This is a genomic window from Singulisphaera sp. GP187, assembly GCF_900129635.1.
In the GTDB taxonomy this organism is placed as follows: Bacteria; Planctomycetota; Planctomycetia; order Isosphaerales; family Isosphaeraceae; genus Singulisphaera.
Genome location: NZ_FSRB01000001.1, coordinates 6,025,587 through 6,140,929, shown reverse-complemented (window position 1 = coordinate 6,140,929; position 115,343 = coordinate 6,025,587). Strand labels below are relative to the sequence as shown.

The window sequence follows — 115,343 nt, the reverse complement described above, 5'->3', positions numbered from 1 at the left end:
TTCGGAGTTGCAAAACACCGAGACAACTTCACATAACCATCAATAGCCGGCCCGCTCGCCAAGTTCCAAGAGCCGCGCCTTGAGGCTATCGAACGTGGAGTGTCCATCGCGATCGAAGACGAACCGGGTGGGGAGGCCGACGACGCGGTTGGCGCCAAGCTCGAAGAGTCGGCGCTGACAGGCGGTCAGGCGTTTGGCGGCCACCAGGGCCGTGACGCGCCAGCCGGGGGCGCTTTGGTCGTCCCAGACTTCGCCGCGGGCGATGTGCTGGGCGCCCTGGTCGCGCAGGTAGGCGGCCACCGTGGCGGCGGTCTCCGGGCCGGGGGCGGCGGGGCTGCCCACCACTTCCAGGTGGAGCCAGCCCTCCGAGGCGCGGACGCCGTCCATCGCGTCGAGTAGGAGCGCCAATGGCCCGGTCTCGCCCTCGGCGGCCAGCGCGGCCAGGCCGGGAGCGTGGCCGATCAGGCACGAGGCCGAGTCGAGGACGGTCCCCCCTTCGATCTCGCGGAGTCGATTGTCCTTGAGCGTCGTTCCCGAGCTGGTCAGGTCGACGATCACGTCGGCGATCCCGAGGCTTGGGTGCAGCTCGAGCGCCCCGTCGGAGTCGATCAACTGGTAGTAATAAATGCCCCACTTGCGGAAGTAGGCTTGGGTCAAGGCCGAGTACTTGGTCGAGACCCGGAAGGTCTTGCCGCTCGCCTTGAACTCAGCGGTCAAATCCACAAGATCAATGATGTGCGACACATCGATCCAGCTCTCGGGGACGGCGACGACCAGGCGGCAGCCGCCGTAGCCGAGGTCGGGCACGACCACGGTGGTCTTCGCCGACTCGGCCGCGCGCTCGGCGAAGAGGTCCATGCCGGTCACCCCAAGGTGGCAGCGGCCCTCTTCGACCTGGGTCACGATGTCGGTCGGGCGCATGAAGACGACGTGGAACCGCGGGTGGCCCGCGATCGTCGCCTCATATTGGCGATCACTGGCGCGGCGGACTTTGTAGCCGGCCGTTTTGAGGATCTCGACGACCCCCTCGTACAGGTGCCCCTTGGAGGGGACGGCCAGGCGGATCGGATCAATGGTCGGCGTGGTCATCGGCGGCGGCCCTCGGCCTCGGCGCGGGCCATACGGACGAGATCAGAAACGGAACTCACAGCCCGGGTGGAGTTCGCCAGGTCGTGCACGGTGATGCCCTTCGGCGTCTCGAGTGAACCCGTGACCTCGACGATCGAGGCCAGGCCGAGCGATTTCGCCAGCGCGGTCGCCTCGTCGAGTCCGCGGTCAATCGACAGGACAGCGCGGCCTTGCTCGTTGCGGAGCAAGGTCGCGAGCCGGACCGCGGCCGGGTGCGCCTCGGTCGTGGAAGCGACGACCAGGACCCCGCTCGGCGCGATCGCCGCGGTGGCGCGTCCCTGGGCGTCGAGGACTTGCGCCAGCCGTTCCAGGCCGAAGGCGAATCCGACTCCGCGGTCGTCGCGGTCGCTGCCCAGCACGCGCGCCAGGCCGTCGTACCGCCCCCCTCCACAGACTTCGACTTTCCCGTCGGGCGTGGGCACGAGCAGCTCGAAGATCATCTGGGAGTAGAAGCCAATGCCGCGGCCGAAGCCGAGGTCGAGCTCGACGCGATCGAGCGAGACGCCGTAGTCGCTCAGCGTGCGGACAAGGGTCCGCAAGGCCGCGACCGACTCGGGTGCGCTCGACTCGTAGTCGCGGGCGAGGCGAGCCAGAACGACGTCGGGATGCCCCTTCAATTCGGCAAGGTCGTGGACCTGCGCCCGGACTCGCTCGAGAGCGCCGAGCAGGCCATGGCCGAGGTCCCACTTGCGACGGAGCCGGTGGACGATCTCGTGCCCCGAGCGCCGGCCGGTGACCACCGGGACGAGGGTACGGAACAGGCGGTCGATACCGGCGTCATCCGCGCGTTCGACCGCGTTGGGAATCTCCACCGCCTCGGCGGTTTGTAGCCAGCCCGAGAGTTGCTCCAGGCCGCGCTCCAGGGCCCGGACGTCGCGGCCGTCGGCGGCGGCCTCGCTGAGCATCTCGATCAGGGCCGACGCCAACGGGACCGGCAACCCCGACCGCTCGAGCATCTCGAGGATCAGGCCGACGTGGCCGAGGCGAATCGTCGCCCCTTCGACCCCTGCCTGGGCCAAGGCCCAGTCAGCCAGCCAGATGACCTCGCCATCGGCCAACGGTCCCGAATCTCCCAGCTTCTCGACCCCCACCTGCTGGAACTCGCGGAGCCGGCCGGGACGGGGGGTCTCGTAGCGGAAGACGGGGCCGGAGTGGCTGACCCGCCAGGGCAGGGGAGGGGGTTCTGCCGCAGCCGTATAGGCGCGAACGATCCCGGCCGTCAGCTCAGGGCGGAGACAGACGCCCGGCTGCCCCGTGCCCGAGAGCTCGAACAGCTTCGCCACGATCCCGGCGCCACTCTTCCGCTCGTGGAGCTCGGTGAACTCCAGCACGGGGGTCTTCAACGGCTCGTAACCGGCCCGGGCGAACCGGTCGAGCAGCAAGGTCTCGAGCGCGGCGAGTCGGGCGTGGTCGCCGGGCAACCAGTCGCGCGTGCCCCGGACCGTGTCGATGGGACGCTCCGCGGCGGGAGCGGTCGAGGAGGGTTCGCGGCTCATGACGTCGTCCCCTCAATGGCCTTCAATGCCTCTGCGATCACTGCCACAAGGTCGGCCTGGGGGATCCCCTTTTGCTCTTGGCGAGTGGCGAGGTTCCGCAGGTTGAACACTTCGGCGGCCCGCTCGTCAGGTCCGACGATCACCGCCAGCTTATGACCTCGGGCCGAGCCATACCCCATCTGCTTACCGACTTGCAGCGGCTCGGGGAAGACTTCGGCCCCCAGACCCGCGGCCCGCAAGCGACTTGCCAGTGCAACGGGCGTCACGGGATCGACGCCCGGGAAGTTCGCGATCAGGATCGGTACCGTGGTCAAGGCCCCCTTCAGCCACCCAGCCTCTTCCATCAGGGCCAGGAGCCGGTCGAGTCCGATCGAGGCGCCCACGCCCGGCAGCCGACGGTCGGTGAACAGGCTCGCGAGGTTGTCGTACCGCCCCCCCGAGGCAATGCTCCCGAACCGCTCCCAGCCGTTCACCGTCGTCTCGAAGACAACCCCCGTGTAATAGTCGAGCCCGCGAGCCAGCCCAAGGTCGATCTTGACCCGGCCGGGAGGCACACCGGCGGCCTCGAGCAAGCTCAGGACCTCACGGAGATTCTTGATCCCGTCGGCCGCCCTGGGATGAGCCCCGAGGGTGGCTTCCGCCTGGGTCAGAACCTCGGCCCCACCCCGTCCTTGCTCGACGAAGTCGAGGACGCGATTGGCCTGGTCTTCCGAGAGCCCGGCGCCTCGTTCGGTCGACTCGGCATCGCCCTTCCGCAGTTCGTCGACCACCTTCTCGCGGCCGATCTTGGCGAGCTTGTCGAGGGCGCGGAGCACCGAACCGGTGCGGTCGGCCAGGCCGAGCGTGTCGAGCATGCCGTCGAGGATCTTGCGGTTGTTCAGCGTGATCGTGAACTCGGCGACCCCGGCCGCCGCCAGGGCGTCGTGGATCACCTGCGCCGTCTCGGCGTCGGCCAAGGCGCTTTCGGTCCCGACCGTGTCGAAGTCACACTGAACGAACTCGCGGAATCGCCCCTTGGCCGGCCGTTCGCCACGGAAGACCGAGCCGATCGCATACCGCTTAAACGGGACGCCCAGGTCGTTGACATGCTTGGCCACGAACCGGGCCAGCGGCACGGTGAGGTCGAACCGTAAGGCGAGCTCGCCCGGGGTCCCCCCTTTATTGGTGACGTCAAAGATCTGGCGGAGGACCTCGTCCGATCCGGCCCCTTTGCCCGTCAAGACTTCCATCCGCTCGATGTGCGGGGTCTCGATCGGCAGATACCCGAAGGAGGCGAAGGTCTTGCGGAAGCTGGCGAGCATCCGCTCACGCGGAATCATCACCGAAGGGGGAATATCCCGCAGCCCGCTGGCGACGCGGGGATCGATCATGGCAGGCGTATCCTTCCGAAAGGCGAGACCGAAACGTGGGTCGGGGAGGCCCAGAAACACTCCCTCCCGGTGCGTCGCGCGCCGACGCCGCCTGCCCCGGAGGGAGATGTCCACAACCCGTCCGATCGTAGCAAACCGTTCCCCGGAAGACAAGATACGGCAAACGTACTCGACCGGCGAAACGCCCGAGGGGACAAGCCCGTGGAACGTCGAGCGACCTCCTTGGGACGTTTCCGTCAGCACAGACGAGAAAACGGCACGCTGATGTCAACGGTCGAACCTGGGATCGCCAACGACCGCGAAGGCAGAAGTGCGCGGGACCGAGGCTCCGAAACTGGCCCGCCCCTCAGGGTTTGAAATAGGCATACCCGTCCTTATGCTGCTTGCGCACCACCTCGACGGCTCCCGACGGGACCGTACCGACGCCCGGCAGCAGATCCTCCTTGCGGATCGACTTCTGCCGCATCGTGTTCTCGCAGGCGACGACCGTGGCCCCTTGCTTGATCAGGGCCTGGATCGCCTCGGCGTGCTCGGTCCGGGCTTTCTCCACCAGGCCGATCCCCGCCGCGTGGCAGACCACCTCAACCTTGGCCTGAGGGTCATCCTTGAGGATATTGGCCACGCTCCGCAGCCCGGCCCCCTGAGTCCCCGTTTCGGAGAAGTTGATGTGGACGACCACTTTCAAGGGACCATCCTCAGCCCGAGCCGTTGCGGTGAATCGAACGGCGGACATTCCGGCCAATGCCAGGCCAATTGCCATGATGCGGATCATCGTCCCTGGTCTCCTTCGTTGGGGATCGGTGCATGGTCCTCGCCCGAATTCGCGACGTACTCGGTAACGCCTGGACGAGATCGGACTCTCGGAGCGAACGGCTGGTGAACCCCGAGGAGACCACCCGGCATCGCCGGGCGATCTCAACTTGCGGCTCTGCCCCGTGGGTGAATATCCTACGACTTGTCCTTGGCGGGAGGGATGGCTCGCTCGGCCAGGTTTCCGACAACCTCCACACGGGCCCCGTCGGCGAATCCCGATGCCGGGTTCTCGACCAGCCGCTCGTCCCCCTTGAGGCCGCCCGCAACCTCGATCTGGCCGCCAAGGTCTCGGCCGATCGCGATCGGTTGCAGCCGGACCCGGCCTTCCGGTCCGACGACCAACACTCGCGCCCCTCCCGGGCCCGTCAGGACGGCGTTCGCCGGTACGGTCAGAGGGGCGGTGACGGCCCTCGTGAACTCGACCTCGACGAACATCCCGGAATAAAGGGTTCGATCGGCATTCGGCAGGTCGATCTCGGTCCTGAGGGTCCGCGACGCCGGGTCAACCGCACGCGCCGTGCGCGCGACCCGGCCAAGGAACGTACGCCCCGGAAATTCCCGGACCACGATCCGGACGTCCTGGCCATTGCGAACGGAAGCGAGGTGGGCTTGCGGAACGCTCACGACGACCTTGAGGGTCTCGTCCTGAGCGATCCGGAACAGCGGTTTCTGTCCCGAACCTTCTGAGACGATGAGCGCCCCGGGGTCGAAGTCGCGTGCGGTGATCGTCCCCGGGAACGGGGCGACGACGCGTCGGAACGAAATCCGCTCTTCGAGGCGACGGACCTCGGCCTTGCGGGCGGTGACGGTCGCGGTCGCCGAGCCCACGGTCGCCGTCGCGACCTGCAGAGCGGCCCGGTGCTCGTCCAACTCCTGGGCCGTCGCCGCCCCGCGACGGGACAGGGCTTCCGCACGCTTGAGGTTCAAGGACGCGAGCTCGCCGCGTGCGACCGCCAGCTCCTCGTCGGCCGTGGCCTGCAAGACGGTGGCGCGGGTCCGGTCGAGCTCCTGGTCCATCTCGGGCGCCTCGATCTCGGCGAGGAGTTGCCCTGCCTCGACCCGGTCGCCTATCTTCACCAGAACCTGCTTCAAGAACCCTCCCGCCCGGGCGTGAAGCGGGCTCTCCAGGTCGGGGAGCAGGTCCGCGGGGAGTCGAAGGCTGACGGGCTTCGCCCCTCGGATCGGTGAGACGACTTTGACGCGAGGCGTGGCGACCAGGGCCCGGACCTCGTGGCTGGCTTCGGCAAGCGCGGCGTGCTGACTCCGGCGGGGGATCATGCCGGCGGCGACGATGCCGATACCAGCCATCGCCACGAAGGCGAGCCCGAACGCCGGCAGAGCAGCCCTGGAACGACGGCGGTCCAACTTGGGACTTGCGGGACGGTCATGGCTCAGTTCGGGCATGGTGGAAACACTCATCGCAAAGTATCCTCCATCTCGACGCGCGGCGGCTGCCGCCGCAAGAGGCTGTAGACAACGGGTACGAGGAACAGGGTGGCAACAGTGGCGACCGCCAGCCCGCCGATCACGGCCCGGCCGAGCGGAGCGTTTTGTTCTCCCCCCTCGCCCACGCCCAGCGCCATCGGGACCATGCCGATGATCATCGCCGCGGCCGTCATCAAGACCGGGCGAAGGCGGGTCCGGCCGGCGGCGAGGGCTGCCTCCAAGGCCGTGTCGCCTTCGGCCCTCCGGTCATTGGCAAACGTGACCATAAGGATGCTATTGGCCGTCGCCACGCCAATGCACATGATCGACCCCATCAGCGACGGCACGCTGAGTGTCGTGTGCGTCGCATAGAGCATCAGGATGATCCCCGACAACGCACCCGGCAGTGCAAACAGGATAATGAACGGGTCGAGCCAGGACTGAAAATTCACCACCATCAGCAGGTAAACCAGCAGGATCGCGAAGACGAGGCCGGACGCCAGGCCGCGGAACGAGGTCGCCATGCTCTCGACCTGCCCCCGGACGACCACCTTCGTCCCCTTGGGGAGCTTGGCCCGGATCGGCTCGAGGGCGCGTTCGAGGTCGCCGGCCACGCCGCCCAGGTCGCGTCCCTCGACGTTGGCGAAGACGTCGAAGACCGGCTGAACATTGAAATGGTTGACGACAGCCATCCCCTCGCTCCGAGAAACGTTCGCGAGATTGGCGAGAAGCTGGGGTCGACGGCCACCCCCTGGTCCCACCACCGGGGTGTTGTCAAGGTTCTCGATCGAGTCGACGAGATGCTGGGGCGTCTGGACGGCGACCGGGTAGCTGACGCCGTTCTTCGGATTGAGCCAGAAGTTCGGGGCGACCTGCCCACTCGAACTGAGCGAGACCAGGAGGCTGCTCGCCACGTCACGTTGGCTGAGCCCGAAGTGCCGCGCACGGGTCCGATCGACGTCGATCCGCAACTCGGGGGCATCCGCAACCTGGTGCAGGTGGACGTCGACCGCCCCGGGGATGAGCCGGAGGACCGACTCGACCTGCCGGGCGACCTTCAAGTTCGCCACCTGATCGCGGCCGATGATCTGGACGTCGATCGGCGCGGCCAGGCCGAAGTTGAGGATCTGGCTGACGATATCCGCCGGCTGAAAGAAGACGGTCAATTCAGGGTGATTCCGCGCCAACCGCGCGCGGATCCTCCGGACGTAGCCCTCGGTCGGTTGATGGCCCTCCTTGAGCGACACCAGCATCTCGCCATCCGCCGTCCCCACCGTCGACGAATCACCGAACGTCAGGTTAATCCCGTTGGGCGGTAACCCAATGTTGCTCAAGACCGTTTCCAGCTCGCCTGCCGGAATGATTTCTCGAACCTCGCGCTCGACTTCCTGGAAGTACTCCTCGGTCCGTTCGATCCGGGTGCCGGCCGGAGCGCGAACGTGGAGCCGGATCTGGCCCGCGTCGACTCTCGGAAAAAAGTCCTGACCGAGCTGGCCGACCAGGCCGAGCGTGCCGAGACTGGCCGCGGCAAACCCAGCCGTGATCAGCGGCCGGTGCCCAAGCGCCCAGGCCAGGCCCGACGCATAAACGGCGAGCAGGCGCTCGAAGACCCGATTGAAGGCCCGGTGCACGACCCAGAACAGGCCCTCATCAGGCGCTTCGCCCCCTTGAGGATCGCGATACCGATCGACTTCGGCGGCGAGGAGGTAATTGACCATCGTCGGCACGAGGGTACGCGACAGGAAGTAGGACGCCATCATCGCCGAGACGACCGCCGTCGCCATCGGGCTGAACAACGATCGGGCCGCTCCCGACAGAAAAAAGACTGGCAGGAAGACGATGCAAATGGCGAGGGTCGCGACGAACGCGGGGGTGGCAATCTGCTCCGCACCGTCGAGGATCGCCTGACGCAACGGTTTTCCGAAATGGAGGTTGCGGTGGATATTCTCGATCTCGACGGTCGCGTCGTCGACGAGGATGCCGACGGCCAAGGCCATGCCGCCCAGCGTCATCGTGTTGATCGAATGCCCCAGCGCAGCGAGCACCAGGATGGCCACGCAGATCGAGAGCGGGATCGAGAGGACGACCACCAGCGTGCTCCGCCAGCTTCCCAGGAAGAGCAGGATCATCAGGGCCGTCAGCCCGGCCGCGAGCGCCGCCTCCTTGACGACCCCCTCGATCGCGGCGCGGACGAACACGGACTGGTCGAAGAGAAAATCGACCTCCAAGGAGTCGGGAAGCCCGCTGAGCACCTGCGGCAGCGCCTCCCTGATTCGGGTGACGATGTCCAGGGTCGACGCCCCTCCCGCTTTCAGGACGGTCAGCAGGCTCCCGCGGCGGCCATCCTTCACGACCACGTTCGACTGCACGGCGTAGCCGTCCCGTACGTTGGCGACGTCCTGAATCCTGAGCGTGGCGTCGCCGACCTTTTTGATCGGGAAGTCGTTGAACAAGGCAATTGCATCCGGGCTGCTGTTCAGGCGGACCAGGTAATCCCGATCGCCCATCTTGGCGGTGCCGGACGGCAGGATCAGGTTCTGGGCGTTGATCGCGTCGCTGATGTCGGTCGGCGAGAGCCCGTTCGCGTGCAGGGCCTTGAGGTCGAGGTCCACCATGATCTGCCGAGGTCGGCCCCCTAGGGGCGGCGGCACCTGGGCACCTTGCACCGTCGCGAGTTGGGTGCGGAGGAAGTTCTGGCCGAGGTCGAACAGTTGTTGCTCGGAGAGCTCGGGACTGCTGAGGCCGAGTTGGAGGATCGGCACGTTGGAAGCGCTATAGCGAATGATCAAAGGGGGCGTGATCCCCGGCGGCATCGACTTGAGGATGGTGCCGCTGATCGCGTTGACCTGAGCCACGGCCGCCTCGATCTTGGCGCCGGGGTGAAAGAAGACCTTGATCAGGCCGACGCCGGTCAAGGACTGGCTCTCGATGTGTTCGATGTCGTTGACCGTCGTGGTCAGCGCCCGCTCGCTCACCGTGACGATCCGCGACTCCATTTCCGAAGGGGCGGTGCCCGGGTATTGCCAGATGACCGTGATGACCGGGATGTCGATCTCGGGAAAGATATCCACCGGCATGCGGCGGACCGCCACGACGCTCATGACCACGATCAAGAGCGCCATCACGACGAAGGTATAGGGCCGCCGCAGAGCGAGCTTTACGATCCACATCGGTTTCGGGTCTCCTTCGCGTTCGTGTCCCCAGCGATGATTCCCGGCGTCCAAGGGAATCATCCTCTCTGACGCGGGGAACGATACGGCCCGCCAATGAGGACGAACGACCCGGTTGTCCGAGTGGCCGAAATCGTGGTCCGAACGGCCGGCGCGACGGCCAAACGCCGCGAACGAACGATTCAGGAGGGGCGGAGTTTTTCGGCGAGGAGACCAGCGCCGGTCCTCGACGTCTCGACGCGGGTCCGAGGCTGGTCGCGGAGCACAACCTCGTAATGCCGGTCGCCCAGGCGGCGGACCTGGTCGATCGCTTCGAGGTTGACGATCGCGTCACGAGAAACCTGCAGGAACGGGGGGCCGCCCAGGCGACGTCCCAGCCGGGAGAGCGGCTCGTGACTCGGGTAGGCGGTCGACGCCGTGTGGATCCAGGTGCGACGCTTGCGCCTGAGCACGGCCACCACCTCATGACGCGAAAGGAGGTGGAGGACGCCGTCGGCCGGATCGCGGACCTGAATCCGATCGACCCCGGCTTCCCGGTCCGCCAACCCCGCCGCGGGCGTACCACGCGCGGTCAGCCGATGTTCGAGCCTGCGCACCGATTCGAGGATCAGGTCCGGGTCGATCGGCTTGAGGAGGTAATCCACCGCCTCCACGCGGAAGGCATCGACCGCATGCCCCGCATATCCGGTCACGAAGACGACGAGGGGAGGGCAGGGCAACGCCAGGAGACGTCCCGCGACCGTGAGTCCGTCCGGCCCCGCCATCTCGATGTCGAGGAAGGCGACGTCGGGAGTGCATTCGCGACAGAGTTGCAGACCCGAGCCGCCGTCCCCGGCTTCGCCGACGACTTGCACCCGCCCGGTCCCCTCCAGGAGACTCTTGAGGTATTGCCGAGCCAGGGGCTCATCCTCGACGACCACGGCTCGGATCATGATCGTGGCCGCTCCCCCCCCATGGAACTCGGGATCCGGATTTCCCCCACGGTTCCACCCCCCTCCCGGGGGCGGAACTCCAGCCGCTGCTCCCGCCCGTAGAGCCCGTCCAGGCGGCGTTTCAGCAGCGAGACGGCATGCGGTTCCGGGCCGGCGGAGTCAAAACGGAACCGCGCGACGGCCTCGGGGCTGAGGCCCACCCCATTGTCCTCGACGGTGATGACGATCGCCCGATGGTCCGACCGCGCCGAAATCCGGACGATCCCCCCTTCCGAGAGCGGCTGGAGGCCGTGGCGCACCGCGTTCTCGGCCAAAGGCTGGATCAGGAAGGGGGGGACTTGGGCATCAAGCAATTCCAAAGGCACGTCCGTCTCCACCCGGAGTCGGTCGCCGAACCGCATCGCTTCGATCTCGAGATAGGCCGTCACGATGTCCAACTCTTCGCGGAGCGACACGGTGGTCCGATCGTGCTGCTCCAGGCTTCCCCGCAGGAACCGGCCAAGGCGGGCGACGGCCGGAGGAATGGATTGCGGTGAGATCGTGGCCAAGGCGGCGATGGTGTTCAGGGCGTTGAACAGGAAGTGGGGATTCATCCGCGCCTGAAGCGCCCTGACCTCCGACATCGCCGCGGCCCGCGACGACTCTTCGAGGTCCCGGACCTGCTCAAACACCATCAGGATGACCGCGACACCGATCCCATTGATCACGGCCGTCATCGCCTCCATGCCCAGGGTCAGCGGCGGGCCGGCGAGGTGGAAGACCCGACTCAAGCCCAGCGTCAGGGCAAACCGGAACAAGGAGATCGTCGCCCCGAGCACAAACCCGGTCCAACTCCGCAACGACCAGTCCGGCCGTCGGTTGTGAACCATGCCCCCCAGAAAACCGCCGCCGGCCAAAACCAGGCCGAAGGCAATCGGTGGCGACATCCCGAGGAGTGGCCGCAACCACGCCGCTCCAAGCCCGACACTGATCCCGATCAATGGCCCCGACAGCAGGCCCGCCGCACAAGTCGAGACGACCCGGGCGCTCATCTGAATGTGCTGGCTGGCGACCAATTCCTCGGTCAACGCCATGGAAAGGAACAAAAGAAACGTCGCGAACCGACGCAGTGCCGAAAAGGAGAGCTGCCCCGGGGGCAAAACCAGGTGCGTCCTTGCCATAATGAATGCGATTGTGACAAGAACACAGACCTGTTCAACGGCATGAACCCCGATCTCCATGAATTCAGCTTGTCCATTCGGCCCCTGAGCGGCCAATTCCGTAAACCGAAGTAAATCCTACCCGAATCTCAATCATACACCGAGTGTCGACGGCACGAAAACCTGCGTTGAGTTCACGGGACAAGTTCAGCAAACCATCCATAAATACATGGTAATATTATTTGTACTATATTTACTTAAGCTCTGTCCCGAACGACGATGAGATCAGGCCCGCCGTCTCGGACTTCCGAGTGTCGGCGGGTCAACCGTGAGCCAAGCTTAGGCGGCCCCCGGAAGTCGCTCAGCCGCATCGGTCAAGGGAACCAGAAGACCCAATCCGGCGACCGCCACCGAAAACCATAGTGGCCCACGGGCAAGAGATTGCCGAAGTGTGCTTTGCGGCTCCGATAGAGCCGAAAAGCCACCGAAAGCAGATGACGTCGGCCGCATTCTCCCGAATACGTGGCCCATTCGTCCCGCAAAGCCTTGCGGTGACGCAACTCGCTCGGTTTAAGATAATAGCCGAGCTGACCTTTATGCCAGGGCGGCCTGTTCCAGCCCGCTCCCGGCGACCCTTCCTCTCTGACCGCCGTTCTGAACCGAAGAAGTGCTTGCCCGATCGTTTCGTCGTCCTGAACCTCGATCCGAATTCCTATCGACTGGCGTCTTGTACGGCTGACGCGATGCCGGAGATGCGAGTTGCGAAACGGAGTCTGTACCGGAACTCATCCCGGATTCCTCTAAATCATGGCCAGAGAGTCGCTCGAGTTCAATGGGGCCGGCCGGCCAAGGTTGCGCGGATCGGAATTCCGTGCGACCGCTGGCGAACGGATCGGGCAGCACCAGGATCAGCAGGAGAACGCGACCCTTCGGCGATTCGTGAGGCGACGCCAATCCGTCAGGACTTGCAGTCGCCTCCTCAACCCTTCGGTACAGTCGAGCGAAAATCGAAGAACCTCGTGGAGTTTCAGACGACTATACAAAACTATATCGTTGTCATATCACTGACTACCGCTCTGGGCATCATTTGGATTCGGATCCTCGGGGAAGGCGGGTGTTGGCGACGTCCCACGGTCGGAGCCCAACGGCACCGATCCCGCCATCCTCTGCAAGCCGAGCGAGGACGCGGCCGGCTCGATCAAGTCCCTCGCCTTCCACCCCGATGGCAAGTCGCTGGCCGCGGCCGAACATGACGGCCTGGTCCGGCGATACAGCGTCGAGACCGGGGCCGAACTGAGCGAGTTCCGGGGGCAGGACCGGATCAAGGGGGCGATTAATGCGCTGGCATACTCGCCCGACGGCTCCGAACTGGCGATCCCGCTCGTCGGTGGGTCCATCAACCTGGTCGACCAGAAAGACAACCACGTCCGCCGCCGTTTGGAGTTGGGCGAGCCGACCTGGGCGAATGCTCTGGCCTGGAGCCCCGACGGCAAGCTCCTGGCGGCCGGGGCAGCGAGCGGGAAGATCGCGGTGTGGAACCCGGCGACGGGACGGCTTCGCTTCACGCTCCCGGCCCACACCATCCCCGAACGCGCCACGGGGCGGTTCTGCAGGATCACCCACGCGCACGTCGCGAGCGTGGAAGCCGTCGCCTTTTCGCCGGACGGCTCGACGCTGGCCTCGGTGGCCGGGGGCGAGCTCGTCCGGCTGTGGGACATGGCGGCCGGGGCGGAGCGGAAATTCCCCTCTCACCTTGGGAATACGAAGCACGTGGCCTTCCCGCCCAGCGGCAACCTGCTGGCAGTCGCCGACTCATTCTCGGAATCAGGCGGCGCGTACTGGACGAAAATCTCGATCGTCGATTTGGGCCGTGCGGAAGTGAAAGCTTCGGCCCGGGCGAGGGAAATATTTCAGGGGATCGGGTTCCCGCGCGACCCGGGGCTCCTGGTGCCCCTGGAAGAATATCAGAGGATCGGGCTGTGAGACGCCTCCAGCATGACTCGCGTCGATTCAGCCGAAATACCCAAAGGTGCCAGGGCCGATCAGTTGGCGATCTCGCCCGACGGGAGGGTGGTGGCCGCCGGAGGTCATCTGAATGACCCGCGTTTCGGAATGATCGACCTGTTCTGGGTGAAGGGCCGCAAGCTCGTGCCGATGCGTGGCAAGAGATAGGGATTGAACGCATGGGGCGGCAGATCCGATGGGTTGGGCCAACTCCCAACCATAAGAAGAGCAAGGACAGGCATTGCGATCCGGGGATCGCAATGCCTGTCCTTGCTCTCCCTGGTCGCTCGGAACGCCTGGTCCTGTGGGTCACTCAGGCCTGCGGGATCACGGAGGACGTGGACGAGAAAGGCAAGCGTGGGGTGCTGAAGCCCCAGGCGAGCCGGGCCACCTTCTTGTCCGACGAAAGCCACCGGATCCGGTTCGGGCACACACTCAAGTCCACATCATAGTTCAATTAAATTTCCACACTGTTAAGCATCTTGCTGATAAAGTTGCTCCGTCGCTCCAGCTTTCGCTCGGCCGAGGATCTCGAGGCGCGGATCCTGGCGTTCATCGAGTACTTCAATTTGACCATGGCCAAGCCGATCCGCTGGCTCTACTCGGTGGAGCCGAAGCGAGCGAACGGTACCGGTTAGTGTTTTGGCGCCTTGTACTAGCTGTCGGAAGGAGGAGAGGTGGCCCGAGGCAATGGCCTGGAGTCATCCATGGATCGACAATTTCGATATGCGACAATAATACTGATCCATTAAAATTGGCAATCTTTGACAAGCCCGCCGATTTATGAACAGAAAGCATCGACAATTGACAAGAGTATTTTTGATGTTGAAATTCGCTATTGACAATAGATGGCCGGAGCGCCCTAATGATCGATCTAGCTGACCGGATGGGGGAATCAACTGATTGAGTCAGGGGGCATCTGGGAAATCCCGAGGGAAGGAGATTGCGATGAGGCGTTTCAACAAATGGGCGATCGGGGCCGTGGCGGGGCTGGCGCTGGGGCTGGGCGCGGGTGAAAGGCAGGTCCGGGCGGGACTAATGACCTCCTTGTCGGACCCCGGCAAGCCCGACGACCTCACCCCGCCGCCGTGGCGCGGCACCCCCGGCAGCACGTTCCAGCAATGGGACTTCACGCCACCGCTTCCGACCATGCCCACCGCGGTGAACAACCCCTTCGGCACTCCGGAGCTAACCTCCACCGGAGCGGTCATGTTCGGAGTCACGGCCGGCGGCCGCGCCAACGTCGTTCAGCTCACCGCCCCGGCGGGCCAACCCCCGAGCCCACCCCCCGGGACCGGCCGCCTGCTGATCTCGGTCCCCAATATGTCCGCCACGGATCTCTCCAAGGAGATCTCGCTGCAGGTGACCTACCTGGGGGCTCTCCCGCCATCGGGGGTGCCCAACCCCGTCCCAAGGATCACCATAGTGGGACAGGATTTGGAGTCCTTCACGATGACCAGCAGTCAGTCGCAAGCTCTGCCCGATGGGTATATCCACCAGCTGACGACGTGGCGATCGGCCACGTGCCCGGCGAGTGAGTTCATCACGATCTTCCCCCTCCCCGATCCGAATTCGCCCCAGAAAATCTTTATCGACCAGGTGATCGTCGATACCCGGTGCGTGCCCGAGCCCTCGTCGCTGGTGCTGGGCACGATCGGGGCCCTGACCGGGTTGGGCGCCGGTCTACGGAAGCGGCGGGCGGCGGCACGGACGGCTGGGCCTGGTGGCGGCTCCAGTCGAGATGTTGCCGGGGCATCGAGCCGGCCATCCTCGCCCGGATGAACGTCTGCCCAGCCCCCCCCGCCGGCCGGCTGGGAATACGACCTGCTCGGCGACTACCTGCCCGCCGCAGTTGCGGAGGCTCGTGGAGCACTTCCTCGACGATGCCCCCGGCCCGGAACCCCGGCCACCTTCAGCCCCGAGCAGATCGTTCAGATCGTTGCCGTCGCCTGCGAGCCGCCCGAGAAGTCGGACCGGCCCATCCACTGGACCAGTCGCGAGTTGGCCGACGAGGTCAAGAAACGCCGGATCGTCGCCGACATCTCCCCCCACACTGTCGGGCGATTTTCCAACGCCGATTTCCGAGGCCGCAAAACAAATCAATCCTCGGACGGCTGCCAAGGCCAGCGGTAGATGATTTCGATCGTCCGCTGGCCGAGCCAGGGGATGGCGGGCGGGTTACCGTCGAGTGCGGCTTCGCGGAGGATCGGGTTGTGACTCCGCCGGTCGAGTGGGACGATGAGGCGGTCGTTTTCGATCGTCACGGCCCCCGCGGTCTCGGTGAACCGACGGTAGAACTGCTTGGGGTCGGACTTCTCGAACCCTTTGAGACGTGACGCCAGCCAGCGGGAGCAGCCGTTGCCGATCACCGTAATCTACCGTCGGGGGGACTGGACATGGGGTCAAACGCCTCAGAAATTAGGGAATCTGGCCCCAAAAGGTTGATTGCTTTCCCGGCCGCGGAAATCGGCGTTCAAGAGAAGAGCGGGCGGGGCGTCCGCGGCCCCAGGGCGGACGCACTTGCCGTGGCTGGAGCCACGAGTTTGCCATCACCCCACCCCACTACGGCTTCGCGGGGCGAACGGCGGGGAGGTTGCGGAGGCTGGGTTGAACCTTCGCCATGAGCGTGGTCTGGGCATCGTCGTAGAGCACGCGCTCGAATTCGCGGCGCCGGCGGTCGTCGATGGCGAACCGGCTCGCCGTGAACGCGGACATGCTGGGGATCGAGGGTTGCGTCTGCGCCTGGAGCGGCCCCGCTTGCCAGATCGATGCGCCGGCCCGGCTCAGGATCAGCCGGAGCGAGAGAACACTGAGCTGGCACCTGGTGTTGAGGTATTCCCCCGACTGCCGTTCGACCACCTCCATCGCGAAGTGGTAGGGTGCGCTCGTCTTCCAAACCGCGTTCCAGGACGAAGTCGGACGTTCCATCACATAGCCGCGCTCTCGCAGGGCGGGACTGAGCGCCGCTTGGAGAACGGTGCTGTACGACTGAGGCGTTCCGAGGGTGAATTGCCCCTGCGGCTGGTCGAAGACGACACCGCGCTGTTCGATCACCTTGACCACAATCGCGTTCGCATCGTTCTGGAACCGGGTCTGAACGGCCGGTGCAAGTTCCTCAGCCGTCTTGACCAAGCGTTCGCAGAGGTCGATCGCCTCGTTCGCCCGCCCCGCCTCGACGGCCTGGTTCGCGGCGGCCAGATCGGCCTCCGCCCAATGGTGACGGGTCCGTTGGAGCCGCTCGCGCAGCGTTCCTTCAAGGCCTTCGAGCGTCGGGTCACGCCAAGTCCGTGACAACAACGCCTTGTAAGTCGCGATGGCCGCCGCCGGCGTGGCCTTGGCCGCCGACTCGAGTTGGGCCTCCGCCGCGCGGCGGACGCATTTGTCGCGGAGTTGCTCGAGTTCCGCCACCCGAGCGGAGCGCGAAGGATCGAGTCGAACCGCCTCGGCGAGTGCGCCTTGGATCGCGCGCACCGCCGCATCGAATCGCCCCGCGCTTTCCTCGGCCGCCGCCTCGGCGACCAGCGCCGTCAGGTTCCGCTCAACCCGCTGCCGGCTCCGCACCCGAAGGATTCCGCGGGCACCGAACACCACCAGCAACAGAACCGCAACCGCCACGCCTCCCCACGCCCAGGTCACCCACTTGGGCCGGCGCCCTCGGGAAAAACGCGCGCGACGCACCACGGCTCGAGGAAGGAAGGGAACCTCGACCCACGTCTCGCACCAGCCGCAACGGAGCTGCCGGCCCGCCGTGGTCCCCTTCAACTTCAGCTCGTTCCCGCACTCCGGACAGGCAAACGATCCGGCCCCGCCCATCCCCTGGTGACTCCGCGGCAGTCAATGCGATGCGCGTGATCTGGCACCGGCCACGCATGCACAACCTGATGACATCATCCTTAAGAGCGTTTTTTCACGCAAGGTAGGAGGCCTATCGTCGCCCCCTCTGACGGGAATGACGAACGAATCGTCAGCCCCTTAGAAGAATGACGTGGATTATATCAAGTCAACGCCAAGATTGGGGATGAAGAAAGCAAGAAGGAATCTTGTGTGGGCGAGAACCGCGCTTCGCTTCGCCTGGGTGGGTGGACCGACCGATCAACCGGTCGCCATTGGGATCCCAGAAACCCACCGAGCGGGGCGGCACGAACTGGGTGTCCGCGTCTGGCGTCGAGGGCAGGCTGGAAACGGACCCTCCCCGAAAAGTCGAGGGCCCGCCGAGCGGAACGGAGGAGGGGGGAGGTTCAATCTTCGTTGGTGCAGTGGTTGATGAGCCACGTATCCACGTCCGAGAGCATCGGCGAGGTCAGACGATGGGCACAAGGGTAGGACTGGAAGGCGACCCGAAGTCCCCCCGCGCGGAGCACGCGGACGTCGCGGCGTGCGGATTGGACCGGAACCCGGGCGTTCCATTCGCCATGGACCACCAAGATCCGAAGGTCGCGACAGGCCTTGAGCCGAGCCAAGGGGCGGAAGCCACCGGGGAGCCAGCCGTTGATCGCCACGACCCCCGCGAATCGCTCGGGATAGCTCAAGGCGATTCGATAAGCGACGGCCGCCCCTTCACCGCAACCTACCAGGAAGATGCGTTCGGAGTGAACGTGCAAGGCCCGACGGGTCTGACGGATCGACGAAAAAAGGCCGTCCTCGAGCGAATCAATCGCGTCGGGCGTTCCCTCGATCAGACGCTGACGGACGACGTCCGCTTCCGTGAACGACGAGCAGGGACGCGGCACCCGTCGATCGGGGCGAGCAAACTCCGAGCCCCAACTATACCCTTCCGCTCGCCCTCGCTTGATTGCCGGCTCGGGCCCCCGTAAGCTCAGCCCGACATAGTTTCGCCAACTCAGCGCCGGCATCGACCGCACCATCTGCTGCTCATCCCCCCCGCGAGAGTGGAGGAGCACGAGGAGGGGATAGGGGTAGTTGGGTTCATAGCGCTGAGGAACGAAACGCGACTCCACGAGCGATCCCGTCCCAGTCGTCGTCTCGTGGAAGGGGGCATTCAGCCGGTCGCTGGACATCGTCGAGGTGCTCCTCGGTGGCAAGCAGGCAAGATGGCGTCCATCCCGTCAATCGACCGGTGCGGCTCATCTCGATGGCAAGAAGACCCGTTCGGTCTGTGCCAAGCATAGCCAGCGAATTGCCGCTCTTCAATAAATCCCCCAGTTAATTTGGATTTTGTCTCAAGTTTTTTTTCAAGGCGCCCGAAACTGGGCAATCTGCCGGAACCTGCCCGGATTCTAACGGTTACGCGTGAATCCCACGTCCCCAAATGGCATCGCGGGAGGGTCGAAACCTCCCGCGACACCAGTGAACGAAATCGCAGTCAATCGACTCGTCGTCAGTCGAAAAGATCTTTCACGAAGTTCTTAACTTTGCTTGGGAAGACTTTGAGCTTGTGCTCGATTTTGTCGGCCAAGGAATTATTTTGTGGGACCGGGCGGCGATGGAGTTTGCCCTCGGCTCTGGCCTGGGCTCGCGCCTGGGCCCGCGCCTGGGCCCGCGCCTGAATTCGGGCCTGGGCCTTGGTGAGCGGTTTCGTGAGCGTGCCCGCGGTCTGCGGCTGCCCCAGGCTCGTTCCCGTGGGCGAGGTGGGCACCGTGCTCCTGCCGTCGGTCCCCAAGACCCGCAAAGTCACCGGATTCGACAGCGAGAGGTTGTTCGACTTCAGGGCCTCATCGACTGCGTAATCCTGGTCGATCAGGACCGCGATCTTGCCAATACCGACGCTATTGAGGGTGAGCCCGCTGGGAAGCCGGTTCGGCAGATTGAGGGTCTGGATGATCTGTTGATTGTAGCCAGCCTTCAGGCCGTCGATCGTCGCATCTCCCAGGTAGATGGCATGATCGAGCGATCCATTGGCCCCCGTCAGGACGAACTTGACGTGGAACTGCCCCGCGTCGGCCCGCCCGAGGTTCTGGACCGTGGTCGTGACCTGGAAGTTCTGCCCCCAGGCGATCGGCTGCGAGGGCGCGACCACTCCCGAAGCGGCGAGGTCCGCTTTGGGAAGCTGGGCCAGTTCAGCGGCGGTCGCTCCGCCGGTGATGCCGATCTTCGTGACGTCATACCCGAGTCCCTGGGTCGGGACGTGGGGATAAAGTGGGTTGGTGACGAAGTCAGCGTCCTGGAGCACGGTCAAGTAGAATTGGGTATTACCCGCCAAGGGCGTGACCGGAGCGGCCGGCAAGGTGATCGTCCCCACGACGTTGACCGTTTGATAGGCCGGGATCGCGGGAACGTCGAGGTAGCCGACCGTCATGTCCGACCCATTGCCAGGGTTCACGGTCGTCGGGGTAAGAATGACCTGAGCCCGGGTGGCGGGCGCATCGCCCGCGGAGTTGTTGCGGACCTGTGCGGTCACGGTGACCGGCTTCCCCCAGCCCGTCTGGTCGGGGTAGACCCCGAGCGACGTCCCGATCAGGCTCGAAGGCACGCGCTGGGCGATGGTGACCTTTGTCGTGTCGAAACCCTGGCCGACCGCGAAGTTGTTGTTGTCGTTGCTCTCGGGGATGGAATTTTGGGGGTCGATCCGCAAGGTGATGTAGATCGGCTGTCCCGAGAACCCTGGAATCGCGGTCGGGGGCAGGCTGACGAGCTGGTCGAAGTTCGTGACGGCGCCTGGTCCGAGGTCGCCGGGAATGTTCGTCGTCCCGAGCAAGACCGAACCCGGGCCGAGAACCGGGGTCGTCGAGGCGTAGATCGCCATCGGAATCTGTCCGGTCTGGGCGCCAGCGCCCTGGTTCTTGATCGCTCCGGTCGCGTGAAACTGGTCGCCCCAGTCGAGGGTGTGCGCCGAGGTATCCATCGCAGCGCCCACCAGGTCGGGTAAGGCGTTCGCCGCGAGCAGCTGCCGGCCCTCGAGCGGTTCGAAGCGGAGTATGATCGGACCACGCCCCCAGGCGCGGCGGCGGGCGGCGGCTCGGCGGTTGTTCGACAACATTAGGGGCTTCTCCTCCTTGAGAAGACGGCTCGGCAATCGACAGAGGACGCCCCGAATCGAACGGGCGCCCGGGCCTGTTGGGTGCGTCGGCGAGGGGTCGGCAACAGCCCTTCCTTGGGACTCGGCGCGGAGGCTATCCGCCTTCGGCAATCCGGTCAAGACGGACTCGAACCAAACCGACAGGCCGCGCGGTTCGCCACGACACGAGAAGATTCGAGAATCGAAGTGGGTCTGCCTGCGCCTCTCGACGACCTGGAGGCGTTATGATACCACTACTTTCGAAGGGTCGAGCGAGGCGCGCGGGGACGTGCGGCAGGGAGCGGCGATTGACGGAAGCATTGATCGAAAAACTCGGTTACTTGGGAATCTCGCTCCTTCTCGTGCTTGGCGGCCTCGGGCTTCCGGTCCCCGAGGAAGCGCCGATCATCCTGGCCGCGGTCCTCTCCAAGAGCGAGCGGATGTGGTGGCCGTTCGCCCTGGCGTCCTGCTTCATCGGGGTCTTGCTCGGCGATTTCATCGTCTATTTCATCGGCTACTACTACGGGGACAAGGTCCTCAGCCTGCCGATGACCCGCAAGCTCCTGACGCTCGAGCGTGAGACCCAGATCAAGGGCTACTTCCACCGCCACGGCTTCAAGATCCTGATCCTCGGCCGGTTCGCCGTCGGATTTCGGACTGCCGCCTACCTGACCGCCGGCATTCTCCAGCTTCCGGTCCTCAAGCTCTTCTTGACCGACGTGCTGGCCGCTTCCCTGAGCACCCTCTTGATGTTCGGGCTCGGATACGTCTTCGCGAACCAGATCGAAGGCAGCTTCGACCAGATGAAGCACTGGCTGATGGCGATCGTGGCGCTGGTGCTGGCCTCCTGGCTGCTCCACCGGTTTCACAAGGGACGTCTCCGTGCCGGCCTCCGCGTCGGCCCTCCCGTGCTCGTCTCGGACGATGCGCCGCTCCCCCTCGACGATCTCCATGCCCACCCGGAAACCACGACCGACCCCGTCGTGGCCGTCGAGCCGATCGCCACCCCCGAAATCGTGGTCATCAGTCCTCCCGTCGCCCCTGAGCAAGCCCCCTCGGTCGCCCCTCCCCCCAGCCTCGACCCCGGCGAACCGATCGTCGCCGTCACCCTCACCATCACTCCACCCAACCTCGAGCCGGCCCCCACCCACCGCGACCCCGAGGTCGCTCACACCGTCGACCCGAACCGCCCCCGATCGCTCGAAACCCGTCCGCGATAAACCAGGCTCCCCCCCGCTTCCCCTCGAAAAATCAGCGCAGACCCAGGCAGAAACCACACGGCCGGCCCGACCGAAAACCGGGCTTTGCCGATTGCGCCACCTGTCGCCCCTCAGAAACCGAGGCATTCCAGACCTGGGCTAGCCGCAACGAAACGGCCCAAGGTCATCACCGTGCCACACACAATATTTTGGTTGACCAAAAATCAATATTGCAAATCACAAAAATTTAACTACGATCCCTTGCAGCAACAAATTTCGGAAAAACGATTCCCGCAATTTATGGAGAAGGAAATTTCGTTATGTCAAACCAAAACCGGATCGGGGAGCCACCGCGTGTCGGGTCTCGTGGTTTCACGTTAATCGAGCTGTTGGTGGTGATTGCGATCATCGCCGTCTTGATTGCCTTGTTGTTGCCCGCCGTGCAGGCGGCGCGCGAAGCGGCACGGCGGGCGCAGTGCATCAACAACCTGAAGCAGATGGGCCTGGCCTTGCAGAACTATGAGTCGGCGTTGGGGGTCTTTCCGCCGGCCTACGTGGGGGATCCGAAGGCGGCGGGGTCGGCTTTCGGGGTGAGCTATCCGGATGGGAATTTCAACACGCTTCCGGGCTTTGCCTGGGGGGCCCTGATCCTGCCGTACATCGAGCAAGCGCCGCTCTACGCCAGCTTCAATACGAACGTGGCGTGCTGGGCGCCGCAGAACAGCACGTCGGCCCACACCAAGGTGGCCGTGTTCCTTTGCCCCTCCTCAGCCGGGCCGAGCGACGGGTTCGCGGTTCACAAGTATTCCAACGGCGATCCGCAGGCGCCGGATGACGCAGGCCCGTTCACGCCGACGATCACGTTCGCTCATAGCCACTACGTCACCAACGCCGGGATCAACCAGCCCTGGGGACGGAGCCCAGCCTACTCCGCCGATTTCGATATCGTGGAGCCGGTCGCGGGAACCGCCGGGGCGGCCATCGACGGACCGTTCTACCGGAATTCGAGGACCCGGGTGGCCTCGGTGACGGATGGCCTCTCGAACACGATTTTCCTGGGCGAGCGGACATCGCGACTCGCCGATGCCACCTGGGTGGGGGTGGTGCCGTTCGCCAGTGTCCCCCCCAAGCCAGGCTGGCCGTCCGACCCGAATAGCGGCGGCGACCTGGTGGGGGCCCATAGCGGACCCGACGTTCACGACCACCCCCAAGTGGTCATTCACGCGCCCAACCACCCGTTCGGCCATACCGATGAGATGTTCTCCGAACACGTGGGCGGCTGTAACGTCCTCATGGGCGACGGCTCGGTCCGGTTCGTCAAGGAGACGATCTACCCGAGAGCCTGGGTCGCCCTCTCCACGCGGAACGGCGGGGAAGTGATCAGCGGCGACTATTGACCGTCGAATCGGGCCGGAACCATCCCCAAATGGGCTGGCCCGTCAACCCATCAACAAATCATGCAAACCATGCGGCGAGTCCCGCTTCATTGGACCTTCCCGGAACTCCGCGACAATGAACTGCGCACCTTACGTTCGCCGACTCGCTCTCCTGACCGTCTTCGCGTTCATCGGTTGCGGGCGACCGCCCCAGATCGGCGAAGACCGGGCGTCCTTCAAGGCCGTCGACGCCCTCTACACCGCGGTCTCCCTGCGCGACCCCAAGCTCCTCGACCAGTGCGCGGGGGAGCTTCACGACCTGCAAACCAAGGGGACGCTCACCGAGGCAATCGGCGGTGAGTTGGAGGCAATCATCGTCAAGGCAAAAGAGGGAGGATGGGAGGCCGCCCAGAGTCGTCTGGGTGATTTCATGCGGGGCCAAACCCGCTAATTCGCCCGGAAAAGCAAGGCTTCGTATGGGAAGCCAACACACACAGGGGAATGTTTGGAAAAGTCGTGTTGACCGTTTTGAAGAGGGCTGATACCCTCACGCCGCCTCGGGACGAGACTGGTGTCTGGCCCCAGAGGTGCTCACAATTCGAGCCGATTTCCCGAGCGTCCGCCAGCGCGACTGATCGACCCGCCAAGCGACCTACTGCGACGCCAAGGCCAAGCAAGACGGTCGCCGGAACCAGGTCTCGATCAGGACAGGGAAAAAGGCTCCGAGATCAGTCGGTCGGCCCCGGGGGGGTCGGCTAGCCGATCTTGGCCGTGCTCGATGCGCTGTGGCAACACAGCTCACAGGGCCCGCCCGGAGACGTTCTCCGGTCGGCGAGTTATGGACCAACTCGCACGAATTGGGTTCGTCCGGCGAACCCTCCTGATCAACCCTGGAAGATCGAAAACGCAATGAACAAGCTCATCTACTCTGTCGCCCTGGCGACCTGCCTGGTGCTCAACCTGGCTGGATCGTCCGCCCAAGCCGACGCCATCCAGTCGCTGAAAATCGCCGACATGTCGGCGGCCCAGTTCAACAGTCTGTTCACCCCGATCGATACCGCGCCGGTGCTTTCCTCGTCATTCAAGTACGCCGACGCGCCGGTCTCGGGTACGGTGAACTCGCAGGTGTTCCAGGGTACGGGCGCCGCCGCAGGCCTCTATGCCTACGCCTACCAGTATGCCCTGAACAACGTCAGCGACTCGGACCACACGCCGGTCGACCTCCGGGGCACGTCCTGGAAGTTCAACGCGACCCCGGTCGGAGCCGACTTCACCCACACCGGTTCGAACAACTACGCCTACTCGATCAAAGACGGCGCGGTCGGTGGCATCGGCGCCCCGGTGGCGGCCCCCGGCCAGGGGATCCTGTCGCCCTCGACGTTGAACTGGCTGCCGAGCTCGACCACCGGCTCGCTGCTGACCACCTACTTCGATACGGCCCATGGCACGCCCGCCCTTCAGGCCGGTGCCAAGAGCGCCACCTTCGTCGTCCTGTCCGACCAGCCGTTCACCCAGAAGTTCGTCGGGATCCTCGGCTCGAACCCGATCGATCCCCAGTCGCAGTTGACCACGGCCTACGCGGCCACCGGCGGCACGATCCAGCCGATCCCGATTCCTGAGCCGTCCACCGTTCTCGCCTGGGCCGGGATGGCCGGCGCCGTCGCCTTGGCTCGCCGAATCCGCAAGAATCGCGCTCCCTTGGTCTAAAGTCGATCGAGTCGGCCCTTACGGGTGGGGGGCCGAACTCGATTGCAACCGTTCGCCGGAAGCCCCTCGCCGCCTCGAGGGGCTTTAGCGCGCGCCTTGCCCGCGGTAGAGTGGTTGCCATCGCGATTGCCTTTCCTGGGGACTGCGAGTGTCCCACCCCATTTCGGTGTTTGCCTGGAAGGCAATGGCCCAGGCCTCCGCACGAAAACCACAATCGACAGTCGGGAGTCATGGTCTCGGCACCGCCACTCTCCGCAAAATCACCACCCCATGAGCTTGCAACGATGAGCCTTCCACCGATCGCCAGGGTCCGCCAGGCTGTCCGACAGCCCAGGGTTGCCGACGTCCCCGCCGCCATCGCCCTGGCCATCCGCTCGAGCCGGATCGCCGACCGAATCAAGCCGGGTGGGACCGTCGCGCTGACCGTCGGGAGCCGGGGCATCGCCGGGATCGACCAGATCGCCCGCGCGGCGGTCGAAACCCTCCGCGCCCTGGGGTTCCAGCCCTTCGTGGTCGCCGCGATGGGAAGCCACGGCGGCGGAACCGCCGAGGGCCAACGCGCGCTCCTGGCCGAATTCGGTGTGACCGAAGCGTCAATCGGCTGTCCGATCCGCTCCGCGATGGACACGGTGGTCCTCGGCACCGACGGCTTTGGCCTGCCGATCCACTTCGATCGGAACGCCTTCGAGGCCGACGGCATCGTTCTCCTGAACCGAATCAAGCCGCACACCTCGTTCACCGGCCGATATGAGAGCGGCTTGCTCAAGATGCTCACGATCGGCCTGGGCAAGCGGCAAGGGGCCGCGCAGGTCCACAAGCTCGGCCTCCCCGGTCTCAAGCGGATGCTCCCCGAAGTCGGCTCGTTCCTGCTCTCGAAGACTCCGGTCGCGCTCGGCCTGGCCCTGCTCGAAAACGCCGAGGAACGCACGGCCCGCGTCGTCGCGGTCGAGCCCGAGGACCTGCTCGACGTCGAGCCCCGGTTGCTCGACGAGTCACGCGAGCTGATGGCGCGGCTGCCGTTCGACCAGATCGACGTCCTGGTCGTGGGCGAGCTCGGCAAAAACTACAGCGGGACCGGCCTCGACCCCAACGTGATCGGCCGGCAGCGGGTCGAGACGATGCCCGACCTGCCACGCCCGATCGTTACCCGCTTGGCCGTTCTGGACCTCTCGGACGAGACCCGCGGCAACGGCCTCGGAATCGGGCTGGCCGACCTGACCACCGAGCGTTTGGTCAAGGCACTCGACCCGACGCCGATGCGGGTCAACAGCATGACAAGCAACTTCCTCACCCGCGCCCGGGTCCCGCTCGCCTTGCCCAGCGACCGCGACGTATTCGCCGCCTGCCTCGACACCTGCTGGCGAATCGACCGAGCCGAGGCCCGCATGGTCATCATCCCCAACACCCTGGAGCTGACGACCCTCTACGTGACCGCCCCGCTCACCGCGGAAGTCGAGGCCAACGACAGCCTGAGCTTCGAGACCCCCTTTGCTCCCATTCCGTTCGACTCGGCCGGCACCTTGGACCAAGAGACACTCTACCCCGAGAGCGTCCGCGCCCGCCGTGCCAGTGGGCGAAACCACGGTGAATAGGCAAATCATTTTTGCGTTACAGGACATTAAAATAACGATATCATCTCGATTTTCCTGGGTGCCACGGGTTCCAAGTACGGAACCCGTGGCACCCGACAAACAATCACTACCGAAAACAATCAACAAGCCGATCCAGGGCTAGGAAGCCGCTCTCGACTCGTTCCCACGGTCCCCCGTGTGAATGAAGTCTGGGACGCTCTGCGTCCTCGGCTTTCGAGCGCCAGACGACGCGGAGCGTCGAGGACGGCATTCCCACGGGGACCGTGGGAACGAAGGTGATTCCTCGCTCTCTGGCGGGCTGTTGAAAATAATTAGGTATTTTCATTTACTCATGAAACTATTCTCTTCAAAACAAATCAGTGCGTAACTCGATCAGTCCGCCCTTCGGAGAGTCCTCATGCCAACCTCGATCCGCGCCGTCGTCTTCGACCTCGACGGCCTGATGTTCGACACCGAGGCGTTGTTCCACCGGGTGGCCGGCGAGATGCTCGCCGAACGTGGCAAGCAGATGACCACGGAGATCATGCGAGCCATGATCGGCCGCCGGGCGGTCGACGCGGGCCATGCGTTCAAAACGCTTGCGGGGCTGGACGAGCCGGTCGAGGACCTGATGGTCGAGGCGAAGACCCGGTTCATGGCCGAGATGGACGTCGCGGTGCATCCGACGCCCGGCCTGTTCGTCCTGCTCGATCGCCTCGCCGCGCGGCGGCTGCCGCTGGCCGTGGCAACCTCGTCGCGCCGGAGCTACGCCGAGCGACTGCTGGGGAGTCACGGCCTGCTCGATCGGTTCCAGTTCCTCCTGACGGCCGAGGACGTGGAGCACGGCAAGCCCGACCCCGAAATCTACCTCAAGGCCGCGGCGCAGTTCGGCGTCCCCGCGGCGTCGGTCCTGGTGCTGGAGGATAGCGCGGCGGGACTGCAAGCCGCCCAGGGGGCGGGCACATTCGCCGTCGGTGTCCCTCACGAGCATAGCCCGGCCGAAAACCTGCACGCCGCCGCCTTGATCGTCTCACGACTCGACGACCCCGCCGTCCTGGCGCTCTTGGAAGAAGATGAGCACCCGCAATGACTGACCAACCCGCCGCCGCCCCGCAACAATCGGTGATGCCTTACGTGATCCCGATGGCCGGCTTCCTGGCGATCACGACGCTCGAGGGCTATCTCCCGCTCGTCGCCGGGCAGCCGAACCCGACCTGGTACCCCATCCTCTATGCGGTCAAGGTCGTGGCGGTCACGGCCTTGGTCTGGGCCTGCCGGTCGACCTGGCGCGACCTCGCCCCGTTCCCCCGCTGGACGAGCCTGGCACTCGCGATCGTCGTGGGCCTGGCGATCGCCGCGCTCTGGGTCGGGCTCGACGGGTACTATCCCGAGTTGCCCTTCCTGGGCAAGCGCACCTCGTTTGATCCCGGGGTGCTTTCACCGGCCGCCAAGTGGGGCTTCATCGCCGTACGGATGCTCGGCCTGGTGGTCCTGGTCCCGATCATCGAGGAGCTGTTCTGGCGGTCGTTCCTGATGCGTTGGGTGATCGAGAACGACTTCGACCGGGTGCCGATCGGGCGGGTAACGCCTTTGGCGGCAGCGGTGACCTCGGTCTGCTTCGGGTTGGCTCACCCCGAGTGGCTGCCCGGCGTGCTCACCGGCCTGGCCTGGGCCTGGCTGCTCCACGCCACCAAGAGCCTTTCCGCCTGCGTGGCCAGCCACGCCGTGGCCAACCTGGCGCTCGGCCTCTACGTGATTGCGACCGGGGACTGGAAATACTGGTGAGCGAGCGAACCACCGGAACCGCACCGCACCGCTCCATCGTCTTGCCCGAGAGGAAACGAGAGGTTATCGTAACTTGGCTTTCATCACGAACTTCGGCCCCGCGGGCCGCCTGAGTGAATCCCAACGGCCGGGCCGGATTGGGTGGTTGCCGGTCTGTTCCTGAGCATTCCGAAAAACACTGAGTCTTAGAAGAGCAGGGGGCTCCTGGGTTCATGATCCTCATCGGGACTGACAACGGAATCTACCGCTGGTTCGAAGGCGCCTCGTGGCCCGTTTTTCATAGCCTCCAGGACCGCTCCATCGTCGATCTCGCCTCTCCGGGACCGGGCGTCCTGGTGGCCCTCGATCGGGCGGGGCAGGTGTTCGAGAGCGTCAACAACGGCCAGGACTGGCGGACGATCCCGCTGGCCGAAGGGGCCGGGAGCCCGACGTCGCTGGCCGCCTGGGGAGACCCTCCGTTCATCGTGCTCGGCACCCGCACCCAAGGGCTGGCGCGCCGCCCGGTAGGCGCGCCGATCCCGGTTCATCACGACCCGAAGGCGCCCGTTCAGGGCTCAGCCTCCTCCTGGATCGGTCGGGCCCGATCGCTCGCCGAAGGGGCGACGGCGTTGCTCGCCCCCAAGCCAGAAGTCAGCCGCACCGACCGCGCGACCGCCAAGCTCGCCGGCTGGACCCGCCTGGGAACCCCTGCACCCGGTAAGGCCAAGCAACCCGGGGTGATCCGGGCCATGGCCGTAGGGGAAGGCTCCACACCAGTCTGGTACGCCGCCGTCCGAGGCGCGGGGCTCTGGCGGAGCACCGACCTGGGCGTTTCGTGGAACCCGTGTCCCGGCCTGCCGGTCGACGTCTTCGCGATCCGAACCGCGCCCAAGCGGCCGGGGAGCGTTTATGTCGCCACCTCCGACGGTTGCTGGATCAGCAGCGACGCCGGCCTGACCTGGGAAGACCGGAGCGGCGGCCTGGAAAACGCCCGCTACCTCAGTGCCATCGAGGTCAAGCCAGGCGCCCCCGACGTCCTCCTCGCCGGCGCCGCACTCCGAGGACCGAACGACTTCGCCAACGGTCCCTTCACTGGGCTCGCGTTCTCCCTCTATGAGAGCAAAGACGGCGGCAAAGCCTGGTCGCTCGTCCGCCGCGGCAACCCCGACGTGTTCGAGAACGACATGATCGCCGACCTCCGTCACGATCCGGCCGCCCCCGACAACGTGATCCTGGCCCTGACCTCGGGCGAGCTCTGGATCACCCCCAACGCCGGCGCCTTCTGGATGCCCCTCTCGCGCCAGATCCGCGCGGCCCGCAAGCTCTGCCCCGTCGCCTGATCCCACTCACCCCAGCCATTGCGACTCACTCGCCTTCCCTGGTGCCTGGCTCCAGGCACCAGGGAACTGGCGTTCTACGGTCCGACCATAAGGGAACGCCAGATACCGGCATTGAAATGGAAGAGGAGGGACAGGGAGCTGACGCAATCCAAAGTGTCATTCCCCGCCCAACCCTGCTCCGCCCAGGACCTCGAGCGGAACGGCTGCGATCCAGGATTCACAGGTCGTCGCCCCAATCTCTTCCCAACGCCCCCTGCGCCAGCGCCGCCGGCAACCGGCCCCCGGCCGGCGTAATGAGCCTGGCATAGACCGTCCCGTCGATCGTCGACTTGATGAATCGGACTGAGCCATCGCAAAACACGAAGTTGCCGCCTTCGGGATGACCGCTGTTGGCGAAGGGGAACGAGCCTTCGACGGTGAAGGTTTGGCCAAAACCGATGTTCTCGAAGGTCCCGACCCGATTGGCCAGACCCCACCCAGGCCCGTCGCGTTGAGGCGAGAGTGGCGTCAACTGACCTCCCAGACAATCATTGGGTGATCGCTTCGACACACAAACATTATCCGATCCAATGAACATTGTGAAATTCGGCAGCGGACACGCCCAGTTGGTCGCTCGGCCACTCGAATACAGGTTCCCCTCGGAGAATCCCGCCAGGGTGTTCTCCGCGATCAATAAGGTTTGGCCTGCCCCATCGGCGATGTCGTCCGGGGTGGTCGTGATGTCCCAGGGTTGGTCACCCGACTCCGTGCCCATGAACATCACACCAAGCTTTTTGCAAACCGCCTGACGCTCTTGCCAGGCACGGCCCGGCGGAACCCACTGGAGGACTTCGCCGTTCTGCGAATGGCCGTCGGTCGAGCTCCCCACCCATCCCAGAGGAATCGCGGGCCAGCGCACGAAACCGCCGTTGACGACGTAGCTCAGGTTCCCCTGGTCTACGGCAGCCGTCCGATCGTCCGGGCAGCGAAGCACGCCAAGGGATGTGCTCGAAACCACATTATTGGAGGGTTGACCCGAGATGGTCTCCGTCGGCCACCAGTAGGGAACGGTCTTGTCCCAAGCATTGGCAAGATCCTGCTGGTCGAGATAGGGCAGGATCGCGACGACCCAGTTGGAGAGCCACGACTCGGCGACGTCCGGCCGCTGACCTGACTCCATAAGCGACAGATAGAGCTTCGACAGCGACGGGTCGCCGCCATGCTCGGCCGGGTCGTCACGGATTGTCCCCGCGTTGGGAAAATGATTCTTCGACGAGGAGAAGTTGAACAGGGCCAGACCAAGATTGCGCATATTGTTGGCGCATTGAGTGCGACGACCGGCAACGTGACCGGTATTCAGCGGAGGAAGCAACAACCCCACCAATATCGCGATCACAAAGATCGCGAAAATCAAATCAATGAGCTTAAACCCACGTCGATCCTCAGGGGACATGGCGATTCCTCCGAGAAAAGCCCCGTGTGACAGGATCCCTGGCGACGCTCCTTCATTCTCTCCTGATCGTCATACAAGCCACAAGCCTCAGCAGCAGATGTTTGCGCTTCATTACGAAGGGGTGCTGCCCCGGCCGCGCGGAGGTTCACGACGAACCTGCCAGTCCTCCAACACCGGCGAATCGCCGGCAGTGAGGGATCCAGGGATCCCGTAGCACGAATTTGACGAACAGGCACACGCGGTATACGATGAGGGGCATCCGGAATGTCTGGCCGGGGCTCGTGGGCGCCTTGTCGAGGTCTTTGCGAATGCACATCCCCGATGCCGTGCTCGATCCGAAGGTGGCCGCGGCGACCGGCGTGGTGGCGGCGGCCGGGATGTCGGCCGGGCTCAGGCTCCTCGAGTCGAGGCTGGGCGAGCGGACGACCGTCTTGATGGGAACGATGGCGGCCTTCGTCTTCGCCGCCCAGATGGTGAACTTCCCGATCGGGCCGTTGCCGATCTCGGGGCACCTGCTCGGCGGGGTCCTCTCGGCGGTGATGCTCGGGCCATGGGCCGGCGCGGTGGTCATCGGCGCGGTGCTGATCGTCCAGTGCTTGCTCTTCGGCGACGGCGGGCTCACGGCTCTGGGGGCGAACTTCCTCAATATGGGGCTGATCGGCGCGGTGGGAGGGTATGCGATCTATGCCCCGATCCGCCGGGCGATGGGCGGCCGCGCGGGGGTCCTGCTCGGCGCGATGGTGGCGGCCTGGTTCTCGGTCATCCTCGCCTCGGGGGCGTTCGCCATCGAGCTGGCGTTCTCGAGCGGCTGGTCGAACTTCTTCCAGACGCTGAGCTGGATGGCGCTGGTCCACGCCGGGATCGGCCTGGGCGAGGCGATCGTGACCGGCCTGGTGATCCGGTTCATCCTCCTGACTCGCCCCGACCTCGTTTATCAGGCCGACGAAACTGAAGCCAAGGCACCCGGCTGGGGGGCCTTGATCGGGGCCGGGCTCGGAATGGCGCTGGCGGTGTGCGTCTTCCTCGCGCCGTTCGCGTCGGAGCATCCCGACGGCCTCGAGTACGTGGGCGAGAAGCTCGGCTTTCTCAAGGACGGGGTGCCGGCCCTCCTCCCCACCCCCATCCCTGACTACAGTCTGCCGCTGCTCGGCGAGGCGAACGTCAAGGCCGCGACCGCCTTCGCGGGCCTGGTGGGGACGCTGGTCGTCTTCGCCATCGGGCTCGGACTGGCCCGGGTCTTCTCGACCCGAACGCCGACGGGAGTCGACCCGGATGCGGCTTGAGTTCCTCGAACGGCACAGCGAAGGGAACGGCCCGCTCCACCGCCTCGACCCTCGGATCAAGCTGGTCGTGGCCCTGGCGTACATCATCGCGGTGGTCGCCACCCCGATCGGCTGGTGGCGGCTCCTGGCGGTCGAGGGTCTGGCCCTGGCCTTTATCATCGGGCTCTCGGGGGTGCCGCCGCGCGAGTTGCTCACGCGCTGGCTCGGGTTCATCGTGCTCGTCGGGTTCCTCGCGTTGATGGTGGCGCGGGCGCACCCGAGCCGGGTGGAGTTCGGGGTCGCGGCGGTCATGCTGACGATTGTCGTCAAGAACAGCATGGCGTTCCTCGCCACGCTCAGCCTGATGAACGTCACGCCGTTCCGGAAACTGCTGGGCGGAATGCGCCGGCTCGGAATGCCCGCCGCGCTGGTGGCGACCCTCCAATTCATGTATCGTTACTTGCACGTGCTCACCGAGGAGCTCGATCGGATGGTCAAGGCGCGACGGTCGCGGACCTTCCGCCGTTCGGGGCGACTCGACTGGGTGCTTTTGACCGGCCTGATCGGTATCCTCTTCCTCCGAGCCTTCGAGCGTGGCGAACGAGTCCACGCGGCGATGCTCGCGCGAGGATGGGACGGGACGATCCGGACGCTCGACGACTCTGACTTTGATGGCCCCTGATCAATCGATCCATCTCCGCGTCCCCTCGCGGTGAGGCGAGGCGACGCGAGGTGCGTGTGATGAACTCCTCCAGCCTAACCATGACGAACGATGCGCCTGCCGTGCAGGTCCGCGAATTGATCTATCGCTATCCCGACGGCCGACTCGCCCTCCGCGGGGTCGACCTCACGATCGTGCCGGGCGAAACGATCGCCCTCGTCGGCCCCAACGGCGCGGGCAAGAGTACGCTCCTGCTCCACCTCAACGGGATCCTCCCGGGCAAGGAACGCAGCCAGCCCCTGCACGCACACGGGAACGGCCAACACGCCCGTAACGGCAGCGAACCCGCAGTCTGGATCGACGGCCTCGAGGTCAACGCCAAGAACGCGCCCGAGGTACGCCGCCGGGTCGGCCTGGTGTTCCAGGACCCCGACGACCAGCTCTTCAGCACGTCGGTCATCGAAGACGTGGCGTTCGGCCCGCTCAACCTCGGCATGAGCCGGGCCGAGGCCAAACGGGTCGCCCTCGAGTGCCTCGCCCGCGTCAACCTCGACGACGTGGCCGACCGCGCTCCCCACCACCTGAGCTTCGGCGAGCGTAAGCGGGTCTGCCTGGCGGGGGTGCTCGCCTGCAACCCGTCGGTCCTCGTCCTCGACGAGCCGACGGCCAACCTCGACCCCCGCGGCCGCCGCCGGTTCATTGAGCTGATCCGCGGACTCACCGCCACCAAACTGATCGCCACCCACGACCTCGAAATGGTCCTCGAACTCTGTAACCGAACTGTCCTGCTCGACTCCGGCCGGATCGTGGCCAACGGCCTGACCCGCAACGTCCTGGGTGACCCCAACCTGCTCGAGGCCCACGGCCTCGAAATGCCGCTAAGCCTCAAAATGGGCCGATTGGTTTAACTGGAATTCGTAAATCAAGACACATAGATTCAATCGGAGACTGGAGCAAGGATATTGGGATCTCGTTCCCACGCTCTGCGTGGGAATGCCGTCCGCGACGCTCTGCGTCGTCTTGTCTTCCCCGGCAGGTGGGGCCGCAGAGCGGCCAGAACGGCTTTCCCACGCGGAGCGTGGCAACGAGTTTCTCCCGCGAATTTCGGCCTCCGGGACAGACAGACGGCCCGGTTTCCTTGGGACAGACTCGGCTTTCGTTCGCATTGCGCACCAGCCAAAGAATCAATGGACGTGCCGAACAAACCGTTACAACTATCTCCATAACGATTCGTCTTCCGAAGATTCCCGACCTTGCGGCGGGTGACACGTTTGCAAAAGCCATCGGTGGTGGTGAAATTCCCAAGGGGGGAGTCGTGAAGACTCCAACGCGACCTGACCGCCGCCGGTCCCCACCCGTTTTTTTTCCAGGGGCGAACGATGGAACAACGGCACGCTCGCAACGTCATCATTGGCTCAGGCGCCATGGGTGCGGCCACGGCTTACCATCTGGCCAAGCGCGGCGAACCGGTTCTCTTGCTCGAGCAATTCGCGATCGGCCACGATCGGGGCAGCTCGCACGGAGTGGCGCGAATCACGCGGCACTCTTATGCCGACCCGCGGTACGCCCGGCTGATGCTCGACGCCTTTCGCGCCTGGAAAGACCTTGAGGCCGACGCCGGCCAGAACCTCTATCTGCGCACCGGCGGGCTCTCGTTCTGCCCGCCCGAGGTCGACTATGTCTCCCAGGTTGCCGCCAGCTTGCAGGCGATCGAGATCCCGCACCGGCGGATGTCGGGCCGGGAACTCCGGCGCAGCTTCCCCGTCTTCGAACTGCCGGAAAACTATGACGTCGTCTTTGAACCTGACGCCGGCTTGATCGCGGCCGCGCGGGCGATCGCAGCCCAGCTCGAGCTTGCCCGCCAGTTCGGCGGCGACCGCACCCAGGTGCTCGCGGAATGCCCGGTCCGCTCGATCGACCTCGAGGGGAACAAGCCGATCGTCATCACCGACCACCACCGGATCTCCGCCGACCGCCTGATCGTGACCGCCGGCGCCTGGGCAGGTCGGCTCTTACCCAATTTTCCAGTCACACTCCGGCCGACCCGCCAGCAAGTCCTCTACTTGCGCCCCCAAGACCCCCATCTCTTTGCCCCGGGCCGGTTTCCCGTCTTCATCCACAAAGGAGCCGGTCCCCTCGATGACTTCTACGGGATGCCGGAATATCAGGGCCAAGGTGTCAAGCTGGCGCGGCACGGCGGACCGGACGTCGACCCCGATGTCGAGGACCGACGCATCGAGGAACCCTACCTGGAGGTCATCCGCCACTTTCTTACGCAAACGATCCCGATGTTGGTGAATGCGCCGATCGAGCAGACCGAGGTCTGCCTCTACACCACCACCCCCGACGAACACTTCCGCCTCGGAATCCCGCCCGACTGCCCGAATCTCGTCATCGCTAGCCCATGTAGCGGGCACGGCTTCAAGTTCTCATGCCTGATCGGCCGGATTCTCGCCGACCTGGCCACGCAAGGGACGACCGAAATCGCCATCGCCCCCTGGCAACTTTAACCACCCGTCCCAAACACTTTAAGAACAGCGGGCCGCCCGCTCAATCTGAACGCTGACGCCTCGTCTCCCACTCCGATCGAAATCGGGCTCCCGTAGCGGCGCGAACCCGTGGCGCGCGACTTGCGTATAGAGCCTAGCAAGTAAAAGGTCGTCCGCAGTTCGACCAAACCACACAACCACTGCATTCATCCCACACTGCCTCCATCAAGTCTCCAAGACTTGTATAACAGAATCGTGAGGGATAGAATAAGGTGGGGTGAAGAACGGACGATTGCGGGCCGAACGGTAAGAGAATGGAGTCTCTGAATGCCGTGCCTCTGGCCTTGAGCGAATTGATTTAGGCTCGCGCAATCGTCGTTATCCCCGTTGCGCATCCTTGGCCATATCAAGAATGAGGTGGCAAGATGTCTATCCATCCGCCGCAGAACCGTACCGGGCGACGACTGCCTCTTACGGTTTACGTCGTACTCTGCGCCACAGTGTTGGCGGGAGCGGGGTTGGTCGCCGCCCTCAATCGCGGCTCGTCCCCATTCCACACGGTGCCCGCGAAACCGTTGGCGACCACGGCGATCCCGGTCGCAACGATCCCGGTCGCGGCGATTCAGCCCGCGGCACTCCAGGTGGTTCCGCATCCGTCGGGCGGAAAGCTGTTGATCTGCGGGGGTGGGAACCTTCCGCCGGCGATTCGCAACGAGTTCTGCAAGCTGGCAGGCGGTCCGGACGCCCGGATCGTGGTGATCCCGACGGCGACCTCGCATGCGGATCATCCCGAGTACCTCGCCAAGCTCCTGGCCGACTGGAAGACCTGCGACGTGGGGTCGGTGAACTTGCTCCACACCCGGTCGCGTGAGACCGCCAACGACCCGTTGTTTGTTCAGTCGTTGACCGAAGCAACGGGGGTCTGGCTCACCGGGGGCGATCAAGTCTTCTTGACCGACACCTACCTGGGCACGGCGGTGCAAGAACAGCTCAAGGGCGTCCTCTCACGTGGCGGGGTGGTCGCCGGGACCTCCGCGGGCGCGGCGGTGATGTCGGGCGTGATGATCGCCGGCGGTCGGGACAAGGCCGACGTGAGCCAAGGGTTCGACTTCATCAAAGGGGCCGTGATCGACCAGCACTTTCTCAAGCGGAACCGGATGGATCGGTTGATCGGCGTCCTCGCGTTGCATCCCAACCTCGTGGGCCTGGGAATCGATGAAGAGACCGCCCTCGTGGTCGATGTTCGCGAACACCATCTGAGCGTGCTCGGCGCATCTTATGTGGTGGCCTGCGTGCCTGACTCTCAGCATAAGTCGGTCAGGCTCAAGTTCCTCAAGTCGGGCGACACGACCGCCATGGCCGACCTGATGAAGGCCGCCGTCGTGGAAACGACGGCCGGCGTCAAGACGGATGAACCGGCGGGCTTGACGGTCGGTTCGCTCTGACCGGTCCCACCAAGCCGCGAGTCACCGATCAACCAACGAACGGGGCACGAGCGTTATCAACGCTCGTGCCCCGGTTGGTTTCGAACTTCCCGGAAGGGGGGAGGAGTGCTCCCCGCGGTCACCCAACCATTCGACTGTACGACCTTCGGGTGGCCGGGGACAACGTGCGGCGTTGGCCCCGGCCACCCGAACAGGAGTCGCCTGAGCGGCGATCTCACCGGCTCAGAAAGCGGCGGCGTCGATCGGGTCGGCGACCGAGGCCAGGTTCTCGAACCGGGTGAGGTTCTTGAGGAAGGTGAGCTTGACCGTCCCGGTCGCGCCGTTGCGGTTTTTGGCGATGATGACCTCGGCGATGCCCGGCTGGTCGTTGGGGTCGTAATAGTCGGGCCGGTGGATCAGGAGGACGACGTCGGCGTCCTGTTCGATGGCACCGCTCTCACGAAGGTCGGCCATACGCGGGCGGCGGTCTTCGCGGTTTTCGACACCACGATTGAGCTGCGAGAGTGCAATGACCGGGAGCTCGAGTTCACGAGCGAGGGTCTTCATCCGCCGGCTGATCTTGGCGATCTGCTCTTGCCGGCTGTCACGCGTTTCCTCGCTGTCGACAAGCTGAATGTAGTCGACCACGATCAAGCCGATATTGTGGCGGAGCTTGAGCCGACGCGCATTGGCGGTGACCTGGAGCATGTTCCGCGACGGCGTATCGTCGATGAACAACGGGGCGGTATGCATTTCGCTATACCCCTTGCCCAGCATGCTCATCTCACGGGTGCCCAGGCCCTGGCCGGTCCGGAGCTTCTTGCCGTCCACCCGAGCCCGGGCGCACAGGAGTCGCTCGACCAGTTCGAGCCGGCCCATTTCAAGGCTGACGAACAGCAAGGGGACCTTAAGGTTCACCCCGACATTGTCGGCGAAGTTCAAGGCGAGGGCCGTCTTCCCCATACTCGGCCGCGCGGCGAGCACGATGAGCTGGCCGGGCTGGAGGCCGCCCATGTAGTCGTCGAGCTCGAAATAGCCGGTCGAGACTCCGGTGACCGCATGCTGGGAGACCGTCCGCTCCTCGATCCGATCCATCGCTTCCTTGAGCACATGGAGCAGCTCGGCCGTGTCCCCTTGGATCGTGTCGCCGGCGATCTCGAAGATCTTCTGTTCGGCCTTCTCGAGGAGCGCCTCGGCCGTGAAGTTATTCGAGTAGCCATCGCGGAGGATCTCGTTGGCACTCTCGATCAGCCGCCGGCTGATCGACTTCTGGCGGACGATATCGGCGTAGTACCGCGCGTTGGCCGCGTGGGGCACGCTCTCGACGATCTCGGAGAGCGTTTCGTGCCCGCCGATCGCCTCGAACTCCCCGCGCTGGGTGAGCTCGGCGGAGAGCGTCAGGCCGTCGACCGGCTTGCCGAGGTCGTAGAGATCCCGGATCGCCCGATAGAGGGTCTGGTGCGTGTCACGGTAGAAGTCGTCGGCTTTCAGCTTCGAGACGACGTCGTGGATGACCTCGTTGTCGAGGAGAATGCTCCCGAGGACCCCTTGCTCCGCCTCGAGGTTCTGGGGCGGGAGCCGATCGGTCAGCGAGCCACCGTCTCCGTCCCCCTTCGGCGGGCGGCCGTGAGCGTTGCCATTTCCGTTCCCTTTGAAATTTGAAGAGGCCATGGTCCGAAGCAACTCCCTGCTCGCACGCCAGAGAGGGCCGGCCCTTAGGTGGTGTGGGCCGACTCCCCTGTGGGTCCATCGACCGGCCGATCCATCCGGGTCTCGTCTCCCTCGTCCTTGGTCGAGGAACAGGACCCCTCGTGACCCGACGCGCAACCGCGCCCGGCACGATAGCCGATCTGAACAATCGTATCGGCCAAGCGAGGACTTGGCCATCAAAAAAACAGCCGATTCGGTGGCCGCCGTCGCCGTCGACCGCGCGCCACTACGACGAGAAGCCCGGCCCCCTCAGAGTCGAGGGGACCGGGCATTCGTTGGGTTCAACAGTGGAGGCAGAGCGCTCCGCAACCGGTCAGCCGCAGTCGCAGCAGACCGGAGCGGCGGCGATCAAGCGACCGGTTCGTCGGTGTGGGTCGGAACGACCCACAGCTTGACCTCGGTCGTGACGTCCTGACCGAGGGCGAGCTTGATCGTGTAGAGACCCAACTCCTTCAACGGCCCCTCGATCCGAACGTTTTCGGCTTCGATCGGGAAGTTGTCGGCCTTGAGCGTCGCGGCGATCTGGTCGGCGGTCACCGAGCCGTAGAGGTGCCCCTCGGCGTTGGCGTTGGCCTCGATCGTGACCGAGCGCTGGGCGATCTGGGCGGCCAGGTTCTGGAGGTCGGCCCGACGGGCGACTTCAAGCTGGTAGAGCCGCTGGCGATGCTTCTCGACGATCCGCAGGTTGTGCGGGGTCGCGAACGTCGCCAAACCCTGGGGCAAGAGGTAGTTCCGGGCGAACCCGGGGCGGACCTTGACGAGGTCGCCGGGCTGACCGAAGTGGGGGACGGTATGGGTCAGCAAGATCTCCATGAAACCGTCTTTGGAACGGGTCGGATGATTCCTGCGTCGCTCGACGCCCGGCTGGCGGACGGTCGGGGTCAGGGTGGTCACCGACGGCTTGGCATGGGCTGCGGCGGCCGCCGCGGCTTTCTTGGCCTTGGTCGACGCCTTCACCTTGACCTTCGTCTTGGCCTTGGCCGGTTTCTTGTCGGTCATCTTGGCCATCGTGCAATCACTCCTTGGATGGGGCGTCGCGAGGCGAAGATCATCATCCGCCGCTCGGCCGTTCGTCATCGACTATCGATCGCTGGTCAATCACGCAAGAAAAATTATCGAGAACCCGTCCAACCCACCAGGTCAGAACGGGATATCCTCATCGTCAGTTTCGGGTTCGGCGGCGCGACGGGCCGCCGGCTGGCTCGGCGGCGAGTAGGGGGCTCGCCCGCGCGACTCGGACGGGGCGCCCGCGGGGCCGCTCCGTCTGGCCTGCGGCTCGCGTGCGACGGGGGGGGCATAGTCGCTGTCGCCACCGCCTCCGCCGCCCCCACCACCGTCGGAACGTCGGTCCAGGAACTGCACCCGGTCGGCGGACACCCGGATCTTCGACCGCTTCTCGCCGGTCGTCTTGTCATCCCAGGTGTCCATCTTCAGGGCGCCTTCGATGTGGACGCCGCTCCCCTTCCTCAGATACTGGCAACAATTCTCGGCCTGACGGTCCCAGACCGTGACGTCGATGAACAGGGTTTCTTCCTTGCGGTCCCCGTCCTTACCCGTCCACGTCCGGCTGGTCGCCATCCGGAGGTCCGTGACCGCCGCGCCACTGGGCGTATAGCGCAACTCGGGGTCGAACGTGAGTCGACCCATCAAAAAAACCTTGTTCAAGTCGGCCATCGACTGGTCCCTCCCCAAGGAGCAACGGCGTACCGTTCCCATCATGCAGGCGTAAACGGTTGTTCCCTACCAAAAACTACCACATTCCCGTTTCACCCACAAGGATCAAACTGGAACGGTGAGGCCCAGCCCGGAGGGGAGAAAGCACAAGCCACTCCTGTCCGACGGCACCCTTCCCCCGCACCCCTGGCGCGTCCGCTCAGTCGTCGCGACGACGGCGGCGGGGACGGTCGTCCATGTCCTCTTCGCGACGGCCTTCCTCTTCGGCGTTGGGCGTCGAGGTCATCGCCTGATTGACCAGGTGGTCGACCAGTTTGGGATGAACCTTGAGGATCAGCTCGCGGAGCACATGATCGCTCAGCCGGCAGTCGGCGACGATCTCCTTGACGTTGGCCCCTTCTGACTTGAAATAGGTCAGCAGGTACGTCCCCTTCTTGTGCCCGTCGACCGGGTAGGAGAGCCGACGCTCGTCCCACTGGCGGCTGGCGACGATCTCTGATTCATGCTTGGTCAGGATGTCGTGGACATGCTTGACCGAGTCGTCCCAAGAGACGGCGACTTTCGAGCTGTCCAGCAGGAACATCGCCTCGTACGTGTTGACAGGCAAGAGCTTCCCTCCAGGTTGGCAAATAAACGAAGTGGTCAGGTCAGCCACTCGTGGGCGTTGTGGGTCCGTTGAATCGATTCATGGCGGCGGCCTGTCCCTGGGTCACCCAGACGGCCACGGCCTGCGAGGCCAAAATCAAGGCGTCTTCCACCGCGGGCCGGTCGGCGCCGCGGAACCGGCTCAGGACGAAGTCAGCGGCGTCGACGGGTCCCCGCTCGCCGATCCCAATCCGAAGCCGGGCATAGCTATCCGACCCAAGCTGGGCCGTAATGTCGCGGAGTCCCTTCTGACCGCCGTCCGATCCTCCCCCCCGGATTCTTAACTTTCCCAAGGGGAGGTTCAGGTCGTCGCAAATGACAAGCAGGTCGGCCAGCTCAAGCTTGTAAAACCGCATCGCTTGGGCGACCGACCGCCCGCTCAGATTCATGAACGTCTCGGGTTTCAGGAGCAGCACCCGGTGGAAGTCAATTTCCGACTCGGCCAGCAAGCCGTCGAACTTCCGAGCAAAGGTCGCTCCCGATCCCCCTTTGGCGAGGCGGTCGACCACCTCGAAGCCGATGTTGTGCCGGGTCCCCTCGTACTTGCTTCCGGGGTTCCCCAGCCCGACCACCAGTTTCCGCATTCCCTAAAACCCCGACGCGGTCCGAGAAAAAGTCGGGGTCACTCGTCCTTCTCGCGACGCTCCGGCTTGATGACCTCGGGCTGCGTGAGGCTCTCACCATCGCCGGGCGTGCTCGTCTCCGCCTGTGCGGTTCGCGAGACGACGTGAACCACGGTCAATTCCGGCTCGGCGTTGACCTTCACCCCTTCGGGGAGGATCAAGTCGCGAACGTGAATGCTCTGACCCAGGTGCAGGCCGCTCACGTCGATCCGGATCGAGTCCGGAATCGCGTTGGCGCGACAGGTCACTTCGACGGCGTGCACCGGTTGCTCGAGCACTCCGCCTTCGCTGACGCCGGGCGACGTCCCACGCAATTCGAGCTTGACCTCGGTCTCGATCGACTCGTCCGCACTCACGCGGGCAAAGTCGAGATGGATGATTTCCTTGCCGAGGTGATCCCACTGGATGTCGCGCACGATCACCGTCTCGGTCGTCCCATTCACGCTCAGCTCAGCGAGGTGGGTGGACTTTTTGATCATGTCCCAGACGGAGGCCCGTGCGAGCGAGATCGGCAAGGGGTCTTGCTTGTGCCCGTAGATAATCGCCGGGATCTGCCCCTGCGCTCGCAACCGTCGCGAGACTCGTGAGCCTGTCCCTTTGTTCTTCGCGGGATCCCGCGCCTCGACCGCAATCTTGACTGCGTCCGCCATAAGTCGCCTGTGCCTGACCCCGCCACGAGGTCCCCAGAGAAGCGAAATCAGAAAATAAAGGGGCCGGGCCCAAGGGAAATCCAGTCCCCTCACCGCCACGGAACATACCCAGAATTCAGAAATACGGCCGATGCAGGCCGCGCATCGAGCGATTATGCCGATGCCCCCGGCGCGATTCAAGAGGAAACACGCGACTTTTCGCGATTGCCCCCCTTGGTTCGTCGCTAAACCGCCGGCAGTCGCCGCCATCCTTCCCGAGGGGCGAGGTCACCGCAAGCCTCCGGGTCGATCGCGGCCGCGGCGATTTTCAAGCTCATCTCGAGCCGAGGCCCTGGCCTCGAGAAATAGGCCGAACCGTCCACCAAGGTGACGCCCCCGCTCCGAACCGCCTCGAGTCGACTCCATTCCGGACGCGCCTCGAGCGCGCTGAGTTCCTCCTCGGTCCGCGCGATCGTGAACCCGCAGGGCGACAGGACGATCAACTCGGGATCAGCTTCGGCGACCTCGTCCCACGAGAGTCGTCGCGACCGCTGACCCGCCTCGCCGATCACCTCGACCCCACCGGCGAGCGCCACGATCTCGGGGTTCCAGTGACCGGAAGAGAAGGGGGGGTCGAACCACTCGAGCACGAGCACCCGGCGCAACGGCCGCCCCTGGCGACGGCGTGCGATCGCCGCGACGGTCGCATCGAACCGGGCGATCAGCGCCTCGGCCTCCTCCTCCGCGCCGAGCAGCACGCCGATCCGGCGAAACATGGCATCGAGGTCGGCCAGGCAGGTCGGGTTGACGCTTTCGACCCGGGGCAGGCCCGGCAGACCCGCGGCGACCCGCCGCACCGTCGCCTCGTTGACCGCACAGACGTCGCATTGCTCCTGGGTCAAAATCAGGTCGGGGCAAAGCTGAGCGAGCAAGGCGCCATCGAGCTCGTAGAGACTTCCGCCTTCCGCGACGACCGCCGCATCGATCGCGGCGCTCGAGGCCGCCGCCGCGATCCGGGACCGGGTCAGGTGCGGCAACTGCTCCACGCCCACCGGATAGTCGCACTCGTGGGTGACCCCGACGAGCGCGCCCTGGTGGCCCAGGGCACAGACCAACTCAGTCAGAGAGGGGAGCAAGCTCACGATCCGCATTGGGGGAATACCCGCCAGTCAAGGTTCATTGCAAATCCAACCAAAGGGACGCGGCACCCTCCGGATTTTACTCCGGGGCATGCACATCCGTCGTCGGTCCGACCGAGACGATGGTCATCGGCAACAAGGGCCACTCGGTCAGGATTCGGCGAAGGTCGTCGAGCGTGACCCGAGAGAAGGCTTGCAGCTCCTGGGCGACGGAGAGGTACTCGCTGCGATAAGTCCAGTGGAACCCGAGCGAGGCGAGCCGGCCCATCGGCCGCTCGCTCCGGAGCACCGAGCGGGCGAGCACCTTGTTCTTGGCCTGCGTCAGCTCTTCCTCGGTGATGCCCTCGGCCGTGGCGGCCCGATAGACCTCACTGATTCGACCGAGGTTCGCCTGGGTTTCGCCGGGGTCGCAGCTCAGGAACGTGAAAAGAGCGCCCGCCTGGTTGTAGTCTTGGTACGAGACCTCGACGCCGTCGGCATAACCGGGGTCGATCAAGGCCCAGTAGAGCCGCGACCCGGTATGGTCGCCCAGGATCGTCGCCAGGAGCTGGGCGGCGTAGCGGTCGCTGCTCTCGAGCGGGGGGGCGTCGCCGACGCCGATGATCGTTTGCTGCTGGTCCTCGGCGCGGAGGATCGTCTGGAACGCCCCGGTCCCGCGGGGCGAAACGGCCTGGCGGGTGATTTCCCCTCCCTCCCAGCCGCTGCAGTGCGCCTTGGCCAGGGCCACGATCTGGTCCCAGTCGGTCTTGCCGGCGAACGCCAGGACGATGTTCGACGGACTGTAGCGCTCGGTAAAATAGTGGCGCATCTGGTCGACCTTCAAGGCGGTGATCGACTCGACCGTGCCGAGAATGCTCTGCCCGAGCGGGTGTGGGCCGAAGTGCGCGGCCTTGGCGGCCTCGTAGGCGACCGACATCGGGTTATCCAGATACATCCGGATCTCCTCGATGATCACCTGCTTCTCGGTATCGAAATCTTCCTCGGTGAGGTTCGGTCTCAGGATGTCGGAAAGCACGTCGAAGGCCTGCGGCAAATACTCGGGCAGGCAGGTGACGTGGTAGAAGGTGTCCTCCTCCGACGTCTGCGCGTTGTGCTTCGCCCCCACCCGGTCGAAGTCGCGGTTGACCATCAGGGCGTCGCGCCTCGGGGTCCCTTTGAAGACCATGTGCTCCAGGAAGTGCGAGACCCCGGCGACCTCGGCCGACTCGTCACGGCTCCCCGCCTTGACGAAGAAGCCGGAGGCGACCGAGTGGGCCTGGTCGTTCACCTCGGCGATGACCCGCAGACCGTTCTCGAGAACCGTGTGGTGAAATTGCATGAGTCGTGGCTCGCCCAAAGAAAAAAGCCGGCTACAAGTGGCGCCTGCCCAACGCGCGACGGCCCCGCAGGGTGGGAGCCACCGCGCTTTCGAGTCGATCCGAATTCCGATCCCGTAAGCTCGCGGAGCAATGGCCGTTACTCCATTGTAAGCAGCATCGCCTCTTCGTCGCCCTAACTCAAGAGCGCGTTGGCCGCCGCGGCCCACGATCCTCCCGCGATTTCGCCTCGGCCGGCGCACGGGTCCTGGAGACCAAACCGCCGGCCCGGAACGCGAGCGTCGCGGAACGTTGAAGAAACAGGGTGGCCCGGCCAACCTGTTGTCCGTGGTGGCGCCCAGTTCGCCCGATCCCTCGAAATCGTTCGGTCCGGCGCCGCGACCGCCAGAACCGACCGCGACATCGGGATCGTTAGTACCAATTTATAAAACCTACAGATGTCGCGATTCTGTTTGACGTTACGGCGAAGGCGTCTCGAACACCAAATCGTTGGTTCTCGACCACATCGACTTGAATTTCCAGCAATGATGATCTAGGATCGGATGGACATAGACTTTGAGCCGGACGCATTTACGCGAAAAATTACAGGATTCCCGGCTTTCACGCCATAATGAAGACGTTGCTTGATCATCTCAGCAAGCGTCTCGTCGATGGCAGGCCCGTGAAAGGATGCGAATCGCCCGACAATCGGCTGAATCGATTCGACTCTCCCTCGAACGATGATGGTTCGACCCGGTTCGTCGACTGAGCCAGGGTTCAAGAGTCACTCCTTTGTTGTCGGCCCCCCCCCTTTGCCGCGACAGCGGTCCGGACCTTGTCCGCCCCAGATGGGGCTTCGGTCCCCACTTGGGCACGCTTCGCCTCGTTCATGCCCTCGTTTTTTTTCGTTCATCTCGTTCAACGGTGGGCGGCGGTTTCCGTCGAGAATCCGCTTCTTTCATTCGATTCTTGAACGACGGAACCACGGGTTGAGGTTGTCTTACCCCGGCGCCGCTTCGCTTTTATGGATTCGGAGACGCACTCATGAGACGGATTCGTCGTGGATTCACGCTGATCGAACTGCTGGTTGTGATCGCGATCATCGCGGTCCTGATTGCGCTCTTGCTGCCGGCCGTCCAGGCGGCGCGCGAGGCGGCCCGGCGGGCCCAGTGCACCAACAACCTCAAGCAGATCGGCCTGGGGCTCGCCAACTTCGAGTCGACCAATAGCACCCTCCCCCCCGGCTTCGGCCCGGTCCCGTCGCTGCCGGGCGGCGTGGGCAGCAGCGGCTCGGGGCGGTGCAATGTCCAGGCGCAAATTCTGCCCTTCATGGAGCAGGCCGCCGCCTACTCCGCGTTCAACATGCAGGTCGACATGAACGGGATCGACGCCTCGACCGTCGCCGCCACGCCCAACCACACCGCGATGGGCCAGCTCGTCGCGAGCTACATCTGCCCGTCCGACCCCGCGACGAACCGGCTCCGAGGCTACCTCGGCTACTCGAACTACTTTGCGAGCACCGGCAATACGGCGGCCCAGATTCTCGGGTCCGGGTCGGGCCAAGAGCCCAATGTTGCGAACGCCGGGCTCTTCAACGTCGCGCTCAACACCACTGCGCCCGTAGGTAACGTTGACTACTTGAAGGTCACAAACGCGTGCCGGTACGCCGACATCACCGACGGGACGAGCAACACGGCGGCGTTCGCGGAAACCAAGCGGTCGAGCCTACCCGAGACCGGAATCTATTCGGGCCAGACCCCGTACAGCCCTCTGAACGTGTACCTCTATGCCACCGCATCCCTGAACAACCAGATCTGGCCCACGCCATGCGGGAACTGGGACAATAGCCAGGTGGTCGACCTGATTTCGTATCGGGGCCAGCAGTATTACCGCAACCTGCCCGAGGTTGCCTACTACTCGCACACGATCCCCCCCAACTTCAACAGTTATGATTGTGGCAATAATTCATTCACCGGGGCACACCTCGCGGCGCGAAGCTACCACTCCGGGGGAGCCAACACGCTCTTCGCCGACGGCAGCGTTCACTTCGTCAAGAGCACCATCAACCTCACCACCTGGCGGGGTGTCGGCACACGTGCCGGGGGTGAAGTCATCTCCAGCGACGCGCTCTGACGCCAACCGGCCTTGGTCGAGACCTGTGTCGATCGTGGGGGCGGCGTACTGATGCGCCGCCCCGTTCCCTTCGAGGAGGACGGATGCAACGACGGAAGAATGCGGGCTGGCTGCTGGCGATCGGACTCCTGACATGGACCGCCGGCGGCTGCGGTAATGGTGAAGACGCAAAGACAGTCGCCCTCATACGTACGAACGAGGGATTGGCTCTCGAAGAGATTGGCCGGACCTACCAGTCGTTCGTCAAGCGAACGCAACAGCCCCCCAAAGACATGAAAGACGTCCTGCCGTCCGAGCAGGGCTACCCCACCGGCATCAACGCCTTGAAGCGGGGCGAGGTGGTCGTGCTCTGGGGAGCCCCCCTGGACCGGACTCCCCAAGGCGGATCGTCGGTGCTCGCCTACGAGAAGAAGGCCCCCGAGAGCGGCGGGATCGCCCTGATGCAGGATCTGTCGCTCAAACAACTCTCCGCCGACGAGTTCAAGGCCGCCCCCAAGGCCCCCGGAACCGCCTCGGCCGCCCCGGCCGCCCCGGCCAAGAAGTAGAACGACGCCACGCCCCCGCCTTTCATCCTCGGAGTCGAACTTCGTACCGGCCTGGTTCAGGCCGGATTTTTTGGTCGACGCGCACTTCTCGGCGATAAGTAACCACGCGACCGCCTTCAGGGATCGTTGATCGTGGGACCCGCTCCTGCTTTCAACGATTTCTGCTCGTCATCAATGCCGGCTCCGCTGAAATCACTCAGTCGGGATTCACGTTTGATGTCGACAAGTTGGGCATACCGTCGGCTCATGGCAGCGCTGCCTACCCACCTCCGAGAAGGCTCGCCAAACGGACCTGGCCTGCCTTTGCCAATCCTCGTCCGAAACGGCAACCGCACCTCGTCCCGGCGCAAATCCCTGGGGCCTTCCCCTATATCATTCGGCCTGGCCCCATGGCGACCGCGACGCCCCTTGGCACCTATTTTATTAATCCTAACAAATTCAACCTACAGATGTCAAGCTCTTACTTGAGGTGGGACTTGAAGTTAGAAGGAGTCAGGGCGATCACAAAATCCTCAACATTTTGACCATTGACATCTTGAATTCCGGAAAACGGCGATCTAAGATCAGATAGAATCGGCTTTCGAATCAGTTTTTAATACATCTTACATTCACGATTCCAATGACATGATGAGGAGCCCGTGAGACGACTTTAGCAAACGTCTCTCATTGCAATAAAACGTACAAAGACAAGTAGACCTCTCAACGACCGGCCATCTTCGCTCACGCGAGCTCTCTCTTGGAATCTGATGGTTCAATCCGACTCATTTGCTGAGTTAGGGTTCAGTCGTCTCACCTCTCCCCCTCCGTGACAGTAGTCCAGTATTCGTCCGGCCAAAATGCAACCTCGGCTCCCCTTGGGTATGCATTGACCTTTTTCGGCGTTCTCCATTTCACTCATCTCGACTTGTGGGCGGTAATTACCATCGAGAATCGACGTCTTGATTTTCGAAAGGTATTAGACCGCGAAAAGTACGACCACGTCGTCGCTTCGAACTTTCGGGGACTTACTCATGAGACAGGTTCGTCGTGGGTTCACCTTGATTGAATTGCTCGTCGTCATCGCGATCATTGCGGTGCTAATCGCCCTACTTTTGCCTGCCGTTCAGGCGGCTCGTGAGGCGGCCCGAAGAGCGCAGTGCACAAACAACTTGAAGCAACTGGGACTGGGGCTGATGAACTACGAGAGCGCGATTGGCTGCTTCCCGGCCCAAAGTGCATACCCGGCAACCACCGCTACCACAGATTCAGGGTGGGCAATAAGCTGGCTCGTGCCGCTTCTCCAGTTTGCCGAGCAGCAACCAATGTACAACGCTTTCAATTTCTCCGTCTCGCCAATGTATTCCTCAGGCACGGGGATTGCTAACACGACTGTAGCCTATTCTAAACTCGGACTACTGCTCTGTCCGTCTGAAAGTCAGGCGGGTCTTCCCCGCGACCCCCACGCAGCAACGAATTACGTAGGAAACTATGGTGGTCCAGGCGTGATCTCCTTGTTTTCAGGAACGATCATCCCCTACGCCGATCGCCACGGGAGTGGGAATCTCTTCCCGAGTACGCCCTATAGCGGGCCTTGGGCACCTGTGACAATCGCCTCAATCACCGATGGCACCTCGAATACCGCCGTCGTCAGTGAGAGACTCTACGGCCGCGCAGCGGGAAGTGTCACTCCGACGCTGCGGAACCACGTAGACTGGAAACGCGTCATCTTCACATCCCCGACCGGCGTCGGAGCAAACAGCGGAGCCACCGGGGCCCTGACATTTGCCAATGCATGCAATGGCATACCGAGCACGACGTCTGCTGTTGGTTCCTTCGGCTCAGGACAGCTTTGGACCTCGGCCTACCCCCCTTATGTTGCGACCAACGGCTACACCCACTTCAGTGGTCCGAACAGTGCCGCTTGCGACAATCCGTCCGACACAACAGCCGGAAGCACGACCTACGGACGCCCGATGGGAAGCATTCCCCCGACCAGTAATCACTCCGGTGGGGTGAACCTGGGTATGGCCGATGGCTCGGTCCGATTCATCAAGAACAGCGTCAGTCTTCCTGCCTGGTGGGCGCTTGGCTCCAAAGGGCTCGGAGAAATCATCAGCGCCGATGCGCTCTGACGATCTGGATCCACAGCATCCCACCAACTCGATCGCGAGGTGGTGGGGAAGCCGCCTACACCCCGAAATGATCCGCCCTATAACATCCAATCATTGAGAGGAATACGCGCTGATGTCTCGTTTGATCTGCTTGTTCGTCGCGATCATTGGATTGGTCAACCTTCCGGGATGTGGTTCCGGAGAATCCCTTCCCGCCGTGCCAACCACCGATACCAGACCCCCGGAAACCAAGGAGGCCGACGATCAAATGACCAAAAATAACGCCAAGGTTAACGCCGGTTTGAAATGATAGTTCTTCTTGAAGGCCGGTAGGTATCCCGTCAGCTACCGGCCCACGGAGCGAAATCATCGAGTACGATTGTGGGGTTTTCCTCGGCGCTAAGTCGGCGCCGAACGACCCCGCATCGTTCCCAGGCCAAGTTACAAAGATAAATTCCTGCAAGAACGATTGTAAAAAGCAGGACTTTGGCCTGCTCTTCTGATTTTCTGATTTCAGCTCGACTGCTATTCTGGATCCACTGGAATCACGAAACCAGGCTCAGCCCACGAGGACCTCCTTCAACGTCTTATCGATGAACTGGGTATCGACCGGATTCACCCCGCCGCCCGCGAAGTGGCCCCAGACGCCGGGCATGCGACGGCAGACGGCGTTAGGCATATGCTCAACTTCCCACTCGTTGTCTTCGGGGGGGAAGTAGAGGTCGATCTCGGGGGAGAGCACGACGGCCCGCGCCTTGATGGCGCCGAGTGCTTTTTGGAAGTCGCCGGCGAAGACAGGGTTGGCGCTGATGTCGGCGTTCTGCCAGGTCCAGAGCATCGTGAGCAGGTTGTTGGCGTCCTTCTTGAGGAAGAAGCCCTCCCAGAAGCCCACCAGGAAATCCTCCAGCGACGAGTAGCCCAACTCCCGCCACAATTCCTGGCGGTAGAAGGGCTGTGAGAAGCCCCAGCCCGCGTAGACCCGAGCGAAGGCGCGGAGGCCCTTGGTCGGTGGTTTCTCATACCAGCCGTTGGCGAACGCCGCATCGGCCATCAGCGCGGCCTTGACCCCCTCGAGAAACACAAAGTTATGGGGTGAGGTCTTCGCCGAGCCCGCGAACGGGACGATCCGTTCCACCATCTCCGGATAGAGCGCTCCCCACTGAAAGGTCTGCTGCGCCCCCATCGACCAACCGACCACGAGCTTGACCTTCGTGATGCCCCAAACCTCGGTGATCAGGCGGTGTTGCAGCGTCACATTGTCATACAAGGTGATCTCGGGGAAACGGGCCTGGTTGTATGGCTCCGGCGTGTTGCTCGGTGAGGAGGACAAGCCATTGCCCAGGGCGCTCGGGACGACGATGAAGTACTGGGCCGGGTCGAGCGCCATGCCAGGGCCGATCAGCCACTCGTTCTCCTGATGCTGTCCCGAATACCAAGTCGGGTAGACGACCACGTTGTCCCGGGCGGTATTGAGCGTGCCGTAAGTCTTGTAGGCGAGTTTCGCGTCACGGAGCCTGGCTCCGCACTGCAAGGAGACGTGACCCAAGTCGAAGATCTGGTGATCCATGAGTCATCCTTCGGGAGAGGGATAAGGACGCTTCTCGTCAAGGCTTTCGGGTTTCCCTGGGGCTCGAAGGTTCGGTTCGTTGAGCGCTCCACTGGAATTATGGGCGACTCGCCCGCAATTTTATGGAAATTTGACCAGGCAAATCCATTCCAGAGCGGGCGGGACGCCCGCGGTCCCAGGGAACACCAGGTATCGACAGTGAACGAGGAGGGACAGGGAACTCACGCTCCCTGGCTTCCTGAGGCGAGAACGCAGACAGGGCCACGCCCCTTCAGGCGACTTACTTGGGCACGACCAGGGGGTTGGGGCCCAGGGTCAGGATGGTCAGGGCGTTGGCGGCCTGGCTGGCAGCGTAGTCGCTGACGGACTCGGGGGTCAGGGCGTCGAGGGCCGAGGAGATCTCGCCGATCGAGCGGACGCGGCCGAGGTGGAACCAGTCGGAGGCCAGGGAGCCCGAGCGGCTCATGCTCGACTCTTGCGCCATGACGAGCGAGCTCTTGAGGCCGGCACGCATCGTCTCGAGTTCTTCGAGCTCGACGCCCGAGCGGCCCAGGCGCTCGACTTCGGCGAGGGTCACGTCGAGCGTCTGCTGGGCGCGGTCGGCGGAGGTGCCGGCGTAGCAGAGGATCGCGGCCCGGTCGCGCTGGCTCTCGTAGCTGGCGTAGACCGAGTAGCAGAGCCCGCGCTTCTCGCGGACCTCGGTGAAGAGCCGGGCCGAGGAGTAGCCGCCGAGGATCGCCGCGGCCGCGCGAGCGCGATAGTAGTCGGGGCTGGCGACGGTGGCCGTCGGGTAGGCCAGGGCGATCTGGATCTGCTGCGTCTCGCGGAGGATGTGGTCGCGGAGCGGGCCGGTCGGCCGTTCCTGCACGGCGGGTTCGAGCCGAGGTTCCCAGTCGCCGAAGAGCCGGCCGACGGCGTCGCGGAGCTCCGGCCAGTCGATGGCGCCGGCCACGCCGAGGATGGCGCCGTTGGGGCGGTAGGCGAGGGCGTGGAAGGCGCGAAGCTCATTGGGCGAGAGCGCGGAGACCCCTTCGGGGGTGCCAGGCGCGGGGCGGCCCCAGGGGTCGGGGAAGTGCCGCCGCCGCAACTCGTAAATGACCTTGGTCCCGGGATCGTCCTCGAGGCTCCGCAAATTCTGAAGCGCCAGGGCGCGGATCGGCTCGATCTCGTCGTCGTCGAGGTGGGGGCGGAGCACGATGTCGGCGAAGAGCTCGAGGGCCGGGATCAGGTTGCGGCCGAGCGTGGCGGCGGCGAGGCTGGTGTGCAGGGTCTGGGCGCTCTCGCCATGGTTGACCCCGAGGTTGTCGAGCGCCGAGAGTAACTCACGGCTATCCCGTTCCCCCGCGCCTCGGGTGATCCACTCCGAGAGCATCGAGGCCGCGCCCCCTCGGTCGGCCGCCTCGTAAGCGGCCCCCGCCGGCAGCAGCAACGTGAACGCGGCCGACTGAACGCCGGGCATCGCCTCGGCGACCAGGACCAGCCCGTTGGGATAGGTATGTTGCGCGATCGAAGGAGCGTCGGGCACGGCGACCTCGGGAACAGTCGGACCAAAGGCGGGGCGGGGCGGTCCGTCCGCCCCGTTTCGGAATTGCCTTGACGATACCCGACCCAAGCCATCCTGGCCACGGTCGACCCATCCACCACCCCGGCACCGGGCCGGCTACCCATCAACGGCTTTGTATAGCGTTTTGGCGCGTCGAAAGCCGACCGAGCGATAGAGCCGGACCGCCGCGCTGTTCTCGGCGGTCACCTCGAGGTAGGCCCGCCGCAGACCGGCCTGGTAGAACCCCTCAAGGGCTTGCCGGACCAGCGATTGGCCGAGTCCCTTGCCGCGATAGTCGGGGATCACCCCGATGTTCTGGATGGCCCCGATCGGCCCGCGGTCCATCACCCCCTGGACCGTGCCGACGTAGCCCTCCGGGCCCGCGATCAGCCAGGTGGCCGCCGACAAAAAGCCCGGCTTGCGACGAATCTCACGCATCAACCGCTGACAGCCGTGGCGATCTCCCAGACAAGGGAAAACGCACGCGTCGATTTCGCCCCGGAAGCTGAGATACTTGACCTCGGCGTGTTGATCGACCAGTGACTCCTCCCACGACGTCCAACGGAACGGGGGAAGCAGCACGGGCGGAGTCAACGAACCATCAAGGTCGATCTCCATCCGGAACCGTTTGTAATACGTGATCGCCATCGCGTCTTAACGGTCCGAACGCCGCCCACTCCGAAGCAACCTCAGCGGAGCGTCTGTCATCTCTACACCCAATTCTAAGTCGTACCGCGTGCCTCGGTCAACGAGTCGGAGCGCCAACCGGACGCTTAATTCCGGAGGGGAGGGGGAGAGGAAGTTTGCACTCAGACGACCCCCAAGAAAAAGGCCGAATTCAGAGGAGTGCGTTGAACAGGGCAAAGAGTCCGATCAAGCACCCGCCAAAGAGCAGTGTCAGGACGACGACTCGAGGGCTGAGGATCTCCTCCACGGTGGCGGCCGACGCCCCAAAGGGCTCCGCCATTCTCGATTCGGAGCGTCGTTCACGATGGCCGGAACGTACGGCCCTCGAGCCATTTTGTCCGCCACTTCCATGCCCGCGGCGCTCGAACCAACGCGCCAGCGACCCGGAGCAATGCGCGCAAAGCGACAGGACAGGATGATCGCGTTGCAGCGGCCCCGACTCGATCACGATTCGCGCCGAGACTTCGGGAACTGCATCGCCACAACGACCACAGCGAACACTGACCTTGGGACTCGACATTGGAGCCAAATCAAGGGATGAAGTCTGAACCATGTCTCCCTCGAACCGGAAGAAAATCCCTGACAGGGCAGGGCGGTGGATCTCTCAAGATCCACTGTCCCTGCGAGATTCAGGCCAATCCCCACGGGCTATCCCAAAAAGGAGAATTTAACACGTGGGCGAATGCACAACCCAAAGAATCCACGAAGTCGCTTTTTACAGCCTGTATCCGTCAGAAACAAGCCAGGTCTCAACAAAAATGATGCCGCGAGTCCCCACCCGCCGATCTCGTCCGAACGAATCCGCACGTCGTCGCAAGCCATTGTGAACAAAAAAAAAGATGGCGAAACTCAATTCGAGGGCGTCGGGCCGAGCTCGGATTCCGGGGAAAAGATCGGTTTGAGGGTGTCGGACGAAGTCGATCCGCGATCGGGTCGAGCGATCAGCATCGGGATCTCGAGACCGTGTCGGACCTTGTCGACAGTTTGTCCGAAGAGCAGGTCACGCACCAGGCCGTGGCCGTGTGAGCCGACGACCAGGAGGTCGACCGGCTCCTGTTTGAGTTGCCGGACCAGGAGCGCCGCGCGATCGGGGCCGTGCAGAAGGACCGAGCGGGCCGTGTAGCCGCGCTCGCCCAGCATCCGGACGACTTCGGCGAGATAGCGGAGGTCGCCGGCCGTTTCGCGATCGGCCGTGTCATCGCCGTAGACCTGGCTCATCGGCGTATCGACCACATGCAATAAGACCAGGTCGGTCTCACCCGCGCGGGCCAGGCTGAGAGCCCGGTTGAGGATCTCGGCATCGGCCTGATCGTGCTCGAGCGCCACGCCGATCGTCTCCAGGGGCCGGGGGCGAATCATATCGCCCCAGTCCAACTCGACGGTCGGCGCGGGGGTCCAGGCGGGAGAGGGACGGATCCAGGGCTTGAGCGTCACCCAAACCAGGAGACCGATGACCGCCACGGTCAGGCTGTAGAGCGCCAGGCCCACGACCCAGGAGAGCGGGAGCGGACCGACCGTCCGGCCCGACGCCGCCGCCAGTTCCACCCAGTCACCGATCTGGTCGAAGACGAGCTTGCCATTGAGGGCGACGATGATCGCGGCCGTCAGCCAGGCGAGGATCTTGCCCCACCAAGGGGTGGCGAACACCCCCATGTTCTTGCGGTTCGAGGTGAAGTGGATCAACGGGATCACCGCGAACGAAAGTTGCAGGCTGAGGATCACCTGGCTGAGCACGAGCAACTGCTGGGTCGAGCCTTCGCCGACGAAGAAAATGACCAGAACAGCCGGGGTCAGGGCGATGAACCGGGTCGTCAACCGGCGGAGCCAGGGAGCGATCCGGAGGTGGAGGTAACCCTCCATGACAATCTGGCCGGCCAGCGTGCCCGTCAAGGTCGAGCTCTGCCCCGCACAGAGCAGGGCGATCCCGAACAGGATCGGCGCCCAGGAACCGAGGAACGACGGCAAGAGCTTGTGCGCTTCCTCGATACTCGCGACCTCGAGCCCTCGCTTGAAGAAGACCGCGGCGCTGAGGATCAGGATCGCGGCGTTGACGAAGAAGGCCGCATTCAAGGCGATCGCCGAATCGATCAGGTTAAACCGACAGGCGTCCGCCTTGCTCGCCGTGCTCGAGCCGATCTGCCTCGACTGCACCAGCGCCGAGTGGAGATAGAGGTTGTGCGGCATGACCGTCGCCCCGAGGATGCCGATCGCGACGAACAGGGCCCCCGGAGGCAGGTTGGGACGAAGACCGCCGACGATCGCTCCCGCGTCGGGCTGGGCCATGAAGATCTGGATCAGGAAGCAGGCGCCGATGGTCGCCACCAGGACCAGGATGATCGCCTCCATCTTCCGCATCCCGAACCGCTGGAGCCAGAGCAGCAGGAAGGTGTCGAACGCCGTGATGGCGCATCCCCAGAGCAGCGGCATGCCGAAGAGCAGCTTCAGGGCGATGATCGTCCCCAGAACCTCCGCCAGGTCGGTCGCGGCAATCGCGACCTCGGCCAGGATCCAGAGCACGAAGTTGACCCGGCGCGAGTACTCCGCGCGACAGGCCTGGGCCAGGTCATGCCCGGTCACCACCCCCAGCCGCGCCGACAGGGTCTGCAAGAGCACGGCCATCAGGTTCGACATCAACAGAACCCAGATCAGCGCATAGCCGAACCGCGCGCCCCCCTCCAGGTCCGTCGCCCAGTTGCCCGGGTCCATGTATCCCACACTCACCAGGTACGCCGGCCCCATGAACGCGAAGAGCCGCTTGAATGGATTCCGCTGCGCCACCGAAACCGAACCATGCACCTCCTCCAACGACCGGCGCTCGCCTCCCCCCTCCGCTACGTTCGCCATCATCCTGGATCCTTCGTATTTGTATCGCGTAAAAAAACGAGAATTTCATCCCTGGCGAACTTCCTGCCCAAAACATCATAAACCATGTTTTAGGTCAACTCCAAATGTTTTTCGGCATTTTGCTAACTAAAATTTTGGGTTTCCAAAATCATGATTTTCCCCAGTCGGCCCCCATGAAGAGGGACCGAAGCATCCAAAACAATCACTCTTATCTCGCCAGTCGGGATTATCAAACGAATCGGCATGCCATCTGCTGTCAATGCTCTAAGTTGAAGCCGTTGGTCTCGGTTTTCTTTCATTTTTTGATGGGCGTTCACGCTGGGATACAAAGGACGCTGGGGGCCACGGGTTGGACTCAACCCGTGAGCGATCGCCCAGGTTTTTGGCTCACGGGTTGAGTCCAACCCGTGGCACTCAGGGCTGACACATCATTCAATGCAAAAGACGACCAGGTCCACCTGCTTAACAACGATTGTTGACGCGGTCGAACGCAAAAGAACAATCGTGACAGCGCACCCGGGTTCTTCCCTTACGAGTGTGGAGGTCTCAATGCACCGTCTTTTCGGCTTGGTCCTGGCGGGCGGCATCGTACTCGGCTATGCGACCGACTCGCAGGCCCAGTTCTCGCTGTCGATTGGCAATCCCTACTCGGGCGGGTTCTCGATTGGGACACCTTATTATTATCCCAGTTACGGTTACAGTTACGGTTATCCGTACGGTGGCGCGTACGGCCCCAGCGCGTACGGAGCGACGGGCTATTCCTCGTACTATGCCGCGCCTGGGATCGGCTATGCCGCACCGTTGGTCGGCACGACGACGTACAGCTCGGGCTACTCCGGCTACGTCGCGCCCGGAACGACCTCGTTCTATTCAGGCGTCGTTTCGCCGGTCGTCCCGTTCTACCGAAGCTACGGCTATGGATACGGCGGCATTCGCCCCTACTCGATGTGGGGAGGCAGGGGGTACGGCGGCTGGCGTGGTGGTCGATTTTATCGCTGGTGATCGCCCGACCTGAACGGCGAAGTTTCGGGACGATCAGGCCGCGAAGGGAGAGCGCGCTCCCTTCGCCTTTCTTTCTGATTTTTTATACGAATGGGTCCGCACGGCCCCCGGGTAGGCCGTACACTTGCGGGTGGAGCGAATGAGGCGCTGGCCGTTCCGACGTGGCCGGAATCGAAGTGAAGGGAAAGAGAATCATGCGCGAATGGCTCTGGGTGGCAATCGTCGGTTCCGCGATGACACTGACTCCGGGTTCAACGCACGCTCAGGCCCCGGTGGTCGGCGTGTCGGCTCCGATCCGAGTCAATGGTTTTTTTGAAGCTCCCGGCTTCTACGGTACGAGCTACGGCACCGCCAGTTACCGCGTTCCCCGCACTTACTCCGAGTTCGCCTCGCCGTTCGGCGTGGGCTACGGCTATGGTTATCCCCCCTCCGGATTGATCGCGGGACGGTACGGGGTCGGCCTCTGGCGGCCCGGGATCGTCGCCCCCGGCTATGTCTACGGCGCGGCGAACTATCAGACGTGGGCCGTGCCGTACTCGGCCGGATCGATGGCGCCTCTGCCGTCGATCGGCGTCTACGCGCCGGCGTTCGGGGCTCCTTGAAGCGTCAGAGCCAGCACACTCAGTTGGCCTGCGACTCGGGAGCGGGCTTACGGGCCAGGGCCACCGTGACCCCGGGGCCTTTCTGCTTGGTGACCAGAAGGCGCGATGCGCCCGAGGCCCGCAAGGCGGAAGGTTCGGCCACGGCCGGGATGCCGATCTTCGATCGGACCCGTTCGCTGGGGGTTTCGATCCCGGGTTGGTCGGCCAGTTGGGCAGGGGGGAAAGCGACGAGCGGGAGCTGGCGCACCGCGGCAAACGCGAGCAGGCCGGGCTCGTCGACCTTCAGCGTGACGGTGGCCAAGGCCGCGAGGCTGCCCGCCGCGAGGCCGTGCGCGGTGAGTACCGACTCGGTCCAGGCCGCAATCGTCTCGAGCGAGACGCCCCGGCGACAGCCAATCCCCGCCACCAAGGTCGGGGGCCGATAGACGAGCGTCTGTTCCTCGGGCAGGTTCTCGGGTTCGAGCCGGTCGCTGATCACCAGTAAGGCCGAGGCCCGCAACCCGGGCAGCTCGTCCCAGGAACGGAGCCGGTGGAAGTGGCTTGGCCAGGGGCCGAACGGACGCCACCAATCGAGGGAGCCGGCATCCTGCCAGACCGCCACCGTCTCGTGACGGACGACCGCGGCGGCGACCCGCGTCAGGTTCTCGGTCCGCTCGATCGTCCATCCTTGGTCGCGGCCCACCTGGTCGACCGCCGGGAGCCCGCGGGCCTCGCTCGCGGTGGTCACGACCGGCTGGGCCCCCAGGACCTCGGCGACCCGGCGCGTCAGCGCGTTGGCCCCCGCGCCGTGCCCCCCGAGGACGCTGATGGCGAACCGACCTGCGTCATCGACCACCACCACGGCCGGATCGAGGCGTTTGTCCCGGGCGAGCGGACCGGCGAGCCGGACGACGATTCCCAGGGCCATGACCGCGACGATCGAATCATGCCGCTCCCAGATCGTGGGAAAGACCAGGCGGAGCGGACCGAGCCAGCCAAAGACACCCGGCTCCGCCGTGGCGAAGAGAGGGGCGGTATCACCGATCGCGATGGCCTCGTCCGCGCGGGAGACGGAACCGCCACACGCGCCAACGACGCACGAAGGGCCGAAGATGGCGATCCCTTCCGGGCAAGCGTCGCGGAGGCGGCGGGCCAGGGCAAGGCCCTCACGCGTCAGAATCAGGATCGCCGTACTCATGAGAGTGTCAGGCGGTTGGGGCCGAAGGCGGCGTCTGGCTTCGATTTGACGACCACGACGCGTATCCTTAGTCTAAGAGGGGAGTCCGAGATTGCGAGTCTTGACTCGCCTTCAAAACCGGCTTTTTTTGAATCTCGACCATCATAACAGAGGATTGCCTCGGATGTCATTTCCACCGCTGGCGCGTGTTCGACAGTCCGTGCCCCAGCCTCGCCTGGACGACGTGGCGGGGACCGTCCGTCGACTCATTCTGGAGAGCAAGATCCGCGAGCGGGTCAAGCCGGGTGGAACGATCGCGGTCGGGGTGGGCAGCCGAGGGATCACCGTTATCCCCACGATTGCGCGGGCGACGGTCGACACGCTCAAGGAGTTGGGATTCCGACCGTTCATCGTCGCGGCCATGGGCAGCCATGGCGGCGCCACTCCGGAAGGCCAGCGCCAGCTCCTCGCCGAATACCAGATCACGCCCGAGACGATGGGGGTCGAGGTCCGCACCGACATGGACACCGTCGTCGTCGGCACCAGCCCGATCGGCCTGCCGATCTACTTCGACAAGAACGCCCATGGCGCCGACGGCATCGTGCTCTTGAACCGGGTCAAGCCGCATACCGACTTCCACGCCGCCCACGAGTCGGGCATCCTCAAGATGATGGTCATCGGCCTGGGCAAGCGCGACGGGGCCGAGCAGATTCATAAGCTCGGACTGCGCGGGATGAAGGAAGTGCTGCCGGCCGTCGGGCGGCACCTCATCGCCAACATGAAGTTCGCGCTCGGCCTGGCGATTCTCGAGAACGCCGAGGACGTGCCGGCCGAGATCGTGCCGCTTGAACCTGATACGATCTTCGACGTCGAACCCAACTTGCTCAAGCGGGCCCGCGAGCTGATGGCCCGGCTACCGTTCGACCAGATCGATGTGCTGGTCATCGGCGAGCTTGGCAAGAACTACTCGGGGGCCGGGATCGACCCGAACGTCACCGGCCGCTTGATGATCGAGACCCAGAACGACTTCGAGCGCCCGGTCGTGACGCGGATGGTCGTGCTCGACGTTTCGGAGGAGAGCCACGGCAACATCGTCGGCGTCGGCTTTGCCGACCTGACGACCGAGCGGCTGGTCTCGAAGCTGGAGGAGCGATCGTTCCGGATCAACGTCCTGACCTCCTGCTGCCTGGAGCGGGCCCGGATCCCGATCACGCTGCCCAGCGATCGCGAGGTCTTCGAGGCCGCGCTCCAGACGTGCTGGCGGATCGATCCGTCGGAGGCGCGGATGGTCGTGATCCCGAACACGCTCGAGCTGAGCACCCTCTGGGTGTCACCTCCGCTCGAGGAGGAGCTTCGCGCTCACCCGCACCTGACTCGGGAAACCGAGTACCTGCCGATCCCGTTCCTGACCGACGGCACGCTCAACCAAGAATCGCTCTTCCCCGAGAGCGTCCGAGGTCGCCGCGCCGCCGGCGCCGCTTACGGGGCCCACTGATCCTGATCGACCGGCTGGCTCACTCAGTCGGACTTGGGGAGTCCCTCCATCGGGTCGGGAGGAGTGTCGACATACGCCGAAGCGAAGCGGCGAACATCGTCGGGGACCGCGGTCCGATCGGGGACCGCGTCTCCCTCCGCCACCTGGAGGGCCGTTTTGAACGCCTGACGCGCGAGTTGGGGGATGTTGCGGACCGCCATCGCGGCCGTTTGCATGGAGAGCATCTCGCTGATCGGCGGATCGCTCGGGACGTAGCCGGCCACCACGATCGGTCGCTTGCCCTTCAGCTTGCTCCTGACATCGAGCGCGCCGGTCAAGCCGACTTGCTCACCGATGAGCACGATCGCCAGTTTCGGATCCGCTTCGAGCCGCGTGTTGAGCGCGGACTTGGCCCCCTCAAGGGTGCCGTCATACGTGAGTGGCTCGGAGTGCGCGACGCCCGCCTTCTTGAGCGCGGCGGCGAGTGCTTCCGCGCCGGCCTTGAGATCGGCGTCGGGCTTGAGCACGGTCAGGATGACCGCCGTCCCGTCAGCGGGCAGCTTGACGGTCTTCGCGGCCTCCACCGCCGTCTCGATGATTTTTCCCGCCGCGTCGGAATAAGGGGCCGGCTCGACGATCGGGAACGGCTTCCCCGTCCCCGCTTCGGAAAGCGGCTCGGCCAGAAGCACCGACGAGACGCCTTGAGCGCGGACCTCGTGGAGCGCCTTGGTCACTTCGGCATCCTGAGCCGGTTGCACGATCAGGACCGTGGCTCCTCGTTCGGCGGCCTTGCGGATCAGGTCGGCCTGGCGCCGCGGTGGATCGTTCGGCTCGGGAGCCGACGTCCGGTAGCTCGTCTTTTCGCGCGAGGCAACGAGCCGAAGATACTGGGCCAAGGCATTCTGGTCGGGGGTGCTATTCGTGGGCAAAATCATCTCGACGACCCGAACTGGCGGCGGCGGCGCCGGGGCCGTCAACTCAGGATTGGGGGGCGGCATGAACGTGTCCGACTCGCAGCCCGAGAGCCCGAGCACAGGGATCAAGGCCCAGAGCGTCAACGCGTGGGAACGGGGCATCGTCGATAAAACTCCTGAATTCAAGCCGATGATGACACGCGAAACGAGGCAACCGGCTGGCGATTCCACCCCGAGTCGAAGGCCACGGTCTCCCGGTCTCGATCTTATCCCAAGCGGGCGAGCTTGACCAACAGGTCAACCTTTCGGCGCTTTCCGGACTCGATCGTCGACCCGAGGCCACGGGGAGGATTTGCCGGCAGTCCCGCGGTCCCGGTACGATAGCCTCCTCGGCAATGCGGGACGCCACACCTGGAGGATCATCTTGTTGCGAACAGTCAACGGCTCGACCTATCGGATCCTGGCGCTCGACGTGGACGGGACGTTGCTCGACCGAGCAGGGACGTTGCGTCCCAGCACCATCGCCGCCGTCGCGAAGGCGGCCAGGGCGGGGATCCGGCCCGTCCTTTGCACCGGCAGGCGCTATCGCCGCGCCCGGCCGATCGCCGAGCAACTCGGGCTCGACGCCCCCTTGGTCTGCAACTCGGGAGCGCTCGTCAAGGACCCAGGCAACCACCGCACCCTCTGGCGGGCCGACTTCGAGCCCGACCTGCTCGCCGAATTGCTCGACCTCTTCCACGTCCACGACGAGTGGCCGCTCTCATTCACCGACCGGCCGCCCGAGGGCCTCGACTTCCTGGTGACGCGCGACCCGACAGGCCGCCCCCTCTATGACGACTACCTGACCCAGAACCGGGGCCATGGCGAGGTCAACCCCGATTGGTCCGAACGGATCGACGGGGGAGGGCACTACCATATCTGCACAATCGGCGCACGCACAGACATGCTCATATTCAAGAATATTATCATGGCCCGACTTTCCGGCCGGGTGCGGACCTTCGTCCAGAAGAGTCCCCGGTACGCGGGGACGATGTGCGAAGTCCTCCATCACGAGGCGAGCAAGTGGTCTGCACTCCTTCACCTGGCTGAGCTCTGGGACGTTTCGCCCGCGGAGATCTGCGCCATCGGCGACGATGCCAACGACGTGCCGATGCTCCAGGGAGCGGGCCTCGGCGTTGCCATGGGGCATGCCCCGGCCGACGTTCTTGCCGCGGCCGATCACATCACCGGCGACCACGACAACGATGGCGTCGCCATGGTCATCGACGAGTTGCTCCGTTAACCGCCGTTTGCCGGATCGATGGGGGTTCGCTTGGGGCCGCGTGCCCGGTCGTCGTCCGTCCCCGGCGCGAGAGTTTGTCTGTTTTTTTTCCGACTCGTGCTTGGAGGTGAATGCGTGGACAAGTTGTTGCCCGAATCGACGGCCTCCTGGACTCGCGAGGGTCGACGCGACGACGAGCCGATGATCGAGGAGAACTGGCTCTTCCAGTTGCGTCGCGAGCGGTTCAAGTCGCGTACCTCGGGGCGCGTCCACGCCTTCTACGTCATGGAGTTGGCCGACGCGGTGCACGTGATCGCCCTGACCCCCGACCGGCAGCTCGTCATGGTCCGCCAGTTCCGCGCGGGGTCGGCGAAAGACAGCCTCGAGACGCCCGGCGGCTTGCTGGAACCAGGCGAAAGTGCGTTGGAGGCCGGGCCGCGCGAACTCCTCGAAGAGACCGGCTATGCCGGCGACGCGCCTGAAATCGTGGGAACCGTCTGGTCGAACCCCTCGATCGTGACCTCGCGAACGACCACGATCGTCGTCCGCAACGCGCGCCTCGTGGCCGAGCCCCGGCTCGACCAGTATGAAGAGGTGGTGGTGGAGCTTGCCCCCGCCCCCGCGATTCCACAGATGATCCAGGACGGCCGGATCGATCACGCCCTGGTCGTTTCCGGCCTGTTCTGGTGGCTCCGATCCGAGGCAAACGCTGCCCCCCGGGTTGAGTCCACGAATCAACGCGGGAACGAGTACACGCAGTAGCCGCTCCAGGAGAACTTCGGGTGATTCAAGAGCGAACCGGGCCAGCGCAGCCGGGTCTCGGGGTGGGTCACATACCAGCGAATCTGGCGGCGAGCGGCGAACCGGCGGATCGCGTCGGCGTCGGTCATTGCCTTGAAGACGCGCATCTCTTCGAGTCGGTCGAGGAGGATCGGAGACTGCAGCGTGTCGAAGTAGTCGATCGCGTAAGCCGAATGCTCACCGATCGCGCCCACCATCAGGTTCGGGTCCCCCTCGGAGTCTTGCACCACGTCACCGGCGCTCGCGTGCTCTCGGATGTACCGGGCGCACTCGAACCAACCGCGTGGATACGCCTGGTTCGTGAGCTCACGCCCCCATTCCGGGCCGACCTGAACACTCTGACCAAGCGAGAACGGCACAACGAGCAGCACCACGGCCCCGACCATGAACGCATTCCGCAACGAGGATGAGCGGCGGATCCGCTCCTCAAGAAAGATGGCGTAGGCCAGGCCGCCCACCCAGGCAACCACCACGAAATAAGCCCAGACGAGTGGTCGGTGCAGCAATTCCTCGGGGTGCGCGGGTGGCTTGTTGTTGAACGCCAGCCCTAGAGACATCACCAGGTAATTGATGATGATCAAAAGTGGGAAGACGAGGTATCCGAGCCGAGCGTTCATCGGTCTCCGAACCGCTTCGCGCCCGACCACGACGAGCAGGAAGACGAGATAGGCCACGCCAAACAGTCCGAACGTGCCGTAGAAGAGCAGCAACGCCCCCCAGAACAGATCGTGAGGGCGTGAGGACGTTGGGGTAAACCGCGAGGCGAAGAAGTTCCGCGTCGCGCCGTGGGCCAGCCATGCCACATTCAGGTTCATGTATTCCTTGAGCGACGAACCGTCGAGCCGCAACACGGGGATCGCGTCAAACCGGCGCGACAGTCTGACGATCACGAAAAAGGACGCCAGCGAAAAGACCAACCAGGCATACTTCCAACATACGTTCCGCACATCTCGCCTGCAATTTCTCGGAATTTTCACCTCCTGCTATTTCTGGCATACGCTGATGTATTGGCTCCCGCGACCCGCTCCTTCCATGATCTCCGCCACTGACTTGCTCACATCACGCCTCCTCGTCCCGCCAACCCATCGTGATCGTTCCCCATCGATTCTTCGCTTGTTTCCCATGCAAGGCAATGTCCCAACCGTTCCCTGCCTCCTTTCGGAGTCAAACTTGAGGATTCGCTTTTGACGTAAGTCTTGCGGGCCTAGACTTACGTCAAGGCGTAATTATTTCTGCAAGTCAACAAAATTTTCCACCTTGACCCGCTCGACTCTCGGACAATCATGCCGACGGGAATCACAACCCGACGCCTGTCGCCAATCGCGGGCATGTCGAGGACGATTTGATCCCTCTCGAGGCCATGGTCCATGCCAGAACAAAAACGACCGCGCCAGTCGAATCCCGCTCCCGATCTCAGTCCCGGCGAGGCGGCCCACACCGGCGGTCAGTCCCTCAAGTCCTTCCGGCTCGGCGCCCTTCCCATCCTCGATCGGATCATCCGCCGACTTCGACTGGATGACTTCCTCCGCCAATACCTTCCCCCCGAGGATGCCCGCCAAAAGATCGCCACCTCCACCGGCCTCCTTCTCTTGCTCAAGAACCTTCTCGTCTCCCGTGAACCCATGTATGGCGTCGGCCAATGGGCGAGTCGCCACCCCGCCGAGTGGTTCGCTCTGACCCCGGCCCAACTGCCCCACTGGAACGACGACCGCGTCGGACGTTGTCTCGACCGACTCTTCGACGCCAATGTCCCCTCGTTCACCCTGGCCGTCGCCACCCATGCCGTGGCGGAGTTCAACGTCGCATTGGACGAACTCCATAACGACTCGACCACAATCACCTTCCACGGCGACTATCGCGAGGCGGCCCAAGAGGACCTGATGCGGGGCCAGAAGACCCAGGCCATTACCTGGGGGCACAACAAGGATCATCGCCCTGACCTCAAACAACTGCTCTACGTCCTGACCGTCACTCGCGATGGCGGCGTACCGGTTCACTTCCGCGTCGAAAGCGGGAATACCACCGACGACCGCACTCATCGTGCCACCTGGGACCTGCTGTGCCAGTTGACCGGGCGACGGGACTTTCTCTATGTGGCCGACTGCAAGCTCGCCACCGCCGAGAACATGGCTTACCTGCACCAGCACGGCGGCCGATTCCTGAGCATCCTGCCTCGTACCCGCTCCGAAGATGGCGAATTCCGCGCGTTGTTGTACCAGGACCAGGTGACCTGGAAGCCGATCCATGAGAAGCGGGATGAGAAGGGAGTTCTCCTGGAACGCTACAGCGTGGCCGACCAGGCGACCCTCAGTGCCGAGGGCTACCGTCTGATCTGGTGTCACAGCACACGGAAAGCGGAAGTCGACGCATCATCACGTCATCAGCAAGTGGAGCGTGCGTTGCTGGCGTTGTCGGAACTGCGGTTAAAACTCAGCTCGCCGCGTAGCCGCTATCGCCAACTCGGAAAGGTCAAGGAGGCGGTCGCGGCCATCCTGGAGCCGCGGGACTTGGCCCGGTGGATCACAGTCGAAGTCGTGGAAAAACGGGAGGAAACTTACCGTCAGGAGGGGCGTGGCCGTCCCAACGACAAGACGCGCTACGTGAAAGAGGAGACCGTTCGCATCGCATTGACTTACCGCATCGACCATGTTGCTCTCGCGGCGGAAATGTGCGTCGACGGTGTCTTTCCCCTAATCACCAACGAGTTATTGCTTACTGAGGAAGAATTGCTATTAGCATACAAGCGTCAGCCGGTAATCGAGAAGCGGTTTTCGCAACTCAAGACAGACTTCGAAGTGGCTCCCGTGTACCTGCAGAACGTGGGGCGGATCCAGTCGCTGCTTTGCGTCTATTTCTTGGCCCTGTTGACCGAGGCGCTGCTGGAGCGGGAACTGCGTGCGGCGATGAAACGCGATGGTGTGAAGAGTGTGCCTCTGTACCCGGAAGGTCGAGCGTGCCATCGCCCGACGGCACGTCGGGTGATTGATTTGTTCGAGGAGGTGCAGCGTCATCAGCTGATCGTGGAGGGGCAAGCGCCAGTGGAATTCACGACCGAGCTCTCCAAGTTGCAACGCCAGATTCTGAACCTGCTTGGCATGGCGACGGCCTACGATCGCTGAAATTGCAGGCCGCCGGAAATTCGGAGATAATGAACCAGAGATGTGCGGAACGTAGGTTCCAACGCCACCGAAACCGAGTCAGAAAGAGCGCCGGGTAGACCCAGATCACGAGCGCCGCGGCAACGAACAAGTGGGCTTTGTAATGAAGCGCCAACCCGGTGGCCAGGAAGGCCAGCGCCACGAGCGAAAGCCGCCCGGTCCGGCAGCCCTCAAACATCAGGATCCAGGCCACCGCCAAAATCGCCACCGCGTACTGGCCGGCGGGAGCGATCTGCTGGAGCCAGGCGTATCCCAGGCAGGGGTTGGCGAACCCATGCCACGAGGCGTCGGGCAAGAGCAACAGGACGGCCGCGGCGGCGACCCCCGCTCGATCACCCCACAGGGAACAGATCAGGGCGTAGGCAGCAAGCCCGGAGAGGACCACTCCGAACGGCACCTGAAAACTCGTGTAGGCCAGGAAAGTCGGCGTCCCCGTCATCCTCGCCAGCAACGCCGTTGTCATGTAACTACCGTGGTGGTAGAACCACATCGGCTGGCCCGCCATCCGCGGGTCGTCCATCACGACCGGTCCGGGCGAATCGCGGAACACCTGGACCTGCCGGGCGTGAAAGAGACTGTCCACCCACGGCCTGAGCACCACCCCATCGGGAAAAATGCTTTGCGCCGTGATCGAGTCCTGCGACCAGAGCGTGGCCGCCGCCAGGCTGAGGATGACCGCCAGGAGACCCGGCATCGCCAGGCGCAACCCGCGCTCCGCGGGCCGGGGTGGCCCAACGGCCTGCAAGGCGAGTGCGCACGCCAGCAAGATGACGGCGTTGGTGATGATCGAGAACACCGAAATCCAGGCGAGTACCAGAAGTGCGGAGTTGAGCAGAAGAAAACCAAAGAGAAACGCGGTTGGAAAGTCATCGCGCCCGTCCACCCCGGCGATGCGTACCGCGGAACGCCCGACCAGGACGGAGACCCAGCCAAGGACCAGGAAGAACAACGGCACGGCGGGCGTCAGGGTCTGCGTGGCAGCCGCGTTCCAGGCAGCGAAGGTCAAGGCACAAGCAACCAGGCCAGCGAGTTCGGGCCGGGTCGGACAGAACCTCCGAAGTGCACACAATGCCAGGTGCCACATCGTGGAATCAACAGTCCCCAAGTGACTCGTCGAGACCGAACCCGGCAGCCTGGGTTGGCTAAGGACGAGACCAAATCGATTCCTTTTCCTCAGCTTCGATTCGACATTCGTGACAACCACGCCAGATTCGCATACTCGGCATCCCGAACGTGCGCGGTCTCACTTTCTCACATGGCCAGACGTTTGTAAAGTGCCTTCCATCGTTGGTGATGGGATGTGCCTCCCGTCGTTGGCGAAACGATCGGAGCGGATTAAGGACCGGCGAGCCTTCGAAAACCGGGGGATGAGCGGCCCAACGAGGAGGAAAACCGAAAGAATTCGCTGCCATTCTCGGCGACGGCGTCGCTGCGATACTACGGACGTGCATCGTTTCTCCACAACGACGTCCTGGCAGTCCCTCGAATGGATCCATCGGATTGCGTTCTGAACCAGATGCCACGGATCAAGGATCGGCGCTTGGCCTCACCGACCTCCCGACTCCGTGCAATCGCAGGCTCTTATCGTGACAGATTTTCAGCCCCTGATCTTCGTGCACACGTTCGCCGAGGCACCGTCAGGGCCTGACTTTGACTCTCATAAGTGTGAACTCAAACCATGATATTTCGAGTCTTTCATGCTCGAACTTGCCCTGAAGGGGCCGAACGGAACGTCGAGGGCGAACCCGGGGCAAAGGCTGGTGGACCGTGGTCGAGCCGACGCTGGGTGCTCCATCCGTTTCTGATCGCGGTGTTCCCGATCCTGTCGCTCTATGCACACAACGTGGACGAGACGCCGGCGGCGGAGTTAGTGGCGCCGATCGGCCTGATCCTGATCGGAACGCTCGCGGTCTGGGTGGTGGTGCGACGGTTGACCGGAGACACGCTGAGGTCGGCCCTGGCGACCTCGTTGCTGGCCTCCTTGTTTTTCACGTTCGACCTCTGCACTCAGGCGGTCAACGGTCTTTTGAACCACCTGAGCCGACTCTGGGGCCAGAGCGAGCACCACGTGCATCCGTTGCCCATGCTCGGGCTCCTCGCGCTTGCGGCGGTGCCCGCTCTCCTTGCGATCTGGCGTCGGCTGAAGGAACCGTGGGCCTGGACCAGCTACCTGAACGCGTTCTCCCTGATCCTCGTCGCCCTCCCCACGGGCAGCGCGGCAATGGCCCGGATGGGTGCCTCGGCCCATCCGAGCCATCGCCGTAATGAAGCCGTGCCCCTCACCCCGGCGCTCGGGAAGCGGCCCGACATCTACTACATCATCCTGGACACCTACGCGTGCGCCGACGTGATGAAAAACCAATTCGGTTTCGACAACGGGCCGTTCCTGACCCGCCTGGAGCAGAAGGGGTTCTTCGTCGCACGCCAGAGCACGGCCAACTACTGCCAGACGCGGCTGTCGCTCTGTTCTTCACTGAATTTCGACTATCTCCAGGCGCTCATCGATCCCGCCGCCCGGGACCTGACCGGGATGACCCCCTTGATCGGCGAGAATCGCATCATCAAGTCACTTCGGCCTCTTGGCTATAAGTATGTTTCTTTTTCTTCAGGTTACGACCCCACCGAGCATCCGGCCGCGGACGTCTACCTCCGTCCGCGCAAGCCAATGACCGCGTTCCACCGGATGCTCATCGGCATGACGCCGATGTGGGTCATGATGACCAAGGCGGATACCAGGGACTTTTTCGCATTCTCTCGCGAGCGGACGCTCTTCGTCCTCAATCACTTGCCCGACATCACCAAGATCCCCGAGCCAACGTTCACCTTTGCCCACATCCTCTGCCCCCATCCTCCGTTCGTCTTTGGAGAGCAGGGGGAGGACATCAGCCCGCGCAGGCGTCTGTTCTCGCTGGCCGATGGCGACCGATATGCCCAACAATACAACTCCGCCGCCGGCTACCGTGACGGCTACCGCAAACAATCCACGTTCCTGACCAAACAGGTCGAGCACACGATCGAGCGGATCCTCGCCACTTCACCCGAGCCCCCCGTCATCATTCTCCAGTCGGATCACGGCTCGGCTCTGTTTCACCACGTGGACGACGTCGACAAAACCGACCTCCACGAGCGAATGGGGATTATCAACTGCTTCTATTTTCCGGACAAGAATTACGAAGGACTCACGGATCGCACCACTCCCGTCAACTCCTTTCGTATCGTCCTGAATCACGTCTTCGGAGCAAGTCTGCCGTTGCGAGAGCCACGCAACTACTTCTCGACGTCCAAAGACCCACTTGACTTTATCGACGTCACCAAACGGTTGGATCCCAGCCTGGTCGGCCAAGGAAAGTATGCCCCCCCTTCGTCCTATGGCGGTCTGATGCCATGAACCCGGGTAGCGTCCGACCGACCGACCGACCGACCGACCGACCGACCGACCGACCGACCGACCGACCGACCGACCGACCGACCGACCGACCGACCGACCGACCGACCGACCGACCGACCGACCGACCGACCGACCGACCGACCGACCGACCGACCGACCGACCGACCGACCGACCGACCGACCGACCGAGGGTCGTTTCGTCCCGATCAGCGGTGCGCGGTCGCCTCAACATGGCATCGTCAACCCGCCGGGGGAACGCTCTTCCGTGAGGTCATGCCACCTTTGCCAGCCTCAGAGTTGGTGAAGGTGGATCATTCGCATCGCAAAACCAGCGTCAACCAACGGCAGACCGCTGTGACGGACCACGCCAACGAGGTCGAGACCAGAGACAATTACTTCAACAACCAATACTCAATAACGCTTAACTCCACAATCCATTGGCTCTTAAACACAAATCAAAATTCAAGCTGTCACTTCAAGCGATCGTTTGCTCCTTCAAATCCCTCACGACAACACGATCTCTCCGGACGTCGTCCACTTCGGTGGCACGTCTTTGGACGTCTGCGTCAGAAAACAAAGACTGGGGCGAGTGGGTTGACCTTCCAGGGCGGCGGGACGCAAGCCTCTTGCTCCGCAAAGTCCTGGCGGTCTCGCCCTCCCGCGGAGCCGCACTGTCACAACATGCGTCGCCCAATGTATGCTCACAAGGGGAATCTCATACAAGAAAAGAAGGCGACGGCGATGCCCGAATTCGAAGCTCCTGGACGCGGGAATGACCGGGTCGTCGAGCGGGCAATCCCGCAACCGTGTGGCCGGGGTGCGCGGCGTCGCCGCTAAGCGGGATAAAGAAGGATGGGGCGGGGAACGTCGACTCGCGCGAAACCAGCCTCCGGGACATCACATTCCACTGTTAAGTTGAGGAGTCGCGACTATGGCGAGCGCCGAAGAGAAGTTGAAGGCTTACGTCGACGCGATCGAGAAGGATTTGGAGACCCAGATCCAGGGGGCGCTGAACGGCATGCCGTTGATGGACCGGCGCGTCCTGGCGATCCGGGGCTACTTACGGTTTCCGTCGATGGGACGAGGCTCCATCGGCGCCAACTGGGCCTGGTCGAACCAGGACATGGAGGAATTCAAGAAGACCGCCGAGTTCACAAAAATGAAGGAAGCCGTCGCGGACGTGAAATCCACCTTCGCCGGCGAAAACCCGGGCTTCACGCTTGGGGTTGACCCCGACAAGGTCCGTAGCCTCGAAACCCAGGTCGAATTGTGGAACCAGAATCCCACCGTCCAGAGGTTGGGCCTGGAGCTGAAGACCAAGCTCCTGAAGACGCTCGAGTCTTTGCCGGATATACCGGATGAAACGAGCCTTCAGGCGTTCAAGAAGGTCCTGGTTGAAGCCAGCCTGAGCAACACTCCCTCCAATGCGACACCAGGGTTATCACAGCACGGCCAGGCCAAGGCGTTCGATTTTGTCGTGTTCAAAGGCCGTGACGTCGTCGCGGGCACCGTCACGGCAACTCTCAAGGAGAAGTGGGACGACGCCGGCTGGACGGCCAAGCTCAAGTCAGCGGTTCAGGCGGCCGGCGGCAAATTCGTCGGCCCACTCCCCGCGCCCTACGAGCCCTGGCACTACATCTACAAGGCCGCGGCGGCGACCGCGGAGGCGCGTACCGGGACGGGCAGTACCTTCTCGTCCGACATGTGTGGAACGTCCTTGCGGAGGCATTGAGCACGCCCCCCTGAGTTGAAGGCGGGACTCCCCCAGTTGGCCGTCCGTGCCGCTGGGCGGAGGTTGACCGGGTCCGCGTCACCCCGTCTCTCACCGCCGTCGGTCCGTCCCCGCGCCTGGCCGATTAGACATCGATCCGCGGGCGCGTCACCCCAGTTGGTCCGCTTAGAAAAACAAACAACCGAAAGACTGACCCACGCGGAGACGCGAAGGAGTCGAGAAAGTATGATGAGCTCACAGGGGCGAGGGTGGATCCATCGGTCAAAATCAATCACTCTGTCGGCCTACCCATAAACAAACTCCTATTTCATCCCGCGTCTCCGCGTGAACCAGGGGCAAGCTGGAGGTCCAGGCACCTCACGGGGACACCCCATCACAGATCCGCTGAGATTTCGCACAAAAACGATCGAGCCGCACGCTTTGGAATCGAAAATTTGTAAAAGATGTTTCCGCGCAAGCCGTTAGCGAGCGGTCTGCGCCTCGAGAAGCATCGAGAGCGCTTCCTGGCGGGTTCCCTCGGCGGCCGAGTCACCACGGAGCATGGCCGCCAGTTCGGTCACACGGTCGGAATCGTCGAGCGGAGTAATTGTGGTACGGGTCCGGCCCCGTTCCACCTGCTTGCGGATCACCCACTGGAGCCGCGCGAAGCTGGCCATCTGGGGCAGGTGGGTCACGCAGATGATCTGATGATGCTCGGCCAGCTCGGCCAGGTTCTTGCCGAGGATCGCCCCGAGCCGACCGCCGACGCCGGTGTCGATCTCGTCGAAGACCAGGGTCGGCACCCGGTCGGCACCTGCGAGAACCGTCTTCACCGCGAGCGTGACCCGCGACAGCTCCCCGCCCGAGGCGATCTTGCGGAGCGGGCGGGCTTCCTCGCCGGGGTTGGCCGCGAAAAGCATCTCGACCCGGTCGATGCCCGCATCCCCCGGCGCCGATAGGGTCGGGTCATCGCCCAGGGGCTGGGTCACAACTTCGACAGTCAGCTTTGCGCTGGCCAGCCCGAGCGTCTTGAGCCGCCCTTGGATCGCCTTGCCGAACGCCTTGCATGTCTTCTGCCGCGCCAGCGAAAGGGTCAGGGCGGCCTCCGTAAGCGCGGCCCAGGCCTGGGCCAGCGGGAGGTCGAAGCCGAGCAAGTCGGCATCGTCCTGGTCGATTGTGGCGAGTTGCGCGTCGATCTCCGCGCGACGCGCAGCGAGATCATCGGGCTCGCAGTGGAACCGCGCGACGAGCCGGCGGTAATGGGCCAACCGGGTTTCGATCCCGTCGAGCCGGGCGGGATCGTCGTCCCAGGTTCGGCTCAGGTTGCGTAAGGCGTAGGCCACCTCGCGGGTCTCGTCGGCCAGGCGTCCGAGGTTGGCCGCGGCTTCAGCAATCTCGGCGACCGCGCTCGCCAGCGGCTCGAGGCGACGGGCGACCCGTTCGAGCAGCTCTTGCGCCGAGCGATCGGCCTCGTAGAGCAGGGCATAGCCTTCGGTCGCGGCCTCGCGCAGGTGCTCGGCATTGCCCAGCCGATGGGCATCGCGGGAGAGCTCGTCAAACTCGCCGGGGCGGGGGTCGAGGGCGGTGAGTTCATCACGTTCGAATTCGAGCAATGCACGCTGGCGCTGGCGATCGTGCGCGGCCTGGATCAGAGCGAGCCGCTTGCGGCGGAGTTCGTCGTGCGTCTCGCGGCAACGTCGAAAGGCTTCCAGTTGGGGACCAAGCCCGCCGTGGGCGTCGAGCAGGGAGCGCTGGCGGTCAGGGTCGAGCAGGGCGCGGCCTTCGTGCTGGCCGTGGATGTCGATGAGCCGCTCGCCCAGGGCTTGCAAGGTGGCGACCGTTACGGGCAGGCCGTTGGCCTGAGCCGACCCGCGCCCTTGGGCCAAAACGCGCCGGGTGAGGATCAGTTGGTCGTCATCGAGCGGGCCCCCGAGGATCGCCTCGAGCTCGGACCGGAGTGAAGGATCCTTGACCTCGAACACGGCCGCCGCGCGGGCCTCGCTCCGCCCGGCACGTACGAGGTCGGCCGACGCCTTCCCCCCCAGCACCAGCCCAAGCGCCGTCAAGAGCAGGCTCTTGCCCGCACCCGTCTCGCCCGTCCAGGCACAGTAGCCCGCTTGAAGCTCAACATGGACATCCTCGATCAACGCCAGGTTCTGAACCGAGAGTTCGCGAAGCACAGCCGGTGAGCCTCCCAACTCGCACGAGTCATCCATGGACTTTGGATCAGGTGTGAACGGACGTCAATGCGAGCAATCCTATCGTCTCGTCCACCTCCTGGGGAATAGGCTCCTCGCGGCAATGCTCCGAATCCGCCAGCGCGAACCGTAAAGGCCTCAAGGAAACAAGCCGCCCATCCCGCCGAACCTAAACGGTTCACCTGATCGTAATTCTCGACAGCCGAATCGGTGATCCCACGGGACAAGCGCATGGCGACGGGCGTTGCGTCGATTCCTTTACTTCGTGTCGAGTCCTAGGTTCCGCGCGTGGAATGCCAAGGCCTCGCGCACATGCAAATCCCAGTACCCCCAGTCGTGATTACCGGGATACTCTTCATATTCATGCCGGATATGAAGATCGTCGAGATGTTTGTGAAACGCACGGTTTTGTTCGATCAGGAAGTCCTCTTTACCGCAGTCGATCCGGATCGCCGGGATCCGACCGTGATCGATCCGCTCAACGATCGCGAACGGATCTTCGGGCCCGCCCTTGGCCGAGGTCCCGAAGATCCGCGGGAATTCCGGGCTCAGGGTCTTGGCCTTTTCGGGATCGAGGTGGGGGAAGGAAAGGGCCCCGGAGTGCGAGCTGACGCTCGCAAACATCTCAAAGTGTTTTAGACCGATCTTGATCGCCCCGTAACCTCCCATCGACAGGCCGCCGATGGCGCGTCCCGCGCGTTCCGCCTTCACCGGGAACGTTCGATCGACCAGGCCGACGACATCTTTGATCAGGTCATCTTCATACTTCTGAAGCCCATCGACTGAATTCGTATACCACCCTCGGCCACCGTCGGGCATAACGACGACCAGAGGCAGCCTGCCGACGTAGCGTTCGATGCTCGTCCGTCGCATCCAGATCGTGTGGTCGTCGGAGAGCCCGTGAAGCAAGTAGAACGTCGCCCAGGGACCGGGGATCGCCGGGTCGTCGGGGAAGATGATATTGAAGGATGACGCTTTCTGAAGTGAGCGGCTATGGTAGTTGAGCGTCGCAAAAGCCATAAACGGACTCCAAACCGGTTCGAAGGCCTCGGGCACCAAAGTCACGGATCGATCGATCGGTCAGGGGATGATCGCCGATTCTCGCGAGTCGAGCGACAACGTGTCGGTCTCGTTCTCGGAAATTACGGTCTCGGCGGCAAGCAGTCGCGCAAACTCGTCTTCGGCACGCATGAGCAAGGCCCGATGGTCGACGTACCCGGAGAGCGCGGCGAGGTCGAGCCGAGCCAGGAGCGCCTTGGTGATCGGCCGCTTGGCATCGCGAAAGATCAGCGCGTCGATCAGCGCGAGGGTGGCGGGGTCATTGAGGAGCGCGGTCGTGATCGCCGCTTGCTCGGGGGACCGGCAAGGGAGGAAGTAGCACGTATCATCAAACATCACGGGCCGGCCACGAACCGATCCGACCGCATGAAACCGCGGCGCCTTGCCCAGGCCCGAAACGGCGACCTTGTACGGGGCGAAGCTATAAGGGCCGATTCCGAACATCGCAAACGGGGCCTGGCCGCGATAGATCGACGACTTCCGCCTGGCAAAGGCCGCCGCGTGCCCCGCAAGATAGGCCCAGAGCCGAGGGGCCGCCTGCTCGAGCCCGCGCGTGTCCTGGCCGACCCGGCGTTGGGTCACGATGACCGCGCGGGTCGGCCGCGAGACGGGACCACGGACAAGGTCTGCCCCCTTGAGCAGCGGGTAGACCCAGTCCGACTCGACGTTCAACGTCTCACCCTGCTTGTTGCGGAGCGAACCAGGGCCCAGGTCGTGCTCGAGTTCCATGACCGTCGCGGCATCATGCTTGAGCCCTTGTCGCCAGGTCAGGGGACACGGGCCGTCAGCAAACGCGAGCGGCCGGTAGCGATCGAGGTCGGCGACGAGCCTGCCCCGCACAAACCCGATCGCCGACTCCGGCCGGACGGAAGGGAACCCCGCGAAAACAGGCACGCGTTCCAACCCCGCGCCCACTCCGACGCCCACCTTGACTCGGAAGAGGCAGGCATCGACGGCCGCCCGGAACCAGGTCTTGGCGTCGAACCTGACGATCGAGGCCTCGGCAATCGGCAAGTCGCCCCGCTCGGCAAACTGGAGGATTCCACGAGCCACCGACGTCTTGCAGAGCAAGGCGATCGTGGCCTCCTCGCCCGCGAGTTCTCTGAGCAGCTTGAGCCAGATCGCCTCGGCGATGTCGAAATTCGAGGCCCCCGTGCGGGCATCGATCCCCCGCAGTTGCTTCACGTTCGACTTCCGCGGTAGGTTCTCGCTCCCCAACACCCCAAGCTCGGCGTTGGTCACCCAGGGAGGGTTGCCGACTACGAGCAAGGGCCCGGGCTCACGCCAGGCGAGATCGCGTCTGAGGTCGAGGTCGAAGAGATTGGCTCGAACGACCTCGAGCCGCACCGAGTCCGTATCCCGGGCGAGCGCCTGGGCGGCCTCATAATGGCTGGCCTGGATCTCGATCCCGCGAATCTCGCGGGGAGGAGAGGTTCCGTCGATCAGCCCTTTGAGGAAGTGGCCTCGACCGCAAGTCGGCTCCAACACCCGCGGCCACTGCTCACCGATCGGCCCGAGCCGTTCGAGGACGGCGGCGACCAGCGCAGGGGGAGTCGGGAAATCACCGAGGTCCCGACTCAAAGCTCTGGCCCCCAGCGTGAGCGTGACAGGACCGGCCGGCGCAGGACGAGGCGACACGCGAAGAGGAACCGCGATCGATCGGTCGATTCCTCTTCGCCGCCCGTTGGCCTGAATTATTTGATCTTGGCTCCGACAACGCACTCGGGGTCGTCGGCGGTCAGCACGATCACGCGCTCGCCCGAAGTCGCGGCCAAGAGCATGCCGTTGGAGGTCTCGCCGCGAAGCATCGCGGGGGCGAGGTTGTTGACCACGACGATCAGCTTGCCCACGAGTTGCTCGGGCGTGTAATGCTGACGGATGCCGGCCACGATCTGCTTCTGTTCATCGCCGACGTCGATTTGCAAAAGCAACAACTTATCGGCGTTGGGATGCGGCCTCGCTTCCAAGACCTTGGCCACCCGCAACTCGATCTTGGCAAAGTCGTCGTACGTCACTGGCTCGGCCATCGGCGCTCCTCGTCTTCTCGATCTCAGATTCCACGGCATTCCATCCGGCATCCTAGCCGCGCTCTTCCGACCTTGTCAAGCGAGACCTGCACCTACGTTCACACACTCTCGAGAGGACCGAGCAACTCGTCGGGGCGAACTTCCAGGCCGGGCAGGAGGTGGGTGCGGTATGTGGCGCCGGACGCGACGACGGTCTCTTCCCAGGTATCGCCCGCGCGACGCAACACGAGGATTCGCCGGGAGGCGGGGTCGATGATCCAGTATTCCGTGACACCGACGCGAAGGTATTCCTCGCGTTTCTCGACGTAGTCCCGATCCTCGCCCCCCTTACTGACCACTTCGACGACAATGTGCGGGGTCCAGCGGGTCCAGATGTGCGGACCCGGCGGTTGGGGGTCGAGATAGATCGCCTGGTCGGGATGACGGTCCGACTGCATGCCAGGGAGACGAAGACGGCAGTCGCTTCCCCCCGCGCCGAAGGTAATGACGCCGGGATGTCTGTCTTCGTAGACGATGAACATCCGGGTCAACCGTCGAACAATGCGGCCGTGATCGGGACCGGGGACTTCCGTCACGACGATCACTCCCCGGGCGAGTTCATAGAGCCAACCTTCCTCGAAATCCGCCGCGATGAACTCGTCGAGAGTGAGTCGCTGGCCGTGGTCGGCCGAACCGATTGCGCGGGTGGTGGTGGCCATCGGCGGTAGTCTCCGAAGGGGAACTCGCGACGACTCCTCGGGAGAGTGGGGAAAAGGTCTGTCCGTCTCGGCAGACCATCCGGAGGCACGACTTGTCAGTCGAGAGGGATGCAATCCCCAGGGTCGTCACCTCCGGTAGATCCCAACAATCTCAGTTTCCAGGCTACCGGCTCCGTTGCGGGGTTGCCAGGCGGAGCAGGCCGCCGCAAAGGCCGCGGATCACGGCCCAGGCGATCACGAACGGGGTGCTCGGGTGCTTGAGGATGGTCGGCTTGTTCTTCTCGAAGGCGAAGTGCCCGAAGAACATCAGGGCGTAGCCGCCGAGCACGAGACCGAGCGACCAGAGCGGATGGAACGGGACCAGGATGACCGCCAGGGCGATCATCGGCCAGCCCGCGCCGACGTGGAGGAAGTGATTGACCGGGTGGGTGTGATCCTTGCGGTACTTGACCACGAACCGGTCGAGCTTCGAGGGAGCACTCATTCGCGGATTCCTTCCCTTGTGAACCTGATCGAGTCCGTCGAGTCGAACCGTCGGCCGCAACGGATCGTCGTGCTTTGCTTCAGACCCGTTTTTCGGTTACTTCGCCGGCTGGCTCGCCCCGGCCGCGGTCACCGCCGGCTTGATGCCCTGGTGGACCTTGGGGTCGGTGTACTGGTCCAGCTTCGAGTGCGCGATCTGCCCCCAGTAGGTCTGAAAGTTGAACGTGGGCGAGTTGTCTTCATCGTGACAGCGATAGCAGAGCCCCGCCTTGTCGGCTCCCGCGGCGGTCCGCACGATCAGCTTGCGAAACTCTTGGTTATCCGGTTCCTCGACATGCTTGGAGGCGGGGCCGTGACAGTTCTCGCACTGATTGCCTTTGAGGTAAAGCGTGGCCGCGGCCGACTTCCAGCCCGAGTTGTACTCGAATCCCGTCGTGTGGCACGAGATACACTCGGCGTCGAACTGGTGATCACTCCGATCCCCCTTGGGATCCTTGACGATATCCTCGAACGCGTGGGCGTGCTTGGTGGCGGCCCACTTGGCGTGGGTGCCGGGGTGGCACGTCTTGCACGTCTCGGCACCGACGAAGGTCGCGCCCGGGGCGCCTCCGACGAAATTGCGACGTGGGAAGTTCTCGACGACTCCCGCTTGCTTGAGCATCTCCTGGAAATCGTCCTCGATCAGCTTTCGCATCGGCCCGGCGTCGCTGTTATAGCGACTGTTCAAGGGCACGCGCTGAAAGCGGTACCGCTGGTTCGAATCGTTGTACAAACCGATGACGCCGACATACTTTCCCTTCGTGCCCACCTGGATCAGGAGCGTCTTCCCCCCATTGAGCCGCTCGGGATCGGCATCCGGGTCGGAGTTCGAGGTCGCCACGACGATGTCGAACCCGGGGAACTTCGCGGCCAGAGACTTGGCCAGTTCCGGCGGGCCCTGGACGAGGAGGACCTGGGTGTCGGTGTCTTTCTCGAGGTCGGCCAGAACGCCGGGCAGGGCCGCTTCGGGCGTGAGAATGGTGGGCAACAGCGCCTCCTTCTCATCGTCCTTGAGCTTATCGAGCGCAACGGGATCGAGGATCGCCGTGATTCCGATGGTCAACGGACCGACCTTGGTCTTCACGCTCGGCCGGATGTTCTGGTCGAACCCCTCGGCCGGCTTGACGTTGGCGACGACCACGCGGGGCTTCTCGGCCAGGTTGATGATCTGTCCGAGCGATTCGCCGACCCCCACCTTGAGATCCTCAGCACTGAGCGCGAACGCGTCGTACTTCAGCATCTCGAGGGCCTTGAGGGCCACGCTGAACTTGATTTTGACTTGTTCGGGGCCGCCTCGGGCGCCGGCCGGGTCCTTCACCAAGCTGCCGAGGTCGACCAAGGCCAGGGGCCACTGATCTTTTTCGCGGAGATGCTGAATCAGGTCGTAGCGGCGTCGGAGACCGCCGAGCTGGCCCGAAGTGCAGCCGCAAGGCTCGAGGTAGCCATCTTGTTCGCCCGAGATCAGCAAGGCCGCAACGGGCTTCGGCCAGTCGGCAAACAACTTCTTGCTCGATCCGGTCTCGGACCCCGCAGGGCCCGGTTTGTCGTCCCCCGACAGCGGCTTCGCCGCGGGAAGATCCCCCCCCGTGCCGTCGGATCCGGAGTTGCAACCGACGTAGGCCAAGAGACCCATGGCCAACGCCAGGGCGGCCAGCGGCCGGAATGAGGAGCGAGACATCGTCATCCTTTCCCGAATGTGGGGGACGAAGACAGGGGTCTCGTGCCCGCGCCTATCGTGGAGGATGCGGCCGCAACGATCCCCCACGCCGACCCTTACGGGCCTTGGAGCACGCTGTTATAACGCCCTCCGCGTCCCGAGATAAGGCCAATCGACCCGATCCCTCCCGGACCGGGGAGAACTTGGCCATCCTCCCCGACCCCTACGGCTTCAACCCGCGTCGCGAATGAAGCCGTAGATGGGGATCTTCACTTCCTTGGCATACGGGTGGTCGGTCTCGAGAATAATCTCGTCATCCACCGTTCCCGTGGGCAGGCCCGGAGGCACCGTGACGATCAGCCGGTACTTACCCGGTTTACTGGTTTTATCGCCTGGCGCGATCTCAACCTTGAATTTCTCCGGCTTCTGCTTCACCTCGAACTTGGTCTCGCGGTGATTCTGGACCAGCAGGATCAGGTCGACCTTCCCCCCCGTCTGACTGGGGATCCCCGAGAGCCGCAACTTGGCTGGGACCATGGAGATCGGCCCGACGACCTTGCCAGTCAACGTGAGCCGCAGCTCGGCTTCCTTGGGGTGATCGGTTTTCACGACCAGTTCTTGGAGGAACGTGCCCAGCGTCATCCCGCGCTTGATCGTCACCGTCACTTGGCGGCCGGCTTTGGTCTTGAGTTCCTTGCACATCGCCTCGGGAAGGTCTTTTTGCTCGGCCGTGATGTATTCAGGGAGCGAAGTGGCCAATTCGGTGATCTTGAGGTCGGGCTTGTCCAGCGAATACACGGCGAAAGTGACCTTGTGCGCTTCCTCGTCGCTCGAGATCTCCGAGATGCTGATCGCCTGATTCTCGGGAGGGGGATAAATCATCACCGCCGGGCTGACCTCGCCTTCGGCAGCGAAGGTAATTTTGGGCCGCTCGGGGTCGTTGGTGATGAGCGTGGCCGGCTTGTGGTAGTGGCCGTTGGCCAGCGTCTCCCAGGTGAGGTGGACCACGGTCTCTCCCTTGGGAGGGACCGTCTTCGACCCACTGACTCGGCGATTCGCGTCCATGAAGCCGGCGACCGTGCAGGAGCAAGGAGGCGCTTCCAAGGTCAGAATCAGGTCGCCTTCCCCCTCGTTCTTGATCGTCCAGTCCCGCTCGAACTTGCTGTGCAGCGCCTTCGAGCCGAACTTGTAGATCAGGTCGCCGTCGACCACGGCCTTCGGAAACGGTCCCTTCTGCCCAGGGGATGCCGGAAACTCCGGTCCATTGCCAATCGAGGGTTCCAGCGAAACGCTTTGAACGACGATGGTTGCAGTCGCCGTCAGCGCGACGACGAGGACCGCCAGCAGGATCCAGCGCACCATGGCAAGAAGACTCCGCGTTGAACGACCCGACGGAAGACGATCGAGAACGATGACGACGAGTTGATCGGCCCTTCGCACGCGAAAAGCCACTCAAAAGGATAGTACGATCTTAAGGCCCCCGTTTGTTCGCGGTCAAGCAACCTCAAGCACGGTCTGAGCCAGGGGGCAGATCGTCGAGGGTGGAGATCGCGGCGGAGTCAGTCGAACGCAACCGGCCTGACGCGATGGTTCTCAGCCAGGCCGACGACCGGCGAGGTTGATGCCGTGGCCCTGGCCCTCGTGGTGGAACACCTGGCCGGCCGAAAGGTCGACAACCTCGACCAGCCCGGCCTCGGCGAACCAGGAACGCACCTCTTCATGCGTATGGCGTGAGAGGTAACGGGGGGCGTACCAGTCCAAGGTGTCGCAGACCCGGACCTCGGGGTCGGGGTGCATGGAGACCCCGAACGTCAGCAGGTGGAGGCCGACCCCGGCGCGGTTGACCCACCGCGTCGGACTGGCCATCAACCGCCGTTTCAAGCCGCCCACCGGGGCCATCAGACGGCTCAGCGTCAAAAGCCAGGAGACGGGGAGCCGGGTCGAGACGCCACGGTGGACGCGGACGACCGCCTCCAGCAGCGGCCGTTCCCGAGGATAGACCCAGATTGCAATCCGCCCGCCCGGCTTGAGCAACCGCGCAATCGCCAGGAAGGCCGCGCGCGGGTCGGGCGTGTGGTCGAGAACACCCAGCGAGTAGATGTGGTCGAAACTTCCCGCCGCGAACGGCGGCCGGAGCAGGTCGCCCCGGGTCAAGGAGACGCCCGGCAGGTCGGCCGTCAGCTCGCGCGCGGCGCGCACCGCCTCGCTCAGGTCGAGCCCGACGGCCCGGGCCCCCAACTCCGCCGCCATCCGGAGATAACGCCCCATCCCACAGCCGGCGTCCAGGACCAGCGCACCCGCTAGGTCCGCCGCCGTCAGGCCCGTCCGATTCCGAAACGTGACCCGATCCTCCTCGGGACGAATGATCCGAAACCGGTTCCACTGGAGGGAATACGTCGACTTCGTTCGCGATTGGTCAGTGGCCGTCATGGCATTGGGTCCGACGAGTGGGGATCGGCCAGTCTGAAGACCGACGAAAACGAGAGGGGAGGGGGGAGGACGAAAACCGACCGTGCTAGACGGGTTGTTTTCGTTCCCACTGCTCCTCCGCGGCGCTTCGGCGAAGGTACTGGGGTTCGAGGAACATCGGGTCGTCGCGCCGGCCGGCGGCCCAGACGTCGCGGGCCAGAAGGAGCAGCCGACCGCCGTCGGGCCAACTCATTGCGGCCGGTGCCGTGCGGGCATGCGCAGGCAAGGGCGCGGTCAAACGCTCGAGACCGGGCCCCAGCACGAGAGTCGGCACGGCCAAGCCCGCCGTCCACTCGGCCAGCGACTCGATCCGGGTCGGCGACGTGCGGACCAGTGGCGCGGCGGATTCCGTCCGGGCGAAGTTGGCCACATAGAGGTCGCCGCGCTGGGCGTCGGCGATGACCGAGACGAATCGTTCCTCGTCCGGCGCATTGCGTGCGATCATCTCCAAGCTGTCCAGGCCGGCGAGCGGTTTGCCCGCCGTATAAGCCAGGGTCTTGGCCGCGGTCAAGCCGATCCGCAGACCGGTGTACGACCCCGGCCCCAGGCCGACGGCGATGCCGTCGAGGTCGGCCACGGTCAAATTCGCCTCGCGAAGCAGGTCGCGGATCACGGGAATCAGGTTGCGACCGTGCCGCTGATCGGGGTCGGACGCGGCGGTGTGAACCGCTCCATCCGTGGTCGCAACCACTACGGCAGCACGGTTTGTCGAGGTGTCGAGGGCCAGAAGGTTCAAGCGACTACAGACTCCGTGAAAGACGAACCCTGGCAGGGCAATTACGTAAAGAGGAATACGGGGGTGGGCTTGACCTTGACCCCCGCCCTAAAACCGATCTATTCTACAGAAAGATTGTGGGGCACCATGGCCTAGTTTTCCAGGGTCCGGAATACGGCCGTGGGCGTCTTCGGAGGTTCCTTCCGGTGCGTCGTGCTTTGATCAGCGATATCCACGGGAACCTCGAAGCCCTGGAGGTTGTCCTCGACGACATTAAGTCGCAGGGGATCACCGAGATTTTCTGCCTGGGCGATATCATCGGCTATGGCCCCAATCCCCGCGAGTGCATCGACCGGGTGATGGAAAATTGCCGGGTGACACTCCTTGGCAACCACGACCAAGGGGCGATGTTCGACCCCGATGGCTTCAACATCGGCGCCGAGCGGGCCATCTTCTGGACCCGCGAGCAACTGGAAAGCTCCAGCGACCGCGAAAACAACGAACGCCGCTGGGAGTTCCTCGGCGAGCTCCCCCGGACGTTCCGTTCCGATCCCTTCCTGTTCGTCCACGGATCGCCGCGCAATCCGTTGAGCGAATACATTTTCCCCGAAGACATTTATAACCATCGCAAGATGGAGCGGCTCTTCCAGTTGGTGGACCGCTACTGCTTCCAGGGACACACGCACGTCCCAGGGGTCTTCACCGAGGGCTTCCAGTTCTACGCCCCCGAGGAGATCGACAACGAGTACACCATGGGCGACGGCAAGCTGATGATCAACGTCGGCTCAGTCGGTCAGCCGCGGGACGGCGACCCGCGCGCCTGCTACGTGGTGCTCGACGACGGCAAGCCCGCTTCGGCCAATGGCACGACGGCGACGTCGTCTGCCTCGGCCGACTCCTCGACCCCGGAGCCCGCTCCGGCCGACTCCACGGACGCGACCGGCCCGATCCGGGTGAGCTTCCGCCGCCTCGCCTACGACTTCGAATCCACGATCCGGAAGATTTACTCGATCTCCGAACTGGAACCGTTCCTGGGCGACAGGCTCCGACAAGGCCGCTGACCGACGACCGACTGGCGGGCGGACTTGACTCACTGACTTCGACTGTCCGCTGCGCCGGCGTGCCCGCCTGTCAGCCTCTCCCCATTCGATTGAAACACTGCCCGTCCCAAAGGTTTACTCCACGATGAGTAATGAGAAGCGGCTTGTCCTGTTCATGATGCTCACGTTTTTGTCATTCCTGGCAATCCAGTACGTAATGGAAGCGACAGGCCTGGCCCCACCCCCCAAAAAACCCCAGCCTAAAGTCGAGGCCAAGCTCGACCCCACGAAGCCCGATGTGGCCGTCGCCCGCAAGGACGAGACCGAAAAAGCAAAAGAGAAAGAGTCGAAGAAAGAAGAGAAGGGGGCCGACGCCGCCAAGCCCGCCGAAGCGCCCAAGGTGACTCGTGTCCCCGCCGCGGAAATGGTGATCGGCTCGGCGGCGGATAAAGCGCCGGGGGGCTATCACCTGGAAGTCCGCTTCAAACAATTGGGGGCGGGCGTCACCTCGATCAGGTCGTCCCAGTTCGATGCGGAGTTGGATACGGCCAACCCGCGGCGAAAACAGCCTCGGCAGCCGCTCGAACTGCTCCGTGATAAGAGCATGACCCTCCCCTCGTTCGCCCTCACCGTGCGCTCGGCAAAACCCCCCAAGGCCGCCGCGACTGAGGAACTCGACGAGAAAGCCGAAGCTGAAGCCGAAGCCCTCGCCGCGCGTGGCGAGACGGAAGCGACGCTGGGCGAGATTCTCTGGGAGGTCGTTCGCGACGACCAGGGACGCGCCGTGCGGCCAATCACCAAGCTCAATCCGCTCACCAAGGCGCAGGTCGACGGCCAAGAGATCCAATTCCGCACCACGGCGGCCGACCCGACCGTGACGGTGACGAAGCGGTTCCGCCTCTTCAAGGGAGAAGACGCGTTCTCGTTGACGACCGACTTCGAGAGTCCGGAGAAGGAACAGGAGATCGTCTACCGGCTGTTCGGCCCGCACGGAATTCCGATCGAAGGGGAATGGTACACCAGTACGTTCCGCGACATCTTCCTCGGTCAACGCGGTGCTAAGGACATCCATATCGAAACGCGCGCGGCTCAAGACATCGCCAAGGCGAGCACGCCGTTCGATAACACGACCCTGCCACTGGCCTTCGCCGGGATCGAGAACCAGTATTTCACGATCTTCGTCGAGCCTGAAGGTGAACCCCGAATCAACCGGACGTTCGCCACGGTCATCGAGGCGAAACCGGACGCGCTCCAGAAGGCGGACATCTCGTTTGAAATCGTCTCAAACCCGATCGCCGTCGGTCCCAATCATCCCGCCTCACAGTCGTACACGATCTACGCCGGCCCGAAGACCAAGGACGCGCTGACCCCGTACGGTGCCGAAGGGTTGGTGGCCTACCGCAAGTATCAGTGGTTCGGCATTCCGGGCGCCTCGTCGATGGCACGCTACGTCATCGCGCCCTTGCTCGACTATATCTACGCGCTCACCAAGCAGGTCGCCGGTTTCTTCGGCGGCAAGAAGGGCAACTACGGCATCGCGATCATCCTGCTGACCCTCTTGGTCCGGATGATCATGTTCCCGCTCGGCCGCAAGCAGGCGCTTGCCGCCAAGAAGATGCAGGACTTGCAGCCGCTCCTGAAAGAGATTCAGGAAAAATACAAGGATGATAAGGAGCGGCAGACCAAGGAAACCTTCGCGCTCTACAAGAAGCACGGGGTGAACCCGGTCGGAGGTTGCCTTCCCGCCCTGATCCAGTTGCCGATCTTCGTCGGCCTCTGGCAAGCCTTGAATAACAGCGTCCACCTGCGGCACGCCGCGTTCCTGTACATTCAGAACCTGGCCGCGCCCGACATGCTGTTCAAGTTCCCGTTCGCGGGTGGGCTGCCGCTGCTCGGGGAGTATTTCAATCTCTTGCCGTTCCTGGTCGTCTCCTTGATGCTGGTGCAGACCAAGCTCTTCGCGCCTCCGGCGACCACGCCCGAGGCCGAGATGCAGCAGAAGATGATGAAGTACATGATGATCTTCATGGCCTTCATGTTCTATAAGGTCCCCTCGGGCCTGGGTATCTACTTCATCACGAGCAGTCTCTGGCAGATCAGCGAGCGGCTGCTCCTGCCCAAGGTCACGCACAAGCCCCCGGCCGACCTGACCGGCGACGACAAGAATTCCCCTCCCGGCAAGGGCGGCGGCGGCAATGGCGGACGAGGGGGCCCCGGCGGTCCCGCCAAGCCTCCCGGCAAGTTTGCTCAGCTCTTGAAACGGGTCATGGATGAGGCCGCCAAAGACCCGACCTATCGCAAGCTCATCTCTGAGAAAGACCGCGCGGAGAAGGAGAAGGATCAGAAGGACCGAGGCAAGCCCAGAGCCAAGCCGGGACGCCGACGCTAAATCCTCCCACGACCGATCTGATCAGTTCAGCAACGCCAAGGAACAAATCGTGAAGCCGGGGAGAGGAGTGCTCCCCGGCTTCACGACGTGAACCGCGAAAAAAAACAACGATCCGCCAATGGGCTAAAAACCAGTAGGATTTGGGTGTTTCTGCAAAAGGTTTACCCGAAAAGAGTTGCGTCGCTGCGTCGACTGCAAACCATGACAGGATAACGACTTGCTGCGTCCGCTCTTTTCAGTTGGTTTTTAGCCCATTGGCGGATCGTTGAAAAAAAATACTGGTGGTGGGCCGTGCCCATCATGGAGTGAGTGAGCGAGCGAGCGAGTCGGCAAGGCATTTGTAGTGAGCACCCTCGACCCGAATGACACGATCGCGGCGGTGGCCAGTCCACCCGGCCCCGGTTTCCGCGGCCTGATCCGGCTGACCGGGCCCAACGCCCTCGCGATCGCCCTGGCCCGATTCTCGGATGACCGCGGCAATCCGCCGTTCCCCAGGCATCCAGAACGGCGAAGCGGCAAGTTGGCCGTGACGGGCCTCAGGCCAACGCTCCCCGCGGCGATCGCCCTCTGGCCGGGTCCGCGCACCTACACAGGCCAGGCCTTGGCCGAGATTCACACGGTCGGCTCGCCTCCCTTGGTCAACCTGGTTCTGGCCGATTGCCTGGCCCAAGGCGCGCGGCACGCCGAACCGGGAGAGTTCACCCTCCGCGCCTTCCTCTCGGGGCGGATCGACCTGACCCGCGCCGAGGCGGTGCTCGGAGTCATTGACGCCCAGACTCCCGCGCAACTCGACGCCGCGCTGCGGCAACTGGCTGGCGGCCTGGCCGGCCCGATCACCGCACTCCGCAACCGCCTGCTCGACGTCCTCGCCCACCTGGAAGCGAACCTCGACTTCGCCGAGGAATCCGACGTCGACCCGCTCGGCCGGGCGGCCCTGGCCGACGACCTGGCCCGCGAAGGGGCCGAATTGCTCGCGCTGGCCACTCGGCTGCAAGGGCGAGACCGCTCCGACGGCCATCCTCGGGTGGTGCTGGCCGGCCCCCCGAACGCCGGCAAGAGCCACCTCTTCAACGCGCTCCTCGGCCAGGCCCACGCGATCGTCTCACCCCAGGCGGGAACCACGCGTGACTACCTGTCGGCCCTCTGCGAATGCGATGGCCTGACCGTCGAACTCGTCGATACCGCGGGGGTCGAACCGGCGTCCAGCCCGATCGAAGGCCAGGCCCAATCCTTCGGCGCCGACCAGGCGGCCCGCGCAGACCTCTTACTCGATTGCCGCTCGAGCGACACCTCGACCACTCCGTCCTGGCCAATCGCGCCCGATCGACCCCGGCTGCTCGTCCGGACCAAGTCCGACCTCGACCCCGCCGGCGACTCTCCCGAATTCCTGGCCACCAGCGCCGCGACCGGCGCGGGTCTCGACGAGCTCCGCCGCGCCGTGGGCGCCGCATTGCGTTCCCGGGCAGCCGACGGCGACCTCCCCGCCAGCACCGGTGCGCGCTGCCGCGAAAGCCTCGAACGCGCCGGCCAGGCCCTCCGTTCCGCAGCCGACACGATCCTCCTGAACGGCGGTGACGAACTCGTCGCCATCGATCTCCGTCAGGCGGTCGACGACCTCGGCAAAGTCGTCGGAGCGATCGTCACCGACGACATCCTCGACCGCATTTTCCGCCGGTTCTGCATCGGCAAATAAATAGACCTTTTCGCGAGACGGTAGCAAGGATACTGGGATCTCGTTCCCACGCTCTGCGTGGGAATGCCGTCTGCGACGCTCCGCGTCGTCTTCCCCGGCGGGTGGGGCCGCGGAGCGGCCAAGACGGTATTCCCACGCGGAGCGTGGGAACGAGTTTCTCCCGCGAATTTCGGCCTCCGGGACAGACAGACGGCCCGGTTTCCTTGCGACAGACTCCTTATCGCCGAAATAAACGCAGCCAAACAACACAGAAAACAAACAAAAACCAATACAGCACGCATTGAAGCTATTCGCTTCAAAATATTCGCATTAAATCGCCTACACATTACAAGCGATCGTTAGTTTTAGGCCCTACGGAGCTGTCTCTGGCTCGATCTCGTCACGTACGACGTGCCGAACGTAGAGAATAAAAACCTGGTCATCGCGTATGGTGAATATGATTCTGTATTTGTTCTTTTTTCGGCCATGAAGCAATTCGCGGATTTCTACGTCAAACTTGTCATTCTCAGCGGCAACTGGACAAAGGAGCGGGCAACTTGCCAGCGTAGCCATGGCTTTATCAAGGCCGGCCAGCCATCGATCAGCCACGGCTTGCGACGCTTCATCACGTAACCACCGTGTAGTTTCACGGATGTCAGCCTTGGCCGTGGCGGCCAGTTCGATCCGGTAATTCATACTCCTTGCGGCAAGTCGAGCTCGCGGCGGATTTCCGCAATTGCCTCTGCAAGCGGCTGAGTTCTGCCGGCCCGCATGTCATCCAAGCCTTGACGGATCCCCGCGAGGACTCTCGCCTGCTCGGCAAGGTCCAAGAGCTTTTGATAGGAATCCGCGTCTTGCACCACCAACGACGCCTTGCCGTTGATGGTGAGGACGATAGGCTCACCCGTTTCCTTCATTTGTTGCACAAAATCCGGTGTTTTGAGCTTAAATTCAGTGAGTGAGTGAATGTCGCGGCTCAGATTCATGGCCAGGCTCCAAACGTCGAATTCGCTCCGAATTCAACTCTAGCAAATTCAGCCCGGTTTACCAGAGGAAAAAGCGTAGGACGGTGGAAAGAGGGAAACACTGACTCGAGACTCGGACGCTCCAAATCGACCTGCGACCGTCACAAATTCCAGCACATGCTGCCTCTTTGAAACGGGTGCAGGTCGATCACAAGGCCATGCGAGAATGGTCGTGGCGGCGGGGAGTCACATGGTGCGATCCACGGCCTCGGCGACGCGCCGGCACATTGCCATCATCTGGGCGAAGGAGGCGGGGGTGATCGTCTGAGAACCGTCGCTGACTGCGTGCTCGGGGTCGTCGTGGACCTCGACGATCAGGGCGTCGGCCCCGGCGGCGATGGCGGCCTTGCACATCGGCGTGACCAACCGCGCTTTGCCCGTTCCGTGGGAGGGGTCGACCACCACCGGCAAGTGGCTCTTCTCCTGGAGGTAGGGGACCGTCGCCAGGGGGAGCGTGAACCGGGTGTGCTCTTCGTAGGTGCGGATACCCCGTTCACAGAGCATGACGTGGGGGTTGCCGCGGTCGAGGATGTATTCGGCGGCGAGGAGGAACTCCTCGATCGTCGCGCTCATGCCCCGCTTGAGCATGGTGGGCTTGCCCGAGTCGCCCACGGCCTGGAGCAACTGGTAATTCTGCATGTTGCGTGCGCCGATCTGGAGGACGTCGGCGTACTTGGCAACCAGCGGCACATGTTCAGGAGCCATGACCTCGGTGACGATCGCCAGGCCGGTCTCCTGGCGCGCGGTCGCCAGCATCTTGAGGCCGTCTTCCTTGTGGCCCTGGAAGCTGTACGGACTGGTCCTCGGCTTGAACGCACCGCCCCGCAGGCCGGTCGCCCCCAGCTCCTTGAGCTTTCGCGCCAACCCGACGATTTGCTCTTCGCTCTCGACGGAGCAGGGGCCCGCGATCACTGCGACCCGCTTCCCGCCGATCACCAGGTCGAGCGCCCGGACCACGGTCCGCTCCGACTTGAGCTCCGACGAGGCTCGCTTATAGGGCGCCATGATCGGTAAGACCTTCTCGACCCCCGGGCCCGACTCCAGCACCTCGGTGAGCCCCGCCCGCTCCTCGCCGAGCGCCGCGATCACCGTTTGGTGCGTCCCCTTGATGACCTGGGGAGTCATGCCCAAGGAGGTGATCTGTGAGACCATATGGTCGGTCTGCTCGGCCGTCGCGTCCGATTTCATGACGACAATCACGGTATGCCCGCCCTCAGAAAAGAAAAAAAGAGAAGTCTTGAGATCTCAACTCAATGGATGCCCCGCCTTGCCAACCGCAAAGGCAGCGACGATCCCAACGCGCAAAACAAAAAAAAGGACCCCGCGACCATATTTCAGGTCCCGGGGCCCTTGGGGTGACTTTTGACTGGCAATTCAGAAGACGGTTAAATACCGCCCTCGGCCCGGCGACCTGATGTTGTGGAACCCGTAAACACGGGATACCACCACCAGCCACGGTAGGAAAAGAGGCCAAGGATCGCGGTAGAACGATTCAAACGCGTCAAGCTCCAAACTGCTTCGCAAGTCTTTATGAGACAAAGTGACCAGGTCCGAACGAGTTCGGACCTGGTCAGACTATCGATCAGAAAAGGTGCGGCTTGCCCGACGGGCAACCCGTCGGCTGCCGTTAGGCGAGCCGCCTCTGGTTATCACTACACACTATAGTCACCTCCTTTACGAAAAGCCTCCCCGGTCTCGCGGGAGTCCAGCCTCGGGCGAGAGCGAGCTCTTGCCAGTCGTACCACGCTCGTACGACCCGTAAGTCAGCCTGGTTGTGTGTCCCCGACTGACACCTCCACTATATCAACAGAAACGCGTCAATCAACTCTTCGACTCTGTTTTTCTCGATTTTCCGCGGACTCGACCCGCTCGTCACGGCCGCCTCGAGCGTCTTCGGCGAGCCCGTCGAGCAGTTGGCGGCAGCGTTCCGCGAGCCGCTGGAGCCGGGGATCGCCCACGCCGACAAGGTCAATCGTCGCGCGATAGTACCCGAGCAGATCCGCGCGCGAAGCGTTGAAGAGCGACCAGACCGGGCGTCCCTCTTCAAGATCGCAGGCCATGCTCAAGAGGTTATGCAGCTTGTCTGCCAGGATGACCGCCCTGACCTCGAGCGGGGCACCGGCCAATGCCTTGAGGTGATCGCGTTTGCGATCGATCCAGGGGCGTTTCCGCCCCTGGGCGTCGGTCTTGATCTCCGAGCAAGCCTCGACCGTCCTGGCCACCTCGTCCCCGAACCGCTCGCGCACCTGGTCGAGCGTCGCCTCGGTATCCTCGACCACGTCATGCAACAAGCCGGCAATGACGACGGCTTCCTCGAATCCAAGCCGGTCGAGAATCATCGCCACGCCCACGACATGTTCGAAATAAGGGGTCTTCACCCCCTTGCGGAACTGGCCGTCGTGAGCCACCGCCCCCCACCGCAGGGCTCGCTCCAACCCGAACGACATCAATTCGCGGTCTCGGGACGTCTCCATGGGATGTTCCGCCTCTTCATGCTTTGATCAACGGCCTGACAGTAAACGCATGAAGCACGCCGTCCTCAAACCGAGGACGGCGTGCTTCAATGAGTTTGACCAAAAATCGGCGCGGAACCAAGCCGCAATCCTCAGCAGTGCGTGTGGCTGACCTCACGCAGGAACCGGCGAACCTGCTGTGCGACTTCGACGCGGTGCGAGAGGAAGGCAATGTGCCCGGCCCCCTCGAGCGTCGCATAGCGGGCCCCCGCGATTTCGGCCGCCAAGGCACGCTGACGCGACGGCGGCACGATCGAGTCCCGGGTCCCGGCCAGAACGAGCGTGGGCACGTCGATCCGCCAGAGACGATCGGAGACATCAAACGATTCCAGATGCCCGATCCGACGCGCCATCACGCCCTGGTCGGTCTCCCAGCACCGCTCGACCACGAAGTCGGTCAGGGGACCCGGCTCCGGCTTGCCGCCGTGCAACAGGTTGAAAAACTGATTCAGGAAGCCATTGTCGGTCGGCAGCGGGAACCGCTCGAGCACACGCCTGGCGATCGTCGTCCCCAGGTTCGTCCGAAACTTCGGCACCACCCCTTGAACGACCAAGGCCCCAATCCGGTGCGGTTGCTCGACGGCCAGTTCGAGAGCAATCGCACCGCCGAACGAAACGCCGAACAAGGACGGCCGCTCAAGGCCGAGCTGCTCGATCAACTGGGAGAGGTCCACAGCGTGATCGCTCAACCCGCTCACGCAGGAATTCCCCATCGGGAAGCGATCGCCACGCAGCCCCGGAATCGTGACTTGGTAGTGCCGCGCCAGTTGCGACGCCAGCGGGGCGAGAAGCTTCCAACCTCCCGCCAGACCCGGCACCAAGACCAGCGGATCCCCTTGGCCCATCTGGACCACATCAACCCACTCGCCGTTGATTCGGACCTGGTGCTGTCGCGCCTCATCAATTTGGGACGAGAACAGCCACCCACCACGATGCCTTGCTGCAATCCGCATCAGACCTCCTCGACTCCGGCTCAATTCTCAGGAGTTGTTTGACTCTCGCAATGCCGGTTCGACGTCGTCCTCTATAGGCAGGTTGCATACCAGAACGCTTTCATCGCCACAAATCGCGAAAACACCCGGTTTCACCCCCCTCTCAACGTTTTGACCAGCGCACAAAATCACACCATTGCGGTAGCGACTGACGAATTTTCGGCGCCGAATTCCCCATCAACAGGGCGAAACCCCCATCATTCCCTCCGCACAAAACCCGAGATTCACTCAAATACCCCAAGATTCGCAGGGCACGCACTCATTAACGGCGAAAGCCTTTGAGAAAAACACATGCAAATCACCCAATTCACCAAAATCACTCAAACCTCCGTTTTTTTCGCTAGCGACGCTGATTTGACGAAAATTCGTCAGCGAAATCCTTGTGTTTCGGCGCCGATCCGCTAGGGTTGAGGGACCAGAGTTGCACCGAAGAACTTGCCTGGGCGGACCTGCTCCTATGGATCTTCCTCCGTATCGGTCCTCCCATCCCCATCGTGGTCCCTACGCCCCGTCATCGGATCCACGATCGAGTGGATCGACACGGACGCGGCGCCCTCAGCGGGCGATCTTGATGGGTTTCGGCCTGTTCGTGCTGCTCTACTCCAGTGCGGTCTTCTTCCTCGTGGCTTACATGGGGGACATCGGGGTCCGCTGCATGTTCGGCGCGGAGTTGAAGGAGGACGTCCCGGCCTCCTATTCCTGGATTCCCGAGCGGCCGGTCAAGAAAGACATCCTGCTGGAGATCGCAGGGGTCCCAATCGCCAACTACACCGATTACACCCGGGCGATTCGCGGGTTGTCCGATCGCGTCCACCAGCGGGTTGAAGTGAAGTGGAAGAACCAGCGGGGCCAGGTGAAGCGGGCCGAAGCGCTGGTCGGCTACCGGCCGCCGAAGACCTACTTGTGGTCGTGGGTCTGGTTCCTCCAGGAGATGGTGATCTTCGCCGTGGGAGCGCGGGTGTTCTGGAAGCGGCCGCACGACGACTCGGCCCGGCTCTTCTTCTGGCTCTGCGTGATGACGGTAGGCGCCTACATGGGGGGCTACCACTGGACTGAGATCGTTGTCGAGCCCGTGATGATCTGGGCGTTCGCAATGTTCGCCGTTTTCGTTCCGGTGGTCAGTCTTCACTTCTACCTGGTCTTCCCTCGGCTCAACCCCGTCTTCGTCAAATACCGCCGGCCGGTCCTGGCCACGCTCTACGGGATACCGTCGGCCTATCTCAGCCTGCTCTGGGGGAGCATGTTCTGGGCACGCTGGTTGGGAGGGCACGGCGGTGGCGAACGGGTGCTCCTTGCCCTCAGGCTGGTCCGAGCCCTGGCGCTCGGCTATATCGGCGTGGCGGTGGTGACTTATGGGATCTGCATTCTCTGCCTGATCACGAGCTTCCGGTTCGCGCGAACGCGGGCCGAGCGGCATCAGGTGCAATGGATCGCGCTGGCTGCATTGCTCTCGACCTTGCTGATTGCCTATTTACTCCGCCAGGCCTGGTTCGACCTTTCCACCCTCGGACGCGACAGCGCTGCCTGGCCGATGTTCGGGGTCTCGCTCCTCTTCTCCGTGGCCTACACGTTGAGCATCACCCGGTACAAGCTGATGCAGGTCGAGGAGATCTTCAATCGAAGCGTGGTCTACTTTGCATTCAGCGTGGCGGCGGGCTTGCTCTATTCCTGCGTGCTGCTGGTGGGGGGGGCGATCATCGGCGAGCAGCTCCTCTCGGCCAACCAGACGTGGCGCGGGGCGATGGTGGCCGGCCTCTCAGTGATCGTGGTCCTGATTCTCTCGGAGCTCGCCCGGGAGCGATTCCAGAAGGCGATCGACCGGCGGTTTCATCGTGAGAAGTACAAGTTCGACCAGGCGATGCGAAAGATGCGGGTGGCGGTAGGAAGCCTCGTGGACCGCGCCACCTTGGGGCGGAGGCTGCTGGAAGCCGCGGCCGAGGTTTTGCATCTCGAGTGGGGGGCGATTTATTTGAGTGAGTCGCCCGGAGGGGCGTTTCATCTCGTGGCCAGCCAGGGGGTGACTCCCGACGAGACGCAGCTCGGGCCCGGCAATCCCCTGGTGGAACGGCTCCGCGTCACGCCTTCGATTCGAGTGCCGCACGCGATGTCGCTCTCGACGGCCTCGGACCCCGCAACCGACGCCATGATCGCACTCGGGGGTGAGGCCGCCCACTCGTTGGGGGCCGACGGCAACCTGGAGGGGGTGCTCGTGCTCGGGCCGAAGCGCAGTGGGATGCCGTATGAGGACGAAGAGATTGCCTTCCTCGGAGCGCTCAGTTCGGTCGCCACCCTGACGCTCCACTCGGCCGGCATCCAACAGACCCTGGAAACGCTCAATCAGGAGCTGCGCGACAAGGTCGAGAAGATCACCGAACAGCAGCGGCGAATCCTGATCCTTCAGGATCAGCTCATGGACCGAGGCGAGACCCCGCTGCAACTCGAGCGGCCGGCCGAGCAGCCACAAGTCTTCGACAGCATCAAGGGCTCAGGGCCGGCGGTCAAACGGATGATCGAGCTCGCTCGCAAAGTGGCGGCCAGCTCGTCGGCCGTGCTGATCCGAGGCGAGAGCGGCACCGGCAAGGAGGTCCTGGCCGAAGCGATCCATGCCTCGAGCCCTCGGGCCTCGAGACCGTTCGTCAAGGTCCACTGCGCGGCCCTGTCGCAGAGCCTGCTGGAGAGTGAGCTCTTCGGCCACGTCAAAGGCGCTTACACCGGCGCCGATCGCGATCGAATCGGCCGGTTCGAGCAGGCCAACGGCGGCACGCTCTTCCTCGACGAGATCGGCGACATCAATCTCGAGGTCCAGACCAAGCTGCTTCGGGTCCTCCAGGAGATGTCGTTCGAGCGCGTTGGCAGTTCGCAACCGGTGTCGGTCGACGTCCGGATCCTGGCCGCCACGCACCAGGACCTCGAAGCCTTGATTCGCGCGGGTCGGTTCCGCGAGGACCTCTACTACCGGCTCAACGTGATTCCACTCCGGACGCCCTCGCTCCGGGAACGTAAGGAAGACGTTTTCGAGCTGGCCGTGTTCTTCCTGGGCCGGCACGCCAAGCGGATCGGCAAGGGGGTGACCCGCCTCGACGAAGAGACGGTCGAGGCGCTGGTGGCGTACGACTGGCCCGGCAATATCCGCGAACTCGAGAACGTGATCGAGCACGCGGTGGTGCTGGCGGATGGTCCGGCCGTCACCCGCGAGGATCTCCCCCTCGACCTGCTCCAGCCCAACCGACGCCGGCCTCGCCTGGGGGCGACGGCCGCCGCGGCAGGGGGCGGCCGACCCCGGAAAGAAGCCGTCGCCGCGCCCTCATCATCCTCGGCAGCATCGACATCGTCATCCCCCTCAGCATCGACCTGGAGCCATCCGGCTCCGGCTCCTCCCGCCGAGGACGATTGGGACGCCGAGGTCATCGCCTACGAGCGGCAGCGGCTCATTGATGCCCTGCACGAAGCCCATGGCAACAACAGCGAAGCCGCCCGGCTCCTCGGTATGCCGCGGAGCACGCTTTGCAGCAAGCTCAAGAAACACGGTTTGCTCAAGAAACGCGGCTCGTTCTGACGCCTTGCGGTTCCCCGCCCCGATGTCTCACCCTTGATGGGCGAGCGAAATTTATCAACGACCCGATCCAGGGCTAGGAAGCCTCTGGCGGGTCGTTGAAATCTATCAAGGGAACGAAGAAACAACCTGACTTATCTCGAATGAGAACATTTTGGTTTTTTAATTTTTTGGTGGGAAGTACGGGATCGGCTCGGGCGACTTGATCTGGCGAGAGACCGACGCCAGGGTGGGGGAGATTCGGTAATCGTCAAGGTTATAGTTGTACCGCTGTCGGATCCCGGCCCCGGTGTGGCGGAAGAACATGACGTTGAGAATCACCTGCCGCTGATTCGTTTCGGGGAGCAGGGGGGTCGCCACGAACTGCAACGCGCTCAGGAGCCCGAGCACGACCATGGCCACGACCGGCTGCACCGTACCTCGGCGACCAAGCCAGAGGTCGAACCCCTGCGCCGCGCCGACATAGAGCAAGGGGAGGAAGGGAAAGATCAAGCCGGCGTTCCCGGCGAAAACAAAGAACGAAAAATACCAGGATGGCCCCACCCAAAGCAGGGCCAGGAGCGTGCCTCGCCAGCACAGGGAGAGTGTCCGGAGCCGGTGGACGACCGCAATCGAGAACGGGATCAGGAAGAGGATCGAGGACCAGGCGAGGAAGAACCCATATTTGGTCCCGTTGCGGAGCAGCCCCTCGACGAGTCCTCGACGCTGAAACGAGAAACCCTCCGCATCCCCTGCGGACTTAGCTCGGACCCGCTCCAGGTAGACGTCGACCCCGCCCAGCACCCAGGCCGTGCCGAAGAACCAGAACGCACAGGCCATCGCGAGAATCGTGATCGCGATCAACCAGTCGCGCCAGCGCGCCCGTCCCCACACCAGACAGCCGAACCAAAGGGGGGTGCCAAATGCGAGCAGATCGGGGCGAAGGATCATCCCCACCCCCAGGGCAAGGGTCGCGCCCAGGAGATCGCCGAACGCCCGTCCCCGGACAAACCTGAGCCCGAAATAGCCGATCGCGGGCAGGACGGCAATCCAGACCGGATAGCTCGCGATCACGGCCCCGTGCCACCAGACCATCGGGTTACAAGCAAACGAGAACGCCGTCGCCGCGGCCAAGGGCCGGGAGACGATCAGCGTCGCGAACAAATAGGCAAACACAACGCCGACACAGGTCAGCGCGATATTCACGGCCAGGTAGGCGTGGGTCGGATTTGCCAAACCGAGGTTCGCGAGCTTACCCAGCAGCACATAACCAAGATTGCCGGGCATCGGTACGTCAAACGCACGATCAAGCGTGAGCGCTTGGATATAAAGAGGGCCGTCTTTGCCCATGAGCGCGAAGTGATGGAGATAGGGAAGGCGCGTCGCCACCACGCCCGAGCCCAGGAGCATCGCAATCAGAAAGTCTCGTCCCACCCCGGTTGCGGTTGCCGTTGCCCTGTTCTGCTGGCGACCAATCCCTGCCACACTCATCGGTCCGGATTCCGCCTGGGCTTCGCCTGGTGCGGGCCTCGTCAAGATCCTATCCTCCACGCCACTCCTCCATGCTGCACGCTCCATATCGTTCGCTCTGACGGCTATTTCTTCGAGGAATCGGCCGCTTGGGCGTTGACCAGCTTCATCGTCGTGGTCGTCTCATTGCCCTGAATGATCTGAGTTTCCTGATCCCCCACCTTCAGCTTAAACACCATCTCGATTTTCTCGCTGACGGTCGATTCGGCCACTCGTCCGGCGGCATTATCGAAAAAGAAGCTGCCTTTGCCGTCCTGAGACTGCACCTTCATATCGATATTATTGCCGGGCGTGAGCTGAATGTCGACCTTCGTGACCAGGTCAATTCGTTCGAGGTCCTTGGCGTCCTTGGTCTCGGGCCCCTGGTAGATGTAGGTCTTATCGAGGGTCATCGTACCGATCGGCTGCATCGATAGCTTGGACTCACGGGCCCAGCTCTTCCCCTTCCCAAGCTCTTCCTTGGGAACGGCGAGGCCCGACTCGATGACCATGTTCTTCAGTCCATCCTCGGAGAACATCCCCGAGTTCCCACCGAGTGCCCCAGACTTCTTGATCGTCTCGAGCACCTTCTCGGGGACCTTGACGTCACTCATCTCGCCTTGCGCGTTCATTTTGAAGGAAAACTCAGCACCAACCAAGGCCCTCAGCAAGGGAACGAGCCCCGCCGCAACCGGTCCCTCGGGATCTTTGCTGGCCTGGGAGTCGAACTCGAAGGTCCCGAACGCCGCCTCGATTTTGGTCCGTACCCGCGTGACCGTCTGGGTCAAGCGGGTCAGCCCGTCGGCGCCAATCTCCTTGACGCCCCAGTCCATATCGATCGTCTGGGACATCGTGGACTTGATGTCTTGAGGCCCCCCTTTGACCGACGTGATCGTCTTCTGGTCCATCGCGTAGTGAATGGTTTCCCCCGGCTGGAACTTCCAGTGCAAGGTTGCGGCGTGCGCGGACGCCCCGCTGAAACCGGCCACGACCAGCAGGAGCCATCCAACCATGTTCCCACGCCACGTCGCCAACGGGATCACTCGCATGACTGGCACCTTTCCAAAAAGCTCGCTTCTCGCCCGAGCGGACCTCAAATCCTCAAGGCGGACCAGGTCCCGATTCCGCCAGCATATCCCGAAAAGGGCCCAAAATCATCCTTGAGACCCGAAGTTAGCCGCTCAACTCGGGATTTGCCGGTCCGCGGCGGGCGTCGCGAGCACCCGACCACGAAGCAGAGTGCGGAGCGCGAGGAAGTCATAGAGCGCATGGGCGATCATGACGACCAAGAGGTTGCCGCTGAATATCCAGACGGCACCGAGGTAGGCCCCAAGTAGCCCTGCCACCAGGACATACGTCGTCGTGATCGGGTGGAGCAAGCCGAAGAGGAGGCTGGCGGCGACCAGCCCTTCCCAGGTTCCCAGCCAGTGAGCGAGCCCCCCTTGCAGAACCCCTCGGAAGAGCATTTCTTCGCCAACACCCGCGGCGAGGGCAATCAGGGCGAGGTCGGCGTCGGGCCGAGAGCCTAACAACGGAGTCAATTCCGCCTCGAAGAACCGGCGGATCCGATCGAGCGGCCCAATCCGCCACCGCATCAAGACCTGGAACGCCGCATACATCGGCAAGGCGGCCAGGACACCGAGGAATGCGTCGCGGATCGACCAGGTGAAGCCTTCCAGGGGAGGTTGGCCCACGAGCCTGCCAATCGCCAGAGCCAGAGGCGCAAGGCCGCCTTCGAACAGGACCGCGGCCACAACGACCGCGCCCTGATCCGGAGTGGGGCGATCGGTCGAATCCGACTTCTCTTCGTCCGTCACCGTGAATGATCCTCGAATCCGTCAATCCATCAATCCGTCCGCCAGGCCGTCCGCCGAATCGGCGAGCTCGCCGCGGAGAACGATCACCGCCTGTCCCCCCAGGTGGACCCGAGAGCCGTTCACCCGCACGCGGACGACGCCTCCGCGCGGCGAGGCTTGATAGCCGACAAGTTCGGTCTTGCCCAGGCGATCGCTCCAGTAGGGGGCCAGGGCACAGTGCGCCGAGCCGCACACCGGGTCTTCATCAATCCCGACCCGCGGGGCGAAGAACCGGGAGACGAAGTCAATGCCGGCCGTCGAGGCGCGGGCCGTGACGATCACGCCCCGGACCGGAATCGCCGAGAGTCGACTGATGTCGGGGGCGAGGTTTCGGACCGCCTCCTCCGACTCAACCTCCACCAGGCAGTCGAATTCGTTGAACGCCGCCGAGCGAACCGGTACTTTCAAGGCCAGCGCAAGCTCGTCAATCGGTCCGGTCACTGGCCCGATCGCTCTGGCCGGAAAGTCGAGCTCGATCCAGCTTCCCTCGCGGCTCGCGGTCAAGAGTCCGCTCCGCGTCTGAAACCGCGCGGGGGCGTCGGACGGTAGGTAGCCCTCTTCCCACAAAACATGGGCCGTCGCCAGCGTCGCGTGCCCGCACAGGTCAACCTCAACGAGCGGCGTGAACCAGCGCAGACTGTAGCCATCCTCAACCGGATGAAGGAAGGCCGTTTCGGAGAGGTTCATCTCCAACGCGACATTCTGCATCCAGCGCACGTCGCGTGGACCGGACATCACACAGACCGCGGCCGGATTGCCTGCGAACGGCCGGTCGGTAAACGCATCCACCTGGACGATCTTCTGCCCCATCACTGAAATCCCTCGAAGCCGGGAGCGCAGCGCAAGCCGACATTGTATCGAACGAACCGCGATCCCCCAAGCAGTTGGACGTCGGACGACCGTTCCAGGTTCGTGCCCGTGACACCCGTAGGGGCCGCTCTTGCGGACCTTCTTGGATTGCGGCCTCGTTGGAAGCAATCTCAGAGAAACGGCCGAGCCGAGGCATCGTCGAAATGCCTCGGCTCGGCTCATCAGAAGGACTCGAATCGTTCCCGTCGGCCGGTTCACTTGGAGAAGGTGAGTCCCGGCGTCTCAGGACCGTCACCAACCACGTGGAAGGTGATGTGGCTGGGGTCGGTCCAGCTCACCCGACCGACCATGGCCGGTCCCTGCTCCTGGGCGAGGGTGAGGATTCCATCGCCGAAGGTGGATGTGCCGCCGAATTCCCGTTTCTGGCCCTTCTGGTCGACACTCCAGTTGAACGTCCCGCCGGGACGAATCGTCAGGTTAATGGCGATGTCCGCGGAAGGGTTGGCCTTCCAGGATCCTTCGATGGTCGCGCCCGCGGGGAGGGCCGTGTCGACGGCCTCGGGCTGGCTGACCGGTTGCGTGGTGTCGGTGTTGCTCTTCGAGGGAGCGAGCTGCGCGAGCAGTTGCGCCGACAGTTTGTCGTCCGGTTTGAGTTGGATCACTTGCCGGAGGATCGCGATCGCGGCATCGTTGTGCCCCGCCGTCAGGTATTGATAGGCCAGAACGAAGCGACTTGGTGCCGAATTCAGTTCTCGACTGCAGAACGCCTCCAGCGCACGAAGCTGAGCGGTGTAGACGTCCACGTTGGGATAGAGGCTGATCAGCGTAGTCCAGTCCCAGCCGGGCCCGACCGAGAGGACGGCGTAGAGCGAGGCCGCCGCCTGGTCATAGCGTGCCAGGGCGAACAGGACCAGGCCACGGAACTCGTGCAAGGCCGAGTCGTTGGGCATTTTCGCCAGCGCCTGGTCGGTCAAGGCGAGCGCCTGGGTATAGTCCCCCTTCATGAAAAAGCCGCGTGCATCGTCGAAGAGCTGGACCGCCTGATCGGTCACCGATTGCTCGGGGGCCGCACTCGTCGTGTCGATCGGCTGTGAGTAGTCGTACACGGGTTCCTGCACCACCACCGGCGACGCGAGGTAGTACGGGTTGGCGTAGGGCATGTAGCCCCAGTTGTAGAGCGACGAGCCGAACCCCCAGGACGAGAGCCCCCATCCCAGGCCCAGGCCCGCTCCAAACCCCCAGGCGCCACCACCCCAGTAGCCGCCCCGCCAGCCCCAGGCGTTCGAGTTGTGCCCGTTCCAGTAGCCGTGCACCCAGCCGTTGTGGTATCCCGAATAGGAGTTGTTCCAGCGGGAGCCGTTGCCCCAACGTGAATTATTAATATTCACATTGTTAACGCGATTAATATTCCCGCTGTTATTGTTGATCCGATTGATGTTGCCGGTGTTGACACCAATGTTCGTTCGGTTGTTGTTCGTGAAATTGGTGCGGTTGCCGCCGTCGAACGAACGGTTGATCCCGGTGTTCACGTTCCGGTCGCCAATTCCGACGTTGGTGCGATTGCCGACTCCGAAGCGGTTGTCGCCCCCGAAGTTCGTTCGACCGCCGGCCCCGGCTCCGTAGCCGCCATAGCCACCGCCGCCCCGGTAGCCGCCACCACTGAAACCACCGCCGCTATAACCGCCACCGCCGCCCCGGTAGCCGCCACCGCTGAAACCACCGCCGCTAAAACCACCACCACCGCCGCGATAGCCGCCACCGCTGAAACCACCGCCACTAAAACCACCGCCGCGGTAGCCGCCGCCACTGAAACCACCACCGCCACCGCGGAAGCCGCCTCCGCCGCCAAAGCCGCGGGCTCCGGCGGGCTGGTCGGCCGCGAGCAGAGCGAGAACCAGGGTCGACGCAATGAACGTGGTTCGCTTGGTACTCATCGTTTGTCCCTCGCCGGAGTTGGAGTTGGGGCTGACTTCTCGCCCGCCTGCGTCCCAGGGGCGGGAGGGGTTTTGACCATGATGAACGACATTTCCTCCGGAATCGCTTCGCCGCCGACAACCCGGTCGATCGACGCCCAGCGCATGCGATCCGGCGTTTCCAAGTCGATGACACGCGTGGCTGACGAGGTGCGACCGTCGGACAGTACCCCCGCGTGTTTCACCACCCAGTTCTTCTCACCGGCACGCGCCCAGAGCCCCTCGCTGTGCCCCCCTTCAGAGTCGAACTCCCACGACTTGAACCGCTCAGTCAGCGGGTCCCAGCCAATCCGCTGCGTGATGCTCAGGGCGGTGGCTCCCTCGACTTGCACCGTGATGTCACGAAGCAGATAGTTCTCATCCTTCGACCAGTGGCAACTGGTCCGCACGATGGAGTCGGAGCCTTCGTCGGTCCATTCGCCGAGCATCCACTCGAGGACTTTCAGCCGGTCATGCGGCCGAACCACCGGCTCTTCCACTTCGCGCACGCTGTCCATGTACCAGCGTCCATCCTGCTTGACGTGAATCACGATATGCCGGCGCGTCACCGGAGCGCCCCCGGCCGGGGTCACCGTGTTCCGTCCCTCTTCCAGGGCGACGTCAGGGCTGATGAGTCGGAGCGAGTCGATCTCCAGCGTGATCTTGTCGCCCGGCTCCTCCTTGAACGTGGCGGCGAGCGACTGCTCGATCGCCTCCCGACCGCGGATCCGGACCCCATCGCCGTCGATCACGTCCGCGTTCTTTGAAAACTGCTCGGCCAAGGCATGAGCATCACCGGCGTTGTACGCGCGAGTAAACGTCTCGGCCGATGCGCGGATCGCGCGTTCATCGGCAGACTCGGCCTTCGAGGCCGTTTCGACCCCGGACCCAGCAGATTTCGGCCCTTGATCGTCGCCGAGGGCAGGAGAGACGACCAACGCCGCCGCCCCGAGGATGGCCACCGCATACCTCATGATCCTGAAGCTCCTGATCGGAAACGATGGGGTCGCTTGAGCACGCGAGAAATCAACGGAATCAGCCCCTCTCAAAAAGGGGGACAACTTGAATTGTAAGCCGGCCTGTACCGGTTTCCGCCAACTATTTATAGGACACGGATCAGACGTCGCCCCGGCCCAAGCGCAGGGAGAGCGGACGCACTCCGGCTAGCCCCCGTCGGGCCTTCCCCAACCCCCCGCGTTTCGGATACGCTAGCGGACATGTCACCCTCAAAGACACCCTCGGCAGACCCCCTGGCACCGGTCCGACCCCGCGTCAAAGTCTGGTTCGAAGCAGGGGGGGGATACAGTTTTGGCTTCGGCCTGATCGCGATCCTTCAGGCAGTCGACCACGCAGGGTCGATCAAGCAGGCCGCCGGCGTGCTCGGCCAGAGCTACCGCCACATCTGGGGCCGAATCAAGGCCGCCGAACAAGCCCTCGGCCACCCGCTCGTCGAAACCCAGGTCGGCGGTCAAAGCACAAATCGAAGCGGCCTGACTGAGTCTGCCCGACGACTCATCAATGACTTCCTCACGATGCGTGACCGCATGGTCCAGGTCATGGAAGACGAGTTCGCCTCACCTCCCCCGGCCCCTCAGAACCGACCGCTCGATCCCGAGCGAACGAGGAGCCGAGAGCCTTCGTTCGACGCCTGACGATCCTCTTCTGTTCCAAACCGAACCGAACCAGTTCGGTCCGGCACCAACCACAAGGAGCCAACAACATGAAGACCCATGGATCCGCCGCCTGGCAGGGCGGGATCAAGGACGGCAAGGGCGCCATCTCGACCCGAAGCGGCGCTCTCAAAGACTATCCGTACGGCTTCAGCAGTCGCTTCGAGGGCAAGCCCGGCACCAATCCCGAGGAACTGATCGGTGCGGCCCACGCCGGCTGCTTCACGATGGCATTGTCCCTGATCCTCGGCGAAGCCCAGCTCACGGCCGAGCGGATGGAGACCACGGCCGAAGTCACCCTGGAGCAGGTCGCCGACGGCTTCGCCATCACGTCCGTCCACCTGACCTTGAAAGCCAAGATCCCAGGCGCCGACCAGGCGAAATTCGAGGAGCTCGCCGGCAAGGCCAAGGCCGGTTGCCCCGTCTCGAAGCTCCTGAATACCAAGATCACCCTGGATGCCACCCTGGAGAATTGAGCACTCGCCAACCTCCGTACCCGCCCCAACGACGCTGGTGACCCGACCGTCACCAGCGTCAATCACACCAAGCCCGACCGTCCTCCCCACCTCCATCCCCTCCCTCACCGCAACCGACCCGACGGAAAAAACGCCGGCTCTTTGAGCCGTGACAGCCTTCGACCGGTTGACATTTTGACCAAGCAGTCACATAATCCGTGCCATGGGTGCATCTCCTGGTCCGAAAAGACGAACTCCGACGGCGTCGCGTGGAAGGCCGCGTGAATTCGACGTGACGGCCGTGACCGAGGCTGTGGCCCGAGTCTTTTGGGCGCACGGCTATCATGCGACGTCGCTCGACGACCTGTGTGAAGCCACCGGCCTGTTGCGTGGGAGTCTCTACGGCGCCTTTGGCGACAAGCACGGGATGTTGCTTGCGGCGTTGGATCACTATGCGGAAGGCGCAGTCGCGAAACTGTCCGAGCGACTGAACCCGACATTACCTCCTCGAGACGCGCTGCGGGCCGCCCTGATGCATCACACCCGGATTGCGTCGGCCTTGACGGGCCTCCGAGGCTGCTTCGTCACGAATACGGCATTGGAGATGCTGCCCGATGACGGTGAACTGTCGGCGCGGATCGAGTCGATCATGCGGCGAATCTCGACCTTGCTCGCGGCCGCGGTGATTCGTGGACAAACGGCCGGCGTGTTCGACACCGCGCTCAACGAACGAGCGGTCGGTGACTTCTTGCTCTGCCTGACTCAGGGCTTACGCGTGCTCGGCAAAATCATCCACGACGAAGACCAACTTGCCGCCATTGTTGATATCGCGATGCGTGCGCTGAGCTAATTTTTTTGGCCATTTATTGACTGAACAGTCATGAAATCAGACAACGTTTTTCGAGACCCAGCCATTGGCGTTCGGACCATCACGACTCGGTCTGCCGAGCGACGCCAACCAGACCGAGGTCGGACGCGTCGCTCGGACCTGTGGGCGCTCACCGTGTTGCTCACCGGCGCCTTCCTATCACCGCTGGACTATTTCATCGTGAATCTCGCGCTTCCGGCGATTCAAACCGGATTGGGGGCGAGTTCGGCTGAATTGCAGTTGATTGTGTCGGTGTACACATCCGCATTCGCCGTGTTTCTTGTCACGGGTGGCCGACTGGGCGACCTGTTCGGACGCAAGCGGATCTTCATGGTGGGGATGGCCGGCTTCGTCATCGCGTCGGCGCTCTGCGCCGGGGCGTCCAATGGCACGACTCTCGTGGTTGGGAGAATGCTTCAAGGAGGGTCGGCGGCCGTGATGGTTCCGCAGATCCTGGCCACGATTCGAACCCTGTTCCCGAACGACCAACAAGCCAAGATCATGGGGCTGTACGGCTTCGTCTACGGCTTTGCCTCGGTCGCGGGGCAACTGGGGGGAGGTGCCTTGATCACGCTACGGCCATTCGGACTTGATTGGCCGTCGATCTTTCTGATCAATGTGCCGATCGGCAGCCTGGCATTGCTCGGTGCCTGGCGCTTTGTGCCCGAAACCCGCCCTGTATCAGGCGCAAAAATCGATGGAGGCGGCGTGCTGCTTCTGCTGCTCTTTCTCGCCCTCATCATCTACCCGATGACACAAGGTCGGGAGGCCGGTTGGCCGCCATGGACGTTCCTTGCGTTTGCGGCGAGCGTTCCCGTGTTCCTCTTGTTTCTGCGGACGGAGTCCCGGTTGAAGCAGCATGGGGGCGACCCGCTCGTGGATCTCGACCTCTTCAAGAACCCCGTGTTTTCGATCGGTCTCATCCTGGCCTTCTGCTTCTATTGCGACAGCGTCTTCTTCCTGACGTACGGGATCTATCTGCAGAACGGGTTGCATTGGTCGCCACTTGAGGCTGGCATCGCCATTTTCCCGTTTGGCATGGGCTCGATCTTGGGGCCGCTGATGTCGCCCGGAATCGTGCGGCGCGTCGGCAGCCACATCCTCACCGTCGGTTTCGCGGCACTTACGGTCGGCTTTGCGAGCTCCGGGAGGGCGCTCTTTTATGCAGATGAGCCGAATTTTCTGTTCTCCATCGGATTGCTGTTCGCAGGGATGGGGCACGGCATGGTCCTCCCTTCCGTCGTGCGGATTGTGATCGGCGAAATCGAGCCAGCGAAAGCGGGGCTGGCAGCGGGCGTCGTCACGACAATGCTTCAAATGGGCTCTGCGTTTGGTGCGACCGCAATCAGTGGCCTTTTCTTTTCCGTACTGTCCAACGGGACATCGCCCGCGGATTATGGGCGGGCCTACCAGGCCGCGATTGGAGTCGTGTCCGGCCTCTTCGTGGGATGCACCGGGCTCTCCCTTCTGTTGGCCAGACGACAACGCCGGGCTCCGCGCCTTTAAAGGACGGATCGCAACCAAACATGCAAATCCAACCCGACACAACACAAACAATTGACACTTTAATCAAAACATTCATTCACTTCAACATTATTCTGACACGAGTTTGATTCGGCCGATGCTGTGTCCGACGTGCGCGTGTTGCGCACCAGTTCCGCAAGCAATGAGACTGTAGCAAGGATACCGGGATCTCGTTCCCACGCTCTGCGTGGGAATGCCGTCCGCGACGCTCCGCGTCGTCTTGTCTTCCCCGGCGAGTGGGGCCGCAGAGCGGCCAGGACGACATTCCCACGCAGAGCGTGGGAACGAGTTTCTCCCGCGAATTTCGGCTTCCGGAGCAGACAAACGTCCCGGTTTCCTTGCGACAGACTCGAAGAAATGGATCTTTCCAGGAGCACGCCAGTATGACATGGACCATCGATCAACAACTGGCGCTGACGGCCACCGAGGCCGTCGCCGCCATCCAGTCGGGTCGGTTGCAGGCCGTCGACTATGTTGCCACGTTGCTGGATCGCGCGGCGACGCTCTCGATGCTGAACGCATTGACCGCACTCAATCGGGACGGAGCGCTCAACGATGCGCGACGGATCGATGCGCTGCCCACTCACGAAAAATCGATGTATCCGCTCGCCGGCCTGCCGATCGTCGTCAAGGACAACATCAACACACAAGGCCTGCTGACGTCGGCCGGAACACCCGCGCTCGACACATTTATCCCGACAACGAATGCACCGTCGGTGCAGCGTCTGATCGATGCCGGTGCCATCATTGTCGGCAAAACGAATATGCATGAACTCGCGTTCGGCATCACGAGTACCAATTTCAGCTCGCACGCCGGGCCGGTGCGCAATCCGTACAATCCCAGCCTGATCGCGGGTGGTTCGTCCGGAGGCACGGCAGCCGCGATTGCCGGGCGGATTGTGCCGGCGGGTCTCGGCACCGACACCGGCGGTTCGACCCGCATTCCGGCCGCGCTGACCGGGATCGCCGGGTTTCGTCCCTCGGTCGGCAACGGTGGTCGTGAACGCCGCTATCACAACCCGAATGCCGTCGTGCCGATCAGCCACACGCGCGACACCGTCGGGCCGATGGCACGCACCGTCGCCGACGTCGCGATGCTGGACGGCGTCATGACCAGCGACGGTGAATTGCCCGCCGTCGCGCTGACCGGGTTGCGGATCGGCTTGCCCGCCGAGCTCTGGGAAGGGCTCGACAACGCCGTCGAGTCCGTTGCTAGGGCGGCACTGAGACGCCTCGAATCCGCCGGCGTGACGTGGGTGGACGTCGCGATGCCAGACCTGCTGCCGCTGAGCGAAAAAATCAGCTTTCCCGTGGCATTGCACGAACCGATCGACGGCCTGCGTGCCTGGCTGATCGCCAATAACGCGCCGGTCAAAACGATTGCGGAGGTGGCACTTCGGATCGCCAGCCCGGATGTCCGGCGGGCGTACGCCTCCGTAATCGCCGATGAATTCGGCGCCCATTATCAGGCCGCCATGACGACGTGGCGACCGCAGCTTCAGCAACTCTACTCCGCAACATTCGCCATACATCGGCTCGACGCCTTGCTGTTTCCGACCACGCTCCTGGCCGCCGTGCCGCACGATGAAATCAACGGTTCATCGACGGTCTCGATTAACGGCGGCGCCCCCGTCGACCAAATGAAGACGTACCTGCGCAATACCGATCCGGGCAGCATCGCCGGCATTCCTGGACTTTCCTTGCCGGCCGGGATGACCGACCAAGGCCTGCCCGTCGGCATCGAAATCGATGGCCCAACCGGAGGTGACCGCCGACTGCTCGCGATCGGAGTCGCGCTCGAACGGGTGCTCGGACCAATCGCCGCGCCGGTGATCTCACGCAGCAACGCGAACACACCTGTGATTTCTTAGGTTTCCTGGTCCCGTGGTCGTTGGCTTGAATCCGGACCACGACGAGTTTTGAAGGTCGCCGCCGCGGGGCCGCAAAAGGATTTGCTCATTGAACCGATTTTGCGGATAGTCGTTTCGTGAACCCCCGTGGCGAAATGCGTACCGCCACGTTGAACCTTCATGCGGTCTTGCTTCTTAAAACTGATGAATTATCAATTCTTGAGGCATAAAACCGCGTCGAACCTCCTCCCGACGAATCAAAGTGGTTCCCCGCGACTGGCCAAGCGGGTCCTGGCCCGTTTGATTGCGCCTGTGGTGGTGGTGAGCCTCTTGTTGATGGCCGTGGGATCGGTGGCTGCGTACTACGTGCACCAGCTTCAGCAGAACACCACGGATCTGCTGACCCGCGACGTCTCCGGGATTCGCGCGGCCGAGGAGCTCGTGATTACGATCCGCCAGATCGAGACCCACGTCGATCAGTTCCACCTCACGGGGGATCGTCGCCATCTCAACCCGATCCCGTCCCATCGCGGCGAGATCGACCGCTGGCTGGGCGAGGCCGAACGGCTGACGACCACGCATGAGGAGCGATCGCTGTTGGGTCAGGTCCGATCGGGTCTCGACCACTTCTGGGAAATCGTGACCGAGCAGCGCGAAGGAAAAGAAACCGAAGTCGCGGATGAAGCCACGCGTGACGATTTCACGCGGCACTTTATCTTAAAAATTTTGAACACATCTCAAGAGTATCTCGACGCCATGGAGGAGGAGGTCGAGACCGCCAGCGCCCAGAACCAGGCGATGCCAAGTCGAGTGGCCGTGGTGCTGCTCTTGCTGGGGACTTGCGGGGCGATTGCCGGACTGCTTGCCGGTTTCGGGATCGCGCGGGGGATCAGCCGCTCGATTGCCCAGCTCAGTATCCCGATTCGGGACGCGGCGGGTAAACTCAATGAGGTGGTCGGTCCGATCACCTTGTCGCCTGCCTGGGATATCGACAGCCTGGAAGCGGTGTTGCGGGAGATGGCCAACGAGATCGGTACGGTCGTGGCGCGGTTGGAAGTGAGCCGGCGCGAGGTGCTCCGCGGCGAACAGCTCGCCGCGCTCGGCCAGATGGCGGCCGGTCTCGCGCACGAACTTCGTAACCCGTTAACATCCATGAAGATCCTGGTCCAATCAGCCACCGAGCGCGGCGATGAGGCCGGTTTACGAGGCCGGTCCTTGGAGGTCCTGCTCGAGGAGATCACCCGGCTGGAGCATTCGATTCAGGGGTTCTTGAACTTTGCAAAACCGCCGGAGGTCGAAAAACGGGTCTTCGCGTTGAGCCCGGTGCTGGAACAAATCCTCGGACTCGTGTCCACCCAGGCGGCCCTCAAGTCGATCGAGATTTCGTACGACCTGCCCGAGGCGCCGACCATCATCGAGGCGGATATCGGTCATCTCCGCCAGGTGTTACTCAACCTGCTCATCAACGCCATGGACGCCACGCCCGAAGGTGGGACAATCCAGACTCGGATCGTGCATGACGCCGATCCCAACGCCAACCGCGCCGACCCGGGTCAAAAGCAAGGGGAGCGAGCCGATCAGGCGGCGGGCAGCGGTGGCAACGGCCCCGTGCGCTGGCTCTCGATTCAGGTTCTCGACCGTGGGTGCGGGCTGCCGGCCGAACTGGGGGACCGGATCTTCGAACCGTTCGTGAGTACCAAGGAGACCGGGCTCGGACTCGGACTCTCGATCTGCAAGCGGATTGTCGAAGCCCACGGTGGCCGGATCACCGCGACCGCAAGGCCGGGAGGGGGAGCCGTGTTCACCGTTCGACTTCCCTTCGTGGGAACGAGTTTCCCACCGAGCGAACCGAATCAACCGTTGCGGATTGACGAGCGCAATCGGACCTGACGGAGCCAATATGGAGGCGACTGTGTCCCGGCTACTTGTGGTGGATGACGAGCCGAACGTTCTTTTTTCGCTTCAGGAAAGCCTGAAGTCCGATACGCTCGAGGTGTTCACCGCACGCACGGCCAAGGAAGGGATCGAGCTCGCGCAACGGCAGCGGCCCGACGCCGTGATCCTCGACGTGCGGTTGCCCGACATGTCAGGCCTGGACGCGTTTGACCGGATTCGACAGATCGACGCACGCCTCCCCGTGATCGTGATCACCGCGTTCGCCGCGACCGAAACCGCGATCCAGGCCATGAAGCGCGGGGCCTTCGAGTACCTGCTCAAGCCGCTCGACCTCGGCGTGCTCCGCACCGTCCTGGCCAAGGCCTTCGAACAGAACCGGTTGACCCACGTGCGCGCCCTCCTCGCCGACGAGGAGGAACCGGAGGACGTCGCCGTCGACCGCATCGTCGGCCGCTCGCCCGCCATGCAGGAGGTTTACAAGGAGATCGGCCGCGCCGCCAGCCAGGACGTGACGGTGCTGATCCTTGGCGAGAGCGGGACCGGCAAGGAACTCGTCGCCCGCGCGATCTATCAACACGGGCTCCGCAGTGACCGGCCGTTCCTGGCGATCAATTGCGCGGCGATCCCGGAAACCTTGCTGGAGGCCGAACTCTTCGGCCACGAGCGAGGCGCCTTCACCGGGGCCGACCGCCGACGGATCGGCAAGTTCGAGCAGGCCGACGGCGGCACGATCTTCCTCGACGAAATTGGCGACATGTCGCCCGCCACCCAAGCCAAGATGTTGCGGATCCTCCAGGACGGACGGTTCGAACGGCTCGGCAGTAGCAACACGATCCAGGCCAACGTGCGTTTGATCGCCGCCACCAACCGCGACCTGGACTCCATGATCGCCGATGACCGGTTCCGCCAGGACCTGTTCTATCGACTCAACGTTTTCACCATCAGTCTGCCGCCGCTCCGAGAACGACGGATCGATATCCCGATCATGGTTGAACACCTCGTCAAGCTCTTCAATCGCGAGTTGGGCAAGCAGGTGCGCACCATCGCGCCGGAAGCGATGCGCCTTCTCGAAACCAGAGAGTGGCCCGGCAACGTCCGGGAGCTACAAGCCACGATCAAATATGCACTGGTCCATGCCACGGGCGATATCCTCACCCTGGATTGTCTCCCGCCAGCCCTCCGCGCCGACGCCGCCTCGCCCCAAATCATTTCCGAGACCAGCCCCGAACCCGAGCTGCTGGGCGTTGCCCGACTCGTTCGCAGCCTGATTCAGAGCGGGGACAACGACCTCTACCAGAAGGTGATTGCCGCCGTCGACCGGGCGGTCCTCAAAGAAGTGCTCAACTCCGTTCGCGGCAATCAATTCCGCGCCAGTGAGCTCCTCGGGATCTCGCGAAATACGCTACGGAGCAAAATCCGAGCGGCCAAGCTCGCCATCGAAAAGCAGGTTTGGTCAGAATTTGACCAGGAAGGTCAATAACTGCACGACCACGTTCGCCCCAGTCGCCCCATGCCTTACCGTCACCGCCAACCAACCAAACCGCACAAATGCAACAAGCGGCGATCTGGACCGGGGTTACGGAATTCGCAGTCAACCACAATCGATTCTCTCGTTCCGTGGTACGTCCCTTGCTTTCCATTCATGAAGCCACGCGAATCTCGGCAGCACCAAACTTCCGGGAGCCCCCCCTCGCGTGGCTCTTGAAACAAGGTTGAACGATGAGCCCAGGACACTTCAAATTCACGACGACGGATCGTCAGGGCGTTGCGAACTTGACGCGACGGACGGACGTCACGAGAGCGCGAGTCGTTAGGGACGCGACTCACCCGCCCTCGCGCAACGGCCAATCCCCCAGGCCGGGACATTCCCTGACATCAGCGTTTCGCTGACCGGTCCTGGTTGTTCGGCGTGATCGCACTCGTCCGGGCCGTGTGGATTTCCATCGCGCCTGACGAGGTGGCTCGGGGTCCCGAGACCATCGCCTAGATCTCGCGCACCGCGGGGCTTCAGCCAAAGCCAACCCACCGTCCCGCTCCAAAGTCAAGAAGCGACGGGGAACCGCGGAACGGCAGTCAATCGGCGACGGCGGTCAGCCCACACGAGGTCGGCCCGCTGTCCCCTTCGTAATGGTGGACCTGGTCGTCCGTCACGCTCAATTCTTCGCCGCTCTTTGCTACACTTGAATCGAAGTCGGGAATGGCTCGTCTCCTTGACGAACACCCGCCCGAAAAACATGTGCGTGACGGACGACGGATCCACTCGGTTTGACTATCGACATTGGCCCGGCACGACTTAATACATTAATGAATATTGATGTCTTCAAAAATGTGGTCGCCCCGCGCAATCAGGTTCTCTGGCTGATTCTGGCCTTCCAGAGCGGCTTCATGAACGCTGGGGGCTATCTCGCGGTTCACCGGTTTGTGTCGCACATTACGGGATACGGCACATACGTCGGTGTCGCGCTTGCCCAGAAGCAATACCTGGGCGCCTTCGAGATGGCCCTGGCGCCCCTCTTTTTTCTGGCGGGCGCAATCGTCGCGGGCTGGATCGTCGATCGGAAGATGATCCTCGGGGAGGCGCCGAATATCGAAGGCGGGATCATCACGCTGGCGGCCTTGAATTTATTCATTTACCTCGGTGAATTCTCGGAGTATCTGGGTACGTTCGGAGAACCTCTGGTCCTCCAGCGCGACTTTCTTTTGCTCTTCATTCTGTGCTTCGCGTGCGGCCTCCAAAATGGCCTCTTCGCCGGCGCGACGAAAGGGCAGATCCGCACGACCCACCTGACGGGCCCGGTCACAGACCTCGGCATCAACATCTCGAAGATCCTGACGCTTCGATCCGGCGACCCGGAGCGAAGCCAGCTCATCGCCATGAACTGGCTGAGAGTCAAAATCATCGTCGCGTTCTCAGGCGGGTCGCTCATCGCCGCCCTGGTCTTCACGGAGTTGACCTACGAGGGCTTCGCGGTCCCTTGCGCGATTTCGCTCTATCTCGTCTGGTACATCCGCAGGCTGAACCACAGCCACGAGCTAGAAAAACGCTCGGCGACGGCCACGACCATCGTTCCCGCGGAACCCAAGAGTGCGCCGAACAAAGTTGAGGCGTCGTAAAAGCGATCGCTCGAGCATACGCTCGCCTTGAAGAGGCGAGCGGGGAGCGTAAACTCCCTGTATGCTGGCCTCTTCCTACGCCAAGCAACAAAGCAAGCACCCGAGCATACGCTCGCCTCTCCAAGGGGAGCGTAAGCTCCCTGTATGCTGGCCTCTTCCTACTCCAAGCAACAAAGTCAGGCGACATACCACCTGACGATGTCCACGTCTGGTTCTGCCAGCCGACTCCAACGCCCGGCGACAAAGACAGGGAGCTTACGCTCCCCGCTCGCCTTGGAAAGGCGAGTGAAAACGAAGAAAAGGAGAGGGAGGGGGGAGCTCGCTGGCAACCGACCGTCGCTACGACCAGTGAGGGGGGATGGGCCGAGCGACGGGGCTTGCCGACTGGTGGGGATGAATGAGGACGGGTTAGCGGCTCAGGGTGTGGCGGGTGGTAGCGACTTCGGCGACGCTCATCGAGTGGCGCTGGAGGCCGTTTTGACGGACGATGTAGAACTGGAGGTGTTGCGACTGGGTGACCTCGGGCTGCCGCAAGATGAAGAGGATGTTATCGGGGCGGATCGTCTCCCAGTGCCGTTCGCCGACGTTGACGCCGACTAGGATATCCCCCTTCTGGATCTGCGCCTGAGCCCCCGGACTGCCGGGAGAGACCGCCTGAACGTACAGGCCGCCGCGAAGTTTGGGCGAGGCGGCAACGACGTACTCGGGCGTGACCGGCGTCGTCTTCAGGCCGAGCGTCCTCCAGACCTGTTCACCTGCTTCGACGGGAGCCGTGGTCCGAGGCAAAGGCTGAAGGCCGATCGCGACCGTCTGGTCCTGCCCCTTGCGGCGGATCCGAATCGAGGCTTGTTGACCGGCGCGGAAATCGAGCAGACCACGCTCGATGTCGAGTGGAGTATGAACATCCAGCTCACCCACGCGGATGACCTGGTCGCCCGCCAGGAAGCCCGCGACCGCCGCCGGGCTGTTCGGCTGCACGTCGACCAGCTCGACCTTCCGCACCGCACTGTTGCGGGTTTCGTCGGCCACCAGTCCGTGCCAGGTTGAGGCCAGCCGGCGCGTGCTGAGCATCTCGGCGGCAACCCGCTTCACATCGTCAATCGGCAGGGCGAAGCCAATCCCTTGGGCCCCGGCCCGCACCGCAACGTTGATCCCGATCAGCTCGCCGTCGATGTTCACCAACGCCCCCCCGAGTTCCCCGGGTTGATGCAGGCGTCCGTCTGAATCAGGTTGCGATAGACCTGCTCGTCGGAAAGCGTCACGTTGCGGTTCAAGGCGCTGACGATGCCCACCGAGACGGTGTTCTCATAACCGAACGCATTGCCGATCGTGATGACGTCTTCACCGACCAGGAGGTCGGCCGACGAACCGAGCGTGATCGCGGGCAAGACTCGGTTGGCGTCGATCTTCACCATCGCCAGATCCATCGCCTCGTCATGCTGGACGACATGCCCCGGGTAGCTCGTGCCGTCGGCGAGGTGGACCTCGATCCCCTGAACCTTATCCACGACGTGGTGGTTCGTCAGGATGTAACCGTGGCCATCGACAATGACCCCGGTGCCCATCCCGCTCACCCGCGGTCGCTGATTCTCTTCCGCCGTGAACGGCCAGCGGCTCGACGACGAAGCCTTCTTCTCACTCGAGATACTCACAACGCAAGGCTGGACTTTCTGGACCGCCTCGACCACGGGGGTCCGTCGTGACGAAGCGCAGGCCGGATGAGGCGCTGGCCACATTAGGACCGTCAGACCGATGAGCGCGAAACTCCAGACTCGCTCCGGTCCGCGTCGCTTCAAGAGCAGTGGCACGGTGGTGGTCCCCACTTGGGAATGACTGGGCCAGGTCGACGGCCCAGTTCGAGCCGAGGATCCTCGTTCGTTTGATCCGAAGCCTCGCAACGACCTCGGCTCTCAACCCTCTCGATACCAGGCTTCCGACTTGCTTTGGATCGGGTTGCCTGAATGCCCGGCTTGAGTGCAGACGACCAGATTTAGCCTAGCTTCCCCATCTATCTTAATTTTCGATAAATTCCACCCATTTTACCAACCAGCTCATGCAACCCCGTTTCGGTTGTGAACCTAGG

At 63.6% G+C, this 115,343-nt stretch carries 95 protein-coding genes and 2 pseudogenes; 44 read left to right on the top strand and 53 right to left on the bottom strand.

The features are described from left to right. Positions 1–39 precede the first annotated feature (39 nt). The 8 genes from hisG to BUS42_RS24080 all read right to left on the bottom strand — a co-directional run bounded on the left by hisG (position 40) and on the right by BUS42_RS24080 (position 11,494). Positions 40–1,089: an ATP phosphoribosyltransferase gene (gene hisG, locus BUS42_RS24115; protein WP_074310381.1), complete on the bottom strand. Its 1,050-nt coding sequence runs from the start codon at positions 1,087–1,089 to the stop codon at positions 40–42. Then, the gene (locus tag BUS42_RS24110; RefSeq protein ID WP_074310379.1) at positions 1,086–2,624 is read right to left on the bottom strand and encodes a histidine--tRNA ligase; all 1,539 of its coding nucleotides are present in this window, start codon (positions 2,622–2,624) and stop codon (positions 1,086–1,088) included. The genes hisG and BUS42_RS24110 overlap by 4 nt, the downstream gene beginning before the upstream one ends. Continuing rightward, entirely contained in the window at positions 2,621–3,994 is a 1,374-nt protein-coding gene (hisS, locus tag BUS42_RS24105) for a histidine--tRNA ligase (RefSeq protein ID WP_074310377.1), read from the bottom strand. Before hisS ends, BUS42_RS24110 begins: the two co-directional genes overlap by 4 nt. A gap of 346 nt (positions 3,995–4,340) precedes the next feature. Beyond that, the gene (locus BUS42_RS24100) at positions 4,341–4,766 is read right to left on the bottom strand and encodes a DsrE family protein (protein WP_083670474.1); all 426 of its coding nucleotides are present in this window, start codon (positions 4,764–4,766) and stop codon (positions 4,341–4,343) included. A gap of 176 nt (positions 4,767–4,942) precedes the next feature. Beyond that, on the bottom strand, positions 4,943–6,226 hold the full coding sequence (locus BUS42_RS24095) for an efflux RND transporter periplasmic adaptor subunit (protein ID WP_083670472.1): 1,284 nt from the start codon (positions 6,224–6,226) through the stop codon (positions 4,943–4,945). After that, the gene (locus tag BUS42_RS24090) at positions 6,223–9,402 is read right to left on the bottom strand and encodes an efflux RND transporter permease subunit (protein ID WP_074310375.1); all 3,180 of its coding nucleotides are present in this window, start codon (positions 9,400–9,402) and stop codon (positions 6,223–6,225) included. Before BUS42_RS24090 ends, BUS42_RS24095 begins: the two co-directional genes overlap by 4 nt. A 182-nt stretch (positions 9,403–9,584) precedes the next feature. Further along, positions 9,585–10,334 carry a LytR/AlgR family response regulator transcription factor gene (locus BUS42_RS24085; RefSeq protein WP_074310373.1) on the bottom strand — a complete coding sequence of 250 codons (750 nt, stop codon included), beginning with the start codon at positions 10,332–10,334 and terminating at the stop codon, positions 9,585–9,587. Next, a complete protein-coding gene (locus BUS42_RS24080) occupies positions 10,331–11,494 on the bottom strand; it encodes a sensor histidine kinase (RefSeq protein WP_159452284.1) in 1,164 nt (387 codons plus the stop codon). The genes BUS42_RS24085 and BUS42_RS24080 overlap by 4 nt, the downstream gene beginning before the upstream one ends. Positions 11,495–12,634: 1,140 nt before the next feature. On the opposite strand from BUS42_RS24080, the pseudogene BUS42_RS46635 reads away from it, so the two are divergent. From BUS42_RS46635 to BUS42_RS46630, 6 genes and pseudogenes are all read left to right on the top strand, one after another. Then, a pseudogene (locus BUS42_RS46635) lies at positions 12,635–12,727 on the top strand (hypothetical protein); the annotation flags it as partial. 189 nt (positions 12,728–12,916) lie between these two features. Beyond that, positions 12,917–13,456: a WD40 repeat domain-containing protein gene (locus BUS42_RS24070; protein WP_074310369.1), complete on the top strand. Its 540-nt coding sequence runs from the start codon at positions 12,917–12,919 to the stop codon at positions 13,454–13,456. Between the two features lie 281 nt (positions 13,457–13,737). Continuing rightward, complete coding sequence (locus BUS42_RS24065; RefSeq protein WP_143206453.1) at positions 13,738–13,929, top strand: hypothetical protein; 192 nt, start codon at positions 13,738–13,740, stop codon at positions 13,927–13,929. A gap of 30 nt (positions 13,930–13,959) precedes the next feature. Next, a complete protein-coding gene (locus BUS42_RS43815; RefSeq protein ID WP_159452283.1) occupies positions 13,960–14,115 on the top strand; it encodes a hypothetical protein in 156 nt (51 codons plus the stop codon). A gap of 310 nt (positions 14,116–14,425) precedes the next feature. Continuing rightward, positions 14,426–15,259 carry a hypothetical protein gene (locus tag BUS42_RS24060; RefSeq protein ID WP_074310365.1) on the top strand — a complete coding sequence of 278 codons (834 nt, stop codon included), beginning with the start codon at positions 14,426–14,428 and terminating at the stop codon, positions 15,257–15,259. Between the two features lie 81 nt (positions 15,260–15,340). Continuing rightward, positions 15,341–15,610: pseudogene (locus BUS42_RS46630) on the top strand (helix-turn-helix domain-containing protein); the annotation flags it as partial. On the opposite strand, the gene BUS42_RS24050 reads toward BUS42_RS46630, so the two are convergent. From BUS42_RS24050 to BUS42_RS24035, 4 genes are all read right to left on the bottom strand, one after another. Next, positions 15,577–15,846 carry a hypothetical protein gene (locus BUS42_RS24050; RefSeq protein ID WP_074310363.1) on the bottom strand — a complete coding sequence of 90 codons (270 nt, stop codon included), beginning with the start codon at positions 15,844–15,846 and terminating at the stop codon, positions 15,577–15,579. The pseudogene BUS42_RS46630 and the gene BUS42_RS24050 sit on opposite strands and share 34 nt — an antisense overlap. Positions 15,847–16,039: 193 nt before the next feature. After that, on the bottom strand, positions 16,040–17,290 hold the full coding sequence (locus tag BUS42_RS24045) for a hypothetical protein (protein ID WP_074310361.1): 1,251 nt from the start codon (positions 17,288–17,290) through the stop codon (positions 16,040–16,042). A 425-nt stretch (positions 17,291–17,715) separates the two neighbouring features. Next, positions 17,716–18,495 carry an alpha/beta hydrolase gene (locus BUS42_RS24040; RefSeq protein WP_074310359.1) on the bottom strand — a complete coding sequence of 260 codons (780 nt, stop codon included), beginning with the start codon at positions 18,493–18,495 and terminating at the stop codon, positions 17,716–17,718. A gap of 320 nt (positions 18,496–18,815) precedes the next feature. Next, positions 18,816–20,414, bottom strand: coding sequence for a CARDB domain-containing protein (locus tag BUS42_RS24035; RefSeq protein WP_074310357.1), 1,599 nt, complete (start codon positions 20,412–20,414; stop codon positions 18,816–18,818). A gap of 326 nt (positions 20,415–20,740) precedes the next feature. Between BUS42_RS24035 and BUS42_RS46155 the strand changes: the two genes are divergently transcribed. From BUS42_RS46155 to BUS42_RS23995, 8 genes are all read left to right on the top strand, one after another. After that, positions 20,741–21,652, top strand: coding sequence for a VTT domain-containing protein (locus BUS42_RS46155; RefSeq protein ID WP_074310355.1), 912 nt, complete (start codon positions 20,741–20,743; stop codon positions 21,650–21,652). A 299-nt stretch (positions 21,653–21,951) separates the two neighbouring features. After that, on the top strand, positions 21,952–23,028 hold the full coding sequence (locus BUS42_RS24025) for a DUF1559 domain-containing protein (RefSeq protein ID WP_074310353.1): 1,077 nt from the start codon (positions 21,952–21,954) through the stop codon (positions 23,026–23,028). A gap of 115 nt (positions 23,029–23,143) precedes the next feature. After that, positions 23,144–23,458, top strand: a complete 315-nt coding sequence (locus BUS42_RS24020) for a hypothetical protein (protein WP_074310351.1) — start codon at positions 23,144–23,146, stop codon at positions 23,456–23,458. Between the two features lie 458 nt (positions 23,459–23,916). After that, positions 23,917–24,714 carry a hypothetical protein gene (locus tag BUS42_RS24015; protein WP_074310349.1) on the top strand — a complete coding sequence of 266 codons (798 nt, stop codon included), beginning with the start codon at positions 23,917–23,919 and terminating at the stop codon, positions 24,712–24,714. Between the two features lie 284 nt (positions 24,715–24,998). Then, positions 24,999–26,306, top strand: a complete 1,308-nt coding sequence (locus tag BUS42_RS24010; protein WP_074310347.1) for a nickel pincer cofactor-dependent isomerase, group 22 — start codon at positions 24,999–25,001, stop codon at positions 26,304–26,306. Positions 26,307–26,703: 397 nt separating this feature from the next. Then, positions 26,704–27,375: an HAD family hydrolase gene (locus BUS42_RS24005; RefSeq protein WP_074310345.1), complete on the top strand. Its 672-nt coding sequence runs from the start codon at positions 26,704–26,706 to the stop codon at positions 27,373–27,375. Continuing rightward, entirely contained in the window at positions 27,372–28,070 is a 699-nt protein-coding gene (locus BUS42_RS24000; RefSeq protein ID WP_074310343.1) for a CAAX prenyl protease-related protein, read from the top strand. Before BUS42_RS24005 ends, BUS42_RS24000 begins: the two co-directional genes overlap by 4 nt. A 212-nt stretch (positions 28,071–28,282) precedes the next feature. After that, positions 28,283–29,389: a WD40/YVTN/BNR-like repeat-containing protein gene (locus BUS42_RS23995; RefSeq protein WP_074310341.1), complete on the top strand. Its 1,107-nt coding sequence runs from the start codon at positions 28,283–28,285 to the stop codon at positions 29,387–29,389. A 217-nt stretch (positions 29,390–29,606) separates the two neighbouring features. Here BUS42_RS23995 and BUS42_RS23990 read toward each other — a convergent pair whose 3' ends face one another. Beyond that, on the bottom strand, positions 29,607–30,821 hold the full coding sequence (locus tag BUS42_RS23990; protein ID WP_074310339.1) for a DUF1559 family PulG-like putative transporter: 1,215 nt from the start codon (positions 30,819–30,821) through the stop codon (positions 29,607–29,609). Between the two features lie 308 nt (positions 30,822–31,129). Here BUS42_RS23990 and BUS42_RS23985 point away from each other — a divergent pair, with 308 nt between their 5' ends. The 5 genes from BUS42_RS23985 to BUS42_RS23965 all read left to right on the top strand — a co-directional run bounded on the left by BUS42_RS23985 (position 31,130) and on the right by BUS42_RS23965 (position 36,678). Then, entirely contained in the window at positions 31,130–32,104 is a 975-nt protein-coding gene (locus BUS42_RS23985; protein WP_074310337.1) for an energy-coupling factor ABC transporter permease, read from the top strand. Beyond that, positions 32,094–32,765 carry a cobalt ECF transporter T component CbiQ gene (cbiQ, locus tag BUS42_RS23980; RefSeq protein ID WP_074310335.1) on the top strand — a complete coding sequence of 224 codons (672 nt, stop codon included), beginning with the start codon at positions 32,094–32,096 and terminating at the stop codon, positions 32,763–32,765. Before BUS42_RS23985 ends, cbiQ begins: the two co-directional genes overlap by 11 nt. Positions 32,766–32,824: 59 nt before the next feature. Next, entirely contained in the window at positions 32,825–33,652 is an 828-nt protein-coding gene (locus tag BUS42_RS23975; protein ID WP_074310333.1) for an energy-coupling factor ABC transporter ATP-binding protein, read from the top strand. 471 nt (positions 33,653–34,123) lie between these two features. Continuing rightward, complete coding sequence (gene solA / locus BUS42_RS23970; protein ID WP_074310331.1) at positions 34,124–35,254, top strand: N-methyl-L-tryptophan oxidase; 1,131 nt, start codon at positions 34,124–34,126, stop codon at positions 35,252–35,254. A gap of 404 nt (positions 35,255–35,658) precedes the next feature. Continuing rightward, the gene (locus BUS42_RS23965) at positions 35,659–36,678 is read left to right on the top strand and encodes a cyanophycinase (RefSeq protein ID WP_074310329.1); all 1,020 of its coding nucleotides are present in this window, start codon (positions 35,659–35,661) and stop codon (positions 36,676–36,678) included. 222 nt (positions 36,679–36,900) lie between these two features. Here the strand turns inward: BUS42_RS23965 and dnaB are convergent, their stop codons facing one another. From dnaB to BUS42_RS23925, 8 genes are all read right to left on the bottom strand, one after another. Then, on the bottom strand, positions 36,901–38,328 hold the full coding sequence (gene dnaB / locus BUS42_RS23960) for a replicative DNA helicase (protein ID WP_074310328.1): 1,428 nt from the start codon (positions 38,326–38,328) through the stop codon (positions 36,901–36,903). 387 nt (positions 38,329–38,715) lie between these two features. Then, entirely contained in the window at positions 38,716–39,375 is a 660-nt protein-coding gene (rplI, locus tag BUS42_RS23955; protein WP_074310327.1) for a 50S ribosomal protein L9, read from the bottom strand. 132 nt (positions 39,376–39,507) lie between these two features. After that, on the bottom strand, positions 39,508–40,041 hold the full coding sequence (locus BUS42_RS23950) for a single-stranded DNA-binding protein (RefSeq protein WP_074310326.1): 534 nt from the start codon (positions 40,039–40,041) through the stop codon (positions 39,508–39,510). Positions 40,042–40,240: 199 nt separating this feature from the next. Beyond that, positions 40,241–40,648, bottom strand: coding sequence for a 30S ribosomal protein S6 (gene rpsF / locus BUS42_RS23945; RefSeq protein WP_074310324.1), 408 nt, complete (start codon positions 40,646–40,648; stop codon positions 40,241–40,243). Positions 40,649–40,688: 40 nt separating this feature from the next. Next, positions 40,689–41,270, bottom strand: coding sequence for an aminoacyl-tRNA hydrolase (pth, locus tag BUS42_RS23940; RefSeq protein WP_074310322.1), 582 nt, complete (start codon positions 41,268–41,270; stop codon positions 40,689–40,691). Between the two features lie 38 nt (positions 41,271–41,308). Further along, positions 41,309–41,959 (bottom strand): 50S ribosomal protein L25, encoded by a 651-nt coding sequence (locus BUS42_RS23935; RefSeq protein ID WP_074310320.1) that lies wholly within the window; start codon positions 41,957–41,959, stop codon positions 41,309–41,311. Between the two features lie 224 nt (positions 41,960–42,183). Further along, a complete protein-coding gene (locus BUS42_RS23930) occupies positions 42,184–43,080 on the bottom strand; it encodes an ABC transporter substrate-binding protein (RefSeq protein WP_254053766.1) in 897 nt (298 codons plus the stop codon). Positions 43,081–43,156: 76 nt separating this feature from the next. Beyond that, complete coding sequence (locus BUS42_RS23925) at positions 43,157–44,395, bottom strand: M16 family metallopeptidase (RefSeq protein ID WP_074310316.1); 1,239 nt, start codon at positions 44,393–44,395, stop codon at positions 43,157–43,159. A 1,021-nt stretch (positions 44,396–45,416) separates the two neighbouring features. Between BUS42_RS23925 and BUS42_RS23920 the strand changes: the two genes are divergently transcribed. The 4 genes from BUS42_RS23920 to BUS42_RS43810 all read left to right on the top strand — a co-directional run bounded on the left by BUS42_RS23920 (position 45,417) and on the right by BUS42_RS43810 (position 49,450). Continuing rightward, positions 45,417–46,505 carry a DUF1559 family PulG-like putative transporter gene (locus BUS42_RS23920; protein WP_074310314.1) on the top strand — a complete coding sequence of 363 codons (1,089 nt, stop codon included), beginning with the start codon at positions 45,417–45,419 and terminating at the stop codon, positions 46,503–46,505. Positions 46,506–46,588: 83 nt separating this feature from the next. Further along, the gene (locus tag BUS42_RS23915; RefSeq protein ID WP_083670464.1) at positions 46,589–47,050 is read left to right on the top strand and encodes a hypothetical protein; all 462 of its coding nucleotides are present in this window, start codon (positions 46,589–46,591) and stop codon (positions 47,048–47,050) included. A gap of 1,010 nt (positions 47,051–48,060) precedes the next feature. Next, positions 48,061–49,161 carry a DUF1559 family PulG-like putative transporter gene (locus BUS42_RS23910; protein WP_074310312.1) on the top strand — a complete coding sequence of 367 codons (1,101 nt, stop codon included), beginning with the start codon at positions 48,061–48,063 and terminating at the stop codon, positions 49,159–49,161. A gap of 112 nt (positions 49,162–49,273) precedes the next feature. Continuing rightward, on the top strand, positions 49,274–49,450 hold the full coding sequence (locus tag BUS42_RS43810; RefSeq protein WP_159452282.1) for a hypothetical protein: 177 nt from the start codon (positions 49,274–49,276) through the stop codon (positions 49,448–49,450). Positions 49,451–49,699: 249 nt separating this feature from the next. Here BUS42_RS43810 and BUS42_RS23905 read toward each other — a convergent pair whose 3' ends face one another. The 5 genes from BUS42_RS23905 to BUS42_RS23890 all read right to left on the bottom strand — a co-directional run bounded on the left by BUS42_RS23905 (position 49,700) and on the right by BUS42_RS23890 (position 55,781). After that, the gene (locus tag BUS42_RS23905) at positions 49,700–50,707 is read right to left on the bottom strand and encodes an alpha/beta fold hydrolase (protein WP_074310310.1); all 1,008 of its coding nucleotides are present in this window, start codon (positions 50,705–50,707) and stop codon (positions 49,700–49,702) included. 280 nt (positions 50,708–50,987) lie between these two features. Further along, the gene (locus tag BUS42_RS23900) at positions 50,988–52,232 is read right to left on the bottom strand and encodes a M16 family metallopeptidase (RefSeq protein ID WP_074310308.1); all 1,245 of its coding nucleotides are present in this window, start codon (positions 52,230–52,232) and stop codon (positions 50,988–50,990) included. Between the two features lie 135 nt (positions 52,233–52,367). Next, positions 52,368–52,898, bottom strand: a complete 531-nt coding sequence (locus tag BUS42_RS23895) for a GNAT family N-acetyltransferase (RefSeq protein WP_074310306.1) — start codon at positions 52,896–52,898, stop codon at positions 52,368–52,370. Positions 52,899–53,088: 190 nt separating this feature from the next. Beyond that, positions 53,089–53,217 carry a hypothetical protein gene (locus BUS42_RS46050; protein ID WP_256386189.1) on the bottom strand — a complete coding sequence of 43 codons (129 nt, stop codon included), beginning with the start codon at positions 53,215–53,217 and terminating at the stop codon, positions 53,089–53,091. A gap of 569 nt (positions 53,218–53,786) precedes the next feature. Beyond that, positions 53,787–55,781, bottom strand: coding sequence for an Nramp family divalent metal transporter (locus BUS42_RS23890; RefSeq protein WP_074310304.1), 1,995 nt, complete (start codon positions 55,779–55,781; stop codon positions 53,787–53,789). 549 nt (positions 55,782–56,330) lie between these two features. Between BUS42_RS23890 and BUS42_RS23885 the strand changes: the two genes are divergently transcribed. Beyond that, positions 56,331–56,783 carry a hypothetical protein gene (locus tag BUS42_RS23885; RefSeq protein ID WP_074310302.1) on the top strand — a complete coding sequence of 151 codons (453 nt, stop codon included), beginning with the start codon at positions 56,331–56,333 and terminating at the stop codon, positions 56,781–56,783. Positions 56,784–56,977: 194 nt separating this feature from the next. Further along, on the top strand, positions 56,978–57,385 hold the full coding sequence (locus BUS42_RS23880) for a hypothetical protein (protein WP_074310300.1): 408 nt from the start codon (positions 56,978–56,980) through the stop codon (positions 57,383–57,385). Positions 57,386–57,404: 19 nt separating this feature from the next. Here the strand turns inward: BUS42_RS23880 and BUS42_RS23875 are convergent, their stop codons facing one another. Beyond that, positions 57,405–58,562 carry a cobalt-precorrin 5A hydrolase gene (locus tag BUS42_RS23875; RefSeq protein WP_074310298.1) on the bottom strand — a complete coding sequence of 386 codons (1,158 nt, stop codon included), beginning with the start codon at positions 58,560–58,562 and terminating at the stop codon, positions 57,405–57,407. Between the two features lie 163 nt (positions 58,563–58,725). Between BUS42_RS23875 and BUS42_RS23870 the strand changes: the two genes are divergently transcribed. Continuing rightward, positions 58,726–60,036, top strand: coding sequence for a nickel pincer cofactor-dependent isomerase, group 22 (locus BUS42_RS23870; RefSeq protein ID WP_074310296.1), 1,311 nt, complete (start codon positions 58,726–58,728; stop codon positions 60,034–60,036). A gap of 23 nt (positions 60,037–60,059) precedes the next feature. Here BUS42_RS23870 and BUS42_RS23865 read toward each other — a convergent pair whose 3' ends face one another. Beyond that, positions 60,060–61,091, bottom strand: a complete 1,032-nt coding sequence (locus BUS42_RS23865; protein WP_074310294.1) for a substrate-binding domain-containing protein — start codon at positions 61,089–61,091, stop codon at positions 60,060–60,062. Positions 61,092–61,353: 262 nt separating this feature from the next. Between BUS42_RS23865 and BUS42_RS23860 the strand changes: the two genes are divergently transcribed. Both BUS42_RS23860 and BUS42_RS23855 read left to right on the top strand, forming a co-directional pair. Then, entirely contained in the window at positions 61,354–62,211 is an 858-nt protein-coding gene (locus BUS42_RS23860; protein WP_254053705.1) for an HAD family hydrolase, read from the top strand. Between the two features lie 114 nt (positions 62,212–62,325). Beyond that, entirely contained in the window at positions 62,326–62,952 is a 627-nt protein-coding gene (locus BUS42_RS23855) for an NUDIX hydrolase (protein ID WP_254053704.1), read from the top strand. Here BUS42_RS23855 and BUS42_RS23850 read toward each other — a convergent pair. Beyond that, on the bottom strand, positions 62,925–63,881 hold the full coding sequence (locus tag BUS42_RS23850; RefSeq protein ID WP_143206451.1) for a hypothetical protein: 957 nt from the start codon (positions 63,879–63,881) through the stop codon (positions 62,925–62,927). The genes BUS42_RS23855 and BUS42_RS23850 overlap by 28 nt on opposite strands. Positions 63,882–64,358: 477 nt before the next feature. Here BUS42_RS23850 and BUS42_RS23845 point away from each other — a divergent pair, with 477 nt between their 5' ends. Next, a complete protein-coding gene (locus tag BUS42_RS23845; RefSeq protein WP_083670021.1) occupies positions 64,359–66,110 on the top strand; it encodes an IS1634 family transposase in 1,752 nt (583 codons plus the stop codon). Here BUS42_RS23845 and BUS42_RS23840 read toward each other — a convergent pair. Continuing rightward, positions 66,037–67,233, bottom strand: coding sequence for a hypothetical protein (locus tag BUS42_RS23840; protein WP_143206450.1), 1,197 nt, complete (start codon positions 67,231–67,233; stop codon positions 66,037–66,039). The two genes, BUS42_RS23845 and BUS42_RS23840, sit on opposite strands and share 74 nt — an antisense overlap. Positions 67,234–67,935: 702 nt before the next feature. On the opposite strand from BUS42_RS23840, the gene BUS42_RS23835 reads away from it, so the two are divergent. The 3 genes from BUS42_RS23835 (at position 67,936) to BUS42_RS23825 (ending at position 71,269) form a co-directional block, all read left to right on the top strand. Then, the gene (locus tag BUS42_RS23835; RefSeq protein WP_143206449.1) at positions 67,936–69,537 is read left to right on the top strand and encodes a hypothetical protein; all 1,602 of its coding nucleotides are present in this window, start codon (positions 67,936–67,938) and stop codon (positions 69,535–69,537) included. After that, complete coding sequence (locus tag BUS42_RS45325) at positions 69,534–69,806, top strand: PT domain-containing protein (protein WP_254053703.1); 273 nt, start codon at positions 69,534–69,536, stop codon at positions 69,804–69,806. Before BUS42_RS23835 ends, BUS42_RS45325 begins: the two co-directional genes overlap by 4 nt. Before the next feature lie 662 nt (positions 69,807–70,468). Then, complete coding sequence (locus BUS42_RS23825) at positions 70,469–71,269, top strand: hypothetical protein (protein WP_074310288.1); 801 nt, start codon at positions 70,469–70,471, stop codon at positions 71,267–71,269. A 461-nt stretch (positions 71,270–71,730) separates the two neighbouring features. Here the strand turns inward: BUS42_RS23825 and recN are convergent, their stop codons facing one another. From recN to tsaB, 10 genes are all read right to left on the bottom strand, one after another. Further along, positions 71,731–73,464 (bottom strand): DNA repair protein RecN, encoded by a 1,734-nt coding sequence (recN, locus tag BUS42_RS23820; protein WP_083670460.1) that lies wholly within the window; start codon positions 73,462–73,464, stop codon positions 71,731–71,733. 240 nt (positions 73,465–73,704) lie between these two features. Next, positions 73,705–74,466, bottom strand: a complete 762-nt coding sequence (locus tag BUS42_RS23815) for an alpha/beta hydrolase (RefSeq protein ID WP_074311397.1) — start codon at positions 74,464–74,466, stop codon at positions 73,705–73,707. Between the two features lie 60 nt (positions 74,467–74,526). Next, the gene (locus tag BUS42_RS23810; RefSeq protein ID WP_254053702.1) at positions 74,527–76,143 is read right to left on the bottom strand and encodes a DNA methyltransferase family protein; all 1,617 of its coding nucleotides are present in this window, start codon (positions 76,141–76,143) and stop codon (positions 74,527–74,529) included. A 56-nt stretch (positions 76,144–76,199) separates the two neighbouring features. Continuing rightward, entirely contained in the window at positions 76,200–76,532 is a 333-nt protein-coding gene (gene metG, locus BUS42_RS23805; RefSeq protein WP_074310284.1) for a methionine--tRNA ligase subunit beta, read from the bottom strand. Positions 76,533–76,630: 98 nt separating this feature from the next. Then, the gene (locus tag BUS42_RS23800) at positions 76,631–77,230 is read right to left on the bottom strand and encodes a Uma2 family endonuclease (protein ID WP_074310282.1); all 600 of its coding nucleotides are present in this window, start codon (positions 77,228–77,230) and stop codon (positions 76,631–76,633) included. 163 nt (positions 77,231–77,393) lie between these two features. Next, positions 77,394–77,714: an Mpo1-like protein gene (locus BUS42_RS23795; RefSeq protein WP_074310280.1), complete on the bottom strand. Its 321-nt coding sequence runs from the start codon at positions 77,712–77,714 to the stop codon at positions 77,394–77,396. Between the two features lie 96 nt (positions 77,715–77,810). Next, positions 77,811–79,430, bottom strand: coding sequence for a multiheme c-type cytochrome (locus BUS42_RS23790; protein WP_074311393.1), 1,620 nt, complete (start codon positions 79,428–79,430; stop codon positions 77,811–77,813). Between the two features lie 210 nt (positions 79,431–79,640). Beyond that, a complete protein-coding gene (locus BUS42_RS23785) occupies positions 79,641–80,771 on the bottom strand; it encodes a DUF1573 domain-containing protein (protein WP_074310278.1) in 1,131 nt (376 codons plus the stop codon). A gap of 231 nt (positions 80,772–81,002) precedes the next feature. Continuing rightward, positions 81,003–81,839 carry a class I SAM-dependent methyltransferase gene (locus tag BUS42_RS23780; RefSeq protein WP_074310276.1) on the bottom strand — a complete coding sequence of 279 codons (837 nt, stop codon included), beginning with the start codon at positions 81,837–81,839 and terminating at the stop codon, positions 81,003–81,005. 85 nt (positions 81,840–81,924) lie between these two features. Continuing rightward, complete coding sequence (gene tsaB / locus BUS42_RS23775) at positions 81,925–82,614, bottom strand: tRNA (adenosine(37)-N6)-threonylcarbamoyltransferase complex dimerization subunit type 1 TsaB (RefSeq protein WP_074310274.1); 690 nt, start codon at positions 82,612–82,614, stop codon at positions 81,925–81,927. A gap of 185 nt (positions 82,615–82,799) precedes the next feature. Here tsaB and BUS42_RS23770 point away from each other — a divergent pair, with 185 nt between their 5' ends. From BUS42_RS23770 to BUS42_RS23760, 3 genes are all read left to right on the top strand, one after another. Next, positions 82,800–83,654, top strand: coding sequence for a metallophosphoesterase family protein (locus tag BUS42_RS23770; RefSeq protein ID WP_074310272.1), 855 nt, complete (start codon positions 82,800–82,802; stop codon positions 83,652–83,654). A 124-nt stretch (positions 83,655–83,778) separates the two neighbouring features. After that, positions 83,779–86,022 (top strand): membrane protein insertase YidC, encoded by a 2,244-nt coding sequence (gene yidC / locus BUS42_RS23765; RefSeq protein WP_074310270.1) that lies wholly within the window; start codon positions 83,779–83,781, stop codon positions 86,020–86,022. Positions 86,023–86,365: 343 nt separating this feature from the next. Next, a complete protein-coding gene (locus BUS42_RS23760; protein WP_074310268.1) occupies positions 86,366–87,715 on the top strand; it encodes a tRNA modification GTPase in 1,350 nt (449 codons plus the stop codon). A 351-nt stretch (positions 87,716–88,066) separates the two neighbouring features. Here the strand turns inward: BUS42_RS23760 and BUS42_RS23755 are convergent, their stop codons facing one another. From BUS42_RS23755 to BUS42_RS23735, 5 genes are all read right to left on the bottom strand, one after another. Continuing rightward, entirely contained in the window at positions 88,067–88,390 is a 324-nt protein-coding gene (locus BUS42_RS23755) for a type II toxin-antitoxin system RelE/ParE family toxin (RefSeq protein WP_074310266.1), read from the bottom strand. Then, a complete protein-coding gene (locus BUS42_RS23750) occupies positions 88,387–88,680 on the bottom strand; it encodes a type II toxin-antitoxin system Phd/YefM family antitoxin (RefSeq protein ID WP_074310264.1) in 294 nt (97 codons plus the stop codon). The genes BUS42_RS23755 and BUS42_RS23750 overlap by 4 nt, the downstream gene beginning before the upstream one ends. Before the next feature lie 225 nt (positions 88,681–88,905). Further along, on the bottom strand, positions 88,906–89,919 hold the full coding sequence (gene aroF / locus BUS42_RS23745; RefSeq protein ID WP_074310261.1) for a 3-deoxy-7-phosphoheptulonate synthase: 1,014 nt from the start codon (positions 89,917–89,919) through the stop codon (positions 88,906–88,908). Between the two features lie 617 nt (positions 89,920–90,536). Further along, positions 90,537–91,193: an HD domain-containing protein gene (locus tag BUS42_RS23740; protein ID WP_074310259.1), complete on the bottom strand. Its 657-nt coding sequence runs from the start codon at positions 91,191–91,193 to the stop codon at positions 90,537–90,539. Positions 91,194–91,324: 131 nt separating this feature from the next. After that, positions 91,325–92,185 (bottom strand): alpha/beta fold hydrolase, encoded by an 861-nt coding sequence (locus BUS42_RS23735; RefSeq protein ID WP_074310257.1) that lies wholly within the window; start codon positions 92,183–92,185, stop codon positions 91,325–91,327. A gap of 610 nt (positions 92,186–92,795) precedes the next feature. On the opposite strand from BUS42_RS23735, the gene BUS42_RS23730 reads away from it, so the two are divergent. Beyond that, the gene (locus tag BUS42_RS23730; RefSeq protein ID WP_074310255.1) at positions 92,796–95,780 is read left to right on the top strand and encodes a sigma 54-interacting transcriptional regulator; all 2,985 of its coding nucleotides are present in this window, start codon (positions 92,796–92,798) and stop codon (positions 95,778–95,780) included. 159 nt (positions 95,781–95,939) lie between these two features. Here BUS42_RS23730 and BUS42_RS23725 read toward each other — a convergent pair whose 3' ends face one another. The 6 genes from BUS42_RS23725 to BUS42_RS23700 form a co-directional block, all read right to left on the bottom strand. Then, positions 95,940–97,292 (bottom strand): hypothetical protein, encoded by a 1,353-nt coding sequence (locus tag BUS42_RS23725; protein WP_254053700.1) that lies wholly within the window; start codon positions 97,290–97,292, stop codon positions 95,940–95,942. Positions 97,293–97,351: 59 nt separating this feature from the next. Continuing rightward, the gene (locus BUS42_RS23720) at positions 97,352–98,314 is read right to left on the bottom strand and encodes a DUF6263 family protein (protein WP_254053699.1); all 963 of its coding nucleotides are present in this window, start codon (positions 98,312–98,314) and stop codon (positions 97,352–97,354) included. Between the two features lie 132 nt (positions 98,315–98,446). Next, positions 98,447–99,082, bottom strand: a complete 636-nt coding sequence (locus BUS42_RS23715; RefSeq protein WP_074310252.1) for a CPBP family intramembrane glutamic endopeptidase — start codon at positions 99,080–99,082, stop codon at positions 98,447–98,449. A 21-nt stretch (positions 99,083–99,103) separates the two neighbouring features. Next, on the bottom strand, positions 99,104–99,931 hold the full coding sequence (locus BUS42_RS23710; protein WP_074310250.1) for a PhzF family phenazine biosynthesis protein: 828 nt from the start codon (positions 99,929–99,931) through the stop codon (positions 99,104–99,106). Between the two features lie 254 nt (positions 99,932–100,185). Then, positions 100,186–101,865, bottom strand: coding sequence for a tetratricopeptide repeat protein (locus tag BUS42_RS23705; RefSeq protein ID WP_074310248.1), 1,680 nt, complete (start codon positions 101,863–101,865; stop codon positions 100,186–100,188). Continuing rightward, the gene (locus BUS42_RS23700; protein ID WP_074310246.1) at positions 101,862–102,857 is read right to left on the bottom strand and encodes an SgcJ/EcaC family oxidoreductase; all 996 of its coding nucleotides are present in this window, start codon (positions 102,855–102,857) and stop codon (positions 101,862–101,864) included. Before BUS42_RS23700 ends, BUS42_RS23705 begins: the two co-directional genes overlap by 4 nt. A 243-nt stretch (positions 102,858–103,100) precedes the next feature. Here BUS42_RS23700 and BUS42_RS23695 point away from each other — a divergent pair, with 243 nt between their 5' ends. The 8 genes from BUS42_RS23695 (at position 103,101) to BUS42_RS23660 (ending at position 113,260) form a co-directional block, all read left to right on the top strand. After that, the gene (locus BUS42_RS23695) at positions 103,101–103,535 is read left to right on the top strand and encodes a winged helix-turn-helix domain-containing protein (protein ID WP_074310244.1); all 435 of its coding nucleotides are present in this window, start codon (positions 103,101–103,103) and stop codon (positions 103,533–103,535) included. A gap of 68 nt (positions 103,536–103,603) precedes the next feature. Further along, a complete protein-coding gene (locus BUS42_RS23690; protein ID WP_074310243.1) occupies positions 103,604–104,029 on the top strand; it encodes an OsmC family protein in 426 nt (141 codons plus the stop codon). 202 nt (positions 104,030–104,231) lie between these two features. Continuing rightward, positions 104,232–104,858, top strand: coding sequence for a TetR/AcrR family transcriptional regulator (locus tag BUS42_RS23685; RefSeq protein ID WP_074310242.1), 627 nt, complete (start codon positions 104,232–104,234; stop codon positions 104,856–104,858). A gap of 153 nt (positions 104,859–105,011) precedes the next feature. Then, on the top strand, positions 105,012–106,382 hold the full coding sequence (locus tag BUS42_RS23680) for an MFS transporter (RefSeq protein WP_216821059.1): 1,371 nt from the start codon (positions 105,012–105,014) through the stop codon (positions 106,380–106,382). Between the two features lie 401 nt (positions 106,383–106,783). After that, positions 106,784–108,271 (top strand): indoleacetamide hydrolase, encoded by a 1,488-nt coding sequence (iaaH, locus tag BUS42_RS23675; RefSeq protein WP_074310241.1) that lies wholly within the window; start codon positions 106,784–106,786, stop codon positions 108,269–108,271. Positions 108,272–108,469: 198 nt separating this feature from the next. Beyond that, positions 108,470–110,140, top strand: a complete 1,671-nt coding sequence (locus BUS42_RS23670) for an ATP-binding protein (protein ID WP_254053698.1) — start codon at positions 108,470–108,472, stop codon at positions 110,138–110,140. A 10-nt stretch (positions 110,141–110,150) separates the two neighbouring features. Further along, positions 110,151–111,626: a sigma-54-dependent transcriptional regulator gene (locus tag BUS42_RS23665; RefSeq protein WP_074310238.1), complete on the top strand. Its 1,476-nt coding sequence runs from the start codon at positions 110,151–110,153 to the stop codon at positions 111,624–111,626. Between the two features lie 824 nt (positions 111,627–112,450). Then, positions 112,451–113,260 (top strand): YoaK family protein, encoded by an 810-nt coding sequence (locus BUS42_RS23660; protein ID WP_074310236.1) that lies wholly within the window; start codon positions 112,451–112,453, stop codon positions 113,258–113,260. A 408-nt stretch (positions 113,261–113,668) separates the two neighbouring features. Here BUS42_RS23660 and BUS42_RS45320 read toward each other — a convergent pair whose 3' ends face one another. Together BUS42_RS45320 and BUS42_RS45315 are read right to left on the bottom strand one after the other, a co-directional pair. Further along, positions 113,669–114,439 (bottom strand): PDZ domain-containing protein, encoded by a 771-nt coding sequence (locus BUS42_RS45320; protein ID WP_254053696.1) that lies wholly within the window; start codon positions 114,437–114,439, stop codon positions 113,669–113,671. Continuing rightward, positions 114,436–115,068, bottom strand: a complete 633-nt coding sequence (locus tag BUS42_RS45315) for a S1C family serine protease (RefSeq protein WP_254053695.1) — start codon at positions 115,066–115,068, stop codon at positions 114,436–114,438. The genes BUS42_RS45320 and BUS42_RS45315 overlap by 4 nt, the downstream gene beginning before the upstream one ends. Between the last annotated feature and the right edge of the window lie 275 nt (positions 115,069–115,343).

What these genes read in the sequence shown, in the direction of transcription:
- hisG (WP_074310381.1), bottom strand. Translation starts at nt 1,089, where the DNA reads ATGACCACGCCGACCATTGATCCGATCCGCCTGGCCGTCCCCTCCAAG.
- BUS42_RS24110 (WP_074310379.1), bottom strand. Translation starts at nt 2,624, where the DNA reads ATGAGCCGCGAACCCTCCTCGACCGCTCCCGCCGCGGAGCGTCCCATC.
- hisS (WP_074310377.1), bottom strand. Translation starts at nt 3,994, where the DNA reads ATGATCGATCCCCGCGTCGCCAGCGGGCTGCGGGATATTCCCCCTTCG.
- BUS42_RS24100 (WP_083670474.1), bottom strand. Translation starts at nt 4,766, where the DNA reads ATGATCCGCATCATGGCAATTGGCCTGGCATTGGCCGGAATGTCCGCC.
- BUS42_RS24095 (WP_083670472.1), bottom strand. Translation starts at nt 6,226, where the DNA reads ATGAGTGTTTCCACCATGCCCGAACTGAGCCATGACCGTCCCGCAAGT.
- BUS42_RS24090 (WP_074310375.1), bottom strand. Translation starts at nt 9,402, where the DNA reads ATGTGGATCGTAAAGCTCGCTCTGCGGCGGCCCTATACCTTCGTCGTG.
- BUS42_RS24085 (WP_074310373.1), bottom strand. Translation starts at nt 10,334, where the DNA reads ATGATCCGAGCCGTGGTCGTCGAGGATGAGCCCCTGGCTCGGCAATAC.
- BUS42_RS24080 (WP_159452284.1), bottom strand. Translation starts at nt 11,494, where the DNA reads ATGGCAAGGACGCACCTGGTTTTGCCCCCGGGGCAGCTCTCCTTTTCG.
- BUS42_RS24065 (WP_143206453.1), top strand. Translation starts at nt 13,738, where the DNA reads ATGCCTGTCCTTGCTCTCCCTGGTCGCTCGGAACGCCTGGTCCTGTGG.
- BUS42_RS24060 (WP_074310365.1), top strand. Translation starts at nt 14,426, where the DNA reads ATGAGGCGTTTCAACAAATGGGCGATCGGGGCCGTGGCGGGGCTGGCG.
- BUS42_RS24045 (WP_074310361.1), bottom strand. Translation starts at nt 17,290, where the DNA reads ATGGGCGGGGCCGGATCGTTTGCCTGTCCGGAGTGCGGGAACGAGCTG.
- BUS42_RS24040 (WP_074310359.1), bottom strand. Translation starts at nt 18,495, where the DNA reads ATGTCCAGCGACCGGCTGAATGCCCCCTTCCACGAGACGACGACTGGG.
- BUS42_RS24035 (WP_074310357.1), bottom strand. Translation starts at nt 20,414, where the DNA reads ATGTTGTCGAACAACCGCCGAGCCGCCGCCCGCCGCCGCGCCTGGGGG.
- BUS42_RS24025 (WP_074310353.1), top strand. Translation starts at nt 21,952, where the DNA reads ATGTCAAACCAAAACCGGATCGGGGAGCCACCGCGTGTCGGGTCTCGT.
- BUS42_RS24020 (WP_074310351.1), top strand. Translation starts at nt 23,144, where the DNA reads ATGAACTGCGCACCTTACGTTCGCCGACTCGCTCTCCTGACCGTCTTC.
- BUS42_RS24015 (WP_074310349.1), top strand. Translation starts at nt 23,917, where the DNA reads ATGAACAAGCTCATCTACTCTGTCGCCCTGGCGACCTGCCTGGTGCTC.
- BUS42_RS24010 (WP_074310347.1), top strand. Translation starts at nt 24,999, where the DNA reads ATGAGCCTTCCACCGATCGCCAGGGTCCGCCAGGCTGTCCGACAGCCC.
- BUS42_RS24005 (WP_074310345.1), top strand. Translation starts at nt 26,704, where the DNA reads ATGCCAACCTCGATCCGCGCCGTCGTCTTCGACCTCGACGGCCTGATG.
- BUS42_RS24000 (WP_074310343.1), top strand. Translation starts at nt 27,372, where the DNA reads ATGACTGACCAACCCGCCGCCGCCCCGCAACAATCGGTGATGCCTTAC.
- BUS42_RS23995 (WP_074310341.1), top strand. Translation starts at nt 28,283, where the DNA reads ATGATCCTCATCGGGACTGACAACGGAATCTACCGCTGGTTCGAAGGC.
- BUS42_RS23990 (WP_074310339.1), bottom strand. Translation starts at nt 30,821, where the DNA reads ATGTCCCCTGAGGATCGACGTGGGTTTAAGCTCATTGATTTGATTTTC.
- BUS42_RS23985 (WP_074310337.1), top strand. Translation starts at nt 31,130, where the DNA reads ATGCACATCCCCGATGCCGTGCTCGATCCGAAGGTGGCCGCGGCGACC.
- cbiQ (WP_074310335.1), top strand. Translation starts at nt 32,094, where the DNA reads ATGCGGCTTGAGTTCCTCGAACGGCACAGCGAAGGGAACGGCCCGCTC.
- BUS42_RS23975 (WP_074310333.1), top strand. Translation starts at nt 32,825, where the DNA reads ATGAACTCCTCCAGCCTAACCATGACGAACGATGCGCCTGCCGTGCAG.
- solA (WP_074310331.1), top strand. Translation starts at nt 34,124, where the DNA reads ATGGAACAACGGCACGCTCGCAACGTCATCATTGGCTCAGGCGCCATG.
- BUS42_RS23965 (WP_074310329.1), top strand. Translation starts at nt 35,659, where the DNA reads ATGTCTATCCATCCGCCGCAGAACCGTACCGGGCGACGACTGCCTCTT.
- dnaB (WP_074310328.1), bottom strand. Translation starts at nt 38,328, where the DNA reads ATGGCCTCTTCAAATTTCAAAGGGAACGGAAATGGCAACGCTCACGGC.
- rplI (WP_074310327.1), bottom strand. Translation starts at nt 39,375, where the DNA reads ATGGCCAAGATGACCGACAAGAAACCGGCCAAGGCCAAGACGAAGGTC.
- BUS42_RS23950 (WP_074310326.1), bottom strand. Translation starts at nt 40,041, where the DNA reads ATGGCCGACTTGAACAAGGTTTTTTTGATGGGTCGACTCACGTTCGAC.
- pth (WP_074310322.1), bottom strand. Translation starts at nt 41,270, where the DNA reads ATGCGGAAACTGGTGGTCGGGCTGGGGAACCCCGGAAGCAAGTACGAG.
- BUS42_RS23935 (WP_074310320.1), bottom strand. Translation starts at nt 41,959, where the DNA reads ATGGCGGACGCAGTCAAGATTGCGGTCGAGGCGCGGGATCCCGCGAAG.
- BUS42_RS23925 (WP_074310316.1), bottom strand. Translation starts at nt 44,395, where the DNA reads ATGCAATTTCACCACACGGTTCTCGAGAACGGTCTGCGGGTCATCGCC.
- BUS42_RS23920 (WP_074310314.1), top strand. Translation starts at nt 45,417, where the DNA reads ATGAGACGGATTCGTCGTGGATTCACGCTGATCGAACTGCTGGTTGTG.
- BUS42_RS23915 (WP_083670464.1), top strand. Translation starts at nt 46,589, where the DNA reads ATGCAACGACGGAAGAATGCGGGCTGGCTGCTGGCGATCGGACTCCTG.
- BUS42_RS23910 (WP_074310312.1), top strand. Translation starts at nt 48,061, where the DNA reads ATGAGACAGGTTCGTCGTGGGTTCACCTTGATTGAATTGCTCGTCGTC.
- BUS42_RS43810 (WP_159452282.1), top strand. Translation starts at nt 49,274, where the DNA reads ATGTCTCGTTTGATCTGCTTGTTCGTCGCGATCATTGGATTGGTCAAC.
- BUS42_RS23905 (WP_074310310.1), bottom strand. Translation starts at nt 50,707, where the DNA reads ATGGATCACCAGATCTTCGACTTGGGTCACGTCTCCTTGCAGTGCGGA.
- BUS42_RS23895 (WP_074310306.1), bottom strand. Translation starts at nt 52,898, where the DNA reads ATGGCGATCACGTATTACAAACGGTTCCGGATGGAGATCGACCTTGAT.
- BUS42_RS46050 (WP_256386189.1), bottom strand. Translation starts at nt 53,217, where the DNA reads ATGGCGGAGCCCTTTGGGGCGTCGGCCGCCACCGTGGAGGAGATCCTC.
- BUS42_RS23890 (WP_074310304.1), bottom strand. Translation starts at nt 55,781, where the DNA reads ATGGCGAACGTAGCGGAGGGGGGAGGCGAGCGCCGGTCGTTGGAGGAG.
- BUS42_RS23885 (WP_074310302.1), top strand. Translation starts at nt 56,331, where the DNA reads ATGCACCGTCTTTTCGGCTTGGTCCTGGCGGGCGGCATCGTACTCGGC.
- BUS42_RS23880 (WP_074310300.1), top strand. Translation starts at nt 56,978, where the DNA reads ATGCGCGAATGGCTCTGGGTGGCAATCGTCGGTTCCGCGATGACACTG.
- BUS42_RS23875 (WP_074310298.1), bottom strand. Translation starts at nt 58,562, where the DNA reads ATGAGTACGGCGATCCTGATTCTGACGCGTGAGGGCCTTGCCCTGGCC.
- BUS42_RS23870 (WP_074310296.1), top strand. Translation starts at nt 58,726, where the DNA reads ATGTCATTTCCACCGCTGGCGCGTGTTCGACAGTCCGTGCCCCAGCCT.
- BUS42_RS23865 (WP_074310294.1), bottom strand. Translation starts at nt 61,091, where the DNA reads ATGCCCCGTTCCCACGCGTTGACGCTCTGGGCCTTGATCCCTGTGCTC.
- BUS42_RS23845 (WP_083670021.1), top strand. Translation starts at nt 64,359, where the DNA reads ATGCCAGAACAAAAACGACCGCGCCAGTCGAATCCCGCTCCCGATCTC.
- BUS42_RS23840 (WP_143206450.1), bottom strand. Translation starts at nt 67,233, where the DNA reads ATGTGGCACCTGGCATTGTGTGCACTTCGGAGGTTCTGTCCGACCCGG.
- BUS42_RS45325 (WP_254053703.1), top strand. Translation starts at nt 69,534, where the DNA reads ATGAACCCGGGTAGCGTCCGACCGACCGACCGACCGACCGACCGACCG.
- BUS42_RS23825 (WP_074310288.1), top strand. Translation starts at nt 70,469, where the DNA reads ATGGCGAGCGCCGAAGAGAAGTTGAAGGCTTACGTCGACGCGATCGAG.
- recN (WP_083670460.1), bottom strand. Translation starts at nt 73,464, where the DNA reads ATGGATGACTCGTGCGAGTTGGGAGGCTCACCGGCTGTGCTTCGCGAA.
- BUS42_RS23815 (WP_074311397.1), bottom strand. Translation starts at nt 74,466, where the DNA reads ATGGCTTTTGCGACGCTCAACTACCATAGCCGCTCACTTCAGAAAGCG.
- metG (WP_074310284.1), bottom strand. Translation starts at nt 76,532, where the DNA reads ATGGCCGAGCCAGTGACGTACGACGACTTTGCCAAGATCGAGTTGCGG.
- BUS42_RS23800 (WP_074310282.1), bottom strand. Translation starts at nt 77,230, where the DNA reads ATGGCCACCACCACCCGCGCAATCGGTTCGGCCGACCACGGCCAGCGA.
- BUS42_RS23795 (WP_074310280.1), bottom strand. Translation starts at nt 77,714, where the DNA reads ATGAGTGCTCCCTCGAAGCTCGACCGGTTCGTGGTCAAGTACCGCAAG.
- BUS42_RS23790 (WP_074311393.1), bottom strand. Translation starts at nt 79,430, where the DNA reads ATGTCTCGCTCCTCATTCCGGCCGCTGGCCGCCCTGGCGTTGGCCATG.
- BUS42_RS23785 (WP_074310278.1), bottom strand. Translation starts at nt 80,771, where the DNA reads ATGGTGCGCTGGATCCTGCTGGCGGTCCTCGTCGTCGCGCTGACGGCG.
- BUS42_RS23780 (WP_074310276.1), bottom strand. Translation starts at nt 81,839, where the DNA reads ATGACGGCCACTGACCAATCGCGAACGAAGTCGACGTATTCCCTCCAG.
- yidC (WP_074310270.1), top strand. Translation starts at nt 83,779, where the DNA reads ATGAGTAATGAGAAGCGGCTTGTCCTGTTCATGATGCTCACGTTTTTG.
- BUS42_RS23755 (WP_074310266.1), bottom strand. Translation starts at nt 88,390, where the DNA reads ATGAATTACCGGATCGAACTGGCCGCCACGGCCAAGGCTGACATCCGT.
- BUS42_RS23750 (WP_074310264.1), bottom strand. Translation starts at nt 88,680, where the DNA reads ATGAATCTGAGCCGCGACATTCACTCACTCACTGAATTTAAGCTCAAA.
- BUS42_RS23740 (WP_074310259.1), bottom strand. Translation starts at nt 91,193, where the DNA reads ATGGAGACGTCCCGAGACCGCGAATTGATGTCGTTCGGGTTGGAGCGA.
- BUS42_RS23735 (WP_074310257.1), bottom strand. Translation starts at nt 92,185, where the DNA reads ATGCGGATTGCAGCAAGGCATCGTGGTGGGTGGCTGTTCTCGTCCCAA.
- BUS42_RS23730 (WP_074310255.1), top strand. Translation starts at nt 92,796, where the DNA reads ATGGGTTTCGGCCTGTTCGTGCTGCTCTACTCCAGTGCGGTCTTCTTC.
- BUS42_RS23720 (WP_254053699.1), bottom strand. Translation starts at nt 98,314, where the DNA reads ATGCGAGTGATCCCGTTGGCGACGTGGCGTGGGAACATGGTTGGATGG.
- BUS42_RS23710 (WP_074310250.1), bottom strand. Translation starts at nt 99,931, where the DNA reads ATGGGGCAGAAGATCGTCCAGGTGGATGCGTTTACCGACCGGCCGTTC.
- BUS42_RS23705 (WP_074310248.1), bottom strand. Translation starts at nt 101,865, where the DNA reads ATGAGTACCAAGCGAACCACGTTCATTGCGTCGACCCTGGTTCTCGCT.
- BUS42_RS23700 (WP_074310246.1), bottom strand. Translation starts at nt 102,857, where the DNA reads ATGAGGTATGCGGTGGCCATCCTCGGGGCGGCGGCGTTGGTCGTCTCT.
- BUS42_RS23695 (WP_074310244.1), top strand. Translation starts at nt 103,101, where the DNA reads ATGTCACCCTCAAAGACACCCTCGGCAGACCCCCTGGCACCGGTCCGA.
- BUS42_RS23690 (WP_074310243.1), top strand. Translation starts at nt 103,604, where the DNA reads ATGAAGACCCATGGATCCGCCGCCTGGCAGGGCGGGATCAAGGACGGC.
- BUS42_RS23685 (WP_074310242.1), top strand. Translation starts at nt 104,232, where the DNA reads ATGGGTGCATCTCCTGGTCCGAAAAGACGAACTCCGACGGCGTCGCGT.
- iaaH (WP_074310241.1), top strand. Translation starts at nt 106,784, where the DNA reads ATGACATGGACCATCGATCAACAACTGGCGCTGACGGCCACCGAGGCC.
- BUS42_RS23665 (WP_074310238.1), top strand. Translation starts at nt 110,151, where the DNA reads ATGGAGGCGACTGTGTCCCGGCTACTTGTGGTGGATGACGAGCCGAAC.
- BUS42_RS23660 (WP_074310236.1), top strand. Translation starts at nt 112,451, where the DNA reads ATGAATATTGATGTCTTCAAAAATGTGGTCGCCCCGCGCAATCAGGTT.